111 protein-coding genes and 4 pseudogenes (1 of these 115 cut by a window edge) are annotated in these 110,908 nt (G+C 73.4%); 58 read left to right on the top strand and 57 right to left on the bottom strand.

Annotated elements, in window-relative coordinates:
- A protein-coding gene (locus ACFYO8_RS27385) for a MazG-like family protein (protein WP_354873572.1) crosses the window boundary here: on the bottom strand, positions 1–174 show its 5' portion. The gene continues 168 nt to the left of window position 1, outside the view; only the first 174 of its 342 coding nucleotides appear in the window; the start codon lies at positions 172–174; its stop codon lies off the left edge, out of view.
- Positions 175–266: 92 nt separating this feature from the next.
- On the opposite strand from ACFYO8_RS27385, the gene gdhA reads away from it, so the two are divergent.
- Positions 267–1,598 (top strand): NADP-specific glutamate dehydrogenase, encoded by a 1,332-nt coding sequence (gene gdhA, locus ACFYO8_RS27380; RefSeq protein WP_354873774.1) that lies wholly within the window; start codon positions 267–269, stop codon positions 1,596–1,598.
- A gap of 151 nt (positions 1,599–1,749) precedes the next feature.
- The gene (locus tag ACFYO8_RS27375; protein WP_354873574.1) at positions 1,750–3,153 is read left to right on the top strand and encodes a hypothetical protein; all 1,404 of its coding nucleotides are present in this window, start codon (positions 1,750–1,752) and stop codon (positions 3,151–3,153) included.
- Here ACFYO8_RS27375 and ACFYO8_RS27370 read toward each other — a convergent pair.
- Positions 3,117–3,863 (bottom strand): DedA family protein, encoded by a 747-nt coding sequence (locus ACFYO8_RS27370; RefSeq protein WP_354873576.1) that lies wholly within the window; start codon positions 3,861–3,863, stop codon positions 3,117–3,119. The two genes, ACFYO8_RS27375 and ACFYO8_RS27370, sit on opposite strands and share 37 nt — an antisense overlap.
- 66 nt (positions 3,864–3,929) lie before the next feature.
- Between ACFYO8_RS27370 and ACFYO8_RS27365 the strand changes: the two genes are divergently transcribed.
- On the top strand, positions 3,930–4,622 hold the full coding sequence (locus ACFYO8_RS27365; protein WP_354873578.1) for a carbon-nitrogen hydrolase family protein: 693 nt from the start codon (positions 3,930–3,932) through the stop codon (positions 4,620–4,622).
- A 26-nt stretch (positions 4,623–4,648) separates the two neighbouring features.
- Positions 4,649–5,398, top strand: coding sequence for a phosphotransferase (locus ACFYO8_RS27360; RefSeq protein WP_354873580.1), 750 nt, complete (start codon positions 4,649–4,651; stop codon positions 5,396–5,398).
- On the opposite strand, the gene ACFYO8_RS27355 is transcribed toward ACFYO8_RS27360, so the two are convergent.
- From ACFYO8_RS27355 to ACFYO8_RS27340, 4 genes are all read right to left on the bottom strand, one after another.
- Positions 5,365–6,798 (bottom strand): serine/threonine-protein kinase, encoded by a 1,434-nt coding sequence (locus ACFYO8_RS27355; protein ID WP_354873581.1) that lies wholly within the window; start codon positions 6,796–6,798, stop codon positions 5,365–5,367. The genes ACFYO8_RS27360 and ACFYO8_RS27355 overlap by 34 nt on opposite strands.
- Positions 6,799–6,860: 62 nt before the next feature.
- Positions 6,861–7,709, bottom strand: coding sequence for an SAM-dependent methyltransferase (locus ACFYO8_RS27350; protein ID WP_354873583.1), 849 nt, complete (start codon positions 7,707–7,709; stop codon positions 6,861–6,863).
- A gap of 69 nt (positions 7,710–7,778) precedes the next feature.
- Positions 7,779–8,666: a helix-turn-helix transcriptional regulator gene (locus ACFYO8_RS27345; protein ID WP_354873585.1), complete on the bottom strand. Its 888-nt coding sequence runs from the start codon at positions 8,664–8,666 to the stop codon at positions 7,779–7,781.
- A 104-nt stretch (positions 8,667–8,770) separates the two neighbouring features.
- Positions 8,771–9,028: a DUF397 domain-containing protein gene (locus ACFYO8_RS27340; protein ID WP_013285958.1), complete on the bottom strand. Its 258-nt coding sequence runs from the start codon at positions 9,026–9,028 to the stop codon at positions 8,771–8,773.
- Positions 9,029–9,254: 226 nt separating this feature from the next.
- Between ACFYO8_RS27340 and ACFYO8_RS27335 the strand changes: the two genes are divergently transcribed.
- Positions 9,255–9,890 carry a GGDEF domain-containing protein gene (locus ACFYO8_RS27335; RefSeq protein ID WP_354873588.1) on the top strand — a complete coding sequence of 212 codons (636 nt, stop codon included), beginning with the start codon at positions 9,255–9,257 and terminating at the stop codon, positions 9,888–9,890.
- 126 nt (positions 9,891–10,016) lie between these two features.
- Here the strand turns inward: ACFYO8_RS27335 and ACFYO8_RS27330 are convergent, their stop codons facing one another.
- Entirely contained in the window at positions 10,017–10,517 is a 501-nt protein-coding gene (locus ACFYO8_RS27330) for a type II toxin-antitoxin system PemK/MazF family toxin (RefSeq protein WP_354873590.1), read from the bottom strand.
- A gap of 98 nt (positions 10,518–10,615) precedes the next feature.
- Between ACFYO8_RS27330 and ACFYO8_RS27325 the strand changes: the two genes are divergently transcribed.
- Both ACFYO8_RS27325 and ACFYO8_RS27320 read left to right on the top strand, forming a co-directional pair.
- Positions 10,616–11,128, top strand: coding sequence for an NUDIX domain-containing protein (locus ACFYO8_RS27325; protein WP_354873592.1), 513 nt, complete (start codon positions 10,616–10,618; stop codon positions 11,126–11,128).
- A 41-nt stretch (positions 11,129–11,169) separates the two neighbouring features.
- Positions 11,170–12,384 carry a hypothetical protein gene (locus ACFYO8_RS27320; RefSeq protein WP_354873593.1) on the top strand — a complete coding sequence of 405 codons (1,215 nt, stop codon included), beginning with the start codon at positions 11,170–11,172 and terminating at the stop codon, positions 12,382–12,384.
- On the opposite strand, the gene ACFYO8_RS27315 is transcribed toward ACFYO8_RS27320, so the two are convergent.
- Positions 12,330–13,982: a DUF885 domain-containing protein gene (locus ACFYO8_RS27315; protein ID WP_354873595.1), complete on the bottom strand. Its 1,653-nt coding sequence runs from the start codon at positions 13,980–13,982 to the stop codon at positions 12,330–12,332. The two genes, ACFYO8_RS27320 and ACFYO8_RS27315, sit on opposite strands and share 55 nt — an antisense overlap.
- A 48-nt stretch (positions 13,983–14,030) precedes the next feature.
- Here ACFYO8_RS27315 and ACFYO8_RS27310 point away from each other — a divergent pair, with 48 nt between their 5' ends.
- Positions 14,031–14,480: a hypothetical protein gene (locus ACFYO8_RS27310; protein WP_354873597.1), complete on the top strand. Its 450-nt coding sequence runs from the start codon at positions 14,031–14,033 to the stop codon at positions 14,478–14,480.
- Positions 14,481–14,597: 117 nt separating this feature from the next.
- On the opposite strand, the gene ACFYO8_RS27305 is transcribed toward ACFYO8_RS27310, so the two are convergent.
- From ACFYO8_RS27305 to ACFYO8_RS27260, 10 genes are all read right to left on the bottom strand, one after another.
- Positions 14,598–20,084 carry an amino acid adenylation domain-containing protein gene (locus tag ACFYO8_RS27305; RefSeq protein ID WP_354873599.1) on the bottom strand — a complete coding sequence of 1,829 codons (5,487 nt, stop codon included), beginning with the start codon at positions 20,082–20,084 and terminating at the stop codon, positions 14,598–14,600.
- Positions 20,084–23,203, bottom strand: coding sequence for an amino acid adenylation domain-containing protein (locus ACFYO8_RS27300; protein ID WP_387257730.1), 3,120 nt, complete (start codon positions 23,201–23,203; stop codon positions 20,084–20,086). Before ACFYO8_RS27300 ends, ACFYO8_RS27305 begins: the two co-directional genes overlap by 1 nt.
- Positions 23,200–23,388, bottom strand: coding sequence for an MbtH family NRPS accessory protein (locus ACFYO8_RS27295; protein ID WP_354873603.1), 189 nt, complete (start codon positions 23,386–23,388; stop codon positions 23,200–23,202). Before ACFYO8_RS27295 ends, ACFYO8_RS27300 begins: the two co-directional genes overlap by 4 nt.
- A gap of 1 nt (position 23,389) precedes the next feature.
- Positions 23,390–24,343: a TauD/TfdA family dioxygenase gene (locus tag ACFYO8_RS27290; protein ID WP_354873605.1), complete on the bottom strand. Its 954-nt coding sequence runs from the start codon at positions 24,341–24,343 to the stop codon at positions 23,390–23,392.
- A gap of 27 nt (positions 24,344–24,370) precedes the next feature.
- Positions 24,371–29,812, bottom strand: coding sequence for an SDR family NAD(P)-dependent oxidoreductase (locus ACFYO8_RS27285; RefSeq protein WP_387189200.1), 5,442 nt, complete (start codon positions 29,810–29,812; stop codon positions 24,371–24,373).
- 29 nt (positions 29,813–29,841) lie between these two features.
- On the bottom strand, positions 29,842–33,345 hold the full coding sequence (locus ACFYO8_RS27280; protein WP_387257728.1) for an amino acid adenylation domain-containing protein: 3,504 nt from the start codon (positions 33,343–33,345) through the stop codon (positions 29,842–29,844).
- Complete coding sequence (locus tag ACFYO8_RS27275; protein ID WP_354873611.1) at positions 33,342–35,648, bottom strand: lantibiotic dehydratase; 2,307 nt, start codon at positions 35,646–35,648, stop codon at positions 33,342–33,344. The genes ACFYO8_RS27280 and ACFYO8_RS27275 overlap by 4 nt, the downstream gene beginning before the upstream one ends.
- Positions 35,645–38,755, bottom strand: a complete 3,111-nt coding sequence (locus ACFYO8_RS27270; RefSeq protein WP_354873613.1) for a thioesterase domain-containing protein — start codon at positions 38,753–38,755, stop codon at positions 35,645–35,647. Before ACFYO8_RS27270 ends, ACFYO8_RS27275 begins: the two co-directional genes overlap by 4 nt.
- Positions 38,752–42,213 (bottom strand): AMP-binding protein, encoded by a 3,462-nt coding sequence (locus ACFYO8_RS27265; RefSeq protein WP_354873615.1) that lies wholly within the window; start codon positions 42,211–42,213, stop codon positions 38,752–38,754. Before ACFYO8_RS27265 ends, ACFYO8_RS27270 begins: the two co-directional genes overlap by 4 nt.
- Before the next feature lie 331 nt (positions 42,214–42,544).
- Positions 42,545–42,937, bottom strand: a complete 393-nt coding sequence (locus tag ACFYO8_RS27260) for a DUF2267 domain-containing protein (protein ID WP_354873617.1) — start codon at positions 42,935–42,937, stop codon at positions 42,545–42,547.
- 144 nt (positions 42,938–43,081) lie between these two features.
- Here ACFYO8_RS27260 and ACFYO8_RS27255 point away from each other — a divergent pair, with 144 nt between their 5' ends.
- Both ACFYO8_RS27255 and ACFYO8_RS27250 read left to right on the top strand, forming a co-directional pair.
- Positions 43,082–45,196: a molybdopterin-dependent oxidoreductase gene (locus ACFYO8_RS27255; RefSeq protein WP_354873619.1), complete on the top strand. Its 2,115-nt coding sequence runs from the start codon at positions 43,082–43,084 to the stop codon at positions 45,194–45,196.
- A 94-nt stretch (positions 45,197–45,290) separates the two neighbouring features.
- Positions 45,291–45,995 (top strand): CBS domain-containing protein, encoded by a 705-nt coding sequence (locus ACFYO8_RS27250; RefSeq protein ID WP_354873621.1) that lies wholly within the window; start codon positions 45,291–45,293, stop codon positions 45,993–45,995.
- 47 nt (positions 45,996–46,042) lie between these two features.
- On the opposite strand, the gene ACFYO8_RS27245 is transcribed toward ACFYO8_RS27250, so the two are convergent.
- Genes ACFYO8_RS27245 through ACFYO8_RS27235 form a run of 3 tightly spaced genes read right to left on the bottom strand, consistent with a single transcriptional unit; the run spans position 46,043 to position 49,229 of the window.
- Positions 46,043–47,380, bottom strand: a complete 1,338-nt coding sequence (locus ACFYO8_RS27245) for a hypothetical protein (RefSeq protein WP_387257725.1) — start codon at positions 47,378–47,380, stop codon at positions 46,043–46,045.
- Positions 47,377–48,195, bottom strand: a complete 819-nt coding sequence (locus ACFYO8_RS27240; protein WP_354873625.1) for a sugar phosphate isomerase/epimerase family protein — start codon at positions 48,193–48,195, stop codon at positions 47,377–47,379. Before ACFYO8_RS27240 ends, ACFYO8_RS27245 begins: the two co-directional genes overlap by 4 nt.
- A complete protein-coding gene (locus ACFYO8_RS27235; protein ID WP_354873627.1) occupies positions 48,195–49,229 on the bottom strand; it encodes a zinc-binding dehydrogenase in 1,035 nt (344 codons plus the stop codon). Before ACFYO8_RS27235 ends, ACFYO8_RS27240 begins: the two co-directional genes overlap by 1 nt.
- A 121-nt stretch (positions 49,230–49,350) precedes the next feature.
- Here ACFYO8_RS27235 and ACFYO8_RS27230 point away from each other — a divergent pair, with 121 nt between their 5' ends.
- The 4 genes from ACFYO8_RS27230 to ACFYO8_RS27215 all read left to right on the top strand — a co-directional run bounded on the left by ACFYO8_RS27230 (position 49,351) and on the right by ACFYO8_RS27215 (position 53,251).
- Positions 49,351–50,742 carry an extracellular solute-binding protein gene (locus tag ACFYO8_RS27230; RefSeq protein ID WP_354873629.1) on the top strand — a complete coding sequence of 464 codons (1,392 nt, stop codon included), beginning with the start codon at positions 49,351–49,353 and terminating at the stop codon, positions 50,740–50,742.
- Positions 50,739–51,698 (top strand): sugar ABC transporter permease, encoded by a 960-nt coding sequence (locus ACFYO8_RS27225; RefSeq protein WP_354873631.1) that lies wholly within the window; start codon positions 50,739–50,741, stop codon positions 51,696–51,698. Before ACFYO8_RS27230 ends, ACFYO8_RS27225 begins: the two co-directional genes overlap by 4 nt.
- The gene (locus ACFYO8_RS27220) at positions 51,698–52,564 is read left to right on the top strand and encodes a carbohydrate ABC transporter permease (protein WP_354873633.1); all 867 of its coding nucleotides are present in this window, start codon (positions 51,698–51,700) and stop codon (positions 52,562–52,564) included. Before ACFYO8_RS27225 ends, ACFYO8_RS27220 begins: the two co-directional genes overlap by 1 nt.
- Before the next feature lie 81 nt (positions 52,565–52,645).
- Positions 52,646–53,251, top strand: coding sequence for a class I SAM-dependent methyltransferase (locus tag ACFYO8_RS27215; protein WP_354873635.1), 606 nt, complete (start codon positions 52,646–52,648; stop codon positions 53,249–53,251).
- A 63-nt stretch (positions 53,252–53,314) separates the two neighbouring features.
- Here the strand turns inward: ACFYO8_RS27215 and eccB are convergent, their stop codons facing one another.
- Positions 53,315–54,727, bottom strand: a complete 1,413-nt coding sequence (gene eccB, locus ACFYO8_RS27210; protein ID WP_354873637.1) for a type VII secretion protein EccB — start codon at positions 54,725–54,727, stop codon at positions 53,315–53,317.
- A 191-nt stretch (positions 54,728–54,918) separates the two neighbouring features.
- Here eccB and ACFYO8_RS27205 point away from each other — a divergent pair, with 191 nt between their 5' ends.
- The 13 genes from ACFYO8_RS27205 to ACFYO8_RS27145 all read left to right on the top strand — a co-directional run bounded on the left by ACFYO8_RS27205 (position 54,919) and on the right by ACFYO8_RS27145 (position 65,329).
- Positions 54,919–55,188, top strand: coding sequence for a metal-sensitive transcriptional regulator (locus tag ACFYO8_RS27205; RefSeq protein ID WP_354873639.1), 270 nt, complete (start codon positions 54,919–54,921; stop codon positions 55,186–55,188).
- 170 nt (positions 55,189–55,358) lie between these two features.
- Entirely contained in the window at positions 55,359–56,756 is a 1,398-nt protein-coding gene (locus ACFYO8_RS27200; protein ID WP_354873641.1) for an MBL fold metallo-hydrolase, read from the top strand.
- A gap of 86 nt (positions 56,757–56,842) precedes the next feature.
- On the top strand, positions 56,843–57,424 hold the full coding sequence (locus ACFYO8_RS27195) for a rhodanese-like domain-containing protein (protein WP_354873643.1): 582 nt from the start codon (positions 56,843–56,845) through the stop codon (positions 57,422–57,424).
- Positions 57,421–58,314, top strand: coding sequence for a sulfite exporter TauE/SafE family protein (locus ACFYO8_RS27190; RefSeq protein WP_354873645.1), 894 nt, complete (start codon positions 57,421–57,423; stop codon positions 58,312–58,314). The genes ACFYO8_RS27195 and ACFYO8_RS27190 overlap by 4 nt, the downstream gene beginning before the upstream one ends.
- Positions 58,253–58,861: a class I SAM-dependent methyltransferase gene (locus ACFYO8_RS27185; RefSeq protein WP_357710479.1), complete on the top strand. Its 609-nt coding sequence runs from the start codon at positions 58,253–58,255 to the stop codon at positions 58,859–58,861. The genes ACFYO8_RS27190 and ACFYO8_RS27185 overlap by 62 nt, the downstream gene beginning before the upstream one ends.
- A gap of 82 nt (positions 58,862–58,943) precedes the next feature.
- A complete protein-coding gene (locus tag ACFYO8_RS27180) occupies positions 58,944–59,654 on the top strand; it encodes a spermidine synthase (protein WP_354873649.1) in 711 nt (236 codons plus the stop codon).
- Positions 59,655–59,726: 72 nt separating this feature from the next.
- Positions 59,727–59,906, top strand: a complete 180-nt coding sequence (locus ACFYO8_RS27175; protein ID WP_354873651.1) for a hypothetical protein — start codon at positions 59,727–59,729, stop codon at positions 59,904–59,906.
- A gap of 101 nt (positions 59,907–60,007) precedes the next feature.
- Positions 60,008–61,687 carry a long-chain-fatty-acid--CoA ligase gene (locus tag ACFYO8_RS27170; protein ID WP_354873653.1) on the top strand — a complete coding sequence of 560 codons (1,680 nt, stop codon included), beginning with the start codon at positions 60,008–60,010 and terminating at the stop codon, positions 61,685–61,687.
- Positions 61,688–61,734: 47 nt separating this feature from the next.
- Positions 61,735–61,953, top strand: coding sequence for a hypothetical protein (locus tag ACFYO8_RS27165; RefSeq protein ID WP_354873655.1), 219 nt, complete (start codon positions 61,735–61,737; stop codon positions 61,951–61,953).
- Between the two features lie 49 nt (positions 61,954–62,002).
- Complete coding sequence (locus tag ACFYO8_RS27160) at positions 62,003–63,094, top strand: winged helix DNA-binding domain-containing protein (RefSeq protein WP_387257724.1); 1,092 nt, start codon at positions 62,003–62,005, stop codon at positions 63,092–63,094.
- Positions 63,095–63,109: 15 nt separating this feature from the next.
- Entirely contained in the window at positions 63,110–63,664 is a 555-nt protein-coding gene (locus tag ACFYO8_RS27155; protein WP_355096863.1) for an AAA family ATPase, read from the top strand.
- Entirely contained in the window at positions 63,661–64,431 is a 771-nt protein-coding gene (locus ACFYO8_RS27150; protein WP_355096865.1) for a maleylpyruvate isomerase N-terminal domain-containing protein, read from the top strand. Before ACFYO8_RS27155 ends, ACFYO8_RS27150 begins: the two co-directional genes overlap by 4 nt.
- A 130-nt stretch (positions 64,432–64,561) precedes the next feature.
- Complete coding sequence (locus tag ACFYO8_RS27145; protein ID WP_354873663.1) at positions 64,562–65,329, top strand: methyltransferase domain-containing protein; 768 nt, start codon at positions 64,562–64,564, stop codon at positions 65,327–65,329.
- On the opposite strand, the gene ACFYO8_RS27140 is transcribed toward ACFYO8_RS27145, so the two are convergent.
- A complete protein-coding gene (locus tag ACFYO8_RS27140) occupies positions 65,330–66,256 on the bottom strand; it encodes a LysR family transcriptional regulator (RefSeq protein WP_354873665.1) in 927 nt (308 codons plus the stop codon). It abuts the gene before it with no gap.
- Positions 66,257–66,887: 631 nt separating this feature from the next.
- Between ACFYO8_RS27140 and ACFYO8_RS27135 the strand changes: the two genes are divergently transcribed.
- Positions 66,888–67,640 carry an MFS transporter gene (locus tag ACFYO8_RS27135; protein WP_354873667.1) on the top strand — a complete coding sequence of 251 codons (753 nt, stop codon included), beginning with the start codon at positions 66,888–66,890 and terminating at the stop codon, positions 67,638–67,640.
- On the opposite strand, the gene ACFYO8_RS27130 is transcribed toward ACFYO8_RS27135, so the two are convergent.
- From ACFYO8_RS27130 to ACFYO8_RS27120, 3 genes are all read right to left on the bottom strand, one after another.
- Positions 67,625–68,269: an alpha/beta hydrolase gene (locus tag ACFYO8_RS27130; RefSeq protein WP_354873669.1), complete on the bottom strand. Its 645-nt coding sequence runs from the start codon at positions 68,267–68,269 to the stop codon at positions 67,625–67,627. The two genes, ACFYO8_RS27135 and ACFYO8_RS27130, sit on opposite strands and share 16 nt — an antisense overlap.
- Before the next feature lie 39 nt (positions 68,270–68,308).
- The gene (locus tag ACFYO8_RS27125) at positions 68,309–69,148 is read right to left on the bottom strand and encodes a DUF1152 domain-containing protein (RefSeq protein WP_354873671.1); all 840 of its coding nucleotides are present in this window, start codon (positions 69,146–69,148) and stop codon (positions 68,309–68,311) included.
- Positions 69,149–69,354: 206 nt separating this feature from the next.
- The gene (locus ACFYO8_RS27120) at positions 69,355–69,936 is read right to left on the bottom strand and encodes a hypothetical protein (RefSeq protein WP_354873673.1); all 582 of its coding nucleotides are present in this window, start codon (positions 69,934–69,936) and stop codon (positions 69,355–69,357) included.
- A gap of 62 nt (positions 69,937–69,998) precedes the next feature.
- Here ACFYO8_RS27120 and ACFYO8_RS27115 point away from each other — a divergent pair, with 62 nt between their 5' ends.
- Positions 69,999–70,655: an HAD family hydrolase gene (locus ACFYO8_RS27115; protein WP_354873675.1), complete on the top strand. Its 657-nt coding sequence runs from the start codon at positions 69,999–70,001 to the stop codon at positions 70,653–70,655.
- Here ACFYO8_RS27115 and ACFYO8_RS27110 read toward each other — a convergent pair whose 3' ends face one another.
- On the bottom strand, positions 70,656–71,258 hold the full coding sequence (locus ACFYO8_RS27110) for an NAD(P)H-binding protein (RefSeq protein ID WP_354873677.1): 603 nt from the start codon (positions 71,256–71,258) through the stop codon (positions 70,656–70,658).
- On the opposite strand from ACFYO8_RS27110, the gene ACFYO8_RS27105 reads away from it, so the two are divergent.
- From ACFYO8_RS27105 to ACFYO8_RS27095, 3 genes are read left to right on the top strand one after another with little or no spacing between them, the layout of a single operon-like run.
- Positions 71,239–71,472 carry a helix-turn-helix domain-containing protein gene (locus ACFYO8_RS27105; RefSeq protein ID WP_354873679.1) on the top strand — a complete coding sequence of 78 codons (234 nt, stop codon included), beginning with the start codon at positions 71,239–71,241 and terminating at the stop codon, positions 71,470–71,472. The genes ACFYO8_RS27110 and ACFYO8_RS27105 overlap by 20 nt on opposite strands.
- Before the next feature lie 53 nt (positions 71,473–71,525).
- The gene (locus ACFYO8_RS27100) at positions 71,526–71,969 is read left to right on the top strand and encodes a diguanylate cyclase (protein ID WP_354873681.1); all 444 of its coding nucleotides are present in this window, start codon (positions 71,526–71,528) and stop codon (positions 71,967–71,969) included.
- Between the two features lie 29 nt (positions 71,970–71,998).
- The gene (locus ACFYO8_RS27095) at positions 71,999–72,604 is read left to right on the top strand and encodes a YdeI/OmpD-associated family protein (protein WP_354873683.1); all 606 of its coding nucleotides are present in this window, start codon (positions 71,999–72,001) and stop codon (positions 72,602–72,604) included.
- 45 nt (positions 72,605–72,649) lie between these two features.
- Here the strand turns inward: ACFYO8_RS27095 and ACFYO8_RS27090 are convergent, their stop codons facing one another.
- Positions 72,650–73,525: an alpha/beta hydrolase gene (locus ACFYO8_RS27090; RefSeq protein WP_354873685.1), complete on the bottom strand. Its 876-nt coding sequence runs from the start codon at positions 73,523–73,525 to the stop codon at positions 72,650–72,652.
- A gap of 126 nt (positions 73,526–73,651) precedes the next feature.
- On the opposite strand from ACFYO8_RS27090, the gene ACFYO8_RS27085 reads away from it, so the two are divergent.
- The gene (locus ACFYO8_RS27085) at positions 73,652–73,876 is read left to right on the top strand and encodes a hypothetical protein (RefSeq protein ID WP_354873687.1); all 225 of its coding nucleotides are present in this window, start codon (positions 73,652–73,654) and stop codon (positions 73,874–73,876) included.
- Between the two features lie 14 nt (positions 73,877–73,890).
- Here the strand turns inward: ACFYO8_RS27085 and ACFYO8_RS27080 are convergent, their stop codons facing one another.
- A complete protein-coding gene (locus tag ACFYO8_RS27080) occupies positions 73,891–74,355 on the bottom strand; it encodes a MarR family winged helix-turn-helix transcriptional regulator (protein WP_354873689.1) in 465 nt (154 codons plus the stop codon).
- Between the two features lie 112 nt (positions 74,356–74,467).
- Between ACFYO8_RS27080 and ACFYO8_RS27075 the strand changes: the two genes are divergently transcribed.
- The 5 genes from ACFYO8_RS27075 (at position 74,468) to ACFYO8_RS27055 (ending at position 78,137) form a co-directional block, all read left to right on the top strand.
- On the top strand, positions 74,468–75,244 hold the full coding sequence (locus tag ACFYO8_RS27075) for a hypothetical protein (protein ID WP_354873691.1): 777 nt from the start codon (positions 74,468–74,470) through the stop codon (positions 75,242–75,244).
- A gap of 138 nt (positions 75,245–75,382) precedes the next feature.
- Entirely contained in the window at positions 75,383–76,126 is a 744-nt protein-coding gene (locus ACFYO8_RS27070; RefSeq protein ID WP_354873693.1) for a class I SAM-dependent methyltransferase, read from the top strand.
- A gap of 57 nt (positions 76,127–76,183) precedes the next feature.
- On the top strand, positions 76,184–76,681 hold the full coding sequence (locus tag ACFYO8_RS27065) for a YcxB family protein (protein WP_354873695.1): 498 nt from the start codon (positions 76,184–76,186) through the stop codon (positions 76,679–76,681).
- A 41-nt stretch (positions 76,682–76,722) separates the two neighbouring features.
- Positions 76,723–77,043: a PadR family transcriptional regulator gene (locus tag ACFYO8_RS27060; protein ID WP_354873776.1), complete on the top strand. Its 321-nt coding sequence runs from the start codon at positions 76,723–76,725 to the stop codon at positions 77,041–77,043.
- Positions 77,044–77,075: 32 nt separating this feature from the next.
- Positions 77,076–78,137, top strand: coding sequence for a hypothetical protein (locus tag ACFYO8_RS27055; RefSeq protein ID WP_354873696.1), 1,062 nt, complete (start codon positions 77,076–77,078; stop codon positions 78,135–78,137).
- Between the two features lie 12 nt (positions 78,138–78,149).
- Here the strand turns inward: ACFYO8_RS27055 and ACFYO8_RS27050 are convergent.
- Positions 78,150–79,551: pseudogene (locus tag ACFYO8_RS27050) on the bottom strand (alpha/beta hydrolase).
- Positions 79,552–79,713: 162 nt separating this feature from the next.
- On the opposite strand from ACFYO8_RS27050, the gene ACFYO8_RS27045 reads away from it, so the two are divergent.
- The 3 genes from ACFYO8_RS27045 to ACFYO8_RS27035 are packed head-to-tail and all read left to right on the top strand — an operon-like array spanning position 79,714 to position 80,703.
- Positions 79,714–79,908 carry a DNA-binding protein gene (locus ACFYO8_RS27045; RefSeq protein ID WP_354873698.1) on the top strand — a complete coding sequence of 65 codons (195 nt, stop codon included), beginning with the start codon at positions 79,714–79,716 and terminating at the stop codon, positions 79,906–79,908.
- 1 nt (position 79,909) lies between these two features.
- Positions 79,910–80,311, top strand: a complete 402-nt coding sequence (locus ACFYO8_RS27040; protein ID WP_354873700.1) for a VOC family protein — start codon at positions 79,910–79,912, stop codon at positions 80,309–80,311.
- Complete coding sequence (locus ACFYO8_RS27035; RefSeq protein ID WP_354873702.1) at positions 80,308–80,703, top strand: hypothetical protein; 396 nt, start codon at positions 80,308–80,310, stop codon at positions 80,701–80,703. The genes ACFYO8_RS27040 and ACFYO8_RS27035 overlap by 4 nt, the downstream gene beginning before the upstream one ends.
- A 10-nt stretch (positions 80,704–80,713) precedes the next feature.
- On the opposite strand, the gene ACFYO8_RS27030 is transcribed toward ACFYO8_RS27035, so the two are convergent.
- From ACFYO8_RS27030 to ACFYO8_RS27020, 3 genes are all read right to left on the bottom strand, one after another.
- Positions 80,714–81,112, bottom strand: coding sequence for a VOC family protein (locus tag ACFYO8_RS27030; protein WP_387257722.1), 399 nt, complete (start codon positions 81,110–81,112; stop codon positions 80,714–80,716).
- Between the two features lie 9 nt (positions 81,113–81,121).
- Complete coding sequence (locus ACFYO8_RS27025) at positions 81,122–81,868, bottom strand: alpha/beta hydrolase (protein WP_387257721.1); 747 nt, start codon at positions 81,866–81,868, stop codon at positions 81,122–81,124.
- A gap of 225 nt (positions 81,869–82,093) precedes the next feature.
- The gene (locus ACFYO8_RS27020; RefSeq protein ID WP_354873708.1) at positions 82,094–82,612 is read right to left on the bottom strand and encodes a helix-turn-helix domain-containing protein; all 519 of its coding nucleotides are present in this window, start codon (positions 82,610–82,612) and stop codon (positions 82,094–82,096) included.
- A gap of 83 nt (positions 82,613–82,695) precedes the next feature.
- Here ACFYO8_RS27020 and ACFYO8_RS27015 point away from each other — a divergent pair, with 83 nt between their 5' ends.
- Positions 82,696–83,100, top strand: a complete 405-nt coding sequence (locus tag ACFYO8_RS27015; protein WP_354873710.1) for a nuclear transport factor 2 family protein — start codon at positions 82,696–82,698, stop codon at positions 83,098–83,100.
- A gap of 36 nt (positions 83,101–83,136) precedes the next feature.
- On the opposite strand, the gene ACFYO8_RS27010 is transcribed toward ACFYO8_RS27015, so the two are convergent.
- The 4 genes and pseudogenes from ACFYO8_RS27010 to ACFYO8_RS26995 all read right to left on the bottom strand — a co-directional run bounded on the left by ACFYO8_RS27010 (position 83,137) and on the right by ACFYO8_RS26995 (position 85,644).
- A complete protein-coding gene (locus ACFYO8_RS27010; protein WP_354873712.1) occupies positions 83,137–83,412 on the bottom strand; it encodes a hypothetical protein in 276 nt (91 codons plus the stop codon).
- Between the two features lie 148 nt (positions 83,413–83,560).
- Positions 83,561–83,929 (bottom strand): YciI family protein, encoded by a 369-nt coding sequence (locus tag ACFYO8_RS27005; RefSeq protein WP_354873714.1) that lies wholly within the window; start codon positions 83,927–83,929, stop codon positions 83,561–83,563.
- Positions 83,930–84,174: 245 nt separating this feature from the next.
- Positions 84,175–85,043 (bottom strand): annotated as a pseudogene (locus ACFYO8_RS27000) (PhzF family phenazine biosynthesis protein).
- Positions 85,044–85,053: 10 nt separating this feature from the next.
- The gene (locus ACFYO8_RS26995) at positions 85,054–85,644 is read right to left on the bottom strand and encodes a TetR/AcrR family transcriptional regulator (protein WP_354873718.1); all 591 of its coding nucleotides are present in this window, start codon (positions 85,642–85,644) and stop codon (positions 85,054–85,056) included.
- Positions 85,645–85,749: 105 nt separating this feature from the next.
- Between ACFYO8_RS26995 and ACFYO8_RS26990 the strand changes: the two genes are divergently transcribed.
- Complete coding sequence (locus tag ACFYO8_RS26990) at positions 85,750–86,127, top strand: DUF4267 domain-containing protein (RefSeq protein ID WP_354873720.1); 378 nt, start codon at positions 85,750–85,752, stop codon at positions 86,125–86,127.
- A 29-nt stretch (positions 86,128–86,156) separates the two neighbouring features.
- A complete protein-coding gene (locus ACFYO8_RS26985) occupies positions 86,157–86,624 on the top strand; it encodes an SAM-dependent methyltransferase (protein WP_354873722.1) in 468 nt (155 codons plus the stop codon).
- Between the two features lie 26 nt (positions 86,625–86,650).
- On the opposite strand, the gene ACFYO8_RS26980 is transcribed toward ACFYO8_RS26985, so the two are convergent.
- Positions 86,651–87,448 (bottom strand): SDR family NAD(P)-dependent oxidoreductase, encoded by a 798-nt coding sequence (locus ACFYO8_RS26980; RefSeq protein ID WP_354873724.1) that lies wholly within the window; start codon positions 87,446–87,448, stop codon positions 86,651–86,653.
- Positions 87,449–87,528: 80 nt separating this feature from the next.
- Between ACFYO8_RS26980 and ACFYO8_RS26975 the strand changes: the two genes are divergently transcribed.
- Together ACFYO8_RS26975 and ACFYO8_RS26970 are read left to right on the top strand one after the other, a co-directional pair.
- Positions 87,529–87,933 carry a winged helix-turn-helix transcriptional regulator gene (locus ACFYO8_RS26975; RefSeq protein WP_387257719.1) on the top strand — a complete coding sequence of 135 codons (405 nt, stop codon included), beginning with the start codon at positions 87,529–87,531 and terminating at the stop codon, positions 87,931–87,933.
- A gap of 95 nt (positions 87,934–88,028) precedes the next feature.
- Positions 88,029–88,526 carry a DinB family protein gene (locus tag ACFYO8_RS26970; protein WP_387257717.1) on the top strand — a complete coding sequence of 166 codons (498 nt, stop codon included), beginning with the start codon at positions 88,029–88,031 and terminating at the stop codon, positions 88,524–88,526.
- 39 nt (positions 88,527–88,565) lie between these two features.
- Here ACFYO8_RS26970 and ACFYO8_RS26965 read toward each other — a convergent pair whose 3' ends face one another.
- The 4 genes from ACFYO8_RS26965 to ACFYO8_RS26950 form a co-directional block, all read right to left on the bottom strand.
- On the bottom strand, positions 88,566–88,943 hold the full coding sequence (locus ACFYO8_RS26965; RefSeq protein ID WP_387257715.1) for an MmcQ/YjbR family DNA-binding protein: 378 nt from the start codon (positions 88,941–88,943) through the stop codon (positions 88,566–88,568).
- A 160-nt stretch (positions 88,944–89,103) separates the two neighbouring features.
- Complete coding sequence (locus ACFYO8_RS26960; RefSeq protein WP_387257713.1) at positions 89,104–89,847, bottom strand: SDR family NAD(P)-dependent oxidoreductase; 744 nt, start codon at positions 89,845–89,847, stop codon at positions 89,104–89,106.
- Positions 89,848–89,951: 104 nt separating this feature from the next.
- Positions 89,952–90,467, bottom strand: a complete 516-nt coding sequence (locus ACFYO8_RS26955; RefSeq protein ID WP_387257712.1) for a hypothetical protein — start codon at positions 90,465–90,467, stop codon at positions 89,952–89,954.
- Positions 90,468–90,544: 77 nt separating this feature from the next.
- Entirely contained in the window at positions 90,545–91,066 is a 522-nt protein-coding gene (locus tag ACFYO8_RS26950; protein WP_354873733.1) for a hypothetical protein, read from the bottom strand.
- Between the two features lie 105 nt (positions 91,067–91,171).
- Here ACFYO8_RS26950 and ACFYO8_RS26945 point away from each other — a divergent pair, with 105 nt between their 5' ends.
- Complete coding sequence (locus ACFYO8_RS26945; protein WP_354873735.1) at positions 91,172–92,113, top strand: hypothetical protein; 942 nt, start codon at positions 91,172–91,174, stop codon at positions 92,111–92,113.
- Between the two features lie 139 nt (positions 92,114–92,252).
- Here the strand turns inward: ACFYO8_RS26945 and ACFYO8_RS26940 are convergent, their stop codons facing one another.
- Entirely contained in the window at positions 92,253–93,005 is a 753-nt protein-coding gene (locus ACFYO8_RS26940) for a GNAT family N-acetyltransferase (protein WP_354873737.1), read from the bottom strand.
- 289 nt (positions 93,006–93,294) lie between these two features.
- Here ACFYO8_RS26940 and ACFYO8_RS26935 point away from each other — a divergent pair, with 289 nt between their 5' ends.
- Together ACFYO8_RS26935 and ACFYO8_RS26930 are read left to right on the top strand one after the other, a co-directional pair.
- Positions 93,295–94,257 (top strand): hypothetical protein, encoded by a 963-nt coding sequence (locus tag ACFYO8_RS26935; RefSeq protein WP_354873739.1) that lies wholly within the window; start codon positions 93,295–93,297, stop codon positions 94,255–94,257.
- A gap of 49 nt (positions 94,258–94,306) precedes the next feature.
- Positions 94,307–94,795 (top strand): DinB family protein, encoded by a 489-nt coding sequence (locus tag ACFYO8_RS26930; RefSeq protein ID WP_354873778.1) that lies wholly within the window; start codon positions 94,307–94,309, stop codon positions 94,793–94,795.
- 45 nt (positions 94,796–94,840) lie between these two features.
- Here ACFYO8_RS26930 and ACFYO8_RS26925 read toward each other — a convergent pair whose 3' ends face one another.
- From ACFYO8_RS26925 to ACFYO8_RS26915, 3 genes are all read right to left on the bottom strand, one after another.
- Positions 94,841–95,422, bottom strand: a complete 582-nt coding sequence (locus ACFYO8_RS26925; RefSeq protein WP_387257711.1) for a dihydrofolate reductase family protein — start codon at positions 95,420–95,422, stop codon at positions 94,841–94,843.
- Positions 95,423–95,530: 108 nt separating this feature from the next.
- A complete protein-coding gene (locus ACFYO8_RS26920) occupies positions 95,531–96,022 on the bottom strand; it encodes a hypothetical protein (protein ID WP_387257709.1) in 492 nt (163 codons plus the stop codon).
- 105 nt (positions 96,023–96,127) lie between these two features.
- Positions 96,128–96,559, bottom strand: coding sequence for a hypothetical protein (locus ACFYO8_RS26915; protein WP_354873745.1), 432 nt, complete (start codon positions 96,557–96,559; stop codon positions 96,128–96,130).
- A gap of 179 nt (positions 96,560–96,738) precedes the next feature.
- Here ACFYO8_RS26915 and ACFYO8_RS26910 point away from each other — a divergent pair, with 179 nt between their 5' ends.
- Positions 96,739–97,101: a nuclear transport factor 2 family protein gene (locus ACFYO8_RS26910; protein ID WP_354873747.1), complete on the top strand. Its 363-nt coding sequence runs from the start codon at positions 96,739–96,741 to the stop codon at positions 97,099–97,101.
- A 162-nt stretch (positions 97,102–97,263) separates the two neighbouring features.
- A complete protein-coding gene (locus tag ACFYO8_RS26905) occupies positions 97,264–97,917 on the top strand; it encodes a Type 1 glutamine amidotransferase-like domain-containing protein (RefSeq protein WP_354873749.1) in 654 nt (217 codons plus the stop codon).
- A 16-nt stretch (positions 97,918–97,933) separates the two neighbouring features.
- Here ACFYO8_RS26905 and ACFYO8_RS26900 read toward each other — a convergent pair whose 3' ends face one another.
- The gene (locus tag ACFYO8_RS26900) at positions 97,934–98,857 is read right to left on the bottom strand and encodes an AEC family transporter (RefSeq protein WP_354873751.1); all 924 of its coding nucleotides are present in this window, start codon (positions 98,855–98,857) and stop codon (positions 97,934–97,936) included.
- Between the two features lie 303 nt (positions 98,858–99,160).
- The gene (locus ACFYO8_RS26895; protein WP_354873780.1) at positions 99,161–99,586 is read right to left on the bottom strand and encodes a GNAT family N-acetyltransferase; all 426 of its coding nucleotides are present in this window, start codon (positions 99,584–99,586) and stop codon (positions 99,161–99,163) included.
- Positions 99,587–99,677: 91 nt separating this feature from the next.
- Between ACFYO8_RS26895 and ACFYO8_RS26890 the strand changes: the two genes are divergently transcribed.
- Entirely contained in the window at positions 99,678–100,268 is a 591-nt protein-coding gene (locus ACFYO8_RS26890; protein ID WP_354873755.1) for a GIY-YIG nuclease family protein, read from the top strand.
- A 14-nt stretch (positions 100,269–100,282) separates the two neighbouring features.
- On the opposite strand, the gene pyrE is transcribed toward ACFYO8_RS26890, so the two are convergent.
- The 5 genes from pyrE to ACFYO8_RS26865 all read right to left on the bottom strand — a co-directional run bounded on the left by pyrE (position 100,283) and on the right by ACFYO8_RS26865 (position 103,074).
- A complete protein-coding gene (gene pyrE, locus ACFYO8_RS26885) occupies positions 100,283–100,807 on the bottom strand; it encodes an orotate phosphoribosyltransferase (protein WP_354873757.1) in 525 nt (174 codons plus the stop codon).
- 26 nt (positions 100,808–100,833) lie between these two features.
- Complete coding sequence (locus tag ACFYO8_RS26880; protein WP_013477110.1) at positions 100,834–101,007, bottom strand: hypothetical protein; 174 nt, start codon at positions 101,005–101,007, stop codon at positions 100,834–100,836.
- Entirely contained in the window at positions 101,004–101,222 is a 219-nt protein-coding gene (locus ACFYO8_RS26875) for a hypothetical protein (RefSeq protein ID WP_354873760.1), read from the bottom strand. The genes ACFYO8_RS26880 and ACFYO8_RS26875 overlap by 4 nt, the downstream gene beginning before the upstream one ends.
- Complete coding sequence (locus ACFYO8_RS26870; protein WP_387188822.1) at positions 101,219–101,659, bottom strand: hypothetical protein; 441 nt, start codon at positions 101,657–101,659, stop codon at positions 101,219–101,221. The genes ACFYO8_RS26875 and ACFYO8_RS26870 overlap by 4 nt, the downstream gene beginning before the upstream one ends.
- A 224-nt stretch (positions 101,660–101,883) precedes the next feature.
- Positions 101,884–103,074 carry a helix-turn-helix transcriptional regulator gene (locus ACFYO8_RS26865; protein ID WP_357710536.1) on the bottom strand — a complete coding sequence of 397 codons (1,191 nt, stop codon included), beginning with the start codon at positions 103,072–103,074 and terminating at the stop codon, positions 101,884–101,886.
- 176 nt (positions 103,075–103,250) lie between these two features.
- Between ACFYO8_RS26865 and ACFYO8_RS26860 the strand changes: the two are divergent.
- From ACFYO8_RS26860 to ACFYO8_RS26850, 3 genes and pseudogenes are all read left to right on the top strand, one after another.
- A pseudogene (locus ACFYO8_RS26860) lies at positions 103,251–103,445 on the top strand (winged helix-turn-helix domain-containing protein); the annotation flags it as partial.
- A gap of 154 nt (positions 103,446–103,599) precedes the next feature.
- Complete coding sequence (locus ACFYO8_RS26855; RefSeq protein ID WP_357710539.1) at positions 103,600–103,992, top strand: UTRA domain-containing protein; 393 nt, start codon at positions 103,600–103,602, stop codon at positions 103,990–103,992.
- A gap of 57 nt (positions 103,993–104,049) precedes the next feature.
- On the top strand, positions 104,050–104,625 hold the full coding sequence (locus ACFYO8_RS26850; RefSeq protein WP_357710552.1) for an HD domain-containing protein: 576 nt from the start codon (positions 104,050–104,052) through the stop codon (positions 104,623–104,625).
- A 153-nt stretch (positions 104,626–104,778) separates the two neighbouring features.
- On the opposite strand, the gene ACFYO8_RS26845 is transcribed toward ACFYO8_RS26850, so the two are convergent.
- The 3 genes from ACFYO8_RS26845 to ACFYO8_RS26835 all read right to left on the bottom strand — a co-directional run bounded on the left by ACFYO8_RS26845 (position 104,779) and on the right by ACFYO8_RS26835 (position 106,612).
- A complete protein-coding gene (locus ACFYO8_RS26845; RefSeq protein WP_357710542.1) occupies positions 104,779–105,264 on the bottom strand; it encodes a GNAT family N-acetyltransferase in 486 nt (161 codons plus the stop codon).
- A gap of 39 nt (positions 105,265–105,303) precedes the next feature.
- Positions 105,304–105,930 (bottom strand): VOC family protein, encoded by a 627-nt coding sequence (locus ACFYO8_RS26840; protein ID WP_357710545.1) that lies wholly within the window; start codon positions 105,928–105,930, stop codon positions 105,304–105,306.
- Between the two features lie 76 nt (positions 105,931–106,006).
- Positions 106,007–106,612 carry a TetR/AcrR family transcriptional regulator gene (locus tag ACFYO8_RS26835; RefSeq protein ID WP_387188818.1) on the bottom strand — a complete coding sequence of 202 codons (606 nt, stop codon included), beginning with the start codon at positions 106,610–106,612 and terminating at the stop codon, positions 106,007–106,009.
- An 88-nt stretch (positions 106,613–106,700) separates the two neighbouring features.
- On the opposite strand from ACFYO8_RS26835, the gene ACFYO8_RS26830 reads away from it, so the two are divergent.
- Together ACFYO8_RS26830 and ACFYO8_RS26825 are read left to right on the top strand one after the other, a co-directional pair.
- Positions 106,701–107,759, top strand: a complete 1,059-nt coding sequence (locus tag ACFYO8_RS26830) for an aldo/keto reductase (protein ID WP_387188819.1) — start codon at positions 106,701–106,703, stop codon at positions 107,757–107,759.
- Positions 107,760–107,832: 73 nt separating this feature from the next.
- The gene (locus ACFYO8_RS26825) at positions 107,833–108,036 is read left to right on the top strand and encodes a hypothetical protein (RefSeq protein ID WP_357712027.1); all 204 of its coding nucleotides are present in this window, start codon (positions 107,833–107,835) and stop codon (positions 108,034–108,036) included.
- A gap of 81 nt (positions 108,037–108,117) precedes the next feature.
- Here ACFYO8_RS26825 and ACFYO8_RS26820 read toward each other — a convergent pair whose 3' ends face one another.
- The gene (locus tag ACFYO8_RS26820) at positions 108,118–109,938 is read right to left on the bottom strand and encodes an acyl-CoA dehydrogenase (RefSeq protein ID WP_357712025.1); all 1,821 of its coding nucleotides are present in this window, start codon (positions 109,936–109,938) and stop codon (positions 108,118–108,120) included.
- A gap of 193 nt (positions 109,939–110,131) precedes the next feature.
- Here ACFYO8_RS26820 and ACFYO8_RS26815 point away from each other — a divergent pair.
- A pseudogene (locus ACFYO8_RS26815) lies at positions 110,132–110,908 on the top strand (hypothetical protein); the annotation flags it as partial.

Raw genomic sequence — 110,908 nt, 5'->3', positions numbered from 1 at the left:
CGTCACCCCCTTGCGCGGGTTCTGCCCGAGCAGGCCGATCCAGGCCGCGGCGACCTCACCGGCCTCCTCGCCGATCTTGAGGATGCGACAGGTCAGCTCGGTGTCGCCGCGGCCGTTCGCGGCGTCGAGCCAGGCGCGCGCGTCCCGCGCCGTCGTCCAGATGGTGGCGTCCACGCGGACCAGTGAACCCCACCCCGCAGACCGTTCGTATTCTGGGGCGACGCAGGCCAGGGGGCCTGTGTCCGAGGTGAGAGGACGTGCCCGTGATGTCGGAGACCGTCGAGTCGGTGTTCGCCGGCGTGGTCGCCCGGAACCCGGGAGAGCCGGAGTTCCACCAGGCGGTCCGCGAGGTGCTGGAGAGCATCGGTCCGGCCCTGGCCCGGCATCCGGAGTACGCCGAGGTGGTCGAGCGGGTCTGCGAGCCGGAGCGGCAGGTCATCTTCCGCGTGCCGTGGGAGGACGACCGGGGCCGGGTACGGGTCAACCGGGGCTTCCGGGTGGAGTTCAACAGCGCGCTCGGCCCGTTCAAGGGCGGCCTGCGCTTCCACCCGTCGGTCTACCTGGGCATCGTGAAGTTCCTCGGCTTCGAGCAGATCTTCAAGAACGCGCTGACCGGGCTGGCCATCGGCGGCGGCAAGGGCGGCGCGGACTTCGACCCGAAGGGCCGCTCCGACCGCGAGGTGATGCGGTTCTGTCAGAGCTTCATGACCGAGCTGTACCGGCACATCGGCCCGCAGACCGACGTGCCCGCCGGTGACATCGGGGTGGGCGGCCGGGAGATCGGCTACCTTTTCGGGCAGTACAAGCGGATCACCAACCGGTACGACGCGGGCGTGCTCACCGGCAAGGGCCTGGCGTACGGGGGCGCGCAGGTGCGCCGGGAGGCGACCGGGTACGGGGCGGTGTTCTTCGCCGACGAGATGCTGCGTCAGGCCGGGGACAGCCTGGAGGGCAAGCGGGTCGTGGTGTCCGGCTCCGGCAACGTGGCCATCTACGCGATCGAGAAGGTGCACCAGCTCGGCGGCACGGTCGTGGCGTGCTCGGACTCCGGCGGCTACGTGGTCGACGAGAAGGGCATCGACCTGGCGTTGCTGCGCGAGCTCAAGGAGGAGCGGCGCGGGCGGCTGGCCGAGTACGCGGAGCACGCCCGCAACGCGGTGGCGGTCCCCGAGCGCAACGTCTGGGAGGTGCCCTGCGACCTGGCGCTGCCCTGCGCCACGCAGAACGAGATCGGTGGCGCGGAGGCCGCCGCGCTGGTGGCCGGCGGCTGCGTCGCGGTGGTGGAGGGGGCGAACATGCCCACCACCCCGGAGGCGGTGCGGATCCTCGGCCGGGCCGGGGTGCGGTTCGCCCCGGGCAAGGCCGCCAACGCCGGCGGGGTGGCGGTGAGCGGGCTGGAGATGCAGCAGAACGCCAGCCGCGACACGTGGACGTTCGGCGAGTCCGAGCAGCGGCTGCGCGAGATCATGCGGGACGTGCACGACAGGTGCTGGGCGACGGCCGAGGAGTTCGGCCTGCCCGGCGACTACGTGGCCGGGGCGAACATCCAGGGGTTCCGGCGGGTGGCCGAGGCGATGCTGGCGCACGGGCTGATCTGAGCGGGCCGTGGGACGGACGCTGACCGTGCGGTCGGTCAGCGATTGACAGTGCTCGACCCCCGGCCTAGGTTCAGTGCGCTACCGGCCGGTAGGCACCCGTCCCGCGTCGTCGCCCCCGTCCCGGGGTGACACCCGTCCCCGGGGAGCAGCGATGCAGCCCTCACCTCTGCGCCGCCGGCTGCTCGCCGTCGGCACGACCCTCGCGCTGGCGCTCGGCCTCACCGGCGCGGCCCCCGCCGCCGCCGGGGGCCGCGACGACGGCGGCGGCCCGCTGCCCGGCTACACCATCGTCAACCCGCCGCTGCCGCCACTGGTCGTGAACGGCGTCGCCACCACCGTGCGGCAGGGCGTGCACGCGAACGCCGGATACATCATCGAGATCCCGAAGCGCTGGAACGGCGAGCTGGTGATGTGGGCGCACGGCTACCGCGGGCAGGGCACCGAGCTGTCGCCGGAGGCGCCCGGCTTCGACCTGCGGCAGCGCCTGGTCGCCCAGGGGTACGCGTGGGCGTCGTCGTCGTACGACCGCAACGGCTACGACGTGCGCTCCGGCGTACGCGGCACCCGCGCCCTGGCCGACCTGTTCTCCCGTACCGTCCGGCGCCCGCACCGGGTGCTCATCGCCGGGGTGTCGATGGGCGGCCACGTCATCGGCCGGTCGCTGGAGCAGTACCCGGGCTTCTACGCCGGGGCGCTGCCGATGTGCGGGGTGCTCGGCGACCAGGAGCTGTTCGACTTCTTCCTGGACTACAACCTGGCCGCGCAGGCGCTGGCCGGGGTGCGCGCGTACCCGACGCCGCCGGATTACCTGGCCTCGGCGGTGCCCCGGATCCAGGTCACGCTCGGCCTGGCCGGGCTGACCCCGGGCGGCCCGGACACCACGAACGCGCTCGGCAAGCAGCTGCGCGCGGTCACCGTGGACCGCTCCGGCGGGCCGCGGCCGGGCGCCGACGCCGCGTTCGCGATCTGGAAGGACTTCCTGTTCGGCATCGCGGTCAGCGAGACGGACGGCTCCCCCGCACGGCGTCCCGGCCAGCTCGCCACGAACCTGTTCACCAGGTATGCGCCGAACCAGCCGGTGAACCTCGACGCCACGGTGCAGCGGGTCGCGCCGGAGAACCTGCGGCAGCGGCTCTCACCCGGCCTGACCGAGGTGCCCCGGATCGCCGGGCGGCCCACCGCGCCGGTGCTGAGCCTGCACGGCCTCGGCGACCTCTTCGTGCCGTTGTCCATGGAACAGGCGTACGCCCGGGACGTCGCCCGGAACGGCCGGTCCCGGCTGCTGGTGCAGCGGGCGGTGCGCACCGCGCAGCACTGCGAGTTCAGCCCGGCCGAGGCCGGCGCCGCCTGGGACGACCTGGTCCGCTGGGTACGCGCCGGCAAGCGGCCGGCCGGTGACCCGGTCACCGACCGGCGCGCGGTGGCGGCGCCGGACTTCGGCTGCCGGTTCAGCGACGAGGCCGCCCGGGCCGCCGGCGCCGGCACCCGCCCGCTCTACCCTGCCTGCCCGGCCGGCGCTCAGTCCTCCTCGCGGCCGTACCAGCCGCCCCGGTAGACGGTGCCCTGCGGGGCCGGCTCCGGCGGCGCGGCGGCGATCCGGCGGGAGCGGCGGACCCGGCTGACCACGAACCAGCAGAGCCCGGCCACCACGGCCACGATGACCACCTTCTGGAACGTGCCCGCGTACGCCTCGACCACGTGCCACTGCTCGCCGAGGAAATACCCGGCGAGCACGAAGGTGGTGTTCCAGATCAAACTGCCCAGCGCGGTGTAGAGCAGGAAGACCGGGATCGGCATCCGTTCCACACCGGCCGGGATGGAGATGAGACTTCGGAAGATCGGAATCATCCGGCCGAAGAACACCGCCTTGACGCCGTGGCGCAGGAACCACGCCTCGGTGCGGTCCACGTCCTCCAGCTTGATCAGCGGCAGCCGCGCGGCCAGGGCACGCATCCGGTCCCGCCCGAGGGCCGCGCCGATGTAGTAGAGCGCCAGCGCGCCCACGATCGACCCGAGCGTGGTCCAGAAGATGGCGCCGGCCAGGCTCATCCGGCCCTGGCTCGCGGTGAAGCCGGCCAGCGGCAGGATCACCTCGCTGGGGATGGGCGGGAACAGGTTCTCCAGGGCCACCGCGAGGCCGGCGCCCGGTCCACCGAGCCGTTCCATCAGGCCGGTGACCCAGCCGGCTACTCCGTCGCCGGCCGGTTCCGCGGCCCGCGCGGTGCTCGCCCGGGGGACGGCGAGCAGCTGTGCGTTTCCGATCATCCGACCAACGTTACGGGGCGAAGCCGCGGACGACCACGCGTGATGGAAACCATTATCGTGTACGCCATGCGTACGCCGCTGCGGATCGCCGTCGCCCAGCCGCTCACCCTCTCCCACGACGTCGAGGGCAACGCCGCCCGGCACGCCGACGCGGTGCGCGCCGCCGCGGCCCGCGTGGTGGTCTTCCCGGAGATGTCACTGACCGGGTACGAACTGACCGCCGTACCCCTGGATCCGGACGATCCCCGGCTCGCGCCGCTGCGGACGGCCTGCGCCGGGACCGGGACGCTGGCGCTGGCCGGGGCGCCGGTGCCCGGCCCGCACATCGGGGTGCTCGCCGTCGACGCCGAGGGCGTGCGGGTGGCGTACCGGAAGATGTGCCTGGGTGGCGCGGAGCCGCGGCACATGCGGCCGGGCCGGGAGCCGGCGGTGCTCGATGTGGACGGCTGGCGGCTGGGCCTGGCCGTGTGCAAGGACACCGGGACGCCGGAGCACGCGGCGGCGACCGTGGCGCTCGGCGCGGACGCCTACCTGGCCGCGGTGCTGGAGTCGGCCGACGACGCGGCGGTGCCGGACGAGCGCGCCCGCCGGGTCGCCGCCGCGCACGGCGTGTGGGTGGTGACGGCCAGCTTCGCCGGCTCGACCGGCGGCGGCTACGCGCGGGCCGCCGGTGGCTCCGGGATCTGGTCACCGGCGGGCGAGCCGGTGGTCCGCGCCGGCCCGGACGTCGGCGAGGTGGTCACCGGGACCCTGCGCTGAGGACGGAGCACCTACGCTGGGGCGGGATGGCACCGTCAGAGGGCGCCGGCCTGGAACCGGCCCCGGACAGCTTCCGGGCGGCGACCCCGCTCGGCACCGGCCGCACCGCCGACGTGTGGCCGCTGCCCGGCGGGCGGGTGGTGCGCCGCTACCGCGACGGTGGCGACGTGCGGGCCGAGGCCGAGGTGATGCGGCACCTGCACCGGGCCGGCTATCCCGTGCCCCGGGTGCATCACGCCGACGGCACCGACCTGGTGCTCGACCGGGTCACCGGCCCGACCCTGGTGGAGGCGTTCCACGCGGGCGCCGTCACCGCGCGGGCGGGCGCCCGCATGCTGGCCGACCTGCACGCCCGCCTGCACGCGCTCCCGGCTCTCCGCTCGGCCGACCCGGCGGTACGCCTCCTGCACCTCGACCTGCATCCGGGCAACGTGCTGCTGGCCGCCACCGGTCCGGTGGTCATCGACTGGACCGACAGCGCCGAGGGGCCGCCGGCGCTGGACCGGACGACGACCGCGTTGATTCTCGCGGAGGTCGCCGTCGCTCCGGGCCACCCACTGGCGGCGGCGGCAGGCGAGTTGCTGTCCGCGTACGTCGCCGCCTCCGGGCCGCTCGACCAGCTGGCGGAGGCGGTGCGGCACCGCGCCGCCGGTCACGCGCCCGATCCGGAGCGACTGCCCGAGGCGGCCGCCCTGGTGACGGAGACGATCCGGGCGGTCACGGCCGGAGACCGCCGGGTGCCTCAGCCCTCGTCGGCGCCGCGCAGCCGCTCGTAGCCGTCGAGCAGCTTGCGCAACGCGGCGGCGGTGACCGGATCGATCTTGTCGTCCTCGGCCGCGTCCTCGATCTTCTCGCGCAGGTCCTCGACCCGCTTGCCCCGGTCCCTCGGCTTGCCCCGGTCCAGCTCGGCGGCCTTCTTGCGCAGGTCGGCGGCGGTCTTGCGGTCGATCAGCCCGATCGACTCGGCCCGGTCGAGCAGCTCACCGAACCGGTCGCCGAACTGACGCGACGTCACCGGCTCGGGCGTCGTCGACGGCGGCGCGGCGCTGCTGGGCTCGGATGCGGGCCGCTCGGCGGCGCCGGTCGACGGGCCGGCAGTGGGCGCGGCGGCCGGCGGGGCGCCGGAGCCGTCGCCCCATACCAGCGAGCCGACCACCGCGAGAAGCAGCACCACCGCACCGGCCACCAGCAGCCCGAACAGCCGGTTCGACGAGACGGCCGGAGGCGGCGGCGGGACGGGACGCCCCGGCGGGCGGGGCGCGGCGCCCGGGGAACGCTCGACGAGCGTGGGCGGGTGCGCCACCGGCCCCACGGTGGGCAGGATCGCCGTCGGCGGATCCACCGGACGGCCCGCGCCGAGCCGCTCGGCGAGCCGGGCCGCGGTGGGCCGACGGCGCGGGTCCGGCGCCAGGCAGGCGAGCGCCAGGTCGGCGATCTCCGGCGGCAGCCCGGGCACCCGCGGCGGCGGCACCGCCGGCCGGTTGCGCCGCACGTCCAGCACGTCGTCCCAGCCGCGCACCGGCAGCGGGGCCCGGCCGGTGAGGCTGCGATACAGCAGTACGCCGAGCGCGTACACGTCGCCGGCCGGGTTCGCCGGGCCGGGGTCGAGGCGTTCCGGGGCGAAGTAGGCGGGGGTGCCCATCAGCAGCGCGCCGGTCTGCCCGGTGACCGGGTGCGGGCCGGCCGGCGCGGCGATGCCGAAGTCGAGCACCTTCGCGCCGGTCTCGGTGAGCATCACGTTCGCCGGCTTGACGTCGCGGTGCACCACGCCGATCCGGTGCGCCGCGGCCAGCGCCCCGGCCACCTGCCTGGCCGTTCGCACCGCGTCCGGCCAGGCCAGCGGACCGCCGGCCAGCCGGTCGGCGAGCGTCTGCCCCTCCACCAACTCCATCACCAGGTACGGGATCACGACGCCGCCGTCCAGCGTCGCCTCGCCGTAGTCGTACACCTGGGTCACGTGCGGGTGGGTGAGACGCGCGGCCGCGCGGGCCTCGCGCTGGATCACCGCCCGCAGTTGCGGGTCGGCGGCGAGTTGCCCGGCGAGGGCCTTGACCGCGACGGGCCGGTGCAGCACCTCGTCGTCGGCCCGCCACACCTCGGACATCCCGCCGAGGCCGATGCGTTCGCGCAGGACGTATCGGTCGTGCAGGCGCAGGGCGGGCGTGAACGGCGACATGATGCCTCCAGTCTGCCCGTCCGGCCCTCCGGCCCGTCAACCGCCCGGCGCGCGGCCCCCGGTCAGGGTTTGCGGGCGACCCCGCCGTACATGCTGACGTCGATCACCGACGGGCGCGGCTCGGGCTCGCCGTCGGCACGCCACTCGGCGACCGAGCAGACGCCCGGATCGACCGGTTCCAGCCCGTCGAAGAAGCGCACGAACTCTTCCCGGCTGCGCAGGTTGATCACACCGTGCGGGCCGCCGCCACGGGCTGCCGCCTTCGCCTCGGCTGCCACCTCGGCCGGCAGGTGGTCGTGGGTGGCGTGCGAGGCGGCCAGGTAGCTGCCGGCGGGCAACGCGTCCAGCAGGCGGCCGACGATCGCGTACGGGTCCTCGCCGTCCGGCACGAAGTGCAGCACCGCCAGCAGCATCAACGCCACCGGCTGGGACAGGTCGAGCGTGCGGCGCAGATCGGGGTGGGCGAGGATGCGCTCGGGGTCGACCAGGTCCGCGTCCAGGTAGGCGGTGGCGCCCTCGGTGGAGCTGGTGAGCAGCGCACGGGCGTGGGCCAGCACGATCGGGTCGTTGTCCACGTAGACCACACGGGCGCGCGGGTCGATCGACTGCGCCACCTCGTGCGTGTTGTCGGCGGTGGGGATGCCGGTGCCGATGTCCAGGAACTGCCGGATGCCCGCCTCGCCGGCCAGATGGCGCACCGCGCGGCGCAGGAACCGCCGGTTCTCCAGCGCGCTGATCCGGATGGTCGGGAACCGCTCGGCCATGGCGTCGCCGGACTCGCGGTCGGCCTGGAAGTTGTCCTTGCCGCCGAGCCAGTAGTTGTACCGGCGGGCGGGGTGCGCCACAGTGGTGTCGATCCGGGCGGCGAGCGGCCCGGAGTCGGGTGGCGTACCTGGTGCGTCGCTGGTCAAGGCCGCCTCCACGACTCGCGTTCCGCTATCCACTGTCGACGGACATGCTACTGCCCGCCGACGCGCCGGTCAGGCCGGGTAGAGCTCGTCGCGCAGGCGGGCCAGCAGCTCCGGGGTCCGCTCCGGCGGCACGGCCTCCACGCACAACCGTTCCATCGCCTCGGCGTAGAAGTCGAGGTCGTCGCGCTTGTCCAGGTAGATCGCGCTGGTGAGCTGCTCGATGTAGACGATGTCGGGCAGATCGGCGTCACCGAAGCGCAGGATGCTGAACGCGCCGCTGGCCGCCGCGTGCCCGCCGGCGGCGAAGGGGACGATCTGCAACCGCACGTGCGGCCCGGAGGTCGCCTCGATCAGCGCGTCCATCTGCTCCCGCATCACCGCCGCGCCGCCGATCGGGCGGCGCAGCACCGCCTCGTCGAGCACCGCCCACAACTGCGGCGGGTCGGCCCGCCGCAGCAGTTCCTTGCGCTGCATCCGCAGCTCCACCCGCCGGTCCAGCTCCGCCGCCGACGCACTGCGGTGGCCGAGCAGGATGACCTCCCGGGCGTACGCGGCGGTCTGCAACAGGCCGGGCACGAACTGCACCTCGTAGGTGCGGATCAGCGCGGCGGCCGCCTCCAGGCCCAGGTACGACTGGAACCAGGCGGGGAGCACGTCGCCGTAGCGGTGCCACCAGCCCGGGTTGTTCGCGTCCTGGGCCAGCTTGAGCAGCGCGGCGCGGTCCTCCGGAGCGGTGACGCCGTAGAGCGTGAGCAGATCGGCCACGTCGCGCTCCTTGAAGCCGACCCGGCCCAGCTCCATCCGGCTGATCTTCGACTCGGACGAGCGGATCTCGTAGCCGGCCACCTCCCGGCTGACCCCGGCGCTCTCACGCAGCCGGCGCAACTGGCCGCCGAGCAGCATGCGCAGCACTGTCGGACCGCTTGTCGGACCACCCTCGACAGGCACCGTCGCCACCTGACCGCCCTCGCATCCCGACCACGTCGGCCGGGCACCCTCCCGGCCGACGAGTAAGCATGCCATGAACCGACAGTGAGGTGAACTCCTCCGGAGGGACGGAGTCAGTCCCGTGTACGGGACGGCGGGATGAGGTGGTCGAAGTCGCCGTCGCGGGCGCCGAGCACGAACGCGGCGATCTCGTCCACCGTGTAGATGAGCGCCGGGCCCTCGGGGTGCCGGGAGTTGCGGACCGCGATGCCGCCACCACCAGGCAGCTCGGCCAGTTCGACGCAGTTGCCGCTGGGGTTGCTACGACGGCTCTTCAGCCAGCGCATCGGTGGCAACTCGGTCACGGGCACGCCGTTCGGAGGTTGCTGCATGGGCGTCCTTCGGGAATGAGCCAGCCGAGGCCGCGGGGAGGGGCGGTGGGTGGCGACGTCTGTCGACTGAGGAGGCAGATGCACGTGCATCTGCTATTGCATCTGCAATGGACAGAGAGCATGATAACCGAAATACGGTGTGCCGGTTCGCTCACGTACAGTGACCCGAACCCGGCTCCGGAGACGCCGCATCGCGCGGCTACGGGACTGCGGCGAGGAGGACGCGTTGGCGGATCCGATGACCATCGCCTCCGGCATCTCCGCGGCGGGCGCGCTCGTCTCCGCCTGGCAGTTACGCCGCCGCGCGCTGCGCGCCGAAGCCGAGATCGAGCTCCTCCAGGCCGAACTGGCCGCCGAGCGGCACGCCGCCAGCCACGACCCGCTCACCGGGCTGCCCAACCGCCGCGCGTTCTTCCGCCTGGCCGCCGCCCTGCTCACCGACCCGGCCGGTCAGCCGCTCGTCGCGGTGGTGCTCGACCTGGACAACTTCAAGCAGGTGAACGACCGCTACGGGCACGCCGCCGGAGACCAGGTGCTGGTCAGCGTGGCGCAACGGCTGGCCGCGTTCGCCGGCAACAACCTGGTCGCCCGCCTCGGCGGCGACGAGTTCGCCGGCCTGCTGGCCAGCCCGACGGCGGATCGCAGGTGGATCGAGCACGCCACCCGGCGGCTCTGCGAGGCGCTCGCCGCGCCGATCCCGCTGGGGACACGCAGCATCCAGGTCACCGCCTCGGTCGGGCTCGCGCCCGTGCACTGCCCGACGCAGCTCGCCGACGCGCTCTGCCGCGCCGACGCGGCCATGTACGAGGCGAAGACGCTCGACACCGCCCGCCCCACCCGGCAGCTCGTCGCCGAGCGTTGAGCAGGCTCTGTTCGCGGCGTCCCTCGTCGGCCGCCGACTGCTGACCGCACTCCGCCCGGCTCGTCGCGGGGCGCTGAGCCCGGTCCGCCGGCTCGTCGCGGCGCCGGCCGGACTCCGCCCGGCGGGTCAGCGCCAGCCGTAGCCGGCGCGCAACGCCTCGCCGATCCGGTCGAACCGGGGCCGGTCCAGCACCGCGCCCTCGCGGCGGATGCTGTCCTCGCGCATGGTGAGCACCCGGTCCAGCCGTACCCAGCTCGGCCGCTTGTCCCGGTCCCACTCCCCCGGGCCGAGCGCCAGCCAGTGCCGCTGGCCGTCCCGGTCGCTCTGGCTGGACAGCATCAGCCCGAACAGCGTGCGGCTGTGCCGGCCCACCACCAGCACCGGGCGGTCCTTGCCCTGGCGCGGGTCGTCCTCGTACGGCACCCACGTCCAGACGATCTCGCCCGGGTCGGCCTGCCCGTCCGGCTCCGGGGCGTACGACAGCTCGCGGCGCTGCAACGCGCTGACCTGGCGGCGGCGCGCGACCTGCGCCGGGATCGGCCCCCCGGCGCGGGTGGGGGCGGGGGCGGGCACGCCCCCGGTGATCCGGCCGAGCTTCGACGCCACGTTCCTCAACAGACCTGCCACGGCGGGCAGCCTATCGGTCCGGGCACCCCGGCCCCGGAATCGGGTCGCCGGGCCGGGCACCCGGTGCGTCGAGCGCGGGCCTTCCTTACTCTCGGAGCGTGGAGCCACCCCGTGATCTGCCGCTGATCGAACGCAGCGCCGTCCGGCTGGTGGTGCTCGACGCCGCCGACCGCCTGCTGCTGTTCCACACCCGCGACCCGGACCACCCGGACCTCGGCGTGTGGTGGGAGCTACCCGGCGGCGGGCTGGACCCCGGCGAGACGTACCGGGAGGCGGCCGTACGCGAGCTGCGCGAGGAGACCGGCATCGCCATCGGCCCGGACGAGGTCGGCGCACCCACGTGGCGGCGGCGGGCCAGCTTCCGGCACCGGCAGCACCGCCACCTCCAGGACGAGGTGATCGTGGCGGTACGGCTGTCCGGCCCCGGGCCGGACGTGGACGAGGCGTCCCGGCTGGACTACGAGATGGAGGACTACTTCGGGTTCCGCTGGTGGCCGCTGGCCGCGGTGCTCGCCGAGCGACCGCGCTGCTACCCGGGCCGGCTGCCGGAACTGCTGCCGGCGTTCCTGGCCGGCGAGGAGATCGACGAGCCGTTCGAGCTGTGGTCCTGACAGGGGGTGCCGGCGGGCACGCCGGCGGGCAGAGTGGAGCCGTGACTTCTCTGCGCGCACCCCTGGCAAGTTACGCCGAACGGCTGCACCGCGCCGCCGGTGACACCCACCACGTCGCCTCGCCGCTGGGCGCCTGGCTCCTGCTGGCGCTGACCGGCCCGACCGCCACCGGGGCGGACCGCGTCGCGCTGGCCGAAGCGCTCGGCCCCGACCCGGACGACGCCGCCGCCGAGGCCCGGGCGCTGCTCGCCGCGCCGCACCCGATGGTCGCCGCGGCCACCGCGCTGTGGGAACGCGTGCCGGCGCCGGAGCTGGCCGCCTGGCGGGGCGCCCTGCCGGAGGCCACCGAGCGCGGTGCGCTGCCCGACCAGGCCGCGCTCGACGCCTGGGCCCGGGAGCGTACCGGCGGGCTGATCGACCGCTTCCCGGTCGACGTCAACCCGGACACGCTGCTGGTCCTGGCGAACGCGCTGGCCACCCGCGTGTCGTGGGCCGACCCGTTCGAGACGGCCGCGGGCACCGAGCTGGGTACGGGCAGCGCCTGGTCCGGCCGGCTGAGCCGGGTGCTGCGCACGCCGCCGATCGGGCACCGCTGCTGGGTCGCGGCCACCGACCGGGCCGGCGACGTGGCGGTACACGCGGTCCCGGCCCGCACCGGCGACGACGGTGCCGGGCTGCTCGTGGTGTCGGTGGCCGCCGCGCCCGAGGTACCCGCGGCCGACGTGCTGGCCGTCGCGCACGAGCTGGCGAGCGCCGCCGCGCTCGTTCCGGACTCCCTGCCGGACCGTCGATCGCTGTTCGACCTGCCGCTGGGCGAGACGCCGCTGTGGACGGTGCGGGAGAAGCCGGTGAACACGTTCGCCGCCGACGGCCGGGAGGAACGCGCCAACGCGGTGCTGCCCTGCTGGTCTGCGCGGAGCCGGCACGACCTGACCGCACCCGGGTTCGGCTTCGACGCGGCGGCGCGGGCCCTCGGCGGGCTGATGGGGCTGGCCGGGCCGGGGTTCGACGCCGCGCAGTCCGCTGTCGCCCGGTTCGGCCGCTACGGCTTCGAGGCCGCCGCGGTGACCGCGTTCGGCATGGTGGCCGGCCTGCCGCCGGAGGGGATCGCCCGCGTCGCGGAGCTGCGCTTCGGGCACCCGTACGCGGTGGTGGCGGTGACCACCGACCCGGCCGGCGGCCCGTGGCACGCCCTGCCGGTCTACTCCGCGTGGGTGGCCGACCCGGAGGAGTTGCCCGCCGACGAGGCCGGATAGGCGGCGAGCGCGCTCGTGAGCCGGCCCAACCCCAGCGAGCCGAGCTCCAGGGCCCGGTTGTGGAACGCCCGCCGGTCGCCGGGGAAGGCCTCCCGGCCCTCCCGCCACACCCGCTCCCCCACCTTGTAGGTGAGCGCCTGCCCGGGACGGCCCAGGTACCGGGCCAGCTCCAGTGGCGCGTACGGGCCCTGGTGGCAGCGGTCACGCAACAGGTCCAGCGCGGCCTGCGGCGTCCACGTCGTGCCGGGGTCCGACGGCATCGGCAGCCGCAGGTGCAGGCCGATGTCGAGCACCACCCGCGCCGCCCGCAGCAACTGCATGAACAGGTGCCCCAGCCGGGCGCCCGGCTGCTCGTAGAGCCCGAGCTCGTCCATGAACCGCTCGGCGTACAGGGCCCAGCCCTCCTGGGCGCCGGAGAGCCCGCCGAGCAGGTTCAGCCGCCGCCCGGGACCGCCCCGGCACGCCTCGCAGCCGAGCTGCAGGTGGTGGCCGGGAACGCCCTCGTGGTACGCGGTGCTGTACGCCCACCAGGTCGGGAAGCGCTTCTGCCCCTCGGGCAGCAGCCACGAGACCCGGCCCGGCCGGGTCAGGTCCCGCGACGGCGCGGTGTAGGCGGTGCCGCCGGACGCGGTGACCCGTGACTCGATGCGCCGCAGCGGCGCGGGGATGTCGAAGTGGACGCCGTGCAGCCGCTCGGTGGTGGACTCCAGCAGGTCCTGCAACCAGCCGGCGAACTCGGCCCGGCTGCGCAGCGTGCCGGGCGCGTCGGGGCGGTCGAGCCGGTCCCGCACCTCGGGCACGGTTCCGCCCAGGGCTCTCGCCTCCGCGACCAGGTCCGCCTCGATCGCGGTGAACTCGTTCCAGCCCCACTCGTACAGCTCGCGCAGGTCCGGTTCCGCACCGAGGAACATCCGCACCCAGAGGGCGTACCGCCGTGGGCCGAACGCCTCGTCGTCGTGCGCCCGCGGCGCGAGGTCCGCGGTGAGCGTCTCGGCGAATCTCCGGTACGCCTCCCGCGCGTCCCGCGCCGCTGCCCGCAACGAGCCGCGCTGCGGGCCCTCGCCGTAACGCTCGACGAGCGCCGTGTCGTCGTCCATCCAGTTGCGACACCGCTGCGTCACCAGCTCCACCTGGCGGCGGGCCGGCAGGTGACCGCGCCCGGCGGCGAGCAGGAGGCTCTGGGCGTACCCGTCCAGTGCCGCCGGGATCGCGGCCTGCCGCGCGCCGACGCGGGCCCAGCCGTCCTCGGACGCCGCGCCCTCGGCGTCGCGGCCCGGCACCGCGGACTCGACGCACTGGCGGATGAGCTGGAGCGGGCCGGTGGCCGCGACGTGCAGTTCCCGCAGATCCTCCCCGGCGTCGTGGAAGGCGATCCGGGTGCGCAGCCGTTCGGCGAGGTGTTCGTCCAGCGGGCTCGTCGTGGGCGGCGTCCCGATCCGGCGCAGGGCGCGGGTGGCGAGATCGGCACGGGCCTGGTGACCGTCCGGGCTGTAGTCGGTGAGCCCGTCGACGTCCTGCTCACCGGCCTCGACCACCGCCGCACACGGATCGAGGCGGGCCAGCTCCCGCAGTAGCCCTTCGGTGCGGTCGTCGATCACGGCATCAAGGCTAGCCGCACGCTGGCGGGCTCTCGCTACGCTCCCGCCATGAACGTCGATGTGCCTCGCCGGGGACCGATCCAGGCTCTCGCGGCTCTGCCCGCTCTTCCCTGGTTGAGCGTCCACCTGCTGCTCTACCTCGGCATCGCCGTCGTGGTACCCGTGCTGTGGGAGCCGGCCCCGGCCGGCGGCCTCGTCGAGGCTTTCGGCCAGGCGCTCACCGAGGTGCCGTCAGTGCTCCTCAGCCCGGGTGGGGTGATGGTGAGCGCTCTCGCCGTCGGCTGCCTGGGACTGCTGCGCCTGCTGTCCGGCGTCCGGTGGTACTGGTTCAGGCTGGCCGCGGTCCTGCTCTTCGTCGTGCCGCTCCCGCTGTTCGTGTACGCCGCGGCCGGTGCGGGGGCGGCGGTACCGGTGGCCGTCCCCCATCTGCTGGTGGCGCTGCTCATCGTGCAGCCCCGGCTTTCGGACAGGTTGGCGGACCGGGCTCCGGCCCCGTAGGACCGCCGCCGGTAGCGCCACCGGTCCCCTCCGGCGTGGCACCCGGCCTCCGCCCGACCAAGGAGTTCGCGGCGGCCCGGGTGCCCGGAACCGACGCGAACTCCTTGATCGACACGGTCAGACGGAGACGAGTTCCTTCTTCTCGGCCTTGGCGGCCAGGCGCTTCTCGCGCTCCTGGGCACCGATCAGGTCGTCCGGCAGGGAGTCCTCCACTTCCAGGTCGAAGCGGCGCAGCAGCCGGATCGACAGACCGCCGAGGGTGATCAGGATCAGCGCCGCCCCGAAGCAGATGTACGCGAACCCGATGCCCCGGCCCGGTCCGGTGCCGATCACCGCGCCCACCGAGCCGGCCAGCGCCCCGCCGGGAGCCAGCATCGGCTCGAACAGCGCGGTGGCACCCGGCGCGAGCAGCGCGAACCCGATCGGCAGCGTGGACCAGGAGATGGTCTGGTTGAGGCTGAACACCCGGCCGTGGAAGCGCTGCGGCACCTTCACCTGGACGATCGTCGCGTAGATCGACTGCGCGGTGGTCATCGACATGGCCAGCCAGCAGAAGCCGACGCAGATCATCGCCACCGACGCGTCGAGGCCGATCAGCACACAGCCGATCGCGGTGCCCAGGTTGCCGATCAGCACGCCGATCATCCGCCGCTTGCGCGGACCGCCCCACAGCGACATGAGCACGCCGCCGAGCACCGCGCCGACCGCCTCGGCCAGCGCCACCTGCGCCACCTGGGTCGGGCTGCCGAACGACAGCACCAGCGGCGTGATGAGCACCAGCGCCGGGGCGAGGAAGATGTTGCCCAGCGCGAAGTAGCCGAGCATCAGCCGGAACCCACGGTGCCGCCAGGAGTAGCGCATGCCGTTGGCGATGGCCACCAGCAGCCGTTCCCGGGGCCGCCAGCCCAGCGCGTCCGGGAAGCGGACCACGGCGAGGGTGAGCACCGCGAACACGTAGCTGGCCACGTCGACGAGCAGGATGCCCTTGAGGTCGATGGTGGCGAGCAGGCCGGCCGCGAACGCCGGCATGAGCAGCGTGGCCACACCGGTGGAGAGCTGGGTGATGCCCATGGCGTGCCCGAGGTAGCGCTTGGGCACCAACTGCGGCACCGCCGACTGGAACGCGATCCGCTGGAACGAACCGGCCACCGAACTCAGCGCCACCAGCACGTAGATGTGCCAGAGCACCAGGTTGTCGGTCCACAACAGGGTGGCCAGCACCAACTGGACGGAACCGGCGAAGCAGCTCGCCATCATCATGATCCGGCGCCGGCTGACCCGGTCGACCAGCGCGCCGGCCACCGGCAGCATGAGCACGCCGCAGATCAGCGCGAGCGCCCAGAGCATGCCGAGGTTCGCCACCGAGCCGGTGCGGTTGAACAGCCAGATCGGCAGCGCGAACGCGGTCAGCGCGGAACCGGTGCTGGAGATGAGCTGGCCGGTCGTGATGGCCATGAACCGGCCCATGCTCGGCTTGACCGTACTGGTGGGCTTGCGGTTCTCCCCCACCCGCAGCGTGTCGGCCACCACCCAGCCGGCGTCCTCACCGCGTCCCTCCGCCGTCAGCGCGCCGACGTCGCCGGCGACCACCGCCGGGTGCACCTGCGTGACGATCTCGGCCAGCTCCTGTGCCCGGTACTTGAGGAAGAAGTGCCCGGCCTGGTCGAGCACGACGAGGCCGAGCGTGTCGCTGAGGAACTGCCACTCGGCGTACCGCTCGCGGTAGTAGTCGGTCACCGGGTCCTCGGAGCCGACCACCGAGATGATCGGCGTACGCAGCTTCGTCGCCTGCTGGTCCAGCAGCCGGGTGAAGTACTCCTCGGAGGCACGGGAGTCGGCCCGCATGTTGCTGATGATCCGGTCGGCCTGCTCCGGCTCCAGCTCGTCGGTGTCCACACCCATCGACTTGAGCCAGCTCGCCGAGTGCCGGTTGCTGCTGAGCCGTTCCAGGCGGTCGCGGAGCGCCGCGATCACGCCCTTCGGGCGGGCGAACGGGAACATCGCGCCGATGTAGACGGCCTCCAGGTCCCGGCCGGCCGCCTCGACCTTGCGGGCCACGTCGGCGAGGATGGCGCTACCCACGCCGCAGTGGCCGTACAGCGCGATCGGCCCCTCGACCCGCTCCAGGATCTCGTCGGCGACGCGGCTGGTCAGCTCGTCGAACGGAAGCGCGTCCTCGCTCAGGCCCACGTCGTGGCCGGGGATCGCCAGCGACCACAGCCCGTAGCCGGCCGGCAACGCGTCGGCCATCGGCTGGTAGACGATGGCGCTGCCGCCGCCGTACGGAACGCAGACGTACGTCAGCACCCGCTTGCCCGCCGGGATCGGCTTGGTCAGCTCGTAGAGCAGCCGGCGCGGCCCCTCCTGGGCGGCGTCGCCGGAGACGAACGCGGCGAGGTCGCGGATGGTGCGCTGCTGGAACAGATCCATCACGCCGACCGCCCGGCCGCCCAGCTCCGCCTTGCGGATCTTCGCGACGACCTGGGTCGCGAGCATCGAGTGCCCGCCCAGGTCGAAGAAGTCGTCGTCGATGCCGAGCGTGTCCACGCCCAGCACCTCGGACCAGATCGCTGCGAGCGCCCGCTCGGTGTCGTCGCGCGGCTCGACCAGCGCCACCGACGCCTCGCGGGTGACCACCGGCGCGGGCAGCGCCTTGCGGTCCAGCTTCCCGTTGGGAGTCAGCGGCAGCGCGTCGAGCGTGACGAACGCGGCCGGCACCATGTACTCGGGCAGCGTGTCCTTCAGCGCCGACTTCAGCGCGGCGTGCTCGGCCGCCCCCACCAGGTACGCGGTGAGCCGCTTGTCACCCGGGCTGTCCTCGCGGACGATCACCGTGGCCTCGGTGACGCCGGGCTGCTCGCGTAGCGCGCTCTCGATCTCGCCCAGCTCGATGCGCAGGCCGCGCAGTTTGACCTGGTGGTCGATGCGGCCCAGGAACTCGATCACCCCGGTGCCGTCCGGGCCGCCGACCCAGCGGGCCAGGTCGCCGGTGCGGTAGAGGCGGGCGCCCGGCTCGCCGGAGAACGGGTCGGGGACGAACTTCTCCGCGGTGAGCGCGGGCCTGCGGTGGTAGCCGCGGGCCAGTCCGACGCCGCCGATGTGCAGCTCACCGGCCACCCCGACCGGGCACTGCGCGCCGGACGGGTCGAGCACGTGCAGCCGCAGGTTGGCGATCGGCGCGCCGATCGGCACGCTGGTCACCTCTGCCAGCCGCTCCGGCTCGCACGCCCAGGCGGTCACGTCGATGGCCGCCTCGGTCGGGCCGTACAGGTTGTGCAGGCCGCACCAGGGCAGCCGGGCGGTGAAGTCGGCCGCCGACGCGAGCGGCAGCTCCTCGCCGGAGCAGATCACCCGGCGCAGCGCGGTGGCCGCCTCCACGCCGTCCTCGGCGAGGAAGACGGTGAGCATCGACGGTACGAAGTGTGCGGTGGTGATCCGCTCGGACACCAGCAGGTCGCGCAGGTAGCCGGCGTCCTTGTGGCCGCCGGGCTTGGCCAGCACCAGGCGGGCGCCGGTGCGCAGCGGCCAGAAGAACTCCCACACCGACACGTCGAAGCTGGCCGGCGTCTTCTGGAGCACGGAGTCGTCGGCGCCGAGGCGGTACGTCTTCTGCATCCAGTCGAGCCGGTTGACGATCCCCCGGTGTGTGTTCGGCACGCCCTTCGGGCGGCCGGTGGACCCGGAGGTGTAGATGACGTACGCCAGGTGCTCCGGGCCGGCGGCCGGGGCCGGGTCGGTGTCGGGCTGGCCGGTCCAGACCGTGGCGTCGTCGAGTTCGAGCACTGTGGCGCCGGTGTCCGGCAGCACGTCGCGCAGGTGCGACTGGACCAGCACCACCGGCGCGTCCGCGTCGCCGACCATGAACGCGAGCCGGTCCGCCGGGTACTCCGGGTCCAGCGGCAGGTACGCGCCGCCGGCCTTGAGCACGCCGAGCAGGCCGGCGACCAGTTCCACGGAGCGTTCCGCGCAGACCCCGACCAGGGTCTCCGGGCCGACGCCCGCCGCGCGCAGCCGGTGCGCGACGCGGTTGGCCTGCGCGTTCAGCTCGGCGTACGTGCGGCTGTGCCCGTCGATGGTGACCGCTACCGCGTCCGGTGTCGCCGCGGCGCGCTCCTCGATCGGGCCGTGCAGCGTCTCGACGCGCGGGAAGTCGGCTGTGGTGTCGTTCCAGGCGGCCAGCAGTTCCCGCTCGGCGGCGGACAGCAGCGGCAGCCGGGACACCGGGGTGTCGGGCGCGGCGACCACCGCGTCCAGCAGGGCGGTCCACCGCTGCGCCATCCGCTCCACGGTCGCGCGGTCGAACAGGTCGGTGTTGAAGACCAGCTTGCCCCAGAGCCCGTCGACGGTCTCCACCGCGTGCAGCTCGAAGTCGAACCGGGTGGCCTGCAACTCCATCGGGGTCCAGGAGAACGTGACCTCGTCGGTGCGGGACACGCCGCGGAAGCGGCCCATCTCGTAGTTCTGCAGCACGAACATCGTCTGGAACACCGGGGAGCGGCTGACGTCGCGTGGCAGACCCAGCTCGTGGACCACCTTGGCGAACGGCACCTCGGCGTGCTCGAACCCGTCGAGCACCGTACGGCGGGTGCGCTCCAGCAGCTCGGCGAACGTCGGGTCACCGGCCAGGTCGGCACGCAGCGGCAGCATGTTGATGAACATGCCGACGATGTTCTCCAGCTCCGGCGCGGACCGGCCGGCCACCGACGCGCCGATCGCGAAGTCGTCCTGACCGGCGTGCCGGGCCAGCAGCACCTGGTACGCGGCGAGCAGCGTCATGAACAGCGTGCCACCGCTGTCGCGGGTGAGCGCGTTGAGCGCCTCGGTGGCGGCCGGGTCGAGCTGGAACTCGACGAAGTCGCCACGGTAGGTCTGGGTGGCCGGGCGGGGCCGGTCCAGCGGCAGTTCCAGCGGCGTGATGCCGGCCAGCCGCTGCTTCCAGTAGTCGACGTGCACGCGCGCCTGCGGGCCGTCCAGCTCCTGCGCCTCCCAGACGGCGAAGTCGCCGTACTGGATCGGCAGGGCGGGCAGTTCCCCGCCCCGGTAGAGCGTGATCAGGTCGCGCAGCAGCACGTCCACCGACCAGCCGTCACCGACGATGTGGTGCTGGGCGAGGAACAGCACGTGGTCGTCGGCGGCGAGCCGGATCAGCAGCGCGCGCAGCAGCGGCCCGTCGGCCAGGTCGAACGGCTCGGCCGCCGCCGCGTCGACGAGCGCCTGCGCGGCCGCCTCGTCGGGCGCGTCCACCACTGTCAGCGGCACGTCCGCCGTGTCGGCGACGACCACTGTGGGACGGCCGTCGGCGTCGGCCGGGAAGCGGGTGCGCTGCGACTCGTGCCGCTCGGCGAGCCCGGTCAGCGCGGCGCGCAGCGCGTCCACGTCGAGCGGTCCGCGTACCCGCAGGGGCACCGCGATGTGGTACGCCGCCTCGCCCGGGGCGAGCTGGTCCATGAACCAGACCCGCTCCTGGGCGTAGGACAGCGGCACCTCGGCGCCGGACGGGCGGGGGGTGATCCGGGCCGTGGGGGCGGTCTGGCGGGCGCGTAGCCGTCGGGCGATCAGCGCCTGCCGGGCCGCCTCGCGGGCCGGATCCTTCAGGTCGGTCATCAGTTGGTTCCCTCTTCCGCCGCGAGCAGCGCGGCGACCTCGGTGTCGGAGAGCCCGTCGAGTTCGGCGGCGATCCGCGCCTCGATCTGGGCGGCCAGGTCCGCCACCACGGGGCTGCTGAACAGCGCCCGCATGGGCAGGTCGACGTCCACCTCGGCACGGATCCGGGCCATCGCCCGCATGCCGCGCAGCGAGTTGCCGCCGAGGGCGAAGAAGTCGTCCAGGGCGCCGACCTTCTCCACCTGGAGGATGTCGGCGTACACCTCGGCGACCATGGCCTCGGCCTCGCTGCGGGGCGCGACGAAGCTGTCCTGGGCCGGTGCGGCCACCGCCGGGGCGGGCAGCGCGGCGCGGTCCAGCTTGCCGTTCGGGGTCAGCGGCAGCGCGTCCAGCCGGACCAGGGCGGCCGGCACCAGGTGCGCGGGCAGCTCACGGGCCAGTTCGGCGCGGACCGAGTCCTCGTGGGCCGGGCCCACCAGGTAGCCGACGAGCATGGGCTCGCCGCCGTCGGTGCGGACCGCCGCGGCGGCGGCGCGCACATCCGGGTGGGCCAGCAGCGCGGCCTCGACCTCGCCCAGCTCGATCCGCATGCCGCGCACCTTGACCTGGTCGTCGCGGCGGCCCAGGTAGTCCAGCGTGCCGTCGGCACGCCAGCGGGCCAGGTCGCCGGTGGCGTACATCCGGGCGCCGGGCGGGCCGTACGGGCAGGGCAGGAACCGCTCGGCGGTCAGGCCGGGCCGGTCGTGGTAGCCGCGGGCGAGCTGGGCGCCGGTGACGTACAGCTCCCCCACCACGCCCGGGGGCACCGGCCGCAGCGCGCCGTCGAGCAGCAGCGCCCGGGTGTTCCAGGTGGGCGTGCCGATCGGCACCGGACCGGCCGGGACCGGCTCACCGGGGGCGATCCGGGCCGCGACGCAGCCGACAGTGGCCTCGGTCGGACCGTACTCGTTGATCACCGCCACCTCGGGGTGGGCGGCCCGCCAGGCGGCGAGCTGCTCCCCGGTCAGCGCCTCGCCGCCGATCACCAGGTCGGCCGTCGGCGACAGCTCGGCGTCGAGCAGCGGCAGGTGGCTCGGCGTGACCTTGAGGAAGGCCGGCCGGCCACCGGCGCGGGCCGCGGGCTCGTCGATCGCGGCCAGCCGTACCGTTCCGCCGGCGGTGAGCGTGCCGAGCAGGCCGGTGACGGTGAGGTCGAACGACACGGGCGAGTGCAGCAGCGCCACCCCGGCCAGCCCCGGGTAGGTGGCGCGGGCCCAGGCCAGGTACGCGGTCACCGCCCGGTGCTCGACCACCACGCCCTTGGGGCGGCCGGTGGAGCCGGAGGTGTAGAGCACGTACGCCGGGTGCTCCGGGCGCAACGGCGCGACCCGGTCGGCGTCGGTGAGGTCGTGGCCGGGCTGGTCGGAGCCGATCTCCCCGTCGAGCACCAGCGCGTCGCCGGGCACCAGGGCGGCGGTGTCCGGGTCGGCCACCACAAGCGCCGGCGCGGCGTCGTCCAGCAGGTACGCGATCCGGCCGGCCGGGTACGCGGTGTCCACCGGCACGTACGCGGCGCCGGCCTTGAGCACCGCGAGCATCGCCACCACCAGCTCGCAGGAGCGGGGCAGCGCCAGCGCGACCCGGGTCTCCGGGCCGGCGCCGCGCGCCACCAGCAGCCGGGCCAGCCGGTTCGCGGCGGTGTTCAGCTCGCCGTAGCCGAGCGTCGTCCCGTCGCACACCAGCGCCGCCGCGTCCGGGGTGTCTGCGGCCCGCCGCTGCACCTCGTCGACAACTGTGGTAACCGGCACGTCGTGGGCCGTGTCGTTCCAGGCTTCGAGCACCCGGTCCCGCTCGGTGTCGGTGAGCAGCGGCAGCGCACCGACCGTACGATCCGGCTCGGCCACGGCGGCGGCGAGCAGCCGCACGTAGCGGCTGGCCACCGTCTCGGCGGTCTCCCGGTCGAACAGCTCGGTGCGGTAGACCAGGCGGCAGTCGCCGGTGGTGATGTCGAAGGCCAGGTCGTCCTTCGTGGTGCCCAGCTCCACCGGGTCGAGGCCGGAGTCCGGGATCCAGTTCAGCGCGGTCTGGAAGATCGGCTGCACCGACGGGTCCCGCTGCGGGTCGACCGCCTCGACGATCTTCTGGAACGGCGTCTGCCCGTGCTCCATGGCGTCGATCAGGCCGTTGCGGACGCGGCCGAGCAGCGCCGCGAACGTCGGGTCGCCGGAGACGTCGCAGCGCAGCGCCACCGGGTTGACGAACATGCCGATCAGCGGCGTCAGCTCCGGGTTGTCCCGGCCCGCGGTGGAGACGCCGACCACCACGTCGGCGTCGCCGGAGATCCGCGACAGCAGCGCCGCGAAACCCGCCAGCAGCACCATGTACGGGGTGGCCTGCGCGCCGGTGGCCAGCGCGCCGACGCGGTCCAGCAGCCCGTCGGGCAGCGTGAAGCGCACCTCGTCACCGGCGAACCCGAGCTGGGCCGGGCGGGGCCGGTCCAGCGGCAGGCCGGTGACCGGCGGCGCACCGGCCAGGTGACCGGTCCAGAAGGCGAGCTGCCGGTCCAGTTCCTCGCCGGTGAGCTGCTGGCGCTGCCAGACCGCGAAGTCGGCGTACTGGATGGGCAGCTCGGGCACGGCGGGCTCGGCGCCGGTGCGCGCGGCCTCGCAGAACGCGACCAGCTCGGCGTGGAACAGCACCGCGGAGTGGCTGTCGAAGACGGCGTGGTGCACCACGAACGCCAGCGCCAGTCCTTCCTCCATGCGGATCAGCCGGGCCCGCCACAGCGGCGCGGCGTCCAGCGGGATCGGCGTGCGGGCCATCTCGCCGCGGATCCGCCCGAACCCGGCCCACTGCTGGTCGGCGGGCAGGTGGGTGAGGTCGGTGGTGGGCAGCGGCGCCGGCTCGTGGGCGCGCACGACCTGCACCAGCGCGCCGTCGTCGGTCCGCAGGTGGGTACGCAGCGCCTCGTGCCGGGCGATGACCCGGTTGACCACGTCACTCGCCGTGCCGGCGTCCACGCCGGCCGGGAACATCCACGGGAAGGACACGTTGAACACCGGCGAGCCGACGTCGAGCTGGTTGGCCATCCACACCCGCTCCTGGGCGTAGGAGGCCGGGAAGGTCCACTCCTGCGTCATGAGATTCCCTCGCGCACCGAGCGGGGACGCATGTCGGTCCAGACCTCGTCCACGTGGGCCAGGCACTCCTCGCGGCTGCCGGCGAAGGCGGTGTCGTGCCAGCCGGCGGGCAGGTCCCGGTCGGCCGACCAGATCGAGTACTGCTCCTCGTCGTTGCGGACGACCAGGAATCGGGGTTCGGCCATGTCAGTTCGCTCCTGCGTTCTCGGGGGTGTGCGGCTCGGCCATCGCCACGGCGATCTTGCGGGGACCGGTGAACGGTTCCCGGCCGTGCGCGGCGGTCATGTTGTCCACCACCAGCACGTCGTCGCGCTGGTAGTCGAAGCGGACGGTGGCGGCCCGGTAGGCGGCGCGCAGGTGGTCCATGACGTCGCCGGGGATCTCGCCGCCGTCGCCGTAGTAGGTGTTCGACGGCAGCCCGTCGGCGCCGAACATGGCCAGCAGGCCCTCCTGGTAGTCGGCCGGCAGGGTGCTCAGGTGGAAGAAGGTGGCGTGGTTGAACCAGCGCGGGACGTCCGACCCGGGCCGGTGGTGCACCACGTCGCGGACCGCGCGGGTACGCAGGCCTTCCTTGCCGACCCACTCCACCGTGATCCCGTTGTCCGCCGCGTACGCCTCGACCTCGGCGCGGCTCTCGGTGTTGAACACCTCCTGCCAGCGGGTGCCGAAGTCGCCGTGGAAGTTGCGCACCAGCATCCACCGACGGCGGATGAACTCCTCACGCACCGCCGGGTCGATCAGCTCGTACACCCGGCGCACGTCGGCCAGCGGCGTGGCGCCCTGGGTGTCCGGCGGCGTGACGCAGTAGAAGAACAGCGTCAGCGGCCAACGCGCCTGGTACGAGTTCTCGTTGTGCAGGAAGATCTCCTCGTCCGGCGGGTAGTCGGTCGAGGTGTAGACCCGGCCCTTGATGGAGTGCCGGGGCGAGGAGCGCTCGGTGTAGGTCAGGGGCTCGCCGGCCAGCGCGCGGACGGCCTGGTCGAAGCCGTCCACGCCGCCCACGTCGAAGCCGCGGAACAGCAGCCCGCCGTTGGCGACGAGGGTGTCCCGCAGCTCGGCGCGCCGGGCCGCGATCAGGTCGGTCAGCGCCCGGCCGTCGCTCTCGACGACGACCGGCAGCGTCGCGGTTGTCTCGCTCATGGTGCGGTGTCTCCTTGGTTGGGGGTGTCAGCCGCGGGGCAGCCGCGGGATGGCGGCCGGGGCGGCCGGGGCGTCGGCGGGGGCCTCGGCGCGCAGCTCCTCGATCCGGGCGGCCAGACCGGCCACCGTGGGCGTCTCGAAGAGGCTGCGCATCGGCAGCCGTACGCCGGTGGCCTTGCGCATGGCGGCGATGAGCTGCACGGCGACGAGCGAGTTGCCGCCGAGGGCGAAGAAGTCGTCGTCCACGCCGACGTCGGTGACGCCGAGGCCGTCGCGCCACACCTGGGCGATGGTCTTCTCCAGCTCGGTGCTCGGCGCGGCCGATCCGCCGCCGGTGGCCGCCGCCGTGCCGGCCGGCGCGTCGGTGTCCTCGGCGATGCTGTCGGTGGTGACCCGGGCCGCGCGGCGACGGATGTCGGCCACGGTGCGGGTGGCGATCACCACCTGGGCGCCGAGACCGGCGGCGAGGCTGCGGCGGAACGCCTCCGCGCCGTCGACCGGTCGGATGTCCTCGGTGACCGGCGCCGGGGCGTCGCCGCCCGCCGCCGGGGACTCGGCCAGGTTGCCGGTGACCGCGTCCTGGTCGACCCGGCGCAGCACGAAGTCGCCGATCGAGACCAGTTCCCGCCCGGCCGGGTCACGCAGCGACAGGTCGGCGGCGACCACCTCGTCGGTGGCGGCGGGCCGGTGCCGCAGGTGACTGTGGAACGTCGCCGGCAGCGGCCCCCGCACCACGATCCGGCCGTACGACAGCGGCAGGTAGGTGCCGGTGCCCTGGCCGCGGCCGAACGCGGTGGCCACGTCCAGCAGTGCCGGGTGCATCCCCCAGGAGGGCAGGTCGCCGAGCGCGGCGGCGGGCGCCTGCACCGTCGCCAGTTCCTCGCCGTCGGCGAGGTGGTGCTCGGCCAGCGCCGCCCAGCGCGGCCCGAACGTGAGCATGCTGGTGCGTCCCCGGCCGAACGAGGCGTCGCCGTCGACCCGCCGCCCGGCCACGGCCGGCACGACGGCCGGCGGGGCCGCCTCGGTGGTCCACCCGGCGCTGCCGCGTACGTGGGTGCGCGCCTGCCCGGCGGCGAGGCTGGCGACCGTGAACTCGGTGCCGTCCTCGGCCGGGGTCAGCTCGACCCGGTACTGGGCGACAGTGCCGTCCGGGACCGAGAACGGCTCCAGGAACACCACGTCGCGCAGCTCCACCGCGGCGTCCGGCCCCGGCGCGGGCAGCGCGGCGACCACAGCGGCGCGCACCGACTCCAGGTGGGCGGTGCCCGGCACCACCGGCACACCGCCGATCCGGTGCTCGTCGAGCAGCCAGTGGGTGTCGGCCGACACCAGGCCGTGCAGCACCGTGCCGTCCGGGCCGGCGACCATCGTGGTGAGCACCGGGTGGGCGACAGCCGTGGTGACGGTGTCCCGCCCGGCTGCCCGGAACGCGGCCGGCGCGGCGGTCTCCACCGCCATGCCCACCTCGGCCCAGCCGCCCCAGTTCTGCGACACCACAGGCGCGCGGAACCCGGTGCCGGAGCGCGCGAAGGCGTCCAGGAAGTTGTTCGCGGCGCAGTAGTCGACCTGGCCGAACCCGCCGATCACCGCGGTGATCGAGGAGCAGAGCACGACGAAGTCCAGCGGCAGGTCGCCGAAGACCCGGGCCAGCGCCAGGGTGCCGGCCAGCTTCGGGGCCAGCACGCGCTGCGCCTCGTCGCGCTCCTTCACCTCGGCCATGCCGCCGCCGGGCAGACCGGCGGCGTGCACGATGCCGTCCAGCCCACCGAAGCGGCGCTCCGCCTCCTCGCGGACCCGGCGCAGGTCGTCCGCGTCGGTCACGTCGGCGGCGAGCACCAGCACCTCGGCGCCGGCGGCCTCCATCCGGCGGATCGCCGCGATGGCCCGTCCGGCCCGGTCGGCGCCGCCGTGCACCGCCAGGTGCGCGTCCCACTCGTCCCGTGCGGGCAGCCCGGAACGGGCCAGCAGCACCAGCTTGGCGCGGACCCGGCGGGCGAAGTCCTCGGCGAGGGTGACGCCGATGCCGCCGAGACCGCCGGTGATCAGGTAGCGGCCCTCCTCGCGCAGCACGCCCGGCTCGTCCTCGGCGGCCACGCTCACCTGCTCGTAGCCGGCCAGCCAGCGGCGGTCGCCGCGCAGCGCCACCTCCGGGTGCTCGGCGTCGACCGGGCTGCGCAGCTCGGCCACCAGGGCGGCGACGCCGCGCGCGGCCGGGTCGGTGTCGAGCAGCCGCACGGTCAGGCCGGGCAGCTCGGCCGGGAGCACCCGGGCCAGGCCGGCCAGCGTGGCGTGCTCCGGGCGGGTCAGGTCGTCGCCGCGTACGTCGCCGATGCCGGCGGTGACCAGGTCCAGGCGTACGCCCGACTCGTCGGCTGTGACGCCGGCGCCGGCGAGCGCCTGCACCAGGTGCAGCGCGCCGAAGAAGCCGCGCTCCTGCGCCGCCCAGGCGGCCGCCGGGTCGATGCCGGCCGGCTCGCCGTCGAGCGCGAACGCGTGCACGATCCGCCGGGGCAGGTCGGCGACGAGCGCGGCGACCAGTTCCTCGGCGTCGGCGCGTACGCCGGGGCGCAGCCGGAAGCCGTTCGCGGTGACGGCGAAGGCCTCACCGGCACATACCTCGACCGGGTCGTCGCCGGCGGCGCGCAACGCGGCCACGAGCGCGTCCCCGCGCGGGCCGTCGGCCAGCACCAGGCAGCGGCCCAGCGGCTCGGCAGTGCGGGCCGGGGCGGCCTGCCGCCACACCGGCACCGCGAACCACTCGGGCAGCGGGCGAGGGCCGGTCTCGGCGGGCGCCGCGGCCAGCTCCTGCTCCGGGTCCGGCTCGATCCAGTAGCGGCGCCGCTCGAACGGGTACGTGGGCAGCGGCACCCGCCGCGCGCGGGGGTCGGCCGGGAGGCTCACCGGCGCCCCGGCGCACCAGAGCGCGCCGGCCGTGCCGAGCAGCGCGGCCACGTCGCCGGTCTGCTCGCCGGGGCCGGGCAGGCTGCCCAGCGGGGTCAGCGCACGCTGCGCCTCGCCGGCCTTGGCGACCTGCATCCGGGCCAGGTTGGCCAGTTGCCGGCCGGGGCCGCACTCGACCAGCGCCCAGGTGCCCTCGGCGAGCAGCGTGGCCACGCACGCGCCGAAGCGGACCGGGCGGCGCAGGTGCGCGGCCCAGTACGCCGGGTCGGTGGCCTGCGCCTCGGTGATCCAGGTGCCTGTCACGTTCGACACGAACGGCACCGCCGGGGCGCGCAGCGGCACCGTGGCCATCAGCGCGGTGAACTCGTCCAGGATCGGGTCCATCATCGGCGAGTGGAACGCGTGTGAGGTGCGCAGCAGCTTCGACTTGTTCTTGCCGCCGAGGCTCGCGGCGAACTCCTCGACCAGTGCCGTCTCGCCCGCGACCACGCAGGTGCCGGGGCCGTTGACGGTGGCCACCGACAGGCCCTCCGGCAGCGTGCCGGTCACCTCCGACTCGTCGAGCGTGACCGCCAGCATCGACCCGCCGGGCAGGGAGTGCATGAGCCGGCCCCGGGCGGCCACCACCCGCAGCGCGTCGGCGAGGTCGAGCACCCCGGCCACCGTCGCGGCGACGTACTCGCCGATGGAGTGGCCGATCATCGCGGCCGGGGTGACCCCGGCGGCCCGCCAGGCGGCGGCGAGCGCGTACTCGACAGTGAACAGGGCCGGCTGGGTGTAGCGGGTCTCGGTGAGCTTGTCCGCCGCGTCCGGGTCACGGCCCAGGATCAGGTCGCGGATGTCCAGGCCCAGTTCGGGGCGGAGCAGCTCGGCGCACCGGTCGACGGCGGCGGCGTACGCGCTGTCGTGGGCGTACAGCTCGGCGCCCATCCCGGCGTACTGCGAGCCCTGGCCGCTGAACAGGAACGCCACCCGGGGCGCGGGGCCCTCGGCGACGCCCCGGTGGCCCTTACGCCGCTCGCGCAGCGCGGCGGCGGCGGACGCCGGGTCACCGGCGACGACGGCGGCGCGGTGGGCGTACACCTGGCGGCCGACCCGCAGCGTGTGCGCCACGTCGGCCAGCGCGACGTCGCCGCCGCCCTCCAGGTGGTCGGCGAGCCGCCGTACGGCGGTGTCCAGCGCGGTCGGGGTCTTCGCCGACACCTGGAGCAGGTGTGCCGGGCGGGCCGGCGGTTCGTTCCGCTCCGCGGCCGGGGCCTCCTCCAGCACGACGTGCGCGTTGGTGCCGCCGATGCCGAAGGAGCTGACGCCGGCGCGGCGCGGCCCGCCGTCGGTGTCCCACTTGGTCAGCGTGTTCGCCACGTAGAACGGGGTGTCGGCGAAGTCGATGGCCGGGTTCGGCGTCTCGTAGTTGATGGTCGGCGGGATCAGCCCGTGTTCCATCGCCAGCACCGTCTTGATCACGCTGACGATGCCGGAGGGCTGGCTGAGGTGGCCGATGTTCGACTTCACCGAGCCGATGCCGCACCAGCCGCGCTCGTCGGTGTCCTTGGTGTAGACGGCGGACAGCGCGGCGACCTCGATCGGGTCGCCGAGCGCGGTGCCGGTGCCGTGCGCCTCGACGTAGCTGATGCTGCGCGGGTCGACGCCGGCCAGCGCGACGGCCTGGGCGACGGCCTCCATCTGCCCGTCGATGCTGGGGGCGGTGAAGCCGACCTTCCCGGCGCCATCGTTGTTGATCGCGTTGCCCAGCACCACCGCGCGGATGGTGTCGCCGTCGGCGATCGCGTCGGAGAGGCGCTTGAGCAGCGTCACGCCGACACCGCTGCCCCACACCGTGCCGTTGGCTGCGGCGTCGAACGGCCGGCAGCGTCCGTCCGGCGAGGTGAAGCCGTCCATGCCGAGGTAGCCGACGTGCGGCAGCTCGATGTTGACGCCGCCGGCCAGGGCCATGTCGCACTCGCCGTTGCGCAGCGCCTCGCAGGCCAGGTGGAACGCGACCAGCGAGGTGGAGCAGGCGGTGTGCACGGTGAGGCTGGGGCCGCGCAGGTCCAGCCGGTACGACACGTTCGTGGCCACGTAGTTCGGCGAGTTGCCGGTGGCCAGCGACACCGCGCCGTGCGGATTCCCGCCGACCCGCTTGTTGCGGTACACGTTGCGGTGCAGGTAGAGGTTGCCGCCGGTGCCGGCGTACACGCCCACCGCGCCGTCGTAGCGGCCCGGGTCGTAGCCGGCGTCCTGCAGCGCGGTGTAGCAGGTCTCCAGGAACAGCCGGTGCTGCGGGTCGGTGATCTCGGCCTCGCGGGTGGTCATCCCGAACAGCCCGGCGTCGAACTCGTCGTAGCCCTCGACCAGCGGGGCGCGGTTGACCCAGCCCGGGTCGTCGACCTCCTGCGGCTGGGCACCGCGGGCGAGTTGCTCCTCGCGGGTCAGCTCGGTCGTCGACTCCACGCCGTCGACCAGGTTGCGCCAGAACTCGTCAACGTCGGCCGCGCCGGGCAGGCGGGCGGCGAGCCCGACGATCGCGATGGGCTCGACGCCGTCGTCGGCGGGAATGTCGTTCTGCATGGGGGTTCCTTCATTCACAAGGGATCGCGTCACTGGTGAGGTCGGCGTGGTGGCGGGGTACGGCGGGCGCGGCCCCGCCGGGCGGCGGCGCGCATGGCGGCGCGGGCCAGTTCCGGCCGGTCGGCGGCCCCGTCGAGGCTGGCGGCGAGCGCCCGCACGGTCGGGTGGCGGAACAGGTCGAGCATGGTGATCGAGCGGCCGGTGGCCTCGGTGAGGCGGGCGTACACGGCGGCCAGGGCCAGGGAGTGGCCGCCGATGTCGAAGAAGTTGTCGCTCACGCCCACCGCGTCGCGGCCGAGCACGTCCCGCCAGATCCCGGCGATCAGCTCCTCGGTTCCGGTGAGCGCGTCCGGGCCGACGGGCAGCGGCGCGCGGGCCGGTTCGGCAGTGGCGACAGTCATCGCGCCGAGCGCCGCGACCCGCACCGCCGGGCGGGGCAGTTCGGGCGCCACCTCGGCGGCCGGCACGTCCGGGTCGGCGGCGAGCGCACCGACCAGGGCGGCCAGGTCGGCCAGGAGCGCGGTGACCCGCTCGCCCTCGAACAGGTCCGGGTTGTGCACCACCTCGACGCCGGCCCGCCCGTCGCGCTCCACCACGTAGACGGTCAGGTCGAACGGCGACCCGGGCTTGGGCACCGGCAGCGGCTCCACCGCCAGGCCGGTCAGCGTCAGCCGGGGGGCGACGAAGTTGAGCACGTTGAACAGCACCTGCACCAGCGGGGCGCGGGAGGTGTCCCGGCCCACGCGGAGCGCCTCGACGATGCGTTCCAGCGGCGCGCCCGGGTGGGCGGTGACCTCGTGCAGCTCGGCGGCGGCCCGGTCGACCTGCTCGGCGAAGCTCGCGCCGCCGGAGCGGACCCGCACCGGCACGGTGTCGATGAAGAATCCGATCACCTCGTCGAACGCGGCCAGCCGCCGGTCGGCGACGATCGCGCCGAGGACGTGCTCGTCGCCGCCGGTGACCCGGCGCAGCAGTTCACCGAACGCGGCCAGCAGCACCGCCGCGACTGTGGTGCCACGCCGGGCGGCCAGGTCGCGTACCGCCCGGTCGGTGGTCTCGTCGAGCCGCACCGCGGCCTCCGCACCGGCGTACGTCTGCACGGCCGGACGGGGACGGTCGCGGGGCAGGTCCAGCACCGTGGGCGCGCCGGCCAGGTGGGCGGTCCACCAGGCCAGGTCGGTCTCGCTCCGGCGCCGGTCCCGGTCGGCCCGCCACACCGCGTAGTCGGCATACGTGGCGGGCAGTGGCGGGCGGCCCGGCACCGACCGGCCGAGCGCGCGGGCGTACGCGAGGGCCAGCTCGTCGTAGAGCAGCGCCTCGGACCAGCCGTCGAAGACCGCGTGGTGCACCGTCACCGCGAGCACGTGCTCCTCGGCGGCGAGCCGGTACACGGTCACCTGCCAGGGAGGGCCGGTGGCCAGGTCGAACGCGTGCCCGGCGCCGGCCGCGAGCATGCCGGCCAGGTCGGTGTCCGGGTCGGCGACGCCGGTCAGGTCGATCACCGGCACCGCCACGTCGGTGGGCTCCTCGCGGACCGCGTACGGCACGCCGCCGTTCTGCGGGATCCGCCAGCGCAGCACGTCGTGCCGTTCGGCCACGGCCCGCAGCGCGGCGCCGAGCGCGGGGACGTCCAGCGGTCCACGCAGCCGGTGCGCGACGGCGATGTTGTAGGGCGCGCTGGACGGGGCGAGCTGGTCCATGAACCACAGCCGTCGCTGCGGCGGGGACAGCGTCGGCGGGTTGCCGGTGGTCAGCCCGTCGGCGTCGGCCGCGTCGGCGGCGCGGACCCGGTCCACGAGCGCGGCGAACGTGCGGTCGGCGAACAGCACCCGCGTGTCGATCTGCCGGCCCAGTTCCGCTCGCAGCGCCGCGACCAGCCGCATCGCGGCGATCGAGTTGCCGCCGGCGGCGAGGAAGTCGCTGTCCGGGGCGGGCGCGGCGCCGAGGAGCCGGGTCCAGACGCGCCGGACCGCCGCCGTCACCGGGTCGCCGTCGGCGGGCACGTCGTCCACCGTGGCCGGGGCGGCCGTGGCCAGCTCGCGCAACGCCGGCCGGTCCAGCTTGCCGGTGGTCGGGCTGACCGGCAGCGCGTCCAGCCGCACCGTCCGGGCGGGCAGCATCGCGGTGGTCAGCCGGGTCTGCGCGTACGCCCGCAGCTCGTCGTCGCCGGGCGCGCCGGCCGGGGTGAGGAACGCGACCAGCTCGGCGCCGGCCGGGCCGGGCACCGCCTCCACAGCTACCCGCTCGACGCCCGGGCAGGCGGCCAGCACCGCTTCGATCTCGCCCAGCTCGATGCGCTGGCCGCGCACCTTGACCTGCCGGTCCGCGCGGCCGAGGTAGACGATCCGGCCGTCCGGGCCCTGCCGGACCAGGTCGCCGGTGCGGTAGAGCCGCTGCCCGGGGGCGTCGCCGTACGGGTCGGGCACGAACCGCTCGGCGGTCAGGCCGGGCCGGTTGAGGTAGCCGTCGGCCACGCCGGGCCCGCCGATCAGCAGCTCACCTGTCTCCCCCGGCGGCACCGGACGCAGGTCGGCGTCGACCACGTACGCCCGGTGGTTGGGCAGCGGCCGGCCGATCGGCATCGGATCGGTGTCGGCCGGGGTGAGGTCGCAGGTGACCGCAAGCACTGTCGTCTCGGTCGGGCCGTAGCCGTTGAGGAACCGCCGGCCGGGCGCCCAGCGGGCGACCAGGTCGGCCGGGACCGCCTCGCCGCCGCAGAGCAGCACCCGCCACGACGGGAACCCGGCCGGGTCCAGCAGCGACAGCACGGTCGGGGTGATGAAGCCCCAGGTCACCTCGTGCTCGGCGACGAACCGGGCCAGCCGGACCGGGTCGGCCCGGTCGTCGGCGCCCAGCAGCTGCACCGCGCCGCCGAGCGTGAGCGGCACGAACAGGTCCATGGTGGCCGCGTCGAAGCCGAGCGAGGCGATGCCGAGGCTGCGCACCGAGGCGTCGGCGCCGGTGAGGGCGCTCACCCCGGTGACGAACTCGACCGCGTTGCGGTGAGTGGTCAGCACGCCCTTCGGGCGGCCGGTGGAGCCGGAGGTGAACAGCACGTACGCCGGGTCGCCGGGGCGGGCCGGGCAGGGCGCGAGCGGGGCCGGGCCGGGCAGGCCGAGCGCCGTCACGCCGGGCTCGTCGCCGAACTCGGCCGCCGCCGCGTCACCGACCACCACCCGCACCCCGGCGTCGCGGGCGATCCCGCGTAGCCGCGCCCGAGGGCCGCCCGGCTCCAGCGGCACGTACGCGGCGCCGGCGAGCAGCACGCCGACCGCGGTGACCACCAGGTCGGGGGTACGGGCGCCGCACACGCCGACCCGGTCGCCCCGGCCCACGCCGTGCTCCCGCAGCGCGGCGGCCACCCCGGCGGCCCGGTCGACGAGCTGCCGGTAGGTGAGCCGGGTGTCCCACTGGCGCACGGCCACCGCGTCCGGGGTGCGGACCGCCTGTGCGGTGATCAGGTCGGCCAGGGTGGCGTCCGGCCACGGCAGATCCGGGCCGTGGACGGCGCTGACGGTCAGGGTGTCGGTCACCGGAGTGCTCCAAGGTGCTCGGCCGAATCGGTGATCTGGAGGCGCAGTTCGCTGACGTAGCCGCGGCCCCGGGCGTCGGGCACCCAGGCGTCGGTGGGTGCGGGCAGAAGTTCGGAGACCACCACCGGCACGTCCGGCCCGGTACGCAGCGCGGCGTCGACCATCGCGCAGAGCGACTGCGCGTACAGCGGGCCGGTCAGGTCCACGTAGCAGGGTTTGATCTCGGTGCCGACCTTGACGAAGACCCGCTCGGGCAGGCCCGTCTCGGCCCGCCAGCGGCGCACCGCCAGGTAGCGGGCGGTCTCGTCGGGGTGGCCGCCCAGCCCGCACGCCCCGGCCGTGGTGCGCCAGGTACGCCGGGCCACGACCAGCCGGTCGATGGTGATGCGGGGCGTGTACGCGGCGGCGCCGAGCAGCTTGAACGCGTCCAGCAGCAGCGAGCCGAGCAGCGTGGCGAACACCTCCATCAGCGGCCAGCGGGCGCCGTCGGGGAAGACGGCGGTGAGCGTGTCGCCGGTGCGCTCCACGAGCACCGTGGTGGCCGGGACCAGGCGGTCGACGTCGGCGCCGTGCGCGGTGTCGATGCCGAGCTGGCGGTCCGCGGGGCGGGTCAGCGCGTACGTGGTGCGGGTGGTGCGGCGGGGGAAGCTGTCCGGCCAGAGCACCCGCAGCCGGGCCGGGCCCAGGTCGGCGTCGAGGTCGGCGCGCAGCGCGGCCGGGTCCGGGTGGAACGGGCTGAGCACCGCGCTGTCGAACGCGACCGAGGCCGGGTGCAGTTCGCCGAGCACCAGCAGGAAGTCGCCCCGCTCGACGGCCTCCGGCGATGCGGCGCTGAGCTGCACGTCCGGGTTGTGCAGCCGGGCCGACGGCCAGCCGGGCCGCGTCGCCGGGAACAGCTCCCGGGCCCGCTCGGTCAGTTCGGCGGCGCGCAGCCGCAGTTCCGCCTGCCCCTCGGGCAGGTCGGCCAGGCCGAACAGCTCGGCCCAGCGTGCGGTGAGCGTGGCGCCGGCCCGGCCGATCGGGCCGTCCGGGGCGACGAGCGTGCCCTGGGCCAGCAGCCACAGGTCGGCCAGCCGCACCGGTTCGCCGTCGGCGGCCAGTTCCTCGTGCAGCTCGGTGAAGAGGTCGCCGCAGCGCGCGGCCACCTCGGTGGTGAACCACCGGGCGGTACGCAGCACCACCGCCATCGGCTCGGCGAGCGCGTCGATGACCGCCGACCCGATCCGGAACTCCAGGTCGCGGGCGGTCTCCTCGTAGCAGATGGTGCGGCCGGCGTACATCTGTCCGCTGTGCCGGGTGGCCGGGCGGCCGGTGACGGCGGTGAACCCGGCGTTGAGCGCGGCGAGCGCGGCGCCGAGCCGGTCCGGGTCGCCGGCCGCGGCGGCCACCTCGTCGCGGGCGGCGCAGAGCCGGCCGAACTCGGCCGCCGTCGCGGCGCGGACCGGCTCGTCTCCGATCGCGGCGATCCGCGCGGCGAGCACCCGTTCGGCGTCCGGCGCGATCGGCAGGTTGGCGCCCCAGTTGACCTGGCCGCGCTCGACCCAGCGGTCCAGCAGCAGATAGACGTCGTCGGCGCTGTGCACCTCGCCGGCGTCGCACAGCCGCTCCGCCAGCTCCACCGCGGGCGTGCGCCCGTCACAGGCGCCGAGCACCAGCGCCTCGACCGGGGTGAGCGCGATCGGCGGGTGCAGCGGCCAGCGCAGTTCCCGGCCGGTGACGGTCAGGTGCGGTTGCAGGGCCGGCGCCCACCAGCGGCGCACCGCGAGGTCGTCGGCGAGCCGGTCGGCGTACGCGATGAGCGCCCAGGCCTCGAAGTAGACCCGCCGCCGGTGTACCAGCGCGTCACCGGGCCCGGCGTGCACGCCGGGCCGGGTGGTGTCGAACGTGCCCCAGCAGACCGGGCCGAAGAAGCCGATGGTCTCGGCCTTGCCGCAGTAGCGCTGCCAGTAGCGCAGCAGGCTCAGCTCGCGCTTGCGCCGGCGGACGTTGCGGACCTGCGGGTCGGTCCGCAGCAGCCCGTCCAGCGCGATGAGCATGTCCGGGTTCTGCCAGGTCACCGCCTCGCGCAGCAGCGGGTCGGCGGCCAGCTCGCCGGCCACCGCCGAGGAGTCGGCGAACGCCTCGGCCAGCGCCTTGTCGAACACCTCGGTGTCGGTGTCGCCGGCGAGCAGCGCGTCCGCGGCGGCGGCGCAGTCCGGCGCGGCGAACCGGTCCAGCCCGGCGGCCGGGAAACCGGCGGTACGCAGGACAACGTCCCGCCACACCGACCAGCCGGTGTCGCCCAGGGGCAGCAGGTGGCTCACCGGCGGTCCTCCCGCCGGGCGTCGGTGATGTGCAGGCGCAGCTCGCTGAAGTAGCGGCGGCCCTGCCCGTCGGGTACCCACGCCTGATCCGGTGCGGGCAGCATCTCGCTGACAGTGAACGACACGTCGTCGCCGCCGTCGACCCGGGCGGCGCGCACCATCGCGCAGAGCATGACCGCGAACCCGGGCGCGGACAGGTCCACGAAGCACGGCTTGGTCTCGGTGCCGAGCTTGACGTACACCTGCTCGGGCAGGCCGAGGCGGCGGCGCCAGTCCCGGACGGCGAGGAACCGGTCCCGCTCGCCGGTGGCGGTGGCCAGGCCGCTCTCGCCGACAGTGGTGCGCCACGTCTGCCGGGCCAGCACCAGCCGGTCCACCGTGATCCGGGGCGTGTACGGCGCGGCGGCGACCAGCTTGAAGCCGTCGACGGCGTGCGCGCTGAGCGGCTGGGCGAAGACCTCGACGAGCGGCCAGCGCTGCCCGTCCCGGGCGGTGGCGACCAGCTCGCCGTCCACCTCGTCGACGACCAGGTCGACGGTGGGCAGCACGCTGGCCGGGTCGGCGCCCGGGGCGTCGAGGAACGCCAGGTGCCGGTCGGTCGGGCCGGCCAGCGACTCGGCGGTCCGGCTGGTCCGCCGGGGCCAGTCGGCCGGGAACAGCAGCCGGACCCGCCGCTGACCGAGGTCCGCGGCGAGCGCGTCGCGCAGCCGTTCCACGTCCGGGTGCGCCGGGGTGAACACGGCGCAGTCGAAGGACGACCAGGCGGCGTGCAGCTCACCGAGCACCACCGTGTAGTCGCCGCGCCGCAGCGCGTCCGCGTCGGTGGCGCAGATCTGCAGGTCGGGGCTGTGCATGGCGGCGTTGGACCACTCCGGGCCGTCGCCGGGGAACACCGCGTCGACGCGGTCGGCGAGGTCGGCCGCGCGCCGCCGTACGTCGGTGGTGCCGGCGGGCAGCGCGTCCAGGCCGAACAGCCCGGCCCAGCGGGCCGCGAAGTCCGCCGCGACGGCGTCGACCGGCCGTTCCCCGTCGCCCCAGAACATGCCCTGGGCCAGGAACCACAGGTCGGCCAGCGGCACCGGGGCGCCGGACTCGGCGCGCAGCTCCTCGTACAGGCCGCGCAGCACGTCCAGGTAGGCGCGGGCGAGCGCGTTGACCAGCCAGCGGGCGGCGCGCAGCAGCACGTCCAGCGGGGCGGCCAGCTCGGCCAGCAGCGACGCGCCGAACACCACGTCCAGGTCCCGGGCGCTGTCCTCGTAGCAGACCGTCCGCCCGGCGTACATCTGTCCGGCCCGGCGTACCGCCGGAACGCCGGTCAGCTCGGTGAACGTGGCGTCCAGGGCGTCCAGGGCGGCGCGCAGCCGGTCCGCCTCACCTGCCGCGGCGGCCACCACGTCGCGGGCGGCGCGCAGCCGGTCGAACCCGGCACGGGCGGCGGCGCGGGCCGGCTCGTCGCCGATCGTGTCGATCCGCTCGGCGAGCACCCGCTCGGCGTCCGGGCTCACCGGCAGGCCGGCGTCCCAGGTGATCAGTTCCCGCTCGACCAGCCGGTCGAGCAGCGCGTAGCCGTCCTCGGGGCGGCGCAGCCCGATCGCCGGGTCGGCGACCAGGTCGGCGGCGGGGCGCCGGCCGTCGGCGGCGCGCAGCAGCGCCGCCTCGACCGGGGTCAGCGTCAGCGGCGGGCGGCCGGGCCGCAGCACGTCCCGGTCCCGGACGGCCAGGTGGGCCCGGAGCATCGGCGGCCACCACCGGCGCACCGCCAGGTCCGCGCCGATCCGTTCGGCGTACGCGGCCAGCGCCCACGACTCGAACCACACCCAGCGTCGGCGGGTCAGCCCGTCGCCAGGGTTGACCCGGGCAACCTCCGGCTGCGCGGGATCGACAGTGACCCAGCAACTCGGGCCGAAGAAGCCGACCGTCTCGTTCTTGCCGCAGTAGCGCTGCCAGTACTTCAGCACCGCCCGTTCCCGGTCGCGGCGGCGCACGTTGCGGGCCGCGTCGGCGCCGCCGCGCACCAGCCCGTCGAACGCGACGAGCGCGCCCCGGTTCTGCCAGGTGACCGCCTCGCGCAGCAGCGGGTCGGCGGCCAGCTCGAGGAGGCGCTGCGCCCCGGCGCGCAGCGCCTCCTCGAGCTCCTTGTCGAACTGGTCCTCACCGGCGCCGGTGGCGAGCAGCTCGTCGGCCGCCGCGGCGGCCCGGGGCGCGGTGAGCAGCTCCAGCCCGTCGGCCGGGAACCCGGTGGTACGCAGCACCGCGTCGCGCCACACCGACCAGCCGGTGTTGGCCAGGGGGACCCGGTGCGCGGCGCCGGCGGTCCCGCGACCGGCGGCGCGCACCGGGTCCGAACCCGCGTCCGGCGTGCCGGCGCGGGTGTTCGTGAACGCGGCGGTCAGGTCGGCCCGGATCAGCGCGGCCAGCTCGGGCAGCCGGTCGTGCAGGAAGAAGTGCCCGCCGTCCAGTTCGTGCAGGGTGAACCCGGCGGCGGTGTGCTCGGCCCAGGCCGCGCTCTGCTCCCGGCTGACCGCCCGGTCGGTGCGGCCGGCGAACACGACGACCGGCACCGGCAGCGGCTCGCCCGGCACGTGGCGGTAGCTGTCGACCCGGTCGAAGTCGGCGCGCAGCAGCGGCAGCAGCAGCTCCACCAGCTCGGGGTGGTCGAGCAGTTCGGCGGGGAGGCCGCCGCCGTCGCCGAGGCGGCGCAGCAGCTCCTCGTCGCTCGCCCGGGACAGCCCGTCGAACGGACCGGGCCCGTCGACGTGCGGGGCGCGGGCGCCGCCGACGTAGAGCCGCAGTGGCAGCGGGCGGCCGGTGCGGCGCAGCTCGCGGACCACGTCGAAGCCGAGCCGGCCGCCCATCGAGTGGCCGTAGATCGCGTACGGGCGGTCGGCGCGGGAGGCGATGGCGTCGGCCACGTCGGCGACGTGGAAGCGGGCGTCCTCGGCGATCCGGTTCTCCCGGCCGGGCAGTTGCACAGGCACCACGTCGACACCGGCGCCGAACTCGCCCGCCCAGCGCCGGAACGCGCTGGCGCCCGCTCCGGCGTAGGGCAGGCAGAACAAACGCACCGGCGCCTCGGGTCGGCTTCCGGCGGAGACGAACCAGTTCACCGTGGACCTTTCTGCATGGGGTCGATCCAGTACCGGCGGCGCTGGAACGGGTAGGTGGGCAGTTCGGTGCGACGCACCGTGCCCTCGGGGTGCAGCGCGTGCCAGTCGACGTCGTGCCCGGCGACCCACTCGGCGGCCGTCTCGCGCAGCGGCCCGCCGTCACCGGCGATGCGGGCGCCGGTGTCCAGCAGCAGGTCCAGCGCGGACAGCGCGGACGGCAGGTCGGCGGCGACCACCGCCGCCCGGTGGGCGAACGCCCGCCGGCCGAGCGCCAGCGTGGCGGCCACGTCGGGCAGCGCCGGGGCGGCCCCGGCCAGGTGGGTCCGCAGGCGTTCCAGCGCGGCCCGCAGCGCCGCCGGGGTACGCGCCGACACCGGCAGCAGCCACGGCCCCTCGCCGGGCGCGTCGGCCGGTTCGGCGGGCGGTGGCTGTTCCACCACGACGTGCGCGTTGGTGCCACCCAGGCCGAACGCGCTCACCCCGGCGACCCGGCGCGCGTCGTCCGGCCAGTCCCGCGCCTTGGTGGGCACGTAGAACGGTCCGGCGGCCAGGTCGATCTCCGGGTGCGGGCGGGTGAAGTGCAGGTTCGGCGGGATCACCCCGTGCCGGACGGCCAGCACCGTCTTGATCAGCCCGGCGATGCCGGCGGCCGCGTCGAGGTGACCGATGTTCGTCTTCACCGAGCCGAGCGCCGTGGAGTCGGCGGGCGCGGCGCCCGCGTACACCTCGTGCAGCGCTGCGACCTCGATGGCGTCGCCGAGCGGCGTACCGCTGCCGTGGCCCTCGACGAGGCGGACCTCGCCCGGCGCGACCTCGGCGGTGGCCAGCGCGTTCGCGACGGCGGCGGCCTGACCGGCCGGGCCGGGCACGGCGAAGCCGGCCCGGTCCGGGCCGTCGTTGGTGACCGCCCAGCCGGGCAGGATCGCGTAGATGCGGTCGCCGTCGGCCTGCGCGTCGGCGAGCCGGCGCAACGCCACCACGCCGGCGCCGGAACCGAAGCCGGAGCCGTTGGCGGCCTCGTCGAAGGCGCGGCACCGCCCGTCGGGCGAGGCGAGCCCGCCCGAGCGGTGCCGGGGCCACATCACCGTGGAGCCGCCGGCCAGGGCCAGGTCGCACTGGTAGTCGGCGAGGCTCTGCGCGGCCACGCAGACCGCGACGAGCGAGCTGGAGCAGGCGCTCTGCACGGCCATCGCCGGGCCGGTCAGGCCGAGCCGGTAGGCCACCTGACCGGGCAGGTGGTCGGTGAACTGGCGGCCGACGAGTCGGGCCTCCCAGTCGTCCGGGTCGACGTCGCCGACCACCGCCGGGTTGTCCATCAGGTGGAACAGGAAGTAGCGGTTGGCCGAGGTGGCGGCGTAGACGCCGACCAGGCCGGGGAAGCGTGCCGGGTCGTGCCCGGCGTCCTCCAGCGCCTCCCAGGCGGTCTCCAGGAACAACCGGTGCTGCGGATCGGTCCGGGCCGCCTCGTCGGCGCCGAAGCCGAAGAACTCGGCGTCGAAGTCGGCCACCCCGTCGAGCCGGCCGGTGGCGCGCACGTGCCGGGGGTCGGCGCGCAGGCCGGGGCCGACGCCGAGCCCGGCCAGCTCCTCGTCGGTGTGGTCGTGCACCGAGTCGACGCCGGTGCACAGGTTCCACCAGAAGGTGGCCACGTCGGGAGCGCCGGGGAACCGCCCGGCGACGCCGACCACGGCGATCTCGTCGCCGGTGTACTCGCGGGCGGCGCGGACCGGCGCGGCCGGGGCGGGCAGCACCGGAGCGCGCACCGCCTCGGGCGGGGCGTCCAGCAACGCGGCCTGGGCGGCGACGGTCGGGTGGTCGAACAGGCGCAGCATCGGCAGCCGTACGCCGAACCGCTCGGCGAGGCGCTGCTGCACCTGGCCCAGCAGCAGCGACTGCCCGCCCACGTCGAAGAAGCTGGCGGTGCGGGCGACCGCGTGGCGGCCGAGCACCGCGCACCAGATGTCGTGCACGGCGCGCTCGGTCTCGGTGGCCGGGGCCTCCTGCGCGGGCACCTCGGTCACCGGGTCGGGCAGCGCCCGCTCGTCGACCTTGCCGGTGACGGTGAGCGGGAACTCGTCGACCACCACCACCGCGCGGGGCACCGCGTAGTCGGGCAGCGCGGCGGCCAGCGCCGCACGCAGCGCCACCGGGTCCGGGCGGGCGCCGGCCGGCCGGGCGTACGCGAGCAGTTCGCCGTCGCGGACGACGGCGCGGACGCCTGCCACGCCGGGCTGGGCGGACAGCACGGCCTCGATCTCGGTCAGCTCGACCCGGTGCCCGCGCACCTTGACCTGCCGGTCGAGCCGGCCGAGGCAGACCAGTTCCCCACCGGGCAGCAGCCGGCCCAGGTCACCGGTGCGGTACGACGGCACCCCGTCGGCGCCGACGCCGAACCGGTCGCTGTCCTGGTTGAGGTAGCCGGGTGCGAGGTGGCGGCTGTGGACCACGATCTCGCCGGTGTCCGGGGCGAGGTCCAGCCGGTAGCCGGGGAACGCGGTGCCCACCGGCAGCGGCCCCCGGGCGTCCGGTTCCACCTCGGACAGCCGCTGCACGTGCCGGGCGGCGAACGTCATCTCGGTGGCGCCGTAGCCGTTGACGAGCAGGCAGCCGGGAGCGAACCGGTCCCGGCCGCGGGCCGCGTCGGCCCAGGTGACCTGCTCGCCGCCGAGCAGCACCGCGCGCACCGTGGCCAGCCGGCGCGCGCCGAGCGTGTCGAGCAGGAAGCGGTAGACGGTGGGCGTGCAGTGCAGCACCGTGGCGCGGTGCCGGTCGAGCTGCTCGACGGCGTGCGCGAGCCCTTGGCGGCGCAGGTCGACCGGTACGACGGCGGCGCCGGTGAGCAGCGCCGGGTACAGGTCGGGGATGGCGGCGTCGAAGCTGAACGACGCGAGCAGGCTGAGCCGGTCGTCGGGGCCGACGCCGAGCGCGGCGATCTGGTTGTCGACGACGTGGGCCAGGTTGCGGTGGGTCTGCCCGACCGCCTTGGGCACGCCGGTGGAGCCGGAGGTGAACAGCACGTACGCCGGCGCGTCCGGGTCGGCGGCGACCGGGCGCAGCGGAGCCGGCGGCACCTCGTCCAGCGACACCACCGGGCGGTCACCGGCCAGCGTGGACGCGAGGTCACGGTGCTCGGCGGCGCAGGCCACGGCGGTGACGCCGGCGGCGTCGACCATGTGGCGCAGCCGCGCGACCGGGAAGCCCGGATCCAGCGGCACGTACGCGCACCCGGCGGCGAGGGCGCCGAGCAGCGCCGCCACGGTCGGTGCGCCGTGTGCGGTGAGCAGCGCGATCCGGTCTCCGGCGCGCAGGCCCGCGGCGGCGAACACGGCAGCGTGACCGCCGGCCGCCCCGGCCAGCTCGGTGTAGGTGACCTCGTGGGTCTCACCGAGAAGAGCCGTACGTCCGCCGTGTACCGCCGAGATCGCGCCGAAACGATTGATGATCATCGTCTCTGCCATGTCAGGAAGCGGGTCGCGCTCCACAGACGACAGGCATGCAGCAGCGATCGACGAATGTGACCATTGATCCCCCCCAGGACTTCACATTGAGAGCAGAATATGGCCCACAGCCTCGGCCGGAAGAGGGCCGATCAGGCTTGACCCGAAGGGAGGAAGGCACCCTGGAACGTCGGATGGAGGAATTCGTCCGATCATCCCTCTAGCGCGTAGACGATTTTCAGCGTACGTGACCGCCCACAAAGTATTTTACGGTGAAAATACTTCCTGGCCGTCGAATCTTCGCGGCGGCGGCCTCGATGCCGCGGCTCAACCCGGGTCGCGGGGAGCGTGCTCAGACATCGTACGGCGGTCGTGGGATGGGGTCCACCATGGCGTCGAAGCCCTTCGGGAGCTGCGCCACGAGGTCCTGGAACTCCCCCACCGTCACCGTGTCGCGCAGCGTGGCGAGCACCGCCACGGCCCCCACCTCGGCGACCGCCGGGTCCACCGCCGCGCGTTCGGCCACGCGGTACAGGAAGTCGACGGCGCCGCCGGTGGAGGCGGTGCCGCCGGGTCCCAGATAGCCGCCCACGTCGTCCGGCAGCTGCGCGGCCAGGTCCGTCGCCTCGTCCGCGGTGATCCGGTCGGCGAGGGTCTGCAACACCGCACGGGAGACGGTCGCCGCCTCGTCCGTGCGCAACTCGGCCCGCCGCGCCACCGCCTCGACGAACAGGGGGAACCGCATGCCACCCCTCCCCTCGCCGCCGGCGGGCACCACGCCACCCCGGTCGGCCCGGCGGGTACCCGCCGGCGAACCGGCCAAACACGGCGACCCACCTGGGGGAGAGCCGGAGGGCGGGTGGCCGGTCGCGTCGGTAGCATCCGCCCCATGGCCCCCGTCACGACGCACCCCGGCGCCTGCCCGCTGGACTGCCCGGACACCTGCGTCTGGCAGCTCACGGTCGACGACGGCCGGGCGGTCGCGCTGCGCGGCGACCGGGACCACCCGTTCACCAGGGGCGCGCTCTGCGGCAAGGTGAACCGCTACCTGGACGCGGTGAACGGGCCGGACCGGCTCACCACGCCCTGGGTCCGCACCGGCCCGAAGGGCGCCGGCCGGGTCGCGTACCGGCCGGCGAGCTGGGACGAGGCCGTCGAGCGGGTGGCCGCCGGGCTGCGCGCGAGCATCGAGCGGGACGGCCCGGAGTCGGTGCTGCCCTACTACTTCGCCGGCACCATGGGCCTGGTCCAGGGCTGGACCATGGGCCCCCGCCTCTTCGCCCACCTGGGCGCGTCCCGGCTGGACACCACCATCTGCACGGCGGCGGCGCGGGCGGCGCTGCGCTCGCTCTACGGCGCCTCGGTCGGCTTCGAGCCGGAGTCGATCGTCGAGGCGAAGCTGATCGTGCTCTGGGGCGCCAACCCGCTCGTCACCAACCTGCACCTGTGGCCGTTCGTGCAGCAGGCCCGCGAGCGCGGCGCGTACGTGGTGACCGTCGACCCGCTGCGTACCGAGACGGCGGCCCGCAGCGACGAGCACGTCGCGCCGCTGCCCGGCACCGACGCGGCCCTCGCGCTGGGGCTGATGCGGCACGTCCGCGACGCCGGGGCGGCCGACGAGGCGTGGCTGGCCGCGCACACCACCGGCTGGCCGGAGCTGGCCGCCCGGCTCGACGACTGGCCGGTGGAGCGGGCCGCCGCCGAGTGCGGCCTGCCGGCCGGCACGGTACGCGGCCTCGGCAAGCGCATCGCCACCACCCGGCCGACGGCGGTACGGGTCGGGCTCGGCCTGCAACGGCACCACGGCGCCGGGCAGGCCATCCGGGCCATCTGCGCGCTGCCGCTGGTCACCGGCGACTTCCGGTACCCCGGCGGCGGGGCGCTGGTGACCACCAGCGGTCACCACCCGGTCGACAACGGCCCGGTGATCCGGCCAGCCGGCATGCCCGCCCCGGCGTCCCGGTCGCTGAACATGAGCCGGCTGGCCACCGTGCTCACCGGGGAGGCCGACCCGCCGGTCACCTCACTCGTGGTGTTCGACGCCAACCCGGCGGCGACCGCACCGGACCAGGCCCGGCTGCTCACCGGGCTGGCCCGCGCCGACCTGTTCACAGTGGTGCTGGAACAGCGCTGGACCGACACCTGCGACTACGCCGACGTGGTGCTCCCGGCCACGATGCAGCCCGAGCACCTCGACCTGCAGACGTCCTACGGGCACCACTACACGACGCTGAACCTGCCGGTCACCCGCGCGCCCGGCGAGGCGCTGCCGAACACCGAGATCTTCCGGCGGATCGCCGCCGCGCTCGGCGTCGACCATCCGGCGTTCCGCGACAGCGACGAGGACCTGGCCCGGCAGTTGCTGGCCGGCGCCCCGATCACGTACGAGGAGCTGCGCGAGCGCACGTACGCCCGGCTCACCGGCGTGCCGGTCGGCTCCGCGCCGTACGCCGAGGGCGGCTTCCCCACCGCGGACGGGCGGGCCCGGCTGCACGACCCGGCACTGGCCGCGCTCGCTGTGGACCCGCTGCCCGGCTACACCCCACCGGCCGAGGCGGCGGACCCGGAGCTGGCCCGCCGTTTCCCGCTGACGCTGCTCACCCCGGCCAACCGCTACCTGATGAACTCCACGTTCGCCTCCCTGCCCTGGCACGCCCGCCGCGTCGGCCCACCCCTGGTGCACCTGCACCCGGCCGACGCGACGGCGCGCGGGCTCGCCGACGGCGACGCGGTACGCGTGCACAACGACCGGGGCGCGTTCCTCGCCGCGGTGGCGGTGGACGAGGCGACCCGGCCGGGCCTGGCGTTCACCTACAAGGCGTACTGGGCGCGGCGCAGCCCCGGCCGGTCGACCGTCAACGCGGTGACCGGCGTCCGGGACACCGACCTGGGCGCGGCGCCGACGTTCCACGACTGCCGGGTGCAGGTCGAGCCGGTGCCGGCCGAGCTGCTGACCGCCGAGCCGCCCCTCGACGGGGCCGCCGAACCCGTCCCGGCTGGGTGATTCGGGACCTCCGGCCCCCTGACCTGGTCTTTGCGCCCCTGCTCCGGCCCGTGGCCGCCGCCTAGCGTCGGAGGCGGACACAGGGAGGTTCGCCATGCGCACGTGGCAGGTACAGGACGTGATGACCAGGAACGTGGCGTCGGTACGGGAGGGCACGGAGTACCGCGAGATCGTCGACGTGCTGACCGACCGGCACGTCACGGCGACGCCGGTGGTGGACGAGTCCGGCCGGGTGCTCGGTGTGGTGTCCGAGGCGGACCTGATGTACAAGGTGGAGTTCCTGGGCCAGCCCCGGGAGCGGCGGATCCTGCCGGACCGGCACCGCCGCGAGGCGCGGGCGAAGGCCGACGCGACGCTCGCCGCCGACCTGATGACCGCTCCGCCGGTCACCATCACCCCGGATGCGACGCTGGTCGAGGCGGCCCGGCTGATGGACGCGCGCGGCGTGAAGCGGCTGCCGGTGGTGAACGACCTCGGCCGCCTGGTCGGCATCGTCACCCGTGGCGACCTGCTCAAGGTGCATCTGCGCCCGGACGCCGGCATCCGCCGCGACGTGGTCGAGGAGGTGCTGTGGCGCAGCCTCGGCGTCCGCGACGGCGTGGTGGACGTGACGGTGGAGCGGGGCGTGGTGACGCTCACCGGCCAGGTGGAGCGCCGCTCCACCGCGCAGCTCGCGGTGCGGCTGGCCCGGCAGGTCAGCGGCGTGGTCGAGGTGGTCGACGCGCTCGGCTACGCGGTCGACGACGCGCCGATGGCGGGGTTGCGGATCGGCGGCAGCACCCCGGCCGGCATCGCCTGAGCCCGCACGCCACCGGTGGGCGTCGGCGCACCCGGCGCCCACCGGTGTCACTCCTGGGCGAGCGCGTCGAGCACCAGCGCGGCCGTCCAGCTGAACGCCGGTGAGCCGAGACCGGCGCCGGTGTCCGGGTGGAAGTACTCGTGGCAGCCGGCCCGGTCGACCAGGTCGAGCATCGACTCGCGCAGCCCGTCGGCCAGGTCGGCCCGGCGGTGGGTACGCAGTCCCTGCCAGAGCAGCCAGCCGGTGTTGATCCAGCTCGGGCCGCGCCAGTAGCGCAGCGGCTCGAAGTCCGGTGCGGTGCGGTCGTACGTGGGCAGCGGCCGGTCCATCCGGGCGGCCAGCCCGAAGCGCGGCGAGCACGCCTCGGCCAGCAGCGCGGACACCTGCGCCGCAGGCAGCTCGGGCAGCGCCAGAGGCATCAGCCCGAGCACGGTCCGGGCGGGCACGAGCCGGTCGGTGCGCACGTCGCGGGGACGGAACGTGCCGGCGACCGGATCCCACAGGCGGGCCCCGAGCGCCTCGGTGATCCGGGCGCCCCGGTCGCGGTGCGGGCCCGGGTCGGCGCCGACCACGGTGGCGATGCGGGCCAGCGCGTACTCGGAGACGCCCAGCGCGGCGTTCACGAGCGGGCACTCCACCAGGAACGGGTGCCGGCCGAGCAGGCCCTCGTCCCGGTAGCGGCCGGCCCGGTAGGACTCCACCAGCGCGACGTAGCGCGCGTAGTCCAGGTCGGTGGGGCGCTGCGCGGCGTCGGCGTGCGCGGTGTCGTGCCGGCGGTACGCGCGCATCACCGCCTCGTCGGCGGGTACCCCGGCCAGCGACGCGTCCCAGGCCGGGCTGTTGTCCAGTCCGGACTCCCACGGGTGCGCGATCGCGGCCAGCCCGCCGCCCCCGGCGTCGCGTCTCCCGGTCAGGTAGCGCTGCTGCGCGACAAGCCTCGGGTAGAGCCGGCGCAGCGCGGCCACCGACGCCTCGCCGGGCGCGCTGCGGTGCACCAGCCAGGCGGCCGGGGCGTGCACCGGCGGCTGGACGATCCCGGAGGTGGCCCGGGCCGGTGCGCCGTCGGCTCGGGCCGAGTCCCAGAACTGCGGTCCGGGGAAGTACGGCCCGGCGCGCGAGGCCGGATTGAACACGATGTGCGGCACCCGCCCGTCGACCCACTGCGCGGCGAACAGCGTGCGCAGCTCCCGCCAGGCCCGGTCCGGGCGGATGTGGGCCAGGCCGATCGCGATGAACGCGGAGTCCCAGCTCCACTGGTGCGGGTAGAGCGTGCGGGAGGGGACGGTGTGGTCGTGTTCCCAGTTGGCGTCCAGGGTGGCCAGCGCGAGGCGGCGCAGCCGGGCGTGCCGGTCGGCACCGGCGCGTACCCCGGTGGTCAGCGTCATGCGGCGGCCCGCCGGGGACGGGCCTGGGCCAGCGCGGTGGCGGCCTGGCGCAGCGCGGCGACCGGCTCGCCGCGCAGCCGGCACTCCAGCGCCAGCCAGCCGGAGTAGCCGATCGCGTCGAGCGTGGCCAGCAGCGCGCCCCAGTCGAGGTGCCCGGCGCCGGGCTGGTGCCGGTTGGAGTCGCTGACCTGCACGTGCCCGAGGTACGGCGCGGCGGCGCGCAGCGCGGCGTGCGGGTCGTCCTCCTCGATGTTCATGTGGTACGTGTCGGCGGCCACCCGCAGCGCCGGCGACCCGACCGCCCGGCACAGCTCGACCGCCTGGTCGAGCCGGTTGACCATGTGGTCCTCGTACCGGTTGAGCGGTTCGAGGAACACCGTCACCCCTTCGGCGCGGGCGTGCCCGGCCAGCTCGCCCAGGGCGTCGACGAGCACATGCCGGTCGTGCTCGGGTGAGCGGGGCGGCTCGAACGGGGGCAGCCGGCGGGAGAACATGCCCCACGCGGCCGGCGTCATCGCGCCGGCGCCGCCCAGCTCGGCGATCACCGAGAGCTGGGAGCGCAGGTTGTCCACCGCGTCGCGGGAGCGGGCCGGGTCGAAGTCGCCGATGAAGTGGTCCATCTCGACGCAGACGGTCGGCATGACCACCCCGGCGGCGCGGGCGCGGCGCAGCTCCGGCAGCCGCCGGGCCAGAGCGTGGTCGCCCCGGCCGCGCAGCTCGATGCCCTGGTAGCCGAGGGAGACGGCGAGGGCGTACTTCTGGGTCAGGTCGGTGCCGGGAAGCAACTGCTCCTGGCAGGCCAGCGGAATGTCCATCAGAACCTCAGCACCACTTGGAGGACGTCACCGTCACCGCGGTCGAGCAACGCCAGGGCGTCGGCCACCGCGCCCGCGTCGACGACGTGGCTCACCAGCGGCAGCGGGTCGACGCTGCCCTCGGCCACCAGGTCCATGAAGGTGTCCGCGATCCGTGTCCCGGACCACCGGCCGGCCGTGCCGGGTGCCGGGTCCGGCCCGGAGACCTGTGCGGCCACGAGCTGGATCCGGTTGTGGTGGAACTCCTCGCCGAGTTCCAGCCCGTGGGCGTACCCCTGGTAGAAGCCGGCCGCGACGACGCGGCCGGCGTGGGCGGTGGCGCGGATCGCCTCGTGCAGCGCCGGGTACGACCCGGACAGCTCCAGGCAGACGTCGGCGCCCCGGCCCTCGGTGGCGGCCCGCAGCGTGGCGGCGGGCGAGTCGGCGGCGTCGACCACCCGGCGGGCGCCGAGCCGGGTGGCGTGCGCGAGCCGGCCGGGCATCCGGTCGACGGCGACCACGCGGGCACCGGAGAGCGCGGCGAGTCGCGTGCCGAGCAACCCGATCACGCCCTGCCCGAAGACGCCCACCCAGTCGCCCAGATGCAGGTCACCGGCGAGCACTGCGGTCAGCGCGATGGCGCCGGGCCGGGCGAACACGGCGGCGAGCGGGTCGAGGCCGGGCGGCAGCGGACGCGCGGCCGTCGCGGGGAGCACCGCCTCGGCGCGGTGTCCCCAGATGCCCCAGACGAGCTGGCCGGGCCGCCGCCCGGCCACGTCGGGGGCGACCTCGACGATCTCGCCGACCTCCTCGTATCCGAAACCCACCACCGGGTACGCGGGCGCGGCCTGCCGGGGCACGAACATGCGGGCGCCGGCGTCCCAGTCCTTGCGCAGACGCGGATTGCTGCCCCGGTAGAGCGTCAGTTCGGTGCCGGCGGAGATGCCCGAGTAGCGGGTGCGGACGCGGACCTGGCCCGGACCGAGCCGGTCCGTGGGGCAGGGCTCCAGGCGTACGTGCCGGGGCCCGGCCAGAGAGACAACCCAGTTGCTCATGGCGTCGCTCCGAAGAAAGTGCCGGCCCCGATTCTAACCCAAAAAATGGGCATATGTGATTAGATTGATGAATCGAAGGGTATTAGCGGCAGGCCGTACTCTTTCGAGAGGAGTGCCACCGATGTCATCACCCTCCACGCGGCGGCTCGCAATCAGCCTGATCCTGGCACTGACCGGGACCGGCATGGCCGCATGCAGCGACGACGGGCAGAAATCCGACAGTTCGCAGATCACCGTCTGGAGCCTGGAAGACGTGGCGGACCGCGTCGCCGCCACCAAGGCGATCATCGCCGACTACACCGCCAAGACCGGCGTCAAGGTCAACCTGGTCACCGTCAACGAGGACCAGTTCCCGTCCCTGATCGCCTCCAGCGCCGCCGCCGGTGACCTGCCCGACGTGGTCGGCTCGGTGTCGCTGGCCGGGGTGCGCACGCTGTCCACGAACGAACTGGTCGACGCCGACGCCAACGGCGCCGTGATCGACCGGCTCGGCCGGGACACGTTCACGCCACGCGCGCTGGAACTCACCGGCGACGGCGGCAAGCAGCTCGCCGTGCCCAGCGACGGGTGGGGCCAGCTGCTGGTCTACCGCAAGGACCTGTTCGCCGCCGCCGGCCTGCCGGCACCCGACACGTACGAGAAGATCGCCGCCGCGGCGGCGAAGCTGAACACCGGCGGCGTCGCCGGCATCACCGCGGCCACCTCCCCCGGCGACGTGTTCACCCAGCAGACGTTCGAGCACCTGGCGCTGGCGAACAACTGCCGGCTCACCGACGACTCCGGCAAGGTCACGCTCGACTCCCCCGAGTGTGTCGAGGCGTTCCGCTTCTACGGCGACCTGATGCGGAACAACTCGGTCAAGGGGGCCCAGGACGTCGACACCACCCGGGCCACCTACTTCGCCGGCAAGGCGGCCATGCTGATCTGGTCGCCGTTCATCCTCGACGAGCTGGCGGGGCTGCGCGCCGACGCCCGCCCCACCTGCCCGCAGTGCCAGTCCGATCCGGCCTGGCTGGCGAAGAACAGCGGTTTCGTCACCGCGATCAAGGGCCCGAACGGCACCGAGCCGGCCCAGTACGGCGAGGTCAGCTCCTGGTCGGTGCTCGACGGCGCGGCCGACCCGGCGAAGTCGTTCGTGGAGTACATGCTCTCCGACGGCTACCCGCGCTGGTTCGGCATGTCCCCCGAGGGGCGTTTTCCGGTGCGCACCGGCACCCCGGAGGACAAGCAGAAGTTCCGCACCGCCTGGAACACCAGCCCGGCCGGCGTGGACACCAAGAAGCCGCTGTCCGAGGTGTACGGCGAGGACGTGCTCGCCACGTTGCGAGAGAGTCCCGACACGTTCCAGCGCTGGGGCCTGACCGAGAACCAGGGCAAGCTGGTCGGCGCGATCCTGGGTGAGCTGCCGGTGCCCAAGGCGCTCGCCGACGTGATCGGCGGTAAGTCCGACGCCCGTGCCGCCGCCGAACGCGCCCGCAAGGACGTCGAGGCGATCGCCAAGGGCGTCAATTGACCACCACCGCGCCGGAGGCCGGTCGCTCCCCCGCACCGGAGCGACCCCGCCGACCCGGCCGACGCCCGCTGACGCTGCGCCGCCGCGAGTCCCGCGCCGGGCTCGCGCTGGTCACCCCGACCCTGCTCGTCGTGATCGCGGTGATCGGCATACCCATCGTCTGGACCGTGGTGCTGGCCTTCCAACGGGTACGCCTGGCCACCCTGCGCAAGACCGGCCTGTTCGGCGAACTGACGCTGGACAACATCGACCGGGTGCTGCACACGCCCGGATTCGCCGACACGCTCTGGACCACTGTGCTCTACAGCGTCGGCGGCACCGTCGGCTCGATAGTGGTCGGCCTGGTGGCGGCGCTCGCCGTACGCGGGCCGTTCCGGGGCCGCACGCTGGTCCGCGCGTCCATGCTGCTGCCGTACGTGGCGCCGGTGGTCGCCATGACGTTCGTCTGGCAGGTGATGCTGGACCCGCAGCTCGGCATCGTCAACGACTGGGGGCGGCGCTTCCTCGGCTGGGACTCCCCGGTGCCGTTCCTGTCCCAGGAGTCCACCGCGCTCTGGACGGTGATCGCGTTCGAGGCGTGGCGCTACTTCCCGTTCGCGTTCCTGTTCCTGCTGGCCCGGCTCCAGGCGGTGCCCGGCGAGTTGGAGGAGGCCGCCCGGGTCGACGGGGCCACACCCACCCAGCGGTTCCGGCACATCCTGCTGCCACAGCTCATGCCGGTGATGGCGCTGATCGGGGTGCTGCGCTTCATCATGACGTTCAACAAGTTCGACGACGTCTACCTGCTCACCGGCGGCGCGGCCGGCACCGAGGTGGTGAGCGTCCGGGTCTACCAGTTCCTCACCGCCCGCACGGACATCGGCGCGGCCGCCGCCCAGGCCGTCGTGCTCGCCGTGGTGCTGCTCGTGTTCGTGGCCATCTACCTGCGCTTCTTCGGCGCGCGACGGGAGGCGTGATGGACCGGGACCGGATCGAGACGGTGAGCCTGCGCTGGCTGCGCCGGCTGGTGATCGCCGGGTTCCTGGTGGTCACGCTGCTGCCGTTCTGGTACATGCTGGTGCTGTCGGTACGCCCGATCGAACGCCTGCTGCTCGAACCCGGCTCGCTCTGGGTGCCGTTCGGCGAACTGACCGTCGCCACGTACGCCGAGGTGCTGAAGTCCGTCTCCGACGGCGGACAGGGCTTCCTCACGTTCATCCGCAACAGCGGCCTGGTGGCGGTGGCCGCCACCGCGCTCACCCTGGTGATCGCCATTCCCGGCGCGTACGCGGTGTCCCGCCTGCGGTTCTTCGGCCGCCGGCAGGTCAGCGCGCTGTTCCTGGCGGTCTACCTGTTCCCGTCGATCGTCATCGCGATCCCGCTGTTCGTGGTCTTCAGCCGGGCCGGGCTGCGCGGGTCGCTGACCGGCCTGGTGCTCGTCTACATCTCGCAGACGCTGCCGGTGTCGGTCTACATGCTGAAGAACTACTTCGAGACCATCCCGGTCAGTCTGGAGGAGTCGGCGGCGATCGACGGCGCCGGCCGGCTCGGCATCATCCGCCGGGTCAGCCTGCCGCTGGCCGCGCCGTCGGTGATGGCCGTCGCGCTGTACGACTTCATGATCGCCTGGAACGAGTACCTCTTCGCGCTGCTGTTCCTGGTCGACCGGCCGGACCGGTGGACCGTGTCGCTGGGGCTGTCGCTGCTGGCCGACGGCGTCGAGGTGCCCAAGACCGTGCTGATGGCCGGCTCGGTCATCCTCACGCTGCCGATCGTGGTGCTGTTCTTCGCCGGGGAGCGGCTGCTCACCGAAGGGCTCACCAGCGGCGCCGAGAAGGGCTGAGCGACGTGCCGGCGGCGCTGGCCGCCGGCACGTTCCCGGCGCTCGCCTGACCGGCGGCACAAGATCAGTTACGGTGGCCTCATGGCCAAGCCGACCCGCTGGGTGACCGACACGAAGCCCGGACACTCACAGTGGTACGTGGACCGGTTCCGCCAGCTCGCCGCCGAGGGCGCCGACCTGGCCGGTGAGGCACGGCTGCTGGACGCGCTCGTGCCGCCCGGCGGCCGCGTCCTGGACGCCGGCTGCGGCACCGGCCGGGTCGCCGGGGCGCTCGCCGCGCGCGGGCACGACGTCGTGGGCGTGGACGCCGACCCGACGCTCGTCGAGGCGGCCCGCGCCGACCACCCCGGCCCCCGCTTCCTGGTCGCCGACCTGGCCGAGCTGGACCTGGCCGCCCAGGGCGAGGCCGAGCCGTTCGACGCCGCGGTGCTGGCCGGCAACGTGATGGTCTTCGTCGCCCCCGGCACCGAACGCGACGTGCTGGGGCGCGTCGCCGCGCACGTGCGCCCGGACGGCCTGGTGGTGGTCGGGTTCGCCACCGACCGCGGCTACCCGGTGGCCGACCTGGACGCCGACGCGGTGGCCGCCGGGCTGCGCCCCGAGCACCGCTTCGCCACCTGGGACCTGCGGCCGTGGCGGGACGACGCCGACTTCGCGGTGACGGTGCTGCGCCGCCCCGCCGGCTGACCCGCTCCCCACCGCCGGCCTCCCGGCCACCGCCCGGGCGGTCGAGCGCTGCCGCCCGGCCGGTCAGGCGGGTGCGGCCACCGTGCGGGCGGCCTCCGGGTCGAGCGGGCCGCCGGCCGGCAGCAGGTCGACCAGGCCCGCCGGCAGCCGCGCCGGGCGCACGTTCGCGTACCCGAGCATGCCCGGCACGTCCGCGCCGGCCAGCGCGTACCGCCGGCCCAGGTCGGTGACCAAGCAGATCGCGCCGCCGGTCGCGCCCGGCGCTGCCACCGCCTCCACGAGCGCCCCGCGCCCCGGCTCGACGACCACCTCGTCGGCCAGCCCGGACCGCCCGCCCGGCGTCCGTGCGGCGGCGGCCGGGTCCGGCATGGTGACGCCGAGGCGGATCTCGCGTACGCCGGTGTCGTCGCCGGCCCGCGCGCAGAGCGCACCCCCCTCGGCGGCGGCCAGCCCGGGCGGCACGGCGGGCGGCGCGGTCGGCCCGCCGGGCACCAGGCCGGGCAGTTTCGGCAGCGCGGCGAACCGGCCGAGCGTGATCGGTTCCGGCTCGCCCTGGCCGGTCCGGGCCAGCAGCAGCGCCGCCTGCAACTCGGTGATGCCGGCCAGGCCGCCGCGCTGGGCCACCGCGTACTGCCGCCCGCCGCCGGAGTTGCGCACCAGGTAGACGTCGCCCACGTTCGCGCCGGTGACCCGCTCGGACGGCTCACCGAGGTCACCCACCGGCGGCGGAGCAAGGTCGGCGCCGGCCGGCAGCGTGTTCAGCAGCGCCGCCGCGACCGGCACCGCCCGCTCCCGGGTGGCGGCCAGCGCGGCCAGCACCCGGTCGGTGTCGCGCAGCAGGTAGCGCCGGTCGTGCCAGAGCAGGTGCAGGCCGCCGTCCGGGTGCCGGACGAGCAGGCCCTGGTCGCCGAGCACCCGGCCGCCGGTGGCCGTCCGTCCGATCAGCAGCACCGAGCGGGCCTCGTCGCGCCCCGCCGCCGGACGCCCGGCCTCCCCGCGTCCGGCCTCGTCGCCGGTGACCGAACAGAGCGTCCAGGCGTCGCGGACCAGCCGGTCCGGGGCGGGCAGCGAGTCCGGCGCGTCGGCGATGCCCAGCGGCAGGCCGCGCGGCACGCCGTCGATGGCGCGCCGGCTGACCAGCACCGTCTTCGGCCGTTCCGCCCCGATGATCAGCAGCGCGGAGGCGTAGTTGAGCACCGGGTGCAGCCTGTCGTCGCGGTAGACGAACCGCGCCCCCGACTCCTTCTCCACGATCACCGCGCCGGTCTCCCGCCAGGAGTCCCCGCCGCCGGTGAACAGGCCGTAGAGCGCGACACCGCCGAGCGCGATCGCCGCGACCAGGACGCTGGCCAGACCTGCTCCCGCCAGCCGGCGGAACGGCGACTGCGGCGGGTCCGTCTCCCGCATGACGAGCGCGGCGACCGCCCGCTGGACGGTGAACTGGTACGAGTGGAGCTGGTCCTGCCGCGACGCCATCGTGTCCCTTCCGCCGGGATCGCCGGCGCACAGGATAAGCGCTCCGTCGATGTCGCGGCGACCCTGCGTGTCCCCGCCCAGGCTGCGCCACCACCCCCGGAATGGATACCCCTGGGCGGCCCTGGCCGCCGCCTGATCCGGGTGGCGACATCAGTACCCCCTGGGGTATCGTCGAGTGCAGGAGGTGGGACGTGAATCTTCGACCCGAGATGACCGGCGAGGCGCTGACCCGGCTCAAGCGGGCCCGGGGGCAGCTCAACGCCGTCATCGAGATGATGGAGAACGGTGCGGACTGCCGCGCCGCGTTGACCCAGCTCGCCGCGGTCTCCAAGGCGATCGACCGGGCCGGCTTCAAGATCATCGCTTCCGGCATGCGCTACTGCGACACCGCCCGCCAGGCGGGCGAGGAGCCGGAGATGACCGAGGAGGAGCTGGAGAAGCTCTTCATGTCCCTGGCCTGACGGTCTCCCCGACCTGACGTTCCCCGCCCGACGGCGCCCGCACTGACCGGCTGGATCCCGTCCGCGCCGTGTGACGACGACGCGGGCGGGTAGACACATGCCTGGAGATCCCAGGCCGCAGACTACCACCCAAATACCCCCAGGGGTATATAGCTTAAGAGAGGAACGGCATGACTCTCGACGTGTCCGTCATCGCGACCTCCTCGCTCGGCGACCGCAGCTACCTCGCCTCCGACGGCCGGGTGGCGGTCGTGGTCGACCCGCAGCGCGACATCGACCGCATCCTGTACCTGGCCGGCGCCAAGGGCGTACGGATCACCCACGTGGTCGAGACGCACATCCACAACGACTACGTATCCGGCGGCCTGGAACTGGCCCGGATCACCGGCGCGCAGTACCTGGTGGCCGCCGCCGACACCGTCGATTTCGACCGGACCCCGGTGTCCGACGGCGACACCGTCGCGGTGTCGGACACGATGCGCCTCCGGGTGCTCGGCACCCCGGGCCACACGTTCCACCACCTGTCGTACGTGCTCGACGAGCACGACGGCGGCTGGACACCGGCCGGCGTGTTCACCGGCGGGTCGCTGCTGTTCGGCACCACCGGCCGCACCGACCTGCTCGGCAAGCAGCACGCGCACGAGCTGGCGCACCACCAGTACGCCTCGGCGCGCAAGCTGGCCGACCTGCTGCCCGACGGCGCGCAGGTGTGGCCCACCCACGGCTTCGGCAGCTTCTGCTCGGCCAGCCAGGCCGACGCCCCCGAGTCGACGATCGGCCGGGAGAAGGAGGCCAACCCGGTGCTGCGGCTGGCCGCCGACCAGTTCGTCACCGAGACGCTGGCCGGCCTGGACGCCTACCCGGCGTACTACGCCCACATGGGCGTCGCCAACGCCGCCGGTCCCGCCCCGGTGGACCTCACGCCGGTGGCCCGCGCCGAAGCCGACGAGCTGCGCCGCCGCATCGCCGCCGGCGAGTGGGTGGTCGACCTGCGCCACCGCAAGGCGTACGCCACCTCGCACCTGGCCGGCACCGTCAGCCTCGGCCTGGACGGGCCGATGTCGACGTGGCTGGGCTGGCTGATCGACTGGGGCACGCCGATCACGTTCCTGGCGCAGACCCGGGAGCAGGTCGCCGACGCCCAGCGGGAACTGGTCCGCATCGGCATCGACCGGCCGGCCGCCCAGGCCACCGGCGAGCCCGAGCAGTGGACCGCCGACCCGTCGCAGCTGCGGGAGATGGCGGTGGCCGACTTCCCGGCGCTCGCCGCCGCGCAGGCCGGGAACACCCCGGCCGGGCTGCCCGAGCCGCAGGTCGTCCTCGACGTGCGGATGACGAACGAGTGGAGGGCCGGGCACATCGACGGCGCGGTGCACGTGCCGCTGCCCGACGTGCCCAAGCGGCTCGCCGACATCCCCGACGGCACGATCTGGGTGCACTGCGGCTCCGGCTACCGGGCCACCGCCGCCGCGTCCCTGCTCGCCAACGCCGGCCGGGACGTGGTGCTGATCGACGACTCGTACGGCCGGGCCGAGGCGGCCGGCGTACGGATGGCACCCACCGCCTGACCTCTCCCCTGGCGCCCGGCCGGCGTGTCCCCACGCCGGCCGGCGCTGAACCCTGCCCGAGAACACCCCATTCAAGGAGACACCGCATGACCACGACCACCCCGACCATCGACGCGGCCGGCCTGCGTGAGCTGATCGCCGCCGGCCGTACGCCCCGGATGCTCGACGTGCGTACGCCGGGTGAGTTCGAGGCGGCGCACATCCCCGGCGCCTACAACGTGCCGCTGGACCTGCTCCGGGAGCACCGCGCGGAGCTGCGCGGCCACCTGGACGAGGACGTGGTGCTGATCTGCCGCTCCGGCGCCCGGGCCAGCCAGGCCGGGCAGGCGCTGGCCACCGTCGGCCTGCCCAACGTCAAGGTGCTCGACGGCGGCATGCTGGCCTGGCAGGCCACCAATGCCCCGGTCAACCAGGGCCGCGCCCGCTGGGACCTGGAGCGCCAGGTCCGCCTCGTCGCCGGCGCGATCGTGCTCGCCGCGATCGTCGGCTCGGTGTTCGTGCCGGGCCTGAAGTGGGTCGCCGCGTTCATCGGCGCGGGCCTCACGTTCGCCGCACTCACGAACACCTGCGCCATGGGCATGATGCTGAGCAAGCTGCCGTACAACCGGGGCGCGAGCTGCGACCTGGACACCATCGTGGGGCAGTTGCGCGACGGGGAACGCAGGTGACCACCCTCGCGCTGACGCTGGCCGGCGCGGTGCTGATCGGCGTGACGCTGGGCCTGCTCGGCGGCGGCGGGTCGATCCTCGCCGTGCCGCTGCTGGTCTACGTCGCCGACCTGCCCGCCAAGGAGGCGATCGCCACCTCGCTGCTCGTCGTCGGCGTGACCAGCGCCGTCGGCGTGCTGCCGCACGCGCGTGCGAACCGGGTCCGCTGGCGCACCGGGCTCGTCTTCGGCGTGGCCGGCATGACCGGCGCGTACGCGGGCGGCCGGCTGGCCGAGTTCGTCCCGGCCAGCATGCTGCTGACCGGGTTCGCCCTGATGATGCTCGCCACCGCGGTCGCGATGCTCCGGGGCCGCAGGTCCACCGACGGCCGCCCGGTGCCCGAGCTGCCGATGCTGCGGGTGATCGGGGACGGCGTGGTCGTCGGTCTGGTCACCGGCCTGGTCGGCGCGGGCGGCGGCTTCCTGGTCGTACCCGCCCTGGCCCTGCTGGGCGGGCTGCCGATGCCGGTCGCGGTCGGCACCTCGCTGGTCGTGATCGCGATGAAGTCGTTCGCCGGGCTGGCCGGGTACCTGTCCAGCGTGCAGATCCACTGGGGGCTGGCCGCCGGGGTCACCGCCGCCGCCGTCGTCGGCAGCCTGCTCGGTGGCCGGCTCGCCGGCCGGATCCCGGCCGACCTGCTGCGCCGGGGATTCGGCTGGTTCGTCGTGGTGATGGGCGTGTTCGTGCTCGCCCAGCAGTTGCCGCCGGTCTGGGGACTCGCCCTGGGAGCGCTTGCCGTGGCCGGTACGGTCACCGTGGCGGTGTGGGGCCGCCGGAGGAGGGGACACAGTGGACAGCAACGCCTGGGACAGCCGGTACGCCGACACGCCCGGACTGGTGTGGAGCGCTGAGCCCAACCGTTTCGTGGTCGAGTCGGTCACCGGACTGACTCCCGGCTCAGCACTGGACATCGCCGCCGGCGAGGGCCGCAACGCGGTCTGGCTGGCCGGTCAGGGCTGGCGGGTCAACGCGGTGGACTTCTCCACGGTGGCCGTCGCGCGGGGGCGGGAACTGGCCGCCGCTCGTGGCGTCGCTGTCGACTGGCGGGTCGCGGACGTGACCGCGTACCGGCCGGTGCCGAACAGCTACGACCTGGTGCTGATCAGCTACCTGCACCTGCCCGCGCCCGAGTTCGCCGGGGTGCTCGCCGCGGCGAAGTCCGCGCTGCGTCCCGGCGGCACGCTGGTGGTGGTCGGGCACGACCTGGCCAACCTCTCCGGTGGCGTCGGCGGCCCGCAGGACCCGGCCATCCTGCTGACGCCGGAGGCGGTGGTCGACGGGCTGGCCGGGCTGCGCGTGCGGCGGGCCGAGACGGCTCGCCGGCCGGTCCCGGCCGGCGACGGCGGCACCGTCGACGCGCTGGACACCGTCGTGGTGGCCACCCGTCCGGCCGGCTGACCGCCGGCCGACGCCGTTCCGCCGGGCCGAGCCGGGGACTGGCCGGTAGCATCCCGGGGACGGATCGGCGGAGAGGACACGGGTGGGCGCGCGTTTCGAGGAACTGGCCTGGCGAGAGACGCCGATCGGTGAGATCAGCCTGCGGCGGCGCCGCGACCCGGCGCTGGAATCCGACGTGTACGAGGTGAAGCTCGACGACGAGTACCTCATGTCCAGCGCCTTCCCGGTCGCGGAGATCGAGCTGGCCCGCCTCGGACTGGCCCCGCTGACCGGTGACGCGCTGGACGTGGTGGTCGGCGGCCTGGGTCTCGGCTACACCGCGCGTACCGCGCTGGAGGATCCCCGGGTGCGGTCGCTGCTCGTGGTCGAGGCGATCGAGGACGTGATCGACTGGCACCGGCGGGATCTGCTGCCGTTCGCGGCCGGACTGGCCACCGACCCGCGTACCCGGTTCGTCCGGGCGGACTTCTTCGCGGCGGTCGCCGACGGCGGTTTCGACAGCGACGAGCCCGGGCGCCGCTTCCACGCGGTGCTCCTGGACGTGGACCACTCCCCTCGCCAGGTGCTGCACCCCAGCCACGCCGCGTTCTACACGGTCGACGGGCTGCGGCGGCTGGCCGCGCTGCTGCACCCGGAGGGCGTCTTCGCGCTGTGGTCGAACGACCCCCCGGACCCGGCGTTCCAGCGCACGTTGACCGAGGTGTTCCCGACCTCGGTGGCGCACGTCGTCCGGTTCCCGAACCCGCTGCAGGGCCGGGAGGCGGCGAACACCGTGTACGTGGCCCGGCACTGATCCACCGGCGGCGGCATGGCCGCGCGACCAGCGGGAAAGCGGGCGGCCCACCGTACGACGGGAGGCTGGGACATGCGCGCGTTGCTGTGGGTGGTCGGCGTGGCCGCCGGCGTGATCATCCTGCTCGGGCTGCTGCTGGAGGCGGTGCGCTGGCTCGTCGTCATCGGCGTCATCGCGCTCGCCGCGGTGATCGTCGTCGGGATCGTGAAGGGCCGGCGGGTGGTGCACCAGCACTCGACGCGCCGCCGCTGACCTGCGCCGAATGTGACAGACCCGGCAACCTACGTAAGCGTAGGTTACCCAGCGGTCACGTTAGGCTGGGGGCGTCATCCGCGCGACGAGGAGTAACGGCGATGGACGCGACCACCCAGCGACCCTGGACCCGTAGCTACGCACCCGGCGTCCCGGCCGACATCACCGAGCCGGACGGCTCGCTCGTCGACCTGCTCACCGAGGCGGCCGGGCGGTTCGGCCCCCGGGTCGCGCTCGACTTCTACGGCGCCACCACCACGTTCGCCGAGCTGGCCGACCAGGTGTCCCGCGCCGCCGAGGCGCTGCGAGGGCTCGGCGTCGGGCCGGGCGACCGGGTCGCGCTGGTGCTGCCGAACTGCCCGCAGCACGTGGTCGCCTTCTACGCCGTGCTGCGCCTCGGCGCGGTGGTCGTCGAGCACAACCCGCTCTACACCGCCGACGAGCTGGACCGGCAGCTCACCGACCACGGCGCCGCCGTCGCGATCGCATGGGACAAGGTCGCGCCGCTGGTGGCGGGACGCGGCGCCGTGCGTACCGTGGTGTCGGTCGACCTGACCGCGGCGCTGCCGCGACTCAAGCGGTGGGCGCTGCGGGCGCCGCTGCCGAAGGTCCGCGCCGCCCGCGCCGCGATGACCGCCCCCGCGCCCGGCGCGCTGCCCTGGTCGGAGCTGGTCGCCGCCGCCGGGCCGCTGCCCGCCGGGCATCCCGCGCCGGAGGCCGGCGACGTGGCGTTGCTCCAGTACACCGGCGGCACCACCGGCGAGCCCAAGGGCGCGGTGCTGACCCACCGCAACCTGCGCGCCAACGCCGCGCAGGGCCGGGCGTGGGTGCCGGGCCTGCGCGACGGCGCGGAGACCGTGTACGCGGTGCTGCCGCTGTTCCACGCCTACGGGCTCACCCTCTGCCTCACCTTCGCGGTGAGCATCGGGGCGACACTGGTGCTGTTCCCCCGCTTCGACGCCGACCAGGTGCTCGACGCGGTCCGCCGCCGCCCGCCGACGTTCCTGCCCGCGGTGCCGCCGGTCTACGCGAAGCTGGCCACCGCCGCCCGGGAGCGCGGCGTCGACCTCACCTCCATCCGGTACGCGCTGTCCGGCGCGATGTCGCTGCCACCGGCCACCGTGGAGCTGTGGGAACAGGTGACCGGCGGCCTGCTGGTCGAGGGGTACGGCATGACCGAGACGTCCCCGATCACCGTCGGCAACCCGGTCGCGCCGACCCGCCGACCCGGCACGGTCGGGGTGCCGTTCCCCTCCACCGACGTGCGCATCGTCGACCCGGAGGACCCGTCCCGCGACCGCGCTCCCGGCGAGGCCGGCGAACTGCTGGTGCACGGCCCGCAGGTGTTCTCCGGCTACTGGCACCGGCCGGAGGAGACGGCGAAGGTGCTGCTGCCGGGCGGCTGGATGCGTACCGGCGACATCGTCACCATGGACGCCGACGGCTTCATCACGGTGGTCGACCGGATCAAGGAACTGATCATCACCGGCGGCTTCAACGTCTACCCGTCCGAGGTCGAGGAGGCGTTGCGCCGCGTCCCCGGCGTACGCGAGGCCGCCGCCGTGGGGATGCCCACCGACGACGGTGAGGAGGTCGTCGCCGCGGTGGTGGTCGACCCGGCGGTGGCCGCCAGCCCGGAGGCGATCCGGACCTCGTGCCGCACCCACCTGGCCGGCTACAAGGTGCCGCGCCGGGTCGTGATCGTCGACGAGCTGCCGTACTCCCAGATCGGCAAGATCCTGCGCCGCGAGGTCCGCGAACGGCTGCTCGCCGGCCGCTGACCCGGTCGCCCGTTTGACGTCGCCGCGGCAGGGGTAGACGAGCGTCCATGGTGGATTCACGGGGCAAGTCAGTCGGTCGTTACCTCATGCGTCTGGTCGGCGGCGTGGCCGTCATCCTGGGCCTGCTCGGCATCTTCGGCACGCTCGCCGAGGGCAACCTGGTCGGGATCGTGCTCAGCCTCGTGTTCATCGGAGGCGGGGTGTTCCTGCTCAAGCGCTCCGGCCCCGACCGGCGGACGGACGCGGCGCCGCGCGCCGTCCGCTGACACACCGCGCCGCGCCGAAATCGTCAGTGCCGCCGCTTACGCTGTGTCGGTGGTCGACAGTCGTCAGGTGGTGAACTTCCGGGTCCGGGCTCAGCAGCTCGATCGGGCGCAGGGCACGCTCGCCGACACCGCGGTGCTCGACATCGGCGTTCAGGACACCGGCCCCGACGGGGGCCGGTGGGCGCTCGCGACGCGCGGTGTCGACGTGACCCCGCTGTCCGGAGACGATCTGGTCCTGCTCTGGACCGTACGCGGCGCCCCGCACCTCTACCGCCGCGCCGACGTGGGCGCGGTGGCCGCCGCGGTCGAGCCGTTCTCCGACGCCGACGCGGGCAAGCGCATCTACGACGCGGCGAAGCCGTTGAAGGCGGCGGGCATCGGCATCGTCGCCGCGCTCGACGAGGTGGCCGCGCGGATGCGGGAGATCGTCGGCAGGCCGACGGTCAAGGGCGAGGTCTCCGGGCGGCTCGCCGAGGTGATGCCGGAGCCCTACCTGCGGTTCTGCCGGCCGTGCAACGCGACCCACCTCTACGAGATGCCGTTCCGGCTGGCCGCCGTGCGCGCCGGCCTGGAGTTGCGGCTGGACACGTCACCGCCGGTCCTGGAACGCATCCGCGGCTTCCGTCCCGCCGCCACGCCCGGCGACCGGTTCGAGCTCATCGGCGCCTACCTGCGGCTGCTCGGCCCGGCCACCCCGAAGCACGTGGCCGACTATCTCGACGCCCCGGTCAAGGAGGTCAAGGCCCGCTGGCCGGGCGACGCCGTCGAGGTGAGCGTAGACGGCGAGACGCGCTGGATCCTGGCCGCCGACGAGGAGGCGCTGACGTCGGCCGAGACGACGACGACGCGCCTGCTCGGCCCGTTCGACCTGTTCCTCCAGGCGAGGGACCGGGCGACGCTGGCGCCGGACCCGGCTCGTGCGAAGGAGCTGTGGCCGGTGCTGGGCCGCCCCGGCGCCGTGCTGGCCGACGGTGAGCTTGTCGGCACCTGGCGGCCGCGCAAGTCGGGCCGGTCGTTCACCGTCGCCGTTCAGCAGTGGCGCAAGCTCACCGGCGGCACACGCGACGCGGTGGTCGCGGAGGCCGAGCGCCTCGCCGCGTACCGGGGCGTGCCGCTGGCCGGCGTCGACTTCGCCGCGTGATGGCATCATGATCGCGTGATCATCTGGCTCAACGGTGCTTTCGGCGTCGGCAAGACGACCACCGCGCGGCTGCTCACGAGCGCGCTGCCGGACGCGCGGCTGTTCGACCCGGAGTTCCTCGGCACGATGCTCACCGCGTTCGTCACCTCCCCCACCGGCGACTTCCAGGACCTGCCACTGTGGCGTCACCTCGTCGTGCAGACGGTCACCGGGTTGGACCGGCACCACGCGGGCGTCTGGATCGTGCCGATGAGCCTGCTCGACCCGGCGTACCGCGCGGAGATCCTCGGTGGCATCCGCGCCGCGGGGGTCGACCTCCGCGAGGTGGTGCTCACCCTGCCCGAGGACCGGTTGCGGGCCCGGATCGACGCCGACCAGGTCGAGGTCGGCGCGCGCGCCTGGCGGCACGACCACGTCGCCCGGGCGCTCGCCACGTTCGCATCAGTGACCGACGCCCGTCTGATCGACGCCACCGCACCGCCCGAGCAGGTGGCCGACGCCGTCGCCGCGCACGTACGCGGCGAAACTCGCTGTCGGGCCGCCACGCACACTGGTAGACAGCCGGGGTGACCGAACCCCTGACGTTTTCCGACCGGCTGCGGCTGATCGACGACCGGGCGGCCGCGTTCCGGGAAGCGGTCGCCGCCGCGCCGGACCTCGACGCCCCGGTGCCGACCTGCCCCGAGTGGACGCTGTTCGACCTGGCCCGGCACATCGGTGAGGGACGCCGCTCGTGGGCGGCCACCGTCACGGCCGGTCCCGAGGCGTCCGGACGGGCCGCGCCGGACGGGCCGGGCGCGCCCCGGGAGCGGGCCGCGCTGCGGGACTGGCTGGCCGAGTCCACCGAGCGGCTGCTGGTCGCGCTGCGCGACGCCGGACCCGATCGTGGCTGCTGGACGTGGTGGGACACGTCGCAGTCGCCGCAGAACTGCGGCGCCGTCGCCCGGCACCAGCTCCAGGAGATCGCGGTGCACACCTACGACGCGCAGCTCACCGTGGGCGCGCCGCAGCCGGTGCCGGTCGAGGTGGCCCTCGACGGCGTGGAGGACTTCCTGTTCACCTGCTGCGCGACCACGGTGCCGTGGCCGTACGAGCCCGCCGTCCTCGACTACCACGTCACCGAGGGCGGATCCTGGCGCGTGCGGCTCTCCCCCGACGGCGTACGGGTCACCCGCCTGCTCGCGGGAGCCGATGCGGGCCCGGCCGACACCGCCGCCAGTTCCAGCGCCGGTGATCTGGTCCTGGCCTTCTACGGCCGGATACCGCTGGACGCGCTCACCATCGAGGGCGACCGGCGCGTGCTCGACCGGATCGCGGCGTGGGACCCGGACGCGTAGCCCGCCCACGTCACCGGTGGGCGAACTGGACGCCACCGTGTCGTAGGAGGTGCGGGTGTCGTCCAGCCAGCCGCGCTCGGTCACGCACGATAGCCGGGCGCGAGCGGACGATCGTGGGAGGATGGCCGGCATGCCGGGTCGTGCGTTGAGCTTCGGAGCGGCCGCGCAGGCGTACGAGCGTTTCCGCCCCGGCTATCCCGAGGAACTGGCCGACCTGGTGCTGGCGTACGCGGACCGTCCCGTCCGGACCGCCGTGGAGATCGGGGCCGGGACCGGCAAGGCCACCCGCCTGTTCGCCCGGCGCGGCATCACGGTCACCGCCACCGACCCGGACCCCGCGATGCTCGCCGAGCTGCGCCGGCACGTCCCGGCCGAGGTGCGGGTCCGGCAGGCAGCGTTCGAGCAGTTGCGCGCCGACGAGCTCCACGACCTGGTGTACGCGGCGGCGGCGCTGCACTGGACGGACCCGGACCGGCGGTGGGAGCGGATCGCCGGGCTGCTCACGCCCGGCGGCGTGTTCGCCTCGTTCGGCGGCCCGCTGCGGCTGGCCGACCCGGCGCTGCGCGACGCGGTGGCCGCGGCCCGGTCCGAGTTCCTCGCCGACGACGAGATCCCGTCGCCGGACGGGACGTCACCGGAGGCCGGGATGCAGTGGCCCGGCACCGAGCTGCGCGCGTCCGAGTGGTTCGCCGACGTACGCCAGTCGGAGATCGAGCGACGGATCACCATGAGCGCCGACGACTACGTCGGTCTCCTGTCGACCGTCTCGGCCTATCTCGAACTGCCACCACCGGTGCGCGAGCAGGTGCTCCGCCGCGTCCGCGACGTGCTGCCCGGCACGGTCGAGGTCACCGCCGACGTCACGGTCCACCTGGCGCGGCGGACGTCGCGGCCCTGATCACGCGGCCCACGAGGGCCGCCAGACCGGCCCGGTCAGCGGCGGCAGGCCCGCGAAGTGGCGGATCACCGGTCGCAGCCCCGGGTGCGGGCCGGTCCGGGGCAGCATCAGGTTGATCGGGTACGCGAGCACCGGACCCGTGATCGGGATGCGGCGCAGGTCGTGGCCGGCGGGCCAGAGGTAGCGGTCCCGGGCGCCGACGAGCGTCGCCACGTCCGCCGAGTCCGCGAGCGTGTCGAGGAGCACCTCGGTGCCGAAGTTCGGCCCGGTCGCGTCCACCCACAGGTCGAAGGCGTCGGCGAGCTGCTCGTAGAACTCGCCCCACTCGCTGCCCGGCACGATGCCCGGCACCCGCAGCCGGTGTCCGCGCAGCTGGGACGGCGTGAGCGTGCGCGCGGACGCGAGCGGGTGCCGGGGCCCGGCGAGCAGTTGCAGCGGCGAGTCGAACGCGCGGACCATCCGTACCTCGGGCGGCAGCGCGGCCAGGTCGGTGACGGTGCGGAACGCGGCGTCCACGTCGCCGGCCCGGACCGCGGCGGCGACCTGCCGGGGGTCGTCGACCCGCAGCGTCACCACGTCCAGGTCCACGCCCGGGTGGGAGCGCCAGTAGTCGTGCAGGAGGACGGCCTGCGCGCTGCGGAGGCCGAGCACGTCGATGCGCGGCGCCCGCGCGCCGGGCCGGACCGCGGCGACCGCGCGGTCCGCGCCGGCCACGACGCCCCGGGCGTGCGGGAGGAACGCCAGGCCGTCGCCTGTCAGCTCGCCCCCCCGGGGTGTACGGGTGAACAGGCGCACGCCCAGCTCCCGCTCCAGCGCGGCGATCCGCTTCGACACGGCCTGCTGGGTGACGCCCAGCTCGTCGGCGGCGTGCCGGAACTGCCCGAGTTCGGCCGCCCGCACGAACGACCGCACCGCCTCGCTGTCCACCGGCTCACAGTAGGCGGCCCCAGCCGACGGCTGTGGCGCGCCGGGCGGCGGTTGTTTGCTGCGGCGCCAGCGCGGCCGGTCTGATGCGCGGGGCATCGGTGACGGGGGCGGGGCGTGCGGAGACGGGGATCGGATTTCGGGTGGCTGTGGTCGGCCTACGCGGCGAGCACGTACGGCACCTGGCTGGCGTTCGGCGCGTTTCCGCTGATCGCGGTGCGGGTGCTGGATTCTTCGGCGTTCGCGGTGTCGCTCCTGGAGGCCGCCGGGCTCGCCCTGGCGGCGGTGCTTGCGGTTCCGCTGGGCCCGTGGGTGGCCCACCGGCCCAAGCTGCCGGTGATGATCGCGACGGATCTGGTCCGGTTCGCGGCGCTGGCGAGCGTGCCGGCCGCGTACGCGCTCGGGGTGTTGTCCTACGGCCAACTGCTCGTCGTCGCGGTCGTCTGCGGGACGGCCGGCATCACGTTCACCGCCGCGTCCGGGGCGTACCTGAAGAGCCTGGTCCGTGGTGACGGGCTGCTGGCGGCGAACGGGCGGCTCGAGGCGACGAGCTGGGCCGCGACGGCGGCCGGGCCCCCGCTCGGGCGCGCTCGTCGGGCTGCTCGGCCCGGTCGTCACCATCACCGCCGACGCCGTGAGCCATCTGCTGTCGGCGCTCGCGGTGCGGCGGATTCGCAGCGGCGACACGGCGGCGCCCCGCGTCCCGGCGGGCGGTTCGCGGGCCGCCGACCTGGGCGCGGGCTGGCGGTTCGTGCGCCGCGACCCGGTGCTGTGGCGGCTGTTCCTCAACTCGGTGCTGGTCGGCGGCCTGATCATGGCGACCGCGCCGTTGCTGGCGGTGCTCCTGCTGGGTGAGTACCGGGTGGCGGCCTGGCAGTACGGGCTGGTCTTCGGCGTCTCCGCGCTCGGTGGCGTGCTCGGCGCACGATTGAGCCCACGCCTCGTGCGGCGGTACGGGCGGCGGCGGGTGATGACGGTGGCCGGCTGGCTGCGGTCGATCGTTCCGCTCGGTCTCGCGTTCACCCACCCGGGGACCACCGGACTGCTGACCGTGATCGCCGTCGAGTCGACGCTCATCACGTACATGGGCGTGTTCAACCCGATCTACGCGACCGAGCGCCTGCGCCGGACCCCGCAGGCGCACACCGCGCAGGTCCTGACCGCGTGGAGCGTCACCGGCCGGCTCACCCAGGCCGCGCTGATGACCGTGTGGGGCGTCCTCGCCACTGTCGTCGGCCCACTCGCCGCGATCACCGTGTCCGGGGTGCTGCTGCTCGCCACGCCGCTGCTGCTGCCGACCCGCCGGCACACGCGCGACCCGGAGCCCGCACGCCCGGCCGCTGCGGTCTCCCGAACCCGGCGGCCGGACGGTCAGACCGCCAGGTAGGCGGTCAGCCGGTCGGCGAGCGGACCGGGATGGCTGAGCGTCACCGCGTGACCGCCGTCGATCTCGTCCGGAACCACGCCGAGCCGGTCGGCGGCCACCCGGCGTTGGAAGTCGGCGGGGAAGAACCGGTCGTCGCGGCCGATCAGCACCCTCGTCGGCACGTCCGGCCAGGTGGCCGACGGCCACGGCTCGTCCCACTCCGTGCTGACCTGCTCCCGGGCGTGCGCCGGCGCCTCGGCGACGATCTCGGCCGGCACGCCGTTGTAGAACTGCTGCTCCTCGCTGAGCCCGTCCGGCTCGCGGTAGCCGGTGTTGCCCCACCAGTCCCCCGGCTTCTCACCGGGCCGCGGGATCATCGGGGTGAGCAGGACCAGCAGGCGCACCGGCAGCCGGTCGGCGACCAGCGGTGCGGTGAACGCGCCGTACGAGTGCCCGACCACCACCAGGTCGTCGCGGTCACCGACGGCGTCGATCACCGTCCGGCGGAACTCGGCGAACCCCGCCGAACGGTCCCCGATCGGCAGCTCCGGCACCACTGTGTCGTGGCCCCGGGCGGCCAGCTCGGGGACGACCCGATGCCAGTCCCACGCACTGCCTCCGCCACCGTGGATGAGTACGAACGTCGTCATGCCCGGACCCTCCCACACCGGTACGACATGCCCTGGCCGTCAGTGCGGAAACGCCCGCGGGACCCGGGTGGCCCGCAGCTCGTCGCGGAACGCCTCGATCCGGGTGACGACCTGGCGCCGCCCGATCGTGTTCTCGATCCGGTCGAGGTAGAGGCAGCGGGCGGCGAGCCGGGGCAGGTCGACGGAGAAGTAGATCGCCATGAGGGGGTTGACGAACAGGTCGCCGTGGCCGGTGCGCCGGCTGAATCGTACGTCTCCGCACGCGCCGCCGGTGGCGGCGGCGATCTGCCCCTGGACGATGCTCGGCCGGTGCGGGGTGGCGGCCTGGGCCTGCGCGACCGCCTCGCGGTAGAGCACCGCCTCGCGGCTGGAGCCCGGAATGGACAGCGCGCCGAGGTAGCCGCCCTCCCGGTCGAGCGCGGCCAGGTTCTCCAGCACCTCGACGTGGTTGACACCGTCGTGCGCGTCGATGCCGAACCCGAGGCTGCTCACCAACCGGACCGGCACGTCCAGCCCGGCCACGGCGGCCAGGCTGGTGATGTCCTCCACCGGGGTGCCCAGGCCGCTCTCGTCGCCGCGCAACAGGATGTCGGTGCCGCCGTCGACGAGCACGATCGCGTCGAGGTCGAGCCGGTCGACCAGGTGCCGGTACGCCTCGCGCAGCGGCTGCACGCCCAGCGGCGGAAAGGCGTACACGGTCGACGGCAGGTCGCGGCCGGCCAGCCAGCGGGCCAGGTGCGCCTCCGGGAAGTACCAGTCAGGGCTGAGGGTGTCCGGCCGGATCGCCGCGACGTGCTCGTCCACCCACACCTGCCGGTCGAGCATTTCCAGCTCGGAGAAGGAGAGGCTGGCCAGGTCACCCGCTTGCCGGCCTGCCACAGCGCCAGCGCCAGCGGCAGGCCGGCGTACACGTCGAAGCCGCCACCGGCGCCGGCGATCAGGACGTCACGTGCCGGGGCCAGGGCGGCGAACAACGGCGGAACGGCCAAGGTGTACGCGGCGGCGTCGGTCACCAGACGATGATCTCCGGTCACCTGGCGGGCCGCTGCCCCGAGGCGGCCCGGCCGAGGCACGGGCGCGCTCGTTCAGACCGCGCGGCCGAACGTCACCGCCTCCCGGACGAGCCGTGGCGCCTTCTCCGCCAGTTGCGCGTCCGGCCGCGCGCCGAGCGCGTCGTTGACAGTGGAGAAGGCCAGCCGGAACGCGATCAGCGTGGTCGCCTCGAAGATCTCCCGGTCGCTCAGGCCGGCGTCGCGCAGGCGTCGCGCGTCGGCGTCGGTGGTGGCGTTCGGGTCCGTCACGACCCGGCGGGCCCAGTCGGCCAGCGCCGTCTCCCGCGCGGACAGGTCCGCCTCGTCGCCGCGCAGCACCCCGGCGGCGGTCGCCTCGTCGCTCATCCCGGCCAGCCGCACGCCCCAGGCCAGCGCGCAGTACGAGTCACCGCGGGCGGCGGCGGTGGCGGCGACCAGCACGGCCACCTCCCGCGAGGACAACGTGGACTCGGACAGCAACTCGGTGCGCGTGTTCTGGAACGACATCAGCACGTCCGGACGCCAGCACCAGACGAGGGTGAGGTTGTTGACGTAGCCGTCCGCGGCGAGGTCGTCCTCGTACGCGGCTTTCGCCGCCGGACTCTGCGGCGGTTCGGGGAGGAAGGCGGAATTCATGCGGGCAGTCTGCGCCACCCGGGCCGCCCCCACAGGCTGATCAACGACAGTACGATCCGCGGATGATCCGGGCGGTGTTCTTCGACGTGGGCGGGACGATCCTCGACGAGACGCGCGAGTTCGCGACCTGGGCGGACTGGCTCGGCGTACCGAGGCACACGTTCTCCGCGGTCTTCGGCGCGGTGATCGCCCGCGGGCTGGACTACCAGGAGGTGTTCCGGGCCTTCCGGCCCGACTTCGACCTCACCGCCGAACTCGCCCGCCGGGTCGCGGCCGGCGACCCGGAGTCGTTCGGCGACGAGGATCTCTACCCGGACGCGCGGGCCTGCCTGGCGGCCCTGCGGGAGCAGGGACTGCGCGTCGGCCTGGCCGGCAACCAGCCGGAGCACGCCGAGGCGACGCTGCGGGCGCTGGACCTGGCGGTCGACGTGATCGGCACATCGGCGGCATGGGGCGTGGCGAAACCGGCGCCGGAGTTCTTCGACCGGGTCGTCCGCGAGGGCGGCGGCGACGCGTCGGCGATCCTGTACGTCGGTGACCGGCCGGACAACGACGCCGCCCCGGCGATGGCCGCCGGCATGACCGCGTGCCTGATCCGGCGCGGACCGTGGGGCCACATCCTCGACATGCCGGACGTGGCCGACCGGTGCCTGTTCCGCATCGACTCACTGAACGAGCTGCCGGACCTGGTCGCGCGGCACAACGCGGCGGACGGCTAGCTAGCCGAACACGGAGACCCGGGTGCGGTGGTGGCGCGGCGGCTCGATCTCGTCGACCACCGCGACCGCCAGATCGGCGTACGACAGGTGCGCCGACGCCGGGGCCTGCTCGCCGCCGAGTCGGTAACGGCCGGTGCGAGCGCCGTCCACGTCGAGCGCGGCGGGCGGGGTGAGCACCAGCCAGTCGACTGTGGTGTCCGCCGCGCGGAGCCGGTCCAGGCCGGCGGCGTGGCTGAGCGCGAACGGCCGCAACTCGGCGGGCAGGACGGCCGGGTCGTCGTAGAGGGGCCGGCCGTGCGCGTCGGTGAGCGTGGCGAACAGGCCGACCGCCACGAGCCGCGGCACACCTGAGCGGGCCAGGCCGTGCAGCAGCGCGTCGGCCGAGCGGACGAAGAACTCCGGATCGAGGCCGGCGGCGGCGAGCGCCTCCGGACCGGAGGCCGGGCTGACCGCGTGGACGACGGCGTCGTGCCCGTACCCGATGGAGGCGACCGTCTCCGGGTCGGTGATGTCGCCGCGTACCGCGGAGGTGAGGTCGGGGTGGCGGGCGAGGTCGCGGACCCGCCGGTTCACCGAGCTGCGGGTGCCGCTGCGCACGATCACGCCGAAGGTGCTGGCCGAGACGTTGCGGGCGATGGAACGCGACGGGCTGCTCACGCGGAGCGCCTACGACGAGAACCCGCCGCGCGTGGAGTACGCGCTGACGCCGCTGGGCCGCAGCCTGCTGACGCTCGTCGCGGCCGCCCGCTCGTGGAGCGAGCGGCACCTGGACGAGTTGCTGGCGGCCCGCCGGGCGCACGATTCGCGGACGTCGTGACCGCACCGGCCGGCACCGGGCGCGGCGGCCTGCGAAGGTTCATCGCGAACGTGATGACGAACGTACTCGCGAACCTCATCGCGGCGGCGATCATCTACGTGCTCGCCGCGGCCGCCGGGCTGCTCCCGCGCGACCCCGCGCTGATCCTCGCGGCGTTGTTCCTCGTCGGCTTCGCCGCAGCCATGGTGCTGCTCTTCCTCATCACCACGAACGCCTTCGCCGGCAAGGAGGACATCCTCGGCGGCTGGATGGCGATCACCCTCGGTGCGCCGATCCTCACCTCGGCCGTCACGTACGCGTTCCGGGAGCGCGATCCGGCGGCGGGGATCGCGGGCGGACTGATCGGCGCAGGGCTCGCCGGCGCAGGCGTGGCGATGCTGGTCGCCGGACGGCGGCTGCGACGGGCGGCCGACCTGCCGCCCGACGGCGACCAGCCGGCGGCCGAGCCGTCGACCGACGGCGAGCAGCGGGCGGCCGGGCGGCGCGCCCGGTCTTGACGTCGTACCCCTGGCATAGCCTTCCGGCCATGGCGAGCGAGGAGTTGGACGAGCTGATCGTGCCCGACGCGGACGCGCTGCGCGCCTGGCTGTCCGCCAACCACGGCACGTCGCCCGGTGTCTGGCTGGCGCTGGGCCGCAAGGGCGGCACGATCACCACGCTGACCTGGCAGCAGGCGGTCGACGAGGCGCTGTGCTTCGGCTGGATCGACGGGCAGGCCCGCAAGCGCGACCACGAGAGCTCCTGGATCCGCTACACCCCGCGCCGGGCGCGCAGCGCCTGGTCGCAGCGCAACGTCGCGCACGTGGCCCGGCTGGAGTCGGAGGGGCGGATGACGCCCGCGGGCCGGGCCGCGGTGGAGGCCGCGAAGGCGGACGGCCGGTGGGCGGCGGCCTACGCACCGCCGTCGGAGGCCGAGGTGCCCGCCGACCTGCTCGCCGCCATCGCCGTCGAGCCCGCCGCCCAGGCCATGTTCGACGTGCTCACCAGCGCCAACAGGTTCGCGCTCATCCACCGGCTCAACGCGGTCAAGCGCGCGGAGACCCGGCAGCGCAAGATCGGGGAGTTCGTCGCCATGCTGGCCCGCCACGAGACGATCCACCCGCAGAAGGCGAAGCCGCCGGCCGCTCCGTGAGTTCAGCTCCGGTCGACCGGGCGTGTGGTCGTACAGCATCCCGGCTCACGAGTGGTCCCGGACGAACGCGCGCATGAGCGCGGCACACTCGGCCGCGTGGGTCTCCAGCAGCAGGTGGCCGCCGTCGTAGATGTGCGCGTCCATCCGGTCGAGCGCGCGGTGGTACGCGAGGACCTCGTCCACGTCGAAGTAGGCGTCGTGCCGGCCCCACAGCACGAGCGCCGGCGGCTGGCAGGCGCTGTGGTACGCGGCGATCTCGCCGAACCGGGCGACATGGTTCGCGTAGTCGGTGAACAGCGCGAACTGCGCCTCGACGTTGCCGGGCCGGGTCATCCGCTCCCAGTCCAGGTGCCACGCCTCGGGCGCCTGCAACGGGCGTACGTGGCCGGGCAGCCCGGCGAGGTACTGGTCCCGGGTGCCGGCGAAGGTCAGCCAGTCCGGCAGCGCGGCGCGGGTGTCGTCGCCCGGGTCGGCCCAGTACGCCCGCGCGGTGTCCCACTGCGCGCCGAGCCCGTCGGCGTGCGCGTTGCCGCTCTGCACGACGAGGCCGCGGATCCTTTGCGGGGCGCGGGTGGCCAGGTGGTATCCGACCGGCGCGCCGAAGTCGTGCAGGTAGACGAAGAAGCGGTCCACGCCAAGCCGGCCGAGGAGCCGCTCGACCGTCCACGACAGGTTCTCGAACGTGTAGTCGTACTCGGCGACTGTCGGCGACGAGGACATGCCGAAGCCGGGCAGGTCGGGCGCGAGCACGTACGCGATATCGGCCAGCGCGGGCATGACCTCGCGGAACGTGTGCGACGAGCTGGGAAATCCGTGCAGCAGCAGCACCGCCGGGTCGCCGGGGCGTCCGGCCTCGCGGAGGAACACCTCCAGGCCGTCGACGTCGGCGTGCCGGTGGCGGATCTTCTGACTGGCGCGCATCACCTCATCCTGAAGGCCCGGGTACGGCCGTACGGCCGATTCGCCGCGGCACGGGCCACGACCGGCGGATGAGCAGGGTGAGCCGGGCGTACGCTCGAACGAGCCGACGGCAGGAGGTGGCCCGCGATGATCCCGGTGCTGATCCTGTTCGGGGTTCTCCTCGGGCGCTGGTGGCGGTCGTCGCTCGTCGCCGCCGCGCTGGCCTGGCCGGCCCTGCTGGTCGCGACCGACGTGATGGACGTCGGCACCGGACTGCTCGGCGCGGCGGTGCTCGCCGTCGTCAACACCGGCGCCGGCGTGCTGCTCCATCAGGGTGCCCGCCTGGCCGTCCGGAGGCTACGGGCCTCCTGAGGCGGGCCGGTCCGCTACCCGGCGCCGCCGGTGTTGTTGATCATCCGCCGGAGCACCTTGAGGGTCGTGACGTAGTCCGCGTCGTCGACGCCCTCGTGGATGCGGGCCCGGATCGCCGGCGCGTGCTGCTTGAGGCGGACCCGGGCGGCCTCCCCCGCTTCCGTGATCCGCAGCCGGCCGTCGGCGTCGCGGCTGAGCCAGCCGCGTTCCAGCAGCACCTCTGCCTCGGCGTCCAGGTCGTCCTCGGCCCGCAGATACGAGGCCATCGCCTGCTGCAGCTCGGTGACGGTCAGCCCGCCGCCGCCGGGCAGGAGGTCGTCCGGGGACAGGTTGCGCAGAAGCCAGAACTGGGGCTGGGTGAAGCCGTGCGCGGCCTGCTGGGCTCGGGTGAAGGCGATCAGTGACTCGTACGCGACGCCCGTCCAGTAGGCGGCGGGCTGGCCCGCGAGTTCGGCGTCGGACAGGTGCGGCGTCGTCATGGTGCTCTACCTCCAGCAGTGGTCGGATGAGCACGACGCTAGGACCTCAACCACGCTTCAGATCAAGCCGCGAGGGGCACCGCGTTCCGGTCGGCCCCGGCATGATGGGGCGATGCGGGTAACGATGGCGACCGACGCGGGACATCCCGGCCGTACCAATGAGGATTTCGCCGGCGCCGTCCCCTGCGGCATGGTCCTGGTCGACGGCGCCGGTGGCATCTCCGGCGCGGGCGAGGTCTGCCACCACGGCATCGCCTGGTACGCGACCCGGCTCGGCGGCGCGCTGCTCGGCGTGCTGTCCGAGGATCGGAGCCTGCGCGACGTGCTGGCCGAGGGCATCGAGCGGGTCACCGACCAGCACCGCGACACCTGCGACGTCACCCACCCGATCAGCCCGTTCGCGGCAGTGGCGATGCTCCGGTTCTCCGGCGGGACCGTCGAGCACCTGGTCCTCGGCGACGCGGTGGCAGTCGTCGGCCGTGCCTGCGGTGAGCCCGTCGTCGCCCACGATCCGCGTGAGGTGGTGATCGCCCGGTCCTTCGAGGAGCGGCTGAAGAACGTGCCCGAGGGCGGCGACGAGTACCGGCGGCTGTTCATGGAGCTGCGGACCCGGCGGAACAGCCCCGGCGGGTTCTGGGTCGCCAAGGACGACCCTCGCGTGGTGGAGGAGGCGGTCACCGGCGAGTGCCCCGCCGACGACGTGACCGGTGCGGCGCTGCTCAGCAACGGCGCGAGCCGTCTCGTCGACACGTTCGGCCTGACCGGCTGGCCGGGGCTGCTGCGCCTGCTGGAGACCGACGGCCCCGCCGAGGTCATCCGCCGGGTGCGCGAGGCCGAGGCACGCGACGGCGTCGCCACCGACGACGCGACGGCCATCTGCCGCACCTGACTGTCGCGGTGACGGTGGACGGGAGGGCCCCTTCGCTCCCGCCCGTGCCGCCACCCTAGGGGCACACCGGGCAGCCCGGCCTCCCCCGCCGCGGCAACCGGGGTGCGCCGGCCGGGCGCCCTCGTGTTGACTGCGGCGATGGACCGTCAACGGCTCAGCAGCATCGCGCACTCGCACCACCCGATCGCGGCCCCGCTCTCCGGCGTCAACGTCAACCGGCTGCTGCGCCGGGCCGGTCGCCGGCCGGCCGCCCGGATCCTCGACCTGGGCTGCGGTGAGGCCGCCTGGGCGTTGCAGGCCCTCGCCCACCACCCGGACGGGCACGCCGACGGCGTGGACCTCAACCCGCACGCGCTGGAGCGCGCCACCGAGGCCGCCGCCGTGCGCGGCCTCGCCGACCGGCTCACGCTGCACGAGCGCGACGCCCGGTCGTACGTGCCGGACGGCGACTACGACCTGGTGCTCTGTGTCGGGTCGACGCACGCGTTCGGCGGGTTCGCCGGGACGCTGGAACTGGCCGGTCGGCACGTGAACGCCGACGGCATCCTGATGGTGGGTGAGGGATTCTGGCAGGTGCCGCCGACGCCGGAGGCGCTGGCGGCGCTGGGCGCGAAGCCCGACGACCACACCGACCTCGCCGGCCTGGTCGCGGCCGCCGAGCAGGCCGGCTGGACCCCGGTGTACGCGCACGTCAGCGACGCCGCCGAGTGGGACGACTACGAGTGGTCGTGGACCGGCTCGCTGACCGAGTGGGCGCTGGACAACCTGGGTCACCCGGATGCCGCCGGCGCGCTGGCCGCCGCCCGGGAGCACCGCGACCAGTGGCTGCGGGGATACCGCGGCGTGCTGGGGTTCGTGACGCTGGTGCTGCGCCGGGTCTGACCGGCGCGCTACGCGGGTCCAGCCCGGGACAGGCGGGCGGGGCACTATCGTTCGGGCGTGCAGATCCGTTTCGCCGTACCGGCCGACCCCGCCTACCCGGCCCGCGTGGCCGCCGCGCTCGCCGCCGCCCGGCTGCGCCGGTTCGGCTACATCGGCGCGGCCCTCGCCGTGGTCGGTGTGATCGGCTTGGTCGCCTCGCAGGCGTCGGAGCGGGGTGACCGGTTCGCGTCGTTGTGGACGACGCTGATCGTGGCCGGGGCACTGTCCATGCTGTACGCGCCCTGGGTGCGGTGGCGGGCCCGGCGCCGCTCCGGCGGCTACGCCGTCGAGGGCGGCTACGACATCGACGACCGCAACATCATGATGCGCAGCGGTTCGGAGTCCGGTGGCATCGCCTGGGACGGCGTCACGCGGGTCACCGAGACCCCGGACTTCTGGATCGTGTACGTCGGACGGATGCCGGCCACTGTGATCCCCCGCTGGCTGATGTCCGCCGAGGACGCCGGGACGCTGCGTGCCTTCATGGCCGAGCGGCAACTGCTCGGCGACCGTTGACCATGTATTGATTAACTGTATATGTTGTTCCAGTGAGCGAGATGCGTGAGGCGACCTTCCTGATCCTGACCGCGCTGGCCGACGAACCGCGCCACGGCTACGGGATCATCCAGGAGGTCGCCGGCCTGTCCGGCGGACGCGTCAACCTGCTGCCGGGCACGCTCTACGCCGCACTGGACCGGCTGGTCGCGCAGGGCCTCGTCGACCTCAGCCACGAAGAGGTGGTCGACGGCCGACTCCGCCGCTACTACCGGCTGCGCACCGACGGCCAAGCCGAGCTGGCACGCCAGACCGAGCGGCTGCGGCAGCTCGCGTCCGCCGCCGAGTCCCGGCTGCGCGCCCTGCGGCCCCGCACCGCCTGACCCCACCGTCGCGGCCTCATAGGGAGACACCCATGCACCGCTGGCTGCTGCTGGCCTACCCCCGTGACTACCGCCGGGCACGCGGAGCCGAGATCCTGGAGACGGTACGGGACGTCGGCCCGGCCCACCGGCGTACCCGGGTGGCCGCGAATCTCGTACGCCATGGTCTGCGCGCCCGGCTGGGACGGCCGGCGAGCCGCACGGTGGTGGCCTGGGCGGCGGTCTTCGCCCTGGTCTGCGGCTTGTTCGCCGGCTCGTTCGGCACCTGGCTCGCCTGGCTCGGTTCCCGCCCGCTCGACCACCGGGACCTCGCCGCCGTGGTCGGCCAGCTCTACCCGGACCGGCAGGCCGGCCACCTCGACCAGGACGACCCGCCCGCCGTGTTCCTCATCTACGGCCACCCGCTGAACGGGGACCTCCTGTCCGAGCTGCTGCTCGGCGACGGCGGCGAGTACGCACTGGCCGAGCTGACCGCGTCGTTCGACCAGGCGCCGGCCGCCGGCCTCACCGAGCTGAGGCAGCGTCTGGACGCCGCCGGGTGGGAGCAGAGCGAGCCCGTCCACTCCGACGCGTACGGCTGCGTTTCCGGCAGTCCGCGATGCGACCCGGCGACCATCCCCTCCGACATCACCGTGTACGCCGAGCGCGGCGATCACATCCTCGCTGTGGAGCTCAACGCCGAGGGCTCGATGAGCCTCATCCTCAGCCGCGCCACCCCCGGCACCGCCTATCCCGCCGGCCTGCTCGCCTTCGTGCTGGGCGCGATCGGCGGCTGGGTGCTGTTCGGCTGGGCCAGCCGCCGCACCGAGGGACGACGGCCGCTGGTGCAGGGGCCGGCGAAGGTCCTGTACGGCGTCGCGATGGTGTTCTGGACCGCGCCGATCCTGCTGGGCGTGCCGCCGATGCTCACGCACCACCTGAACGAGCCGCATCCGCGCTGGCACGTGCCGTGGGAGTGGCTCGGCCAGCCCACCATGTCGCTGCCGTTCCTGCTCGGCGCGGTCCTGCTGCTGCTCGTACTGGGCCTGGCGGCGCTGCCGCACCGGCGCCCGGCGGCCCGTACGCTCGCCGGGGCGCCGGGACCGGCGGCCTAGCGACGCGCCGGGTCAGCTCGCCGGGCAGCGCGCGCCGGGGGCGGGCAACGTCAGGTCGACGAGGTACCGGTCCACCACTGCCTCCGTGCAGGCGCTGGTAGGTGCCGTGGCCCCAGCCCTCGTAGGTGACCAGGCGCCCGTGCCGGCCGAGTTGCCGGGCGACGTTCACCGCCCAGGTGTAGCCGGTGCGGGGATCGTGCCGGGCGTTGAGCAGCAGCAGCGGCGTGCGGGTGTGCACATCCAGCTCGTGCGGCGGGTTGCGGACCGGGGACGGCCAGCCCAGGCAGGTCTGCACGGCCAGCAGGCCGGCGCCGTACCGGACGTCCGGGGCGGCGGCCGCGGCGTCCCGGACCAGGCCGGCGTATTCGGTGTGGTCGCGTACCTGCGCCGACCAGTCCGCGCAGAATGCCGCGACCGAGAGCGGCAAGTTCACCTCCGGTGGCGGCGTGCCGGCGTCCATGTCCCGCACCGTCACCGCGAGTTGCGGCCAGCGCGGGCCGGCGAGCAGGCCGAGTGCCACGGCGGTGACGTCGAAGGCGGTACGGGGGGCGTACTCGCCACGGTCCGCGCGGCCCAGCACCCGCGCCCACACCGACCGTACGTCCCGTTCGTGGAGCACACAGTCGGCCGACCTGTCGCACCAGGACACGAACTCGTCGAACGAGTCCTGCAACGTGGCGGCCTGTGTCCGCACGAAGGACCGCACGTCGAGGCTGTGGTCGAACACGCCCTCCAGCACGACCGCCCGCACGCGGCCGGGGTAGCGCTCGGCGTACTGCTGGCCCAGCAGTGTGCCGTACGAGCTGCCGTGGAAGGACAGCCGCCGCTGGCCCAGCGCCCGCCGCAACGCGTCGAGGTCACGGACGGTGCTGAGCGTGTCGGCGTGGTCGAACACCGGGCTGGTCGGGCGGCACCTGCTCCACAGCGCTCTGTTGTAGGCCACCGCGGCGTCGAAGTCGGCCTGACCGGCCGGCGGGAGTGGCGGCTTGCGCAGCGCCGGATCCGGGGTGCAGGCGGGCGCGGCGCTGCGGGCGACCGTACGCGGGTCGAAGCTGACCAGGTCGAACCGGTCCAGCAACTCGCCGCTGAACCGGTCGCCCTTACGGATGCGTTCCACCCCCGAGTCGCCGGGGCCGCCCGGCCCGAACACCAGCGTGCCCACCCGCCGCTCCGGCGCTCGCGCGAGCCGGCGTGCCACGGCGAGTTCGAACGTCGGGCCGTTCGGCCGGGACCAGTCCACCGGCACGCGGAGCCGGGCGCATCGCACGCGCTCATCCGGCGGGACGTTCGGCAGGTCGTCGGCGCACTCGCCCCAGACGAGCCGCTGCGGCGGACCACCGGCGCGGGCCGCGCCGGGTAGTCCCGCCAGGACGGTGAGCGCGGCCAGGGCGACGGCCACGGTAGGTCGGAACACGGCACCTCCCGGTGTCTGGATGCCTGTCGATTCTTCAGCGGCGTCCCACCCGAGTCCCATACGGAAACGCCCCGATATGCCCGTCGGGCCTTTCCCCCATTCCGTCCCTGACCGCCGAGGGACGGGCAGGCGAGCCGTGCCGTGGCGGTCTAGCATCGGGCGATGACGTCGCCCCTGGACCGCCTGCCGAAGATCAGCGCACCGGCCACGCGGGCGCTGAACGCGGCCGGCTACACCACGCTGCGCCGGCTCGCCGGCGTGCCGCGCGCGGATCTGGCCCGTCTGCACGGCATGGGGCCGAAGGCGCTGGGCATCATCGAGGCCGCCCTCGACGAGCACGACCTGCGGCTGAGCTGACATGGCCAGGAACCAGGTGACCGCGGTGCCGGTCGGGCGGCTCCACCACCTGATCGTCGACTGCCCGGACCCGATGGCCGAGGCACGGTTCTGGAGCGCGGTCCTCGGCGACCCGATCACGTACGCGGACGACGACTTCACAGTCGTGTCGGCGAGTACGGCGACGTCCGGGCTGGCGTTCCAGCGCGCCGCCGGGCTGACGCCGCCGACATGGCCGGATCCGGCGGTGCCGCAGCAGATGCACCTCGACGTGATGGTCGACGACCAGGACGCGGCGGGTACGGCGGTGCTCGCGCTGGGCGCGCGGCGGCTGCCGGGCGACCACGTGTACGCCGATCCGGCGGGCCACCCGTTCTGCCTGATCCGGCGTCCCACCTGGGCGCCGCCGGTGGGGTCCGCGTGACCGGCGGCCGGCACGTGCGCCGGGTCCGTCCCTACCACTGGGGTGCCGTCTACCTCAGGGACGCGGACTGCGAGGAGGAGTTCGACATCGACTTCCACGACGGCGACGGTCCGGTGTTCGCCACCACGCACCATGTCGCCGTGCCGGTCGTCCACGCCGCCATGGCGGACGAGGGAGAGGCCGACGTCACCCTCGACATCCGGGTGACGTCGCAGCGGGTGGCGGGGCATCCGCACGAGGCGACCCTGGACGTCCCCTCCGGGCGGCTCTACGTCGGCGACGCCGACGGCGACGACGAGATCGCGCTCGCGCCGGGCCGCTGGCTGTTGCAGTTCGCCGTGGACGACGCGACGGAGGCGCACCACGTCGAGCTGGTGGTGTCACCGCTCTGACCGACTGCTGCTACGGCGCCTCCTGGTAGGAGATGAACTCCAGCAGGCTTCCGTCCGGGTCGCGGAAGTAGACGCTGGTCCCGGCGCCACCGGCACCGACCCGCCGGACCGGCCCCGTCTCCACCTCGACGTCGTGCCGCCGCAGGTGCGCCACCGCCTCCTCGATCGGTCCCGCCCAGACGAAGCAGACGTCGCTGTTGCCCGGGCGGACGGGAATCCGGGCGACGTTGCCGCCGAGGTCGAGACCGGGCCCGTGCACGCTCAACTGGTTGCCGCCGATCCGGAAGGCGACGCGGTCGCCGCCGACGCCGATCACCTCGGCGCCGACGACGTCGCGATAGAAGCCGGTGGCGGCCCGCCAGTCGGACACGGCGACGACGACGTGGTCCAGTCCGGTCACGGGCGCCATGCCCCCACCCTATGGGCTCGGCGGCGTCCTCAGGTGGCGGACGAAGAACTGGTTCGCGGGCTCCCCCTCGAACTGCGGCACGCCGGTGTGCCCGCCCATGTTGGCGTGCAGCGTCTTCTCCGCCGAGCCGAAGGCGTCGAACAGGTCCAGTGCCATCTGCCGGTCGTTGCCCTCGTCGTCCCATTGCAGCAGGACATGCAGCGGGATGGTGACCCGCCGCGCTTCCTCGACGATGGCGCGCGGCACGAAGCTCCCGGCGAACAGGAGCGCGGCCACGATGCGCGGTTCGACCAGCGCCAGCCGTACGCCGATCGAGATCACCCCGCCGGCGTACCCGACCGGCCCGCCGACCTCGGGCAGTGTGAGGAGGGCGTCCAGCGCGGCCCGACACTCCGGGACCGCCTTGTCGACCAGCGGCAGGACGAGCCGGTCGACGACCTCGTCGGCGACCGGCTCACCGGCCGCCAGCGCGCGGCGCAGGTCGGCGCGGGCCTGCTCGGCGGCGGCGGACGCGGGCCGGTCGCCGCTACCGGGAAGCTCGATGGTGGCGGCCGCGAAGCCCTGCGCGACGCAGCCCTCCGCCCGGGCCACCAGGCGGGGATACATCCGGCGCAGGCCGCCGGGGTGACCGAGCAGGATCAGCGGGGCCGGCGCGGACGTGGATGCGGGCGTCCACAGGATGCCCGGGATCTCGCCGAGGGTGAACTCGCGTTCGCGGACGCCGTCGGCGAGGCGCTGTTCGGAGGTGAAGCGCATGGTCGTGCCTTTCGGGAGTGCGACGGCGCTCCCGGACGACCTATCGCCCGGCCGTGACCCCCGAGGGGAGCACCCATGTCGTTACTGCGGTCACGGGTACCACCTCCCTCGTCCTGCGGCACGGCCACCGGAAAGCTAACAGCGCTCGCCGGGGCCGCCAACCGGTTTTCACGGTTCACCGTGGCGGCCGCGGCCTGCCGGTGCGGAGTGCACTACGCCGGACCGTCAGCCGTGCTCGAATCCGGCGAAGACGACCGCGAGCGTGCGGGCCTGCAGGTGCTCGTCCCATCCACCGTGCAGGGCGCCCTGGCACATGCCGGCGAGCAGCGCCATCACCTCGGGTAGCCGTACCGAGCCGGCGACGGCGCCCGCGGCCTGGGCCTGTTCCAGCAGCCTGCCCACCGCCTCATCCAGGTGGCCTACCGCGTCCGGAAGCCGGATGTCCACACCGGATCCGGCGAGCAGGTCGACAGCGGTCTTCTTCGCGGCGGCCTGCGCCACCGTGTGTCTGAAGAACGCGAAGAGGTCGCGCCTTCCAGCCTCCTCGACGAGCTGTGCGAGCAGTCGCTTCATGAGTGCGACGAGCAGATCCTCCTTGGTGGGGAAATGACGAAAGACCGTGCCGATGGCGACGCCGGCCCTGCGGGCCACCTCCTCGGTGGAGGCGCGTGTGCCGAACTCGGTGAAGACCGCCTCGGCGGCGTCCAGGATGCGTGCCCGGTTGCGCTGCGCGTCGGCGCGCAAGGGCGGACCCTCTACCAAAGTGAGCCTCCACTCATTATTCTCGATCGGAAGTCGAGTCATCACTCATTATCTCGGAGGTCGGCATGACACCACAGGAGATCTTCGACGGCATGTGCGCCCGGTGGCTGGCGAACCTTCCCACCTTCGAGGCGGATTCGCTCGCCGATGACGTGGTGATCGAGACGCCCTTCGCCGCACCCGGCCATCCGACGCGCACCGAGGGAAAACAAACCGTTCTCCAGTTCACGCAAGCGGGCCGGGCGTTGTTCCCGGTGCGATTCGACGACTGCCGCGGCGTGGTCGTACACGAGACCGCCGACCCCGAGGTGATAGTGGTCGAATACGAACTCGTCGGTACGCACACGACGACCGGGGTGACCGCCTCCGCGCCGTTCATCGGAGTGTTGCGCACCCGGGACGGCAAGCTGGCCCACTGGCGCGAATACCAGCACACCCTCGTCATCGCTCAGGCCGCCGGCCAGGCTTGAACCCGCATCACCACGGAGCGCCGCGCACCACCCGGCTCAGTTGGTCGCCGTCGGCGACGGGGCGAACGGCCACGGCTGCGGGCCGAACAGCGCCGTACACGCGGTGAGGAGCCCGCGCTGCGCCTCGGCCATGCGCGCGTCGACCGGGCCGGTGTCCTCGTTCGGGTCGTTCCGGACGAACATGTCTCCGGATTCCTTCGTCACCACCGCCAGTCGCTCGCCGGTCTCCCGGACGCCCGGGTCGGTCGCCCTGCGGGCGCGCAGGGCGATCGGCGAGTTCGAGGTGAAGCGGACGTCCTGCTGCTCGATCACCCGGCCACCATGCTGCACGCCCCGGTCGCGACCTTGTCCGCGGGCGCGGTCGAGCCGGCCTGCGGAGCGGCCGACGACGTCCCAATGGTGGGCGTGGCTGCCGTCCGGGTGCCACGCCCACCCCGTCATCGCGTCGACGTCGGACCCGTCACCGGCCGGCCGCGCGGAGCATCGCCTCCGTCTCGGGGTCGGGCATGATCTCCCGGACCTCCTGGGCGCAGCGGCACGAGACGGCGATCTTGGCGGCCCACTTCAGCGCCTCGTCGCGTGAGGCCACGTCGAGGACCACGAACCCGCCGATGACCTCCTTGGTCTCCGGGAACGGCCCGTCGGTGACCACCCCGTCCGTACCGACGATGCTCGCCTGCTGGCGTTCGAGCCCGGTGCCGTACACGAACACGCCCGCGTTCACGGCCTCCTGGATGACCGCGTGCGCCTCCTTGCCCACCTGAGGCATCTCCTCGGCGGGGATGTGGTCCATCGCGCCGTCGTTGAACGAGATCAGGTACCGCGGCATGCCATGACTCCCTTGTCCGGGCGACCCGGTGCGGCCGCCTCTCACCCGTACTACGAACGAGCCGTCCCGGATCCGACGTCGCCCGGCACCGGATTCAGCGCGCTTCGAGGGGGCAGCAGCTCGCGCGGCGTGTCGGGCGAGAACGGCGGTTCGCCGATCGCCCACAGGCGGAACCCGCGTCGGTGAACGCCTTCGTCATGGCGTGCGACGGCCGGTGCCGGTAGGTGCGCGTGGCCCGCTGCCCGTCACCGCACGCCCTCCTCCGGGATGGGCACGGCGGTGCCGGTCACCGCGATCCCGGCGCCTGGTCCGGCGGGGATGCCGACCGTGAGCAGACTCGGACGGCCCATGTCCTCGCCCTGCCGCACGGTGACCGTCGCGGGCGGCTGCACCAGGCCCAGCTCGCGCAGGTAACCGCCGAACGCCGCGGCCGCCGCCCCGGTCGCGGCGTCCTCGACCACGCCGCCGGGCGGGAACGGGTTGCGCGCGTGGAACACCAGCGGAGACTCCCGGTGCACCAGGTCGATCGTCGTCCAGTCCCGCTCGGCCATCAGCGCGCTCAGCGCCGCCATGTCGTAGTCCAGGTCCGCCAGGCGCTGCCGGGTCGCGGCGGCCACGATCGGATGCCAGGCCCCGGCGTACGCGACACGCGGCGGCAGCGTCGCGTCGAGATCGTCCGGCGCCCAGCGCAACGCGGCGAGCAGCGCCGCCAGGTCGCCGGCGCTCAGGGGTACGGTGCGCGGCGCGACGCTGGTCAGCGTGGCGGTCGTGGTGCCGTCGGCCGGCACGCTCGTGGCGACCTCGACCAGACCGGCGCGCGTGTCCAGGTGCAGCACACCGGGGCCGTGCCGCTCCGCGTAAGCGACAGCCGACGCGATCGTCGCGTGGCCGCAGAACGGCACCTCCGCCTTCGGGCTGAAGTAGCGCACCGTGAACCGCCTGCCCCGCCCCGGCCCTCGCCCGCGGGCACGAGGAACGCCGTCTCGGAGTAACCGACCTGGGCCGCCACCTGCTGCATCTCCGCGTCGCCCGCCCCGGCGGCGTCCAGGACGACACCGGCCGGGTTGCCACCGGCGGGATCGGCGGTGAACGCCGCGTATCGGAGAACGTCCATGATCACGATCCTAGGTCAGCGGCCCGTCCTCGGCTGTCCCGAAGCGGGCGACGAGGAAGTCGAGTCGCTCCTCCTGCCCGCCCGCCGGGATACGGCCGCTGCGGGACAGCACCGTGATGCCGTGCAGCGCGCTCCAGATGACCTCCGCGGACAACTCCCGCCGCTCGTCTCCGGGGTTGAAGCAGTTGACGAACTCGTCGAAGCAGTCTCGCAGCGGCGGCGGGGTCTCGGCGCTGGCGAACCGCAGTTCGGTGGGCAGGACGAACATGGCGTCGTACAGGGCCGGCCGCTCGGTCGCGAAGTCCAGGTAGGCGTCGCAGACGGCGCGTAGGGACTGCCCGGGATCGGGCGCGGCCTGCCGTGCGCGGCTCAGATGGCCGGCGAGTTCGGTGAACCCGTCCAGGGCGACGGCGGCGACGATGGCGTCCTTGCCGTTGAAGTGGCTGTAGAGCACAGGCTGGCTGTACTCGACCCGGTCCGCCAGCCGCCTGGTGGTGACCGCCTCCCAGCCCTCGGTCTCGGCCAGCTCGCGCGCGGTGGCGACGATCAATCGATGACGCTGCGCCCGTTCACGTTCGCGGCGCTCGCTGATAGCGGACATGACCGGATCCTAGCAGCGCTAGACATCCTGTCGGCGGCAATCTATCGTCGCTCTCACTGCTAGCGCCGCTAGCAACCGGCCGCCGTCACCCAGGGGATGCCCTCCATGCTCACCACAGTCGCCACAGTGCTCGCCGGACTGATCGGCGCGGGCTGCGTCCTCATGGGAGTGCTCGCCTTCCGGGTGCCGCAGGCTGCCGCCGGCTTCGGCATTCCCGACACGCCGACCGAGGATCCGACCTTCCGGGCCTGGCTGACCGTCAAGGCCGTACGCGACATCGCCTCGGGCGTTTTCCTCCTCATCCTGGTGGCCGGCGCGACACCCCATCTGGTGGGCTGGTTCATGCTCGCCGCCACCGGCATACCCGTCGGAGACGCGCTGATCGTGCGCCGCAGCAACGGCCCCGCGACCGCCGTCTACGGCGTTCACGGCGCCACCGCCCTGGTGATGCTGGTGATCAGCGCCCTACTGCTCGCCGCCTGACCGGCCACCACCGAACGGAGAATCCGACCATGCGCAGCTTCGAGATCACTTCCATCGGGACCATCCGCAACGACCGGACGGACATCCAGCACAGCGACAACTGGGGCGCCGTCCGCAGCACGATCGTCGTCGACGAGCGCTTCGGCGAGGCGTGCCTCCAGGGCCTGGAGGAGTTCTCCCACGTGGAGGTCTTCTTCGTCTTCGACCGGTTCCCGGACGGCGGTGACTTCCGGGAAACCCGCCCCTACCGGGGCCGGACCGACCTGCCGCCGATGGGCGTGTTCGCCGGTCGTGGCCCCCGCCGGCCGAACCGCATCGGCGTGACGTGCTGCCGGATCGAGTCCGTCGACGGCCGCGAGCTGACGGTGGTGGGCCTCGACGCGGTGTCAGGCACGCCCGTCGTCGACCTGAAGCCGGTGCTGAAGGAGTTCGTCCCCGCCGACGTCCGGCAGCCGGAATGGGTCGGCGACATGATGTCCGAGTACTTCCAGCCGTAGCGTCCGCGCGGCGCGCGTGCAGGCGCTCACCGCAGGAGCCTCTCCGTGAGGTCCATCAACCGCTCGGCGTCATGGGGGTCGAGGGTCGGGAAGCCGGGCGGAAGTCGCTTCCCCCGGTCGACGGCGGTCACCGGCGCGGTCGGCGGCGCGTCCAGGAACCGGTGAATCGGCGCCACCGCGTCCGCGACGGACCGGGCGGCGACCGCCGCCGCCACCGCGAGCAGCCCTCGCACCACGAACGGGAGCGCACTACGGTCACCGCTCCTGGTGAACCCGGGATGGTAGAGCACGTATCGGGCGCGGCTACCGGACCGCCGGGCGAAGCCCACGCCGAGCAGGTCGTTGGCCCTACCGGCCTGCAACTGCGCGGCGACGGTCGACCAGCCCGTCGTCATCTGTGGATCGGCCCAGCTCACCTTGCCTTTCGTGACGCCGACACCGGCGACGTTCACGATCACCGGCGCAGCCGCCCGGTCCAGGGCCGGACGCAGACCGAAACTGAGCAGGTAGCGACTGACGTAGTAGAGCGCGAACGTGCGCTCCAGTCCCTCCCCCGTCACGATGCGACGCGGCGCCACGGCATTGGCGAAGAGCGCCAACGCGTCCACGACCTGGTGCTCGCCGAGGATCTGCTCGATGGCCTGCCGCGTCTCGGCCATGCTGGACAGATCGACGGGAAGGAAGGCGATCAGGCCGCCGGCCATCGCCTCACCACGTTCACGGTTGCGGCCGAGCACCAGGACGCGGTCGCCACGTTCGGCCCGCCCCAGGGCGAACGCACGTCCCATCCCGTTCGTACCGCCACTGACCACCACGACGCCCACGTCGCCCCCCCCTTATCGTTTGCTCATCGACCTGCCTCATCCTGGGCAGCGGGTCGGCGGCGGCGAAAGAAGGCACTTTCATGTCCACAGGTGACACCGGTGTGAGTGCCTCGTTGCACGATCATCGGCTACCGATGCCGGTTCCGGTCGGCGAGTACGATCGCTGTCCGGTCACCGACGTGCTGCGCCGGGTGAGCGACAAGTGGACGCTGTTGCTGATCACCCTGCTCGGCCGACATCCGTACCGGTTCAACGAGTTGCACCGGACCGTGGAGGGCCTCAGCCCGCGCATGCTCACCCGGACATTGCGTGCGCTGGAGAGCGACGGCCTGGTCGAACGTGAGGTGTTTCCGACGTTGCCGCCGAGCGTGGAGTACCGGCTGACGCCACTCGGTGTCAGCCTTCTGGAGCCGCTTTCCGCACTGGCCGGCTGGGCGGTCGCTCACCATGCCGAGATCGTCGCGGTACGTCAGCGGCCCGCTTGAGACGCCCCGCGCTCGTCCGGACGCACGAGGTCACCCGCGACACCGCCCGGCGTGTGTCCGCCGGGCGGCGGGCGTCGATCTGGAATGCTCCGTCCATGCCGTCCTTCCCGCCCACCTTCTCCGCCGAGGTCGTCGCGCAGCCGATCCAGTCCCAGTTCGAGGCGTTTCTCGATGAACACCGCGACGCGCTCGACCGCTGTCTGGACGGGCTGACCGAGGAGCAGGCACGCCGGTCACTGGTGGCCTCCCGGACCACGCTGCTGGGTCTGGTGAAGCACGCGACCTTCGTCGAGAAGGTCTGGTTCGACGAGGCCGTCACGGGCCGGTCGCGTGCCGAGATCGGCATCCCCGAGCGGTCGGAGGACTCGTTCCTCCTCGACGACGGCGACACGATCGCCGGCGTCCGGCAGGCATACCGCGACGCCCGCGACGCGTCACGCCGGGCGACCTCCACGCGAGGTCTGGACGACATCCTCACCGGGCACCGACGGGGCCCGCTTCCGCTGCGCTGGGTGTATCTCCACGTCCTGCGCGAACTCGCCCAGCACTGCGGGCACGCGGACATTCTCCGGGAGCAGATCCTCGACGGATAGCGAGCGGCCGGCGGTGGCCCGTCGTCGAGACGGCCGGCGTCACGCGCCGGCGCCCTCCTCGGGGTCACCGATCAGCGAATCGGGGGCACGCATCCGCCACGCGTCGGTGACCAGTTCCGTCAGGCGCTCGACGCCGACGTGCGCCAGCCGCAGCATGACCAGGGGTGACCCGTCGTACGCGGGCGTGGTGAAGAACAGGTCGGGCTCGCCGAGGAGCAACGCCTGCTTCTCCGCCTCGTCGCCCACGTACAGCACGGCGATGTCGATGCGGATGCGCCGCGGCCTGCCGGGCGTGCGCTCGGGATACGACCAGACGAACCCCTTGCCGGCGACCCGGAAGTCGAAGCCGTCACTGTCGATCTCGACCACGTGCGGCAGCGACAGCGCCACCCGGCGGACGTCGTCCGCATCAGCCATGGCGGTCACCCCGGTACACCGCCTTCCGCACCGGCACAGCCTAGCTGCCGCCTGGTGGGTCGTGGTGACGGTGTCTGACTCGCGCCTCAAAGAGGTGCGGCCCGTCCCCGGTGAAGCGAGTGGAGACGGGCCGCGGCCCGTGTGCCAGGAAGGGAGCCGATCAGATGGTGAATCCGCCGTCGACGTTCACCGTCGCGCCCGTGACGTAACGCCCGTCCGGGCCGGCCAGGAACGCCACGGCGGCGGCCACGTCGGCCGGCTGCGCGTAGTGGCCGAGGGCGGTGAACCCGTTGATCGCGTCCGCGTCCGGGCCGTCGGCCGGGTTCAGCTCGGTGTCCGTGGCACCGGGGTTCACCAGGTTCACCGTGATCGCCCGACCACCGAGTTCGCGCCCGAGCGCCTTGGTCAGACCGATCAGGGCGGTCTTGCTCATCGCGTAGAGCGAGAAGCCCGGGAAGACCGCCCGCTCGGCCATGTTGCTGCCGATGTTGACGATCCGTCCGCCCGCGGACATGTGGCGCACCGCTGCCTGCGAGGCGACGAACGGCGCCCGGACGTTCACCGCGACTGTCTGCTCGAACTCGTCGAGACTCAACTGCTCCAGCGGCCCGAGCAGGAACGCGCCCGCGTTGTTGACCAGGATGTCCAACCGGCCCAGCTCACCGGCTGCCCGGTCCACCGCCGCGACCACCGCTGCCGGATCGGCGCTGTCGGCCCGCACGGCGATCGCGCGCCGTCCCACAGCCTTGATCTGATCCACCACGTCGTCGGCGCGACGCTGATTCTGCTGGAACGTCAGCGCCACATCGGCGCCGTCCTCGGCCAGGCGCAGGGCCACCGCCGCGCCGATGCCACGGCCACCACCGGTGACCAGAGCTACCTTGCCGTCAAGTGCGTTGTTCATGGTGGAAAGCCTGGTCGACAACGGGCCGGCTGTCCGGCGGGGATCGGACGCCGCGTTCGTGACACCGCACGGACGCCGCGAGTGGCCGGTGACCGTGCGGTGGCTCAGTCCGCCCGGTCCAGCGTGACGGTGCTGCGCACGGGAGTGCTCGACCAGAGCGCCCGCAGTGTCGGGTAGTGCCGCAGCTCCCATTCGGCTTCGCCGATCGCGCGGTCCCGTTCGGGGCCGGGCCGGCTGAAATCGAAGCCGGTGTCCTGCACGTTGAGCCGGTCGAGGTCGGCGAGTGCGGGCGCGTCCGGGAACACCAGGTCCAGACTCACCTGCCAGTGCTCCGGCTGGTACCAGTCCGTCTCGCTCCAGTTCTCGCGCACGTCGACGGCGAACTGCCGGGTGAAGCTCAGGCTCGGGAGCCGGTCGTGCCAGCTGTACCGGCCCCACTGGACGATGAAGCCGTCGGCGTCGCTGTCCGGCCCTGGTTCCAGTCCGTCGACCGGCTGGCCCAGGAACTCGCAGAACGCCGTCCACGCCGCGCCGACGTCGTCGACCCGCTCCGGATCCTGGCCGTGCCGGCGTAGCAGCGCGATCAGCCCTTCCGGCGAGTTCCGCCACGCGATGCCCACCACTCCATCCTCTCACCCGGGACCTGGTAGCGACCGACCCGGACGCGCGCCACGAGGCCCTACCGGTCCAGGTCCGGTCAGGCTCGGTCTCGCAGCCGCGCGGGCGCGCCCCCGTACAGCCGGACACGGTGGTCGGCGTCGCGGTCCGGCTCGCCGTACCCGAAAGGCGCCTCCGTGCCGTGACCCACGTGCACGAGCCATTCCTCGTAGTACCAGCTCGGGCTGCACGCGCATCCGGTGAACCGGAAGTTGGCCCGGTAGCGGCCGACCTCCCCCGGTGCGAGCGTGAACAGCCGCGCCGAACCCGGCGCCCGCGGATACGCCGCCGATCCGGGCAGCCGGTCCACGACGACCGACGCCCGATCGTGCCCGAGCCACAGTCCGATCTCGCGGGCCAGCGCGACGCCTCCGGCGCGTACCCCTTCCCGGTGTTCGTAGCCGGCCTCCTGGTCGGCGAGCACGTCGTGGACGACCACCTCGGCGTCCGGAAGCGGCCGGGGCGGCGGCATCGCCCGGACGAGGCCGCGGCGGGCGTTCGCCGCGGGCGCGCCGCGGGCGGCAGCGGTCCACCGGACGCGGACCCGCTGAATGAGGATCACCGCTCAGGTGTACCCGGAGCGCGCGGCGGCGGCCAGCCGATAAGGCTCCCGAGCTGGCCGCGCGAGCGGGGCACCGTCCGCTCCGGGCGCCGCTACGATTCGGCGATGACCGACGCGGACCGCGCGGAGCAGCGACGGGAGCAACCGGTGTCCGGCTGGACTCGGGTGTCCGTCAGTTACTGCCAGTACGACGTGTCCGCAGTGCCGGGAGAGACGGGCATGCCCGTCTACACCCTCGGTGACGGGCTCCTGCACGTCGGTGGGCCGTACCAGTTCACCGGCTTCTGCGGCGTCCACACCGGTGGGATCGAGGTGCGTGCGCGTGTCCTGCCCGGCCCGCCGGCGGAGGTCGAGGACGGGTGGGACGCGATCAGTGAGGCGACCCTGTGGAGTCCCTTCGGCGAGTTGTCGGTCGTCGGGCTCATGGGCGGTCCCCCGGACGCGCTCACCGGCCTCACCGTCCCCCGCGGGCTGGTCCGGGTGCGGGTACACGCCCGCAACCGGCTGCACGAGACGGTACGCACCGACCAGGATCCGCCCGAGCAGCAGGAGCTGCACATCTGGGCGGTGACCGAGGAGACGCGACGGCGCACCGTACTGGCCGGTCCGGATGACCGCGATTGGGAGCAGAAACCGGCGAAGGCCGCCGAGTGGGCCCTGCTGTCCCTGGTCGCGGACGACGAGGACGGCGAGGACCTGGACCGGGTGACTGTGGTCCGTCACCGGCCCGCGCCCGTCGAGGTCCCCGCGACGGTGCTGCCGGCCGGCGACCTGGCGATCCGGCTGGAGCACGTCGACGACGAGACCCTGCGGTGGACGTGGACGACCGCCGGCGGGCCGGTCTTTGCTGAACCGCTCGCCACACTGCCGGACGGCGAGCCGAGTACGGTCCGGCTGATCTCCGGCCCGGACGGCTTCACGCTGCGGCACGAGGGAGTGCTGGGCCGGCACGCCTTCGCTCTCGGCGTGATCTGGGACCACCTGCTCGACAGCCCGGGGTCGTACCCGTGGGCCGAGACGCCGCATCGCCTGCCCTCCCCATCCTGATCGCCCCGGCCTGGACCTTTCTGCGGCACGGGGCACCGACCGCCGCCCCGTGCCGGCGGTGGACGGCGCAGCAAGGCCGGCCTGCCGCGGTGGCCCGGGCCTCGGTCGTCGAACCTCAGCCCGGGCGCCTCGGCGGGGCTCAGTCCATCGCGGTGTAGAGCCGTCGACCGGCGGGCCGGTAGCCGACGCGCTCGTAGACCCGCCACGAATCCTCGCCGCCGGCCTCCAGCCAGGCGACCTCCGTGCCGGCGCTGAACAGCCGCCGGGTGACGTCGGCGGTGATCGCAGACGCCAGTCCCCGGCGGCGGTAGGGCGCGCGAACGGCGATGCCGGCCACCTCGCTGACCGCGCCGACAGGCGCAGCCGCACCGCCGCCGCCCGCGCAGCCACCGTCCTCGGTGACGGCCATGACGACCACGCCGCCGGCGTCCTGCTGGCGCCGCAGGCGAGCCACGTCCGCCTCGGAGGCGACCGGATCGCCGCCGAACGCCTCGTTCTGCGCGCTGATCAGCGCGGCTCGTTGGGAATCACCACCCGGTTCGCACAGGCTCAGGTGGTCCGGCACGGGTGGGGACGCCAGCGTGCCCGGCGCGCAGACCAGGTAGGTGTGCCGAGCCTCCACGGTGAAGCCGGCGGCGGTCAGCAGCGCCTCCAGATCGGGGACGCAACTGGTGACGTACTCCAGGCGGGGTTTGCGGTCGGTGGCGTGAAACGCCGCGACCAGGGCGGCGACGTCGGCCGCGGTGACGGCGGCGCCGGGACGCGGCGTCGCGTAGTTGACGTACGGGCTGGCCGTCGTCGGGTCCAGCCCGATCACGAACGGCCCCACCTCGACGGGCGCGGGCCGGCGCGACAGGTTGACGACGACGGACTGTTGGATGCGGGCATCCATGCTCAACGGGGAACCTCGATGCATGAGTGAAGCGGCGACGGGCGGAAGAAACGTCGGGCCGCCCCGCCGTGTCGCAGGCACACGACGGTCATCCGTCGCGTGGTCGACACTCAGGCGGCCGCTCGGCCTACCCGGATCACAGGCGTCATTCCCTCATGCAGAGTGCCCACGCGGTGCGCGTGGCCGATCACAACCTTGCCCTTTCCGACCCGGACGTGTCAATCGCGTACGGCCGGACGTCGCGAACAACCCGATTGTCATTCGCGATCGCGGCGGGCATCCTCGTCGGGTGCAATGGACGGACGACCTGACGGTGCGCCTCGCTCGGGGAACATCGGTACGCGCCCTTGTCCGCTATCTCCGTGCGGCCGAGAAGGAGGGGACGCGCCGTCGCGATGTCCTTGCCGTCCTGACCGAGCGGTTCGCGCTGCCGTTCGACGATGCGCGGCTCGCGATGGACCGTGTCGGCGGTGGAGTGGTTCGTGCCGCGTCCGGCAACCCCGCAAACGAGCCGGACCCGGTCAAGGACCCGCTGGCGTGGACCTCGTACCGGCTCGAGCTCGGACTGGCAGTCGACGACGGGGATCCCGGGCCGTCGCCCGAGGAACGGGCGGCGGCTCAGGCTCTCCTGGACGGGGCGAGGCGTGGTGAGCCCACGCGTGGCACCGAGGACGTCGCCGTGGCGCTCGAGGTCGCGCGGCTGGCCGTCGGATCGCGGGAGAGGGATCGGATTCGCTTCCATCTCCTCCTCCAAGCAGCGACGGCACTGTCGGTCGCCGCGGAAGCATGCATCGCTCGACTCGGGCAGCAGCCCTGTGCCGCTGAGGGTTCCCAGGAGTGGGTCGACGGTGTCGCGCTCGCCGCGGCCGCCCGTGAGGTCACCGCGCAGTTCGCTGCCCAGCCCGACCCGGAGCTTGAGGAGCGTGGCCTCGGCCTGGTGGGACGCATCGTCACCCGTCTACTGGGCCAATGTCACGCCTTCGTCGGCCGAGCGATGATCGAGTCGGCTCGCTGCGCCCTGCGCAACGGCGGTCCCGACCGAGCCGCCGCCCGCGCCGAGGCGGTAGTAGCCGACTTCACGATGCTGCTCGATCGGTTCGAGGTCGACGTTCCCTTCGACGAGGACGTCATCGCCTTGGAGCATCTGCGGGCGGCCATCGACCTCCTCATCGAGGTGCGAGGCCCTTCCGCCGAGCTCGATGCCCTCCGCGACCGGACTGAGCGAGTGCTTGCCGGCTCGTCGATCGACTGAGGTGAGGGGAAGCGAAACTGTCGGTGACGGCCGCTAGCCTGCCGGCGTGATGAAGGTCGATGTGGAGAAGGCCGCGCTGTGTGAGTTCCTCGAATATCAGCGTGTCAGTGTCCGGGCCATCCTGGCAGGTCTGGACCTGACCTCGCTGCGAACGCCTGTCCTGCCCTCCGGGTGGTCGCCGCTCGGGCTGGTGGAGCACCTAGGGCATGCGGAACGCCACTGGTTCCAGGAGGTCTTTCTTGGTTCCGTAGAGCCGCTGCCCTGGCTGGACGAGAACACACCACTCCGCACGACTCGATCGCCATCTCGGGTCTTCGGGTTCTATCGCGACCAGTGCGACATCTCCGACGCGATCATCGCCGCGGCCCCGTTGTCGTCGACACCCGTAGGCCGGCATCCGGACGAGACACTGGCGTCGCAGACCACCGACCTGCGACGGATCATTCTGCACGTCATCGAGGAGACCGCCCGGCACGCCGGCCACCTGGACGCCGTGCGCGAGCTGATCGACGGGCGCACCGGGCTCGGACCGCGCTGAACCGGGCGGAGAAGTGCGCGCGGCTGAGTCCGCCGTGCAGACCGGTCAACGGCGCACCCGATAGCGCAGGTGCAGCACCCGGTCGCCCTGAAGCACCACGTCCGGATCCTCCAGCAGATGCTGCGCGTCGACCGACCCGAAGAAGCGCTTGCCGGACCCGAACACCACGGGTACGACGTCCATGCGTACCTCGTCCACCAGGCCCGCGGTGAGCGCCTGGCCCCCTACGTCGCCGGCCGCGACCTCGACGATGCGGTCCCCCGCGAGTTCCTGCGCTCTGGCCACTGCCGCCTCGACGCCGTCGACGAAGTGGAACGGCGCCTCGCGGTTCCAGCCCTCGGGCGCCGGTCGGTGCGTCACGACGACCACGTGGTCGATCCCGCTCGGCGGCGTCCCGTCCCAGCCGTCGGTCAGGTCGAAGACGCGCCGGCCGACAACTGTCACAGCGATCTGGTCCCAGTACGGCCGGATGTAGTCGTGGGACGTCTGTGACACCTGCAACGCGCCGCTGTCGTCCAGCGGGACGTCACCGCTCGTCAACCAGTCGAACAGCGGGCCGGGCTGGTCGTTGTCGTCCGCGACGAAGCCGTCCACCGACACCGAGCTGTACAGGACCACAGTGCCCACGCTGGCTCTCCTCTGCCTTGGATGTCCCAAGCTAGCGTGCCGTGAGCTGGAGGAAATCAATCGGCCGGCAGCGAGCAGCCGTCCATCGCGTGGCCAGGCGTGTTCGCTTTAGGACAAGTCGGCGCCGCGGGCGGAACCGACCACCAGGAAGGTGTTGTCGGGCCATCCGTAGGAGCGGTCGCCACCCGGCGGTGCCGGCCGGAGGAAGACGATCCGCACGAGGCGGGGCCACCAGCGGGTCGGCTCCGACCAGGAACACTGCACCCGCCGCTCACCCGTGTCGGCGCAGTCCCCGGCCTGTTCCCATCCGTCGAGCTGCCCGGAGACAGCGGACCGGACCTGTTCCCACCCGGTCGCGGACGGCATGGCGTAGGTGTCGACCTCCGGCCGACCGCGGTCGTTGCTCAGGTCGATGGAGAGCTCGATCGCCCGGTTGTCGACGACGCCCTCGTACGCGCCTTCCGGCAGCACCGTCGACGCCCCCGACGGCGCCGCGACCGCCACCGGCTCACCGGCCGCCGACCAGCGCACCCCGGCCACCGTCGCCGCTGCCGCGCACAGCACGACGATCGCCCCGGCTGTCGCAATACGAGCTCGCATGACCGGGAGTCTATGAACCCGGTTCCAACCGGACGACCTCCGAAGATCAGTCGAATGCGTACCTCGACGCTTGTCGCCATCCTGCAACCTCAACCGACGTTGACATCAAGAGTGGCTGTCGCAGCCGTAGAGGGCGACGAAGACGCGGTGCCGCAGGATCTCGTACTGCCGGCGACACCGGACGGGTGGGCCCGGCGGGCGTTGCTGAATCTGACCGCCGACGACGACTTCCGATGGCTGGAACTGGTCAGCAGTCAGGTCCACCTCACGGCCGTCGGCCAGTCGATTCCAGTAGTGGTAGCCGACCCTGGCCTCTCCGGCGAACACCTCGCCGAGGATCAGCTCCCCGCCGAGCAGGTCCTGAATGATCAAGGCGGTCACCCCGCATTGACCACGGGCTGCGTTACCGGCGTGCCAATCCTGCACATCGTGCGGGTCGCAGGTGTCCGCTCCCCAGCCGGCGCGCAGCGCCGGCCGCAGCATCTCCAGGTCGATCGTGAGAAGGGCTGATCGGTGGTCGTGCTCTTCAGACGTCACTCGAGAAGGGTCGGCCCTCGACCGGGTCGAGAGTCAAGAAGTACCCCGCCTCGCGTCCCGACCAGCCTAGGGTCGGTCAGCGGGCCGGCTTTCCGCCGTCCGGCTCTGCCGAGGATCGCGCGTTCTGCTGAGCGCGAAGAGGTCATCATGGGGTCTCCTCCCCCGGCCATACTGGCTCGATGGATTCGCCGAGGCGCCTTTCTCCCCGGGCCCTGCTCACGAACCTCTACGCGGCCTTCAACGAGCGTGACATCCCTGCGCTGCTGGCCGCCATGTCGCCGGACGTCTCGTGGCCCAACGGTTGGGAAGGGGGCGTCGTTCGCGGCCGGGACCAGGTGGGTGCCTACTGGCGACGGCAGTGGGAGCAGATCGATCCCGTCGTCACACCGACCGCGTTCCGCACGGAGGCTGACGGCCGCATTGCCGTCACCGTTCATCAAGTGGTCCACGACAAAGCCGGAGCGAAGCTCACCGACCACACCGTCACGCACGTTTACCGCCTCGACAACGGGCTGGTGACAGCGATGGAGATCCGCGAGTGACGCCACGTCCCGGTCGATCGCGCCGACACCCGCTCGTCCTCCAGAGGGCTTGAAGGGCCGCAACGGCGATGAGAGTCGTTACCGTGTCCAGTCTGTGTGCACGTACGCCCGCTCTCCCGACTGTCGGGAGAGCGTCATGACCGCTACGCACCGGAGGTACGCGTGAAGCTTCTACTCACATCCGCGGGCGTCCAGAATCCGAGCATCCGCGATGCGCTGATCGGCCTGCTGGGCAAGCCGATCGCCGAATCCCGCGCGCTCTGCATCCCCACGGCGGCCTATCCCATGGGCGGACCGGCCTCGGCCTGGCGCTTCGTCACCGGTCAGACGCCGCTACCCATGACCGGCCTGGGCTGGAAGTCGATGGGCGTCCTCGAACTGACCGCGCTGCCCAGCATCGGCGAGGAGACGTGGATCCCGTGGGTCCGGGAGGCGGACGTCATCCTCGTGCACGGCGGCGACGCGACGTACCTGTGCCACTGGATGCGCCAGTCCGGGCTGGCGGACCTCCTGCCGTCGCTGCGGGACACCGTCTGGGTGGGGTTGAGTGCCGGCAGCATGGTGCTGACCCCGCGGATCGGCGCGGACTTCGTCGAATGGCAGTCCGCGCCCGACGACCGCACCCTGGGGCTCGTCGACTTCTCGATCTTCCCGCACCTGGGCCTCGAACCGGACAACACCATGGCCGCCGCCGAGAAATGGGCGGCCGAGATCGCCGGCCCGGCGTACGCGATCGACGACCAGACGGCCATCACGGTGACCGACGGCACCGTCGAGGTCGTCTCCGAGGGGCACTGGAGGCGCTTCCCCGCGTAGCGGCGACCGGCCGGAGCTACCCGAGCAGCATCGCCGCCGCGGCCACCGTGGCCAGCGACAGCGTCGTGGTCACCAGCACCGCCCGGTTGACCACCGTCTCGCCGACGCCGTACTCCTGGCCGATGATGAACGTGTTCTGCGCTGTCGGCAGGCCCGCGCACACCACCACGGCGAGCAACTGCGGCGCGGACAGATGCAGGGCCAGCCCGGCCGCGTACGCGATGACCGGCTGTACGACCAGCTTCAGCGCGGTGATGACGGCCAGTTCGGCGGGCTCGGCCGGCTCTGCCCGCGACGGTGCCGTGGGGTGCAGCGACGCGCCGAGCGCGACCAGGGCGGACGGAGCCGCGGCACCGGCCAGCAGCGTCAGCGACGCGTCCGCCGCCGACGGCAGACGCACACCGGCAGCCGAGCACGCGACACCGAGCAGCGACGCCAGGATCACCGGGTTGCGTACGGGCAGGGAGGCGATCCGGCGGACCCTTATCCGCCCGGTCGGGTCGCTGTGCCGGTCCAGGGCGACCACGATCACGGGTGCCACCAGCAGCACCTGCAACAGCACCACCGCCGCCAGGAACGACACGTCGCCGAGAACCTGCGTCGCGATCGGGATGCCGAGGTTCGCCGAGTTCACGTACCCGGCGGCCATGCCCCAGATCGGCCGTTCGCCGGGTTCGCGACCGAACAGCCGGCTCACGCCGGCCCACCCGAACCCGACCACCGCGACAGTGCTCACCGCGAAGGCGAGCAGCGAGCGCCCGGCGAATCCGGACAGCGGCATCCGGGCCAGGGCCAGGAACAGGGCGGACGGCATCGCGAGCTGGAACACGAACCGGCCGAGCACCGACGCCGCCGCCTCGCCCAGCAGACCCCAGCGGCAGGCCGCGTAGCCGACCGCGGTGAGGACCCAGATCGGCACGAACGCCGACACCAGGCTCATCCGGGCGTCACCGGAGCGCCGCGCCAGGTCAGGGACCGGCCGGCGTCCGAAGCGTACGAGCCGAGGAGCCCGGCGACGATCTCCACCTGGGTCCGGGTGTCATGGACCTGCCGCAGGGTGAGCCCGGTTCCGTGACACTCCACCGCGCTCGCGCCGGTCCTCAGATGCACCGACGCGTCCACGGTGCCTACCAAGCCGACGGGCAGCCGCGGGATGTCCACGTGTACATCGATCGGGGAGCCATGCGTTCAGCCTCGCATCGGCCCCGGGACATGGCCAGCGCTACCTCCTCGCGCAGTACATCTAGGCCTTGGTTCCCGGATCTTCGAGGGTGGGATCGAAGGTGAGGTTGAGTATTTCCAGGCCTGTGACGGGCTGGAAGCCGATGTCGGTGTAGAGCGTCAGGGCGGGGGTGTTGTCGGTCTCGGTCTGGAGTGAGACGCGATGCGCGCCAGCGGCACGGGCGTTGCGGATGACGTGCCGGAGCAGGGCGTTCGCGATACCGCTACGGCGATGGTGCGGGGGCACGTAGAGGTCGCGGATCGACCAGAAGGTGCCCAGCATGAGCGATGCCGGTGTGATCATGACCGTGATGAAGCCGCAGACGTGATCAGCTCGGGTGGCGGCAGCGACGGAGATCCTGTGTTGTGCGATCTGGTCATGCAGCCAGGAGCGGGTGATCTCCGGGGTCGACGGTTGTCCGTAGTGCGCCCGGTAGTCGTCGAACAGAGCAGCTACCTGATCGAATGCCGGATGGGGGGGCCATCGGCACGACCGTCGTCATGCCGTCAGTGTGGCCGACGGTCCTCGAGCGCCTAGGATGGTCCCGGTGACCATCCCCGAACGGCGGCCCGCCGACATCCCGACCGACGAAGAACGGGTCGACGAGGCCCTGCGGTTGCTCTCCGGCCCGCCGGTCGCGCTCGACGTCGCCGTCAAGCGGCTCGCCCGTGGCAGCGGCGTCTACGCCTGGTGGGCTGCTCCCTCGGTCCTTCCCGATCTCCCCGGGCCACCGAACGACAGCGACCCGTCGCGGCGGATGCTCTATCTCGGCCGGGCGACCAGCCTGCGGGGCCGGATCCTGCGCAACCATCTGAGGCGTTCGGGCAGCTCGACCCTGCGCCGCACGTTGGCCGGGCTTCTCGTGTCCGAGGGCTACCGGACGACCTGGACCGACCGCGTCGTCCTGGTCCCCGAGGACGAGACACGCCTGACCGCGTGGATGCACGAGCACCTGCGCCTGACCTGGGCGGAGGACCCCGAGCCGGCGGACATCGAGGCTGAGCTCGTCCGGCGCCTGCACCCACCGCTCAACGTCCACGGCGTCGACCCCGAGCACATCCAGGCGGCCGTGGTCGCCGCCAAGAACTCGTACAACATCAGCAGCGGCCCGGCGCAGCCCCAGCTGTAGGTGGGGTGCGAGCCTCACGCCACCAGTGAGGCGTCCAGATCCCGGCGGGTGAGGGCGGAGCGGAGGTGCAGCCCTTCGGCCGCCAGGTTCTCCCGGCCGCCCTGCTCGCGGTCGATGGCGCAGACCACCGTCTCGACCTGCGCGCCGACGGACCGCAGGTGTCCGCACGAGGCCAGGAGCGCGCCTCCGGTGGTCACGACGTCCTCCACCACGACGACCCGCAGACCGTTCACCGGCCCGCCCTCGGCCACCTTCGCGGTGCCGTACTCCTTGGCGTGCTTGCGCACGAAGACCGTCGGCAGCCCGGTCAGCTGTGACATCACCGTGGCGAGCGGAATGCCACCCATCTCCATCCCCGCCAGCACGTCGCACTTCGGCAGCAGAGCCACCATCGCCTCGGCGACCTCGCGCAGCAGCTCCGGCTGCCCCGCGAACAGGTACTTGTCGAAGTACTCGTCGCTGACCTGCCCCGACCGGAGACGGAACTGTCCGGTGAGGTGGCAGGTGTCGTACACGCGGCGCGCGAGCGGGTGAGTCACCGGCCCAGTCTCGCACCAGGCCGGCGTCACCCGATCCGCCGGATGCGTACTTTCGGGCGCTCGTTGCGCAGGTGTCCCAGCTTGTGCTGGCGGACCTGCTCCTCCCACACCTCCTGGTCGTACTCCGGATCCGGCGCCGTCCACCGGTGCGACCCGTCGCTGTAGTGGAACTTCTCGTCGCCGGCCCGCAACACGCTCACCGCAGCCACCCCAGGAACCGCCGGTGCAACGTCCCCGCGGGCGCCCAGTTCAGATCCGCCGTCGCCCGCACCAGCTGTGCCCCCAGGTACACCGCGAGCGACACCGGCGCGCCCTCGTACTCCGCAAGCAGCTCCCGCCGCCGCGTCGCGCACGGCCACGGCGCACCGCACCCGCCGCACGTCCAAACCGGCGGCACCGGCCCGTGGGTGCTCACCCGCGCACCCCGAGGAAGCGGGCGACGCTCGCGCGCGCCTGCCGGCTGGTCGCCCACGCGACCTGCCAGCACGGGTACGGAGTCAGCCGCGCCCACCACAGCCGGCAACCCACGCACATCCCGTCCAGACCCCGTACGTGCACCGCCAGGATCGCCTGCTCCGCAGTACTCACTGCTCCTCCTGCGGCGGCCAGTGACCGCGATTGATCGGTACGCGGTGGCGGTTCCGGCACGGCAGGTCCGCACCGCAGCGGCACACCCACCGCCACTTCCGCCACGACCAGGCCGGGCGATGCCGGCGTACGAGCGTCGACGCGACGGCGAGGAGGTAGCCCTCGTACGGCAGGCGCCGCTCGGCGGGTGCGACGACGTCGGCGTCCCGGTGCGGCGCTTGGCCCGCTGTCGACTCGCCGGGCGCTGCCTGCGCGTGATCCGATTCAGCCAGCGCGAGGATCCGCCGCTTCGCCGCCTCCCATTCGGCCCTCTGTGCCTCCTGGCCCGTTCGGCGCCAGCCGTTCCGACCGCCCATCACCACCTCCGTCCGCTCCGGCGCGACGGATCACTTCACAAGGGAGTGCGACGTCGCGCCCGGCAGGATGAGGCGTCTCCTCACCCGAAAACGGACACTAGGGCCGCCTGGTGATGGAGAAATTACCGCTGGTTATGCCGCCAGGCTTATGCCCAGCCGCCCAGCCAGCAGGCGCAGTTCGTTGGGCACGGCCCGGCGCTTGGCCCGCTGCGCCATCGCGACGACCGCGTCCTGGGCGAGCGGGTTGAGGGAGAACGGCACCGGGGCAGCCTGCTCCGCGCGTACGAACGCCGCGATCGCCTCGTTGTCCCGGCGACCGGAATCGGCCAGCGCCCGCCCGAGGTCGAGCCAGTACGACATCTGCCGGATCGACGCCGCCAACACCTGCGGCCGCACCGTGCGGGACAGCTCGATCACCCGGCCGGGCTCGCCCGACTCGGCGGCGATGGACATCTCCCACAGCGTCACGTTCGTCGGCCCGAACCCGCAGCCGTTGAATCCCATGCCGTCCGCCGGGTCGCCGAGGGTCGCCGCTTCCCGGGCAGCCTCGGTCAGATGGTCACGCGCGACGTCCGGGCGCCCGCTGACAGTCGAGGCGAGAGCCGCCGACAGGTGCAACTGACCGAGCATCTGCCGGACCCGCTCGTCGGAGGCGGCGGACTGCAGCTCTGCAAGGGAGCGGTCAGCCGCGCGCGCGGCGAGCGGAGCGGACTCGATCGGCAGGCTCTGCGCGTACGCGAAACGGGTCGCGCCCAGCCACGCCGCTTCCTCCACGTCCTCGGCCGCCGCGACCGCGACCCGCGCCGCGTTCAACGCCAGGTGGCGGTACCCGAGGTGCCGCAGGCAGGCCGACGCCTGGTACGCCACCTGAGCGAGCGCCGGTCCGCCCGCCGCAGCAGCCTCCAGCAGCAGGCCGGGCAGCATCTGGGCCATGGCCGGGAAGTTCGAGCGGTGGCGAAGCTGCTCACTGCGCGCGATACCCGCTGCCAGCTCCTCCCGGGTGAGGATCGACGGCCGCCGCTCGCCGTCCTCGATCTCGATCAGCGCGGACCAGATCGCCGGCACGCACTCGGCCGCACGCTCACGCGCCGGATCACCCGTCTCGGTGCCCTGACCGAGCAGGTCCGCGACCGTGATCTGCAACGCGGCGGCGACGGCGACCAGGGTGGAGCGCCTGTCGATCGTCTTGCGACCGGACTCGACCTGGGAGATGTAGGACTGGCTGACTCCGGCGAGCCCGGCGAGGACGGCCTGGCTCATTCCGCCACGGCGCATCCGCCAGTAGCGGATCCGGGCGCCGATCGTATCGGCCTTGCTCGCCATGTCTCGCCTGCCTCCCAGGACGAGGGCTGGGACTGCGGCATCGGCCGGTGAGTCGGCATGCCCGTTGGCCAGTGTACGTGGATCGCTGCTCTTGTATTGACGTCGAGGCGGTTGCTCCCTGCCGCTCCCCCGCACTCTGTGATCGACTGGTTGGGCTGACCGGAGGTGCCGCCGACATGCCAACGCCGCCTGCCTACTTGGCTATCGCCGCCGACCTACGCGCCGCGATCCTGTCCGGAGAACTTCCCGCTGGAGCCAAGTTGCCGTCCGAGTCCGGCCTGATGCGCCAGTACGACGTGAGCCGGACCGTCGCCAAGTGGGCCATCGCCGTACTGAAGGGCGGGGGCATCGTGGAGGGTCGCGCCGGATCCGGCGTGTACGTCCGGGACACCACCCGGCTGGTCCGTCACGCCCGAGGTCGCGACATCCGCTCCGGCGACGGCCCGACTTCTCCGTTCGCCCGCGACGCGGCCGGCGCTGGGCAGCAGGGCACGTGGGAGCACGACAGCCGACACGACCAGGCCGATGAACGGATTGCCGCCCGGCGTCGAACCGGGAGCGCCCGTGATGCGGACGTCGTACCGCTTCCTCGCCGACGGCGAGCCGATACAGCTCTCCGTGTCGTACGAACCGCTTGCGGTCACCCAGGGCACGCCGGTCGAGTGGCCGGAGGACAGCGACATCAAGGGCGTCGTCGCACGCATGGACGCCATCGGCGTTCGGGTCGACGAGGTCGTGGAGCGCGTCAGCCTTCGATCAGCGACGGCCGACGAGGTCGAGGCGCTCCACCTGCCGGCCCGCACGTTCGTGCACACCATCGAGCGGACCTACACGGCGGTCGGTACGCCGGTGGAGACCGCCGACATCGTGCTACCAGGCGGCCGATACGAACTCGTCTACCGCCTCCCCATCGACTGACGAGTCGGCACGAGCGATGCGATGTCGACAAGCTTGCCGGATGAGAGGGCACTTCCTATGGGCAACGATCCTCATGCAGGAGCCATGAGCTTCATCTTCGAGGCAGGCGTGCTCAAGCGCGCCGCCCGTACCGGATGGTGGTTCGCCGGTGTGAAGCACCCCGAGTCGATCGCCGAGCACTCGTTCCGCACGGCGCTCATCGGCATGATGTTCGCGGCCATGGAGGGCGCCGATCCGGCTCGCGTCTCGATGTTGTGCGTCCTGCACGACACCCAGGAGACCCGGATCACCGACATCCCCCACATCGCCAAGCGCTATCTCACGGCCGCGCCCAACGTCGCCGTCACCGCCGACCAGGTCGCCGCCTGCCCGCCCGCCGTCGTTGACGTGATCAACGCTGCCGTCGCCGAGTACGAGGCCGGCGAAACTCTGGAAGCGGTGGTGGCCCGGGACGCGGACAAGTTGGAGTGCCTCGTCCAAGCGGTCGAGTATCGGCATCAGGGAGTCGCGGACGTTCAGCGCTGGATCGACAGCTCGCGGGCGGCGCTCAAGACCGCTTCCGCTCACCGCCTCGCCGACGCCGCCCTCACCGGCGCACCGATGGCGTGGCTGAACCCGCCCGCCCCGGAATAGACGCCGGATGCCGCCCAGCCCTCGCCAGCTTTCACACCTGCCGATGAGCGTGCGTTACATGCTGTCGTCGCGGACCGCGATGGGAGGGCTCCGAGGTAGGTGTCTGCGACCGCATCCCAGTACGTCCTCGATCGAGGCCGGGTGGTGGAACAGTCAGGCCGTGTCTCCTGGGTCCTGGTGGGTGGGATCGAAGGTGAGGTTGAGTAGTTCCAGGCCGGTGACGGGTTGGAAGCCGATCTCGGTGTAGAGCGTCAGGGCGGGGATGTTGTCGGTCTCGGTCTGGAGTGAGACGCGATGCGCACCGGCGGCACGGGCGTTGCGGATGACGTGCTGGAGCAGGGCGTTCGCGATTCCACTACGGCGATGGTGCGGGGCCACGTAGAGGTCGCGGATCGACCATGAGGTGCCCAGCCTGAGCGATGCCGGCATGACCGTGACCGTGATGAAGCCGCGGACGCGGTCAGCTCGGATGGCGGCAGCGACGGAGATCCGGTGTTGTGCGATCTGGTCGTGCAGCCAGGAGCGGGTGATCTCCGGGGTCGACGGTTGTCCGTAGTGCGCCCGGTAGTCGTCGAACAGAGCAGCTACCTGATCGAACGCCGGGTGGGCGGGGGCTACCGGCACGATCGTCGTTGTCATGCCGTAAGTGTGGCCGACGGTCAACCCATTGGGCCGCTGTCATCGGCCGACCCAAGTGGCGACGCACGCCTCGTTGCCCTCGACGTCGGCCAAGATCCACCACTTCGGTGCGTGCGCATCCGAGACCAGCTGGCCACCCGCGGCCAATGCGGCGGCGATGCGGGCCTCGGCCTGGTCATGTGGGACGGCGACATCAAGGTGCATGCGGTTGCGTTGTGGACGCCGGGCATCCATAGGCTGCACCCCGAAGCCCGGACCCCTGCGCGCCGGGTCGGCCAGATAGTCGTCATCGATCTGGCGGTAACCCAGCAGCGCGCGCCAGAACGGCAGCACGTCCGCGCCGACAAGGGCGTCGAGGGTGACGTTGACGAGCTGCACGGCGGTCGGATCGGCGGGGATGTCCAGCTCCCTGGCGGCGGCCGAGATCCGCCGGGCCAGCGCCACGTCGCGCGACAACAGGGACACCGTGACGCCGACATGACGCAGATCGATGCTGACGTACTGCTGCTCCGCGCCACCGGCGAGCCGACCGACCTCATCGACGAACGCTATGCCCTTGGCCAGCGAGCCGGTGCGGAAATACGCCGAGACCACGTGGTAGAGGCAGCGCCAGTCCTCGACACCGTCGGCCGCGTGGAACTGCCGGGCCGTGATCTGCACCGTCATGCCGGCGAACCTAGCATCGGCTGCGCGACGGAGCGCACCGTGGCGCTTCACGCATGGCCGGCCGCCGGTGAATACGTCAGTGTGGGGATTCGCCGGACCGTAGTCCGTCGACGAGGAGCGCGACCATGCGCCGGCCGTAGTCGGGGTCCTCGTCCGGCATGGGCGCACACAGTTTCGCGACGGCGTACAGCAGGTCCTGGGCAGTGATCCGGGCCTGGATCTCGCCGCTGGCCGTCGCGGCTTCGAGCAAGGACTCGAGAGCCGGTCCCAGCTTCTGCATGAGGTAGCCGGGTAGGCCGTCGAACGCCGGATCGCCGGAGTGCAGGGCCGTGGCGAAGCCGCGTTTGGTCGCGACGAACGCGGTGAACCGGTCGAGCCACTTCGCGAGGGCGGCCCCCGGCTCGTGCGCGGCGGCCAGCGCCGGGGCCGCGTCGGCGCAGGCGTCGATCTCGCGTTCGATGACGGCCTTGATCAGGTCGGAGCGCTGCGGGAAGTGCCGGTAGAGCGTGCCGACGCCGACGCCGGCCAGATCGGTGATCTCTTTGGCGGGGGCGTCGACGCCGATGGTGCTGAAGACCGTCTTCGCCGCTTCGAGCAGGGACTCGATGTTGCGGCGTGCGTCAGTGCGCTTCCGACGCGGGGCGCGTTCGCGAACAACGAGGTCTGGTGTGTCGTCGGACATAGCTACGCCTCTCTTGCTTTTCCGGAATCCCTTTCCGTATAGTTCCGGAAAGGGATTCCGCATACGACGATACCGCAGGGAGACGTTCATGCAGTACCGCACCCTGGGCCGGACGGGCATGAAGGTCAGCCCGTACGCGCTCGGCACGCTGATGTTCGCCACGGTGATCGGGAACCCCGATCCTGACGACTCGATCAAGGTCATTCACAAGGCGCTGGACGCGGGGATCAACCTCGTCGACACCGCCGACGCCTACGGCGACTCGGAGGAGATCGTGGGCAGGGCCCTCAAGGGGCGCCGGGACAACGTCGTCCTCGCGACCAAGGTGGGCCTTCCGAGGCTGACCACGCCGCCCCGGACGCCGGGCGCAACAGCGGCCACCGACCCCAACCAGCGAGGCGCCTCCCGCCGCTGGATCATGACCGCGGTCGAGAGCTCGCTGCGCCGCCTGCAGACCGACCACATCGACCTCTACCAGATCCAGCGCCCGGACCCCGACACCGACACCGAGGAGACGTTCTCCGCGCTCTCCGACCTGATCCGCAGTGGCAAGGTCCGGGCGATCGGGTCGTCCACGATGCCCGCATCCCACCTCGTCGAGGCGCAGTGGGTCGCCGAGCGGCGCGGGCTGGAACGTTTCCACACCGAGCAGCCGCCCTACTCGATCCTCAACCGCGGCATCGAGAGCGAGGTGCTGCCGGCCGCGCAGCGCTACGGGATGGGCACGCTGGTGTGGGGCCCGCTCGGGCAGGGAATGCTCACCGGCCGGGTCCGCAAGGGCGAGCAGAACGACCTGCGCCGTGCCCGCTTCTCCATGCACCTCACCGACGAGCGCCGGATCGACGTCGTCGAACAACTCATCCCGCTCGCCGACGAGGCCGGCATGCCGTTGACCCACCTCGCCATGGCATTCACCATCGCACACCCCGGCGTGACCAGCGCGATCCTCGGCCCGCGCACGATGGAGCACCTCGACGACCTGCTCGCGGGCCTCGACGTCACGCTCACCGACGAGCTACTCGACCGGATCGACGAGATCGTCGCGCCCGGCACCGATGTCACCCGGCTCGACCAGGCCTACCTGCCCCCGGCCCTGCTGAACCCGAGCCTGCGCCGCCGACCGGTCAGCGAGCGTGGCGCCGCCTGATCATCAAGAACAACTACGGTAGGACGACATCAGGCGTACGAATGCGGCGCGATGGCGTTTGAGGAGATGGGCGATGGCCGAGCGTGTGACTGCGGACCGGCTCATCCTCGTCAACGTGGTGAATCACTGGTTCTACCTGCGACAGCCCACCTTCATCGCCACCGGACAGACCTATTGGATCGACCTCGAGACCAGCGAACTGTGCGTCGACCGCGGTGACGATCGCGTAACCCGGCACCCCCGCGTAACCCGGCACGCAGATTGGATGGGTCGTTAACAAGATCCACAGCTCGCTGCGGTATGTGGCAGTGGCTCTGGTGGTGACGGCACCCGTCCGCCTCACGCAACCCCTAGCAGTTCAGAACCAGCTCTCACGCATGTCCAGCGTGGTCCGGTCCAGCCCTTCCAGCAGGTCGAACTGCGCCGCCACCTTCGGCAGTTCCCACCGGTAGAAGTACCGCGCCGCCTGCCTCTTCCCCGCCAGGAACTCCCCCTCGGCTCCCTCCGGCGTCCCCAGCGCCTCCACCACCAGGACCTGTTCCAGCCACATCCACGCGATCACCACGTGCCCGACCGCCTCCAGGTACACCGAGGCGTTCGCCAGCGCCAGCTCCGGATCACCCGGAGCCCACAACCGCCGCGTCACCACGGCGATCCGGTCCACCGCCGCGCCGAGCTGACCGGCCAGCTCGGAGGCGAACCCCTCCGCCTTCCAGGCCCGGGTGACGGTGCCTCGGATGGTGTCCAGCAGCAGCTCCAGCGCGGCGCCGTCGCGCATGGTGACCTTGCGGCCGAGCAGGTCGAGCGCCTGGATGCCGTGGGTGCCCTCGTGGATGGCGTTGAGCCGGTTGTCGCGCCAGTGCTGCTCGACGTCGTAGTCGCGGGTGTAGCCGTACCCGCCGTGCACCTGGATGGCCAGGTCGTTCGCGGCCAGGCACCACTGCGCCGGCCAGCTCTTGGTGATCGGGGTGAGCAGGTCCAGCAGCAGGTGCGCCCGCTCGCGGTCGGCCTCGGCGGGCGCGGTCTTCTGCTCGTCCAGCAGCCGTCCGCAGTAGAGCACCAGCGCGAGCGCGCCCTCCACGTAGCTCTTCTGGGCCAGCAGCATCCGGCGTACGTCGGGGTGGGCCACGATCGGCACCTGCGGCGTGGTCGGGTCCTTGTCGGCGACCGGCCGGCCCTGCGGGCGCTGGCGGGCGTACGCGACGGACTTCAGGTACGCGGTGTAGCCGAGCGCTGTGGCGCCCGCCCCGATACCGATGCGCGCCTCGTTCATCATGTGGAACATGACCGCGAGCCCCCGGTGCGGCTGCCCCACCAGGTAACCGACCGCACCGGCCCGCCCGTACGGCCGGTGCACGCCCTCGCCGAAGTTCAGCAGCGTGTTGGTGGTGCCCCGGTAACCGAGCTTGTGGTTGAGCCCGACCAGCACCACGTCGTTGCGCGGCCCCAGGTTGCCGTCGTCGTCGAGCAGCACCTTCGGCACGATGAACAGCGACAGGCCCTTCACGCCGGCCGGCGCGCCGGGGATGCGGGCCAGCACCAGGTGGACGATGTTCTCCGCCAGCTCGTGGTCGCCGCCGGAGATCCACATCTTGGTGCCGACGATCCGGTACGTGCCGTCGTCCTGCGGCTCGGCCCGCGTGGTGAGGTCGGTCAGGGAGCTGCCCGCCTGCGGCTCGGACAGGCACATGGTGCCGAGGAAGCGGCCCTCGACCATCGGGCGCACCCAGGTGTCGATCTGCTCGACGCTGCCGTGGGCGAGCAGCAGGTTGGCGTTGCCGAGGGTCAGCATCGGGTACGCCGCCGTGCCCACGTTCGCGGCCTGGAACCAGGCGAAGGCGGCGGCGGCCACGGCGTGCGGGAGCTGCATGCCGCCGACCGACTCGTCCATGGTGGCGGCGAGCAGCCCGGTGCCGGCGAACGTCTCCAGGGCGGCCTTGACCTGCGGGATGGTCCGCACGCGCTGCCCGTCGAACGTGGGCTCGCCGGTGTCGGCGGCCCGGTTGTGCGGGGCGAACCGTTCGGCGGCGACCTCGGCGGCGAGGTCCAGCACCGCGTCGAATGTCTCCCGGGAGTGCTCGGCGTAGCGGGGCCGCTCGGTCAGCCGTGTGACGTCCAGCCAGTCGTGCAGCAGGAAAGCGAGGTCACGGCGGGACAGCAGCAAATCGGACGAGGACAACGTGGACTCCTTCCGGTCAGCCGCGACGCAACCCGGTGACGGCCTCCCGTGGGTCATCCTGACCGATCCGGGCCGCGGGCGCACCCTCCGCCACCCCCGGAACCCCGGACGCCGGGTACAGGTTCGGTCCTGGCAGTGACGCGTCAGCGTTCGGCCAGCGGCATACGCGAATCTCTGGGAACAAGCCCGGCCGATGGAGCCGGGCATGTCATCGAGTACCTCGGCGATTGGATTGTCACTGGTGAAAAACCTCTCCTCCAAGGCGGTAACCCTCGGCGTCACGGTCACGCTGACCACGACCGCGCTGCTCGGGGCGTCCCCCGCCCTGGCCGCGGAGCCGGGCTCGGACCTGCCGCCGGCCCTCGCTCCGATGACCGCGCTCTACCAGACGGTCGCGTGCGACCCCGCCGGGCCTACCGCGAGTGACGCGACCCTCGCCACCCAACTGAACTCGCGGCTGAACTCGGACATGCGGGGCTACATGACGGCGTACCGCGTGTCCTGCGCGCGAGAGGTTGTCGAGGCGGTGCGGGCACGAGGCCTCGCTTCGCGCGCGGCGGTCATCGCGATCACCACGGTGATCGTCGAGACCCACCTGCAGAACATCAGCGAGGAGGTGGACCACACCAGCCTCGGCCTGTTCCAGCAGCAGGAGTGGTGGGGCACCCGGGCGGAGCGGCTCAACCCGGCCTACGCGACGAACGCCTTCCTCGACGCGATGGTGAGGAAGTATCCCAACGGCAGCTGGGCCAACGCCCCGATCGGCGACGTCTGCCAGGCGGTGCAGGTGTCGGCCTACCCCGACCGTTACCAGGCCCAGGCGGCCGACGCGCAGATCATCGTCGATTCGCTCTGGAACTCCGCCGGCCCTCGCTCGGAGGATGTGCCGATTTCGGGTGACTGGAACAACGACGGCATCGACACCGTCGGCGTCTTCCGACCCAGCAACTCCACCTTCTACCTCCGCGAC

The sequence above is a fragment of the Micromonospora sp. NPDC005257 genome, from assembly GCF_042872445.1.
GTDB lineage: Bacteria > Actinomycetota > Actinomycetes > Mycobacteriales > Micromonosporaceae > Micromonospora.
The sequence above is the reverse complement of the archived record's forward strand: the minus strand, read 5'-3'. Positions and strand labels throughout refer to the sequence as shown.

Coding starts and splice junctions, on each gene's coding strand:
- ACFYO8_RS26995 (WP_354873718.1), bottom strand. CDS start 85,644: ATGTCCGCTATCAGCGAGCGCCGCGAACGTGAACGGGCGCAGCGTCAT.
- ACFYO8_RS27300 (WP_387257730.1), bottom strand. CDS start 23,203: ATGACGCAGGAGTGGACCTTCCCGGCCTCCTACGCCCAGGAGCGGGTG.
- ACFYO8_RS27060 (WP_354873776.1), top strand. CDS start 76,723: ATGCGTGAGGCGACCTTCCTGATCCTGACCGCGCTGGCCGACGAACCG.
- eccB (WP_354873637.1), bottom strand. CDS start 54,727: ATGGCGTCGCGGCAGGACCAGCTCCACTCGTACCAGTTCACCGTCCAG.
- ACFYO8_RS27250 (WP_354873621.1), top strand. CDS start 45,291: ATGCGCACGTGGCAGGTACAGGACGTGATGACCAGGAACGTGGCGTCG.
- ACFYO8_RS27070 (WP_354873693.1), top strand. CDS start 75,383: ATGGACCGTCAACGGCTCAGCAGCATCGCGCACTCGCACCACCCGATC.
- gdhA (WP_354873774.1), top strand. CDS start 267: ATGTCGGAGACCGTCGAGTCGGTGTTCGCCGGCGTGGTCGCCCGGAAC.
- ACFYO8_RS26945 (WP_354873735.1), top strand. CDS start 91,172: ATGACCGACGCGGACCGCGCGGAGCAGCGACGGGAGCAACCGGTGTCC.
- ACFYO8_RS26890 (WP_354873755.1), top strand. CDS start 99,678: ATGGTCCCGGTGACCATCCCCGAACGGCGGCCCGCCGACATCCCGACC.
- ACFYO8_RS27255 (WP_354873619.1), top strand. CDS start 43,082: ATGGCCCCCGTCACGACGCACCCCGGCGCCTGCCCGCTGGACTGCCCG.
- ACFYO8_RS27265 (WP_354873615.1), bottom strand. CDS start 42,213: ATGGCAGAGACGATGATCATCAATCGTTTCGGCGCGATCTCGGCGGTA.
- ACFYO8_RS27080 (WP_354873689.1), bottom strand. CDS start 74,355: ATGACGACGCCGCACCTGTCCGACGCCGAACTCGCGGGCCAGCCCGCC.
- ACFYO8_RS26940 (WP_354873737.1), bottom strand. CDS start 93,005: ATGGATGCCCGCATCCAACAGTCCGTCGTCGTCAACCTGTCGCGCCGG.
- ACFYO8_RS26835 (WP_387188818.1), bottom strand. CDS start 106,612: ATGTCCGACGACACACCAGACCTCGTTGTTCGCGAACGCGCCCCGCGT.
- ACFYO8_RS27365 (WP_354873578.1), top strand. CDS start 3,930: ATGCGTACGCCGCTGCGGATCGCCGTCGCCCAGCCGCTCACCCTCTCC.
- ACFYO8_RS27025 (WP_387257721.1), bottom strand. CDS start 81,868: ATGCGCTTCACCTCCGAACAGCGCCTCGCCGACGGCGTCCGCGAACGC.
- ACFYO8_RS27095 (WP_354873683.1), top strand. CDS start 71,999: ATGGCGAGCGAGGAGTTGGACGAGCTGATCGTGCCCGACGCGGACGCG.
- ACFYO8_RS26840 (WP_357710545.1), bottom strand. CDS start 105,930: ATGACGGTGCAGATCACGGCCCGGCAGTTCCACGCGGCCGACGGTGTC.
- ACFYO8_RS26920 (WP_387257709.1), bottom strand. CDS start 96,022: ATGCGAGCTCGTATTGCGACAGCCGGGGCGATCGTCGTGCTGTGCGCG.
- ACFYO8_RS26960 (WP_387257713.1), bottom strand. CDS start 89,847: ATGAACAACGCACTTGACGGCAAGGTAGCTCTGGTCACCGGTGGTGGC.
- ACFYO8_RS26930 (WP_354873778.1), top strand. CDS start 94,307: ATGAAGGTCGATGTGGAGAAGGCCGCGCTGTGTGAGTTCCTCGAATAT.
- ACFYO8_RS26965 (WP_387257715.1), bottom strand. CDS start 88,943: ATGGCTGATGCGGACGACGTCCGCCGGGTGGCGCTGTCGCTGCCGCAC.
- ACFYO8_RS27220 (WP_354873633.1), top strand. CDS start 51,698: ATGGACCGGGACCGGATCGAGACGGTGAGCCTGCGCTGGCTGCGCCGG.
- ACFYO8_RS26855 (WP_357710539.1), top strand. CDS start 103,600: ATGAACGGATTGCCGCCCGGCGTCGAACCGGGAGCGCCCGTGATGCGG.
- ACFYO8_RS27090 (WP_354873685.1), bottom strand. CDS start 73,525: ATGCGCGCCAGTCAGAAGATCCGCCACCGGCACGCCGACGTCGACGGC.
- ACFYO8_RS26985 (WP_354873722.1), top strand. CDS start 86,157: ATGCGCAGCTTCGAGATCACTTCCATCGGGACCATCCGCAACGACCGG.
- ACFYO8_RS27360 (WP_354873580.1), top strand. CDS start 4,649: ATGGCACCGTCAGAGGGCGCCGGCCTGGAACCGGCCCCGGACAGCTTC.
- ACFYO8_RS26825 (WP_357712027.1), top strand. CDS start 107,833: ATGGCCGAGCGTGTGACTGCGGACCGGCTCATCCTCGTCAACGTGGTG.
- ACFYO8_RS27370 (WP_354873576.1), bottom strand. CDS start 3,863: ATGATCGGAAACGCACAGCTGCTCGCCGTCCCCCGGGCGAGCACCGCG.
- ACFYO8_RS27340 (WP_013285958.1), bottom strand. CDS start 9,028: ATGCAGCAACCTCCGAACGGCGTGCCCGTGACCGAGTTGCCACCGATG.
- ACFYO8_RS26975 (WP_387257719.1), top strand. CDS start 87,529: ATGTCCACAGGTGACACCGGTGTGAGTGCCTCGTTGCACGATCATCGG.
- ACFYO8_RS27240 (WP_354873625.1), bottom strand. CDS start 48,195: ATGGACATTCCGCTGGCCTGCCAGGAGCAGTTGCTTCCCGGCACCGAC.
- ACFYO8_RS27005 (WP_354873714.1), bottom strand. CDS start 83,929: ATGCCGCGGTACCTGATCTCGTTCAACGACGGCGCGATGGACCACATC.
- ACFYO8_RS27120 (WP_354873673.1), bottom strand. CDS start 69,936: ATGAATTCCGCCTTCCTCCCCGAACCGCCGCAGAGTCCGGCGGCGAAA.
- ACFYO8_RS27260 (WP_354873617.1), bottom strand. CDS start 42,937: ATGCGGTTCCCCCTGTTCGTCGAGGCGGTGGCGCGGCGGGCCGAGTTG.
- ACFYO8_RS27130 (WP_354873669.1), bottom strand. CDS start 68,269: ATGACGACGTTCGTACTCATCCACGGTGGCGGAGGCAGTGCGTGGGAC.
- ACFYO8_RS27355 (WP_354873581.1), bottom strand. CDS start 6,798: ATGTCGCCGTTCACGCCCGCCCTGCGCCTGCACGACCGATACGTCCTG.
- ACFYO8_RS27170 (WP_354873653.1), top strand. CDS start 60,008: ATGGACGCGACCACCCAGCGACCCTGGACCCGTAGCTACGCACCCGGC.
- ACFYO8_RS27290 (WP_354873605.1), bottom strand. CDS start 24,343: ATGAGCGAGACAACCGCGACGCTGCCGGTCGTCGTCGAGAGCGACGGC.
- ACFYO8_RS27030 (WP_387257722.1), bottom strand. CDS start 81,112: ATGGCGCCCGTGACCGGACTGGACCACGTCGTCGTCGCCGTGTCCGAC.
- ACFYO8_RS27100 (WP_354873681.1), top strand. CDS start 71,526: ATGACGAACGTACTCGCGAACCTCATCGCGGCGGCGATCATCTACGTG.
- ACFYO8_RS27375 (WP_354873574.1), top strand. CDS start 1,750: ATGCAGCCCTCACCTCTGCGCCGCCGGCTGCTCGCCGTCGGCACGACC.
- ACFYO8_RS27075 (WP_354873691.1), top strand. CDS start 74,468: ATGCGGGTAACGATGGCGACCGACGCGGGACATCCCGGCCGTACCAAT.
- ACFYO8_RS27015 (WP_354873710.1), top strand. CDS start 82,696: ATGACACCACAGGAGATCTTCGACGGCATGTGCGCCCGGTGGCTGGCG.
- ACFYO8_RS27115 (WP_354873675.1), top strand. CDS start 69,999: ATGATCCGGGCGGTGTTCTTCGACGTGGGCGGGACGATCCTCGACGAG.
- ACFYO8_RS27145 (WP_354873663.1), top strand. CDS start 64,562: ATGCCGGGTCGTGCGTTGAGCTTCGGAGCGGCCGCGCAGGCGTACGAG.
- ACFYO8_RS26850 (WP_357710552.1), top strand. CDS start 104,050: ATGGGCAACGATCCTCATGCAGGAGCCATGAGCTTCATCTTCGAGGCA.
- ACFYO8_RS26970 (WP_387257717.1), top strand. CDS start 88,029: ATGCCGTCCTTCCCGCCCACCTTCTCCGCCGAGGTCGTCGCGCAGCCG.
- ACFYO8_RS27295 (WP_354873603.1), bottom strand. CDS start 23,388: ATGGCCGAACCCCGATTCCTGGTCGTCCGCAACGACGAGGAGCAGTAC.
- ACFYO8_RS26900 (WP_354873751.1), bottom strand. CDS start 98,857: ATGAGCCTGGTGTCGGCGTTCGTGCCGATCTGGGTCCTCACCGCGGTC.
- ACFYO8_RS27245 (WP_387257725.1), bottom strand. CDS start 47,380: ATGACGCTGACCACCGGGGTACGCGCCGGTGCCGACCGGCACGCCCGG.
- ACFYO8_RS27195 (WP_354873643.1), top strand. CDS start 56,843: ATGACCACGACCACCCCGACCATCGACGCGGCCGGCCTGCGTGAGCTG.
- ACFYO8_RS26830 (WP_387188819.1), top strand. CDS start 106,701: ATGCAGTACCGCACCCTGGGCCGGACGGGCATGAAGGTCAGCCCGTAC.
- ACFYO8_RS27055 (WP_354873696.1), top strand. CDS start 77,076: ATGCACCGCTGGCTGCTGCTGGCCTACCCCCGTGACTACCGCCGGGCA.
- ACFYO8_RS27235 (WP_354873627.1), bottom strand. CDS start 49,229: ATGAGCAACTGGGTTGTCTCTCTGGCCGGGCCCCGGCACGTACGCCTG.
- ACFYO8_RS27230 (WP_354873629.1), top strand. CDS start 49,351: ATGTCATCACCCTCCACGCGGCGGCTCGCAATCAGCCTGATCCTGGCA.
- ACFYO8_RS27085 (WP_354873687.1), top strand. CDS start 73,652: ATGATCCCGGTGCTGATCCTGTTCGGGGTTCTCCTCGGGCGCTGGTGG.
- ACFYO8_RS27200 (WP_354873641.1), top strand. CDS start 55,359: ATGACTCTCGACGTGTCCGTCATCGCGACCTCCTCGCTCGGCGACCGC.
- ACFYO8_RS27285 (WP_387189200.1), bottom strand. CDS start 29,812: ATGCAGAACGACATTCCCGCCGACGACGGCGTCGAGCCCATCGCGATC.
- ACFYO8_RS27215 (WP_354873635.1), top strand. CDS start 52,646: ATGGCCAAGCCGACCCGCTGGGTGACCGACACGAAGCCCGGACACTCA.
- ACFYO8_RS27175 (WP_354873651.1), top strand. CDS start 59,727: ATGCGCGCGTTGCTGTGGGTGGTCGGCGTGGCCGCCGGCGTGATCATC.
- ACFYO8_RS27165 (WP_354873655.1), top strand. CDS start 61,735: ATGGTGGATTCACGGGGCAAGTCAGTCGGTCGTTACCTCATGCGTCTG.
- ACFYO8_RS27040 (WP_354873700.1), top strand. CDS start 79,910: ATGGCCAGGAACCAGGTGACCGCGGTGCCGGTCGGGCGGCTCCACCAC.
- ACFYO8_RS26990 (WP_354873720.1), top strand. CDS start 85,750: ATGCTCACCACAGTCGCCACAGTGCTCGCCGGACTGATCGGCGCGGGC.
- ACFYO8_RS27310 (WP_354873597.1), top strand. CDS start 14,031: ATGAACGTCGATGTGCCTCGCCGGGGACCGATCCAGGCTCTCGCGGCT.
- ACFYO8_RS26845 (WP_357710542.1), bottom strand. CDS start 105,264: ATGACAACGACGATCGTGCCGGTAGCCCCCGCCCACCCGGCGTTCGAT.
- ACFYO8_RS27045 (WP_354873698.1), top strand. CDS start 79,714: ATGACGTCGCCCCTGGACCGCCTGCCGAAGATCAGCGCACCGGCCACG.
- ACFYO8_RS26910 (WP_354873747.1), top strand. CDS start 96,739: ATGGATTCGCCGAGGCGCCTTTCTCCCCGGGCCCTGCTCACGAACCTC.
- ACFYO8_RS26865 (WP_357710536.1), bottom strand. CDS start 103,074: ATGGCGAGCAAGGCCGATACGATCGGCGCCCGGATCCGCTACTGGCGG.
- ACFYO8_RS27305 (WP_354873599.1), bottom strand. CDS start 20,084: ATGACCGACCTGAAGGATCCGGCCCGCGAGGCGGCCCGGCAGGCGCTG.